This window comes from Pseudomonas sp. S2_B10 (genome assembly GCF_054668425.1).
This window is the reverse complement of the sequence record NZ_CP162768.1, coordinates 230,687-346,029: the sequence shown is the minus strand read 5'-3', so window position 1 is coordinate 346,029 and position 115,343 is coordinate 230,687. Positions and strand designations below refer to the sequence as shown.

The window sequence follows — 115,343 nt, the reverse complement described above, 5'->3', positions numbered from 1 at the left end:
GACTTGCGATGTTTCAGGGAGGACATTGCAAAGCTTAGAAAGACGACGCAAGGAAAGCTTCCTTCGGATATAGAACTTAAGGGATTAAACGATCTTGTTCAGTCAATGATAGCTTCTATTACTGGCAATGATTATAGATGGATAGTTTGCGAGGGCTCGGCAGATAAAATTTATCTCGATTTTTATTTATCCAGAAAAAAATTGTTTATTTTGCCTGTTGGGGGTTCGAAGCACGTTAAGAAAATATTCAAATATCTCGAGATGGCTCTTGATGAACATCGAGACGACATTAAGGGTAAGGTTTTTCTATTACTAGACACCGACAAGGCGTTTGAAAAATACGATGCCAGCGAATCGATAAAGCAAATTCAAATTAAGCGCATACATAATGACATTGATGAAAGCAAAACAATGCTGAAATCAACAACCAATACTGAGTACCATCCTCCTACGGTTATTGAGGATACACTAATACCAAGTGATTTTATAAACACACTTAGAACTTTCGAAGATGATCCTGATTTCGGAGAGTATGTTGGCCCTTTGCTGGAGGCGATGAATCATGACCATGACGACTGGCCTGCAGCGTTAGCGTTCGATTTGAGGACGACTGAGCAACGCAACATGGAAGAGTTATTCAACTTGCCTAGATTCAAAGTTAAATTTGCGCTCAAATATGCTGAGACTGCAAATGTGCTGGATGTTCCTCCGTGGATGAATGAGGTAACGGAATTTTTGTTCCCTGTTGTTAGAAAGTCTCGCACAAGTAAATCAAAAGGTTAACTTGTCGAATACATACGAGCAAAGAATCTACAGGTTTGTCTTTTGACTTAGAAATACAAACCTGTCAACTTTTCAATCTCATTTTTTCTTGCCTTTTTTGGCGGCTATGAAGGACTTTCGCGACTGCTGAAGTTGAAATTTTGTTCGAGGAGTAACGCGAGAAACTTTCTTTTTTGAGTTCTTGATGTGGCTATTCACGCTCGACGAGAAATCCTGAATAACCATATTCATAATTAAAAGATCCACGTTCTCTGTTTCTACGCAGAGTTCCGCAATCAATGTAGATAGAGATCCTGCTACGTAACCTATAGCTACCTCGCATCCGAATGCAGGTGAAACGTCGCCGCTATACTCAATATCCATACCCAAGCTAATTCTCGTTAGGGCTGCTAACGCGCCTCCGTGAGTTGCGCTATTAGCATGCTGATAGCCTTGTCTCAATATTCCCATTTCAACAAGATCTTCAAGTTCTCGCAACGTGATTTTTGCACGACCTAGTTCTACCGCTGCCCACCCCAAGTCCTTCGCAAAAGATGAGCCAAATATTTTTAACAGTTGCGACTTCTGTTTTTGTAGTGAAGTCAGATACTCTTGATCCGCTTTATTTCTAGTCCTGTCGGTTTGTTCACCACTGCCTGATTCAACCAGCCGCAACTCGTCAATAATGCTATGTGCTAAGTACATTTGTGCACACTTGTCAGGGTGTTTACTCAAGAAAATTGCAATGATAGAAATTTCGTGAATTGTTCGCCATCTCGCTAATGCACCATCAGCATACCCAGCTTGGGCCAGCGCTATTACTTCACCAGCCACGCTATACAATCTTAAAGTTAGTCTATTCAATGCGAGTGCAGTGTTCGGGTTAGCGTATGCTCCACTCTTAATTCCAAACGCAGCCGTGCCCCACTCCACCACTAAATGTCTTAGCATATTTAATTGATCTATGGCTTTCTTCCAATGCCGCTCCACCGTGCTAACACGAAGTTCCTGTATTTTGTTAAGATGTTTAGTGTGCTCGATAGCTTGTGTTAGTAGTTCTGCCCCGACTAAGTCCGCCATTTTTTCCAATGTAGTTTGTAAAGCCTGTGGTAAAGCTTCCGTGATCTCATTGCTGACCTCCTTAAGTGTGTATTTTAGATCTTCAATAATAGATGTGACCGTGGCCTGAATATCTTCACTCGTATTGCCAAATGAGCACGGCACATCTAGATCCATACTAATCCTGCTACGTTCGGCATTAATAATTGCATTAATTAACGCTTTCACATCTGATTCATCGCAGTCCAAGCCCAGCCTTTCAACTGACCTAGACATAGCCAGCGGTAAAATACTTTCAGGGGCTACGGTTTGCTCTATCGCCTTATCAAATTCATTCTGCATTCCAGACGGCTTTCTCACTGTCGATTTCCATTTCAAATTAGAAAACTTCATGTCCCCCTCGCAAAAAGCAGATAGGGCTAGTCACCCTTCATGATGACGACAATGCCAGCAAAGAGTCCACATCTAGCGAAAATCAACGTCCCATATTGGCCGAAAGCTGCCGTTCTCGAGGGTAAAGGTCAGCTTGACAGGCCGATACGGGACGCATCTATCCCACCCAACGTGGCGCAATTGCGCCTGATAAACACAAATGTTTAAAAAGACCTCTCCAGTCACGCTCCCAGGCTACATATCCTTGCGCCTTTGCCTACAGCTACGCCAGAATCCGCCGGCTTGTGCGCCTTGGGGGTGGGTTCTATTGTGGTGCGGTCGCTGACGAATCAGCGATCGGATTTGACCGTCCGCCCAATATCAAGGCGCGCCAGCGTTCTGCACCTGTTCAGGCATTGTCTGAATTTCTGTTGCGGTGGCTGTGCGTGGGACACCTTCGGGTGTGCCGGATCCCTTGATGTCCGGTCGGTCAACCCGCGTACAGCTGCCACCCTGTTTGTTTGACCGCGAACGGTGGCGGCTCCAGTCATCAAGGAGCTTCACCATGATCAAACCAACACCCAATCCACCCGAAATCGATCCCACGTCTCCCTACGAATCCCTAGATTCCAACAAGCTCCACGAAGCCGCTGACCGCGCACTCGATCATTACCTGTCTCCAAATAATCTCCTGCCTCCGCCGCGTAAGGCGCGTTGGATGTATGCGGTGACGGCGGATACCAAGAATGAAGAACTGCTGGCTGATGCGAGTGAAACGCTTGCTTCGGCCAAGACGATTGCTCAGGACATTTCCAGTCTGTTGCCGGCGCCGCAGCGGCGGGCGTTGTTGGGGGTTGCTCAACTGATCATGCTGGGGGAGCTGGCGGTGAATCGGGTGATGGATAATTTGGAGGTGGCGGGGTGATGTCGTTGGCCTTGTTCCGGCGCTGGGCCTTGGGATTTTAGGTGCGGCAGAAAAGCCCCTCACCCCAGCCCTCTCCCGGAGGGAGAGGGAGCCGACCGAGGTGTCTTGCGTTGTGCATCGACCTGGACGAGCGTGTTGATTATGGATTTTTGATGCTTATGCACCGCGGCAGAAGAGCCCCTCACCCCAGCCCTCTCCCGGAGGGAGAGGGGGCCGACCGAGGTGTTTTGCGTTATACATCGACCTGGAAGACCTTAGCGACTATGGCTTTGCTGGGCTTCAGCAATGCTGGATTCAGAGCGATACGTTCAGGTCGGCGTATCTCTGGAACATCCCCGTATCGGTTCCCTCTCCCTCGGGAGAGGGCTAGGGTGAGGGGCTTCCTGGCCGTGGCAACAGGGTCTCCAGTCTGGCCAACGGCGGGGCGTCTTGGTTGCGGTCGAATACTTGGATTCCAACCTTGAGCAGTCGTCCATTCTCTGCGCTGGCAATCATCTGTTCACAGCGCAACATAAGCCGTCCTTGATCACATTCAACAGCCTTCATCCCATTCGGCAATCGACCTTCCAGCCTTAGCTCAGCCATCCGGCTCTGCGCGGCAATCATCGCCACCGACCGATCCCTTAAAACCCCACTGCTCTGCGTCATCAACCCTGCCACACGCACGGCGGCGGACATGGCGACGGCGATGATCGACAGTGCCACCAGCACTTCAATCAGGGTGAAACCTTCCTCTCGCGTTCGCGCGCGCATACATGGCCTAAAAGTAAAACCCAGCCCTCGACGCTAACCCCCGTCCTTGACGGCTTGACGACGGAAACACCCGAGGATTTTCAACATCCCTGACATATCTTCTTGCAACACTGCGCGTCGAATTCGGATCAAGCCAGGGAATGTCGAGATGGATATCGCACCTTTGAAAACGCTCAGTCAGTCGCCGCGCATGCCGCGGAGCCAGCAGGGTTTTACCTTGATCGAGATCATGGTGGTGGTGGTGATTCTGGGGATTCTGGCGGCGATGGTGGTGCCCAAGGTGCTCGACCGGCCGGATCAGGCGCGGGCGACGGCGGCGAAGCAGGATATTGGCGGGTTGATGCAGGCGTTGAAGTTGTATCGCCTCGATCACGGCACGTATCCGAGCATGAATCAGGGGCTGAAGGTGTTGGTCGAGCGGCCGGCGGATGCGAAGAACAGCAACTGGCGTTCGTACCTGGAGCGTTTGCCGAATGACCCGTGGGGCCGGCCTTATCAGTACCTCAACCCGGGCGCGAATGGTGAGGTCGATATCTTTTCCCTCGGCGCCGATGGCCAGCCTGACGGCGATGGCGTGAATGCCGATATCGGTTCCTGGCAGTTGTAAGGCCGGCCGTGAACACAGGTTCGCTCAACGGGGCGAAGCAACGGGGCATGGCGATTATCAGCGCGTTGTTGATTGCCGCCGTGGTGGCGGTGATTGCGGCGGGGATGTTAACGCGTCAGAGCGTAGCGACCCGGGCGCTGGGGGCCGATCAGCAGCGGGTGCAGGGGCGTTGGGTGGCGCAGGGTGGTCTGGAGATCAGCCGGCAGTTGCTCTGGGATGCGCGCCTGCGTGATCCGTTGACCCGGCGTGATCAGCCTTGGGCGCAGCCGTTGCTGGCGGCGGGTTTTGCCGGGCGGCTGGAGGACGAGCAGGGCAAGTTCAACCTGCGCAATCTGGTCGCCAATGAGCGAATCGATGAGGCGCAGGTGCAGGCGTTCGAGCGGTTGTGCGAGTTGATCGGTGTGAGCGCCGTTGTCGGCCAGCGCATCCGCCAACGGGTGATTGCCGGTTACCCGCATCTGCTGAATGCGCAGATTGGTGCGACGGGCAAAGCAGGTTTCGACAGTGGCCGCGCGACTTCGCCCGATGCCGATCACAAACCGCCACCGCCGAAGGTGCCGATGCTGCGCACACTCGATGACTTGCGCAGCGTCGAAGGCGTGACCGATGCGCTGATCGGCCAACTGGCGCTGTACGTGACGGTGATTCCGGCGACGACGTGGATCAACGGCAACACCGCGACGGCGCAGGTGCTGGCGGCGTATGTGCCGGGGCTTTCGCTGGAGCGGGCGACGGCGTTGATTGCCGAGCGTGACGCCGGGCGCTGGTTTATCAATCGCGGCGATTTCGTGAACCGCTTGCGCATGCCGCAGCTGGAAATGAGCAGCGTCAAGGTCGGTATCACCAGTGACTGGTTTCGTTTGCGCGGTGAGGCGCGGCGGGATCAGCGTCGGGTCAGCCTTGATGCTTTGTTGCATCGCAGCGAGGATCGGCTGCCGCAGGTGATCTGGTCGCGGGTGGGCGCATGAGCCAGTTGCGCGTCGCGTTGCCGCCGCTGGCGGAGCTGGAGTTGCACAGCGAAGTGAGCTGCGCCTGGCTGGATCGTCAGGGGCAGGTCAGTCGTGAGGAACGGCTCACTTTGAGTCAGTTGGGGCAACGGCCGAAGCAACCACCGCTGCTGTGTTTTCTGCATCCGGCCGACAGCCTGCTCGCCAGCATTGATCTGCCGCCGCTGCCCGCGAACAAAACGGCGGCCGCTGTGCAGTGCGCGGCGCAGGCGCTGATGCTCGGTGACAGCAGCCAAATGCATATCGGCCACAGCCCTCGTGATGCGAGTGGGCAGGTGCAGATTGCCTGGGTCTCGCGGCAGCATTTGCAGCGTCTGGCTGCGGTGCTCAAGCAGGCGGGGTTGACGCTGCGCGGTTTGTATCCGGCGCCGTACAGCCTGCCAGTGCTGCCGGGGGTTGTCGCTTGTGTGGCGGACGGGCATTTGCTCCGGCGCGAGAGTTTGAACAGTGCGCAGGTTGAGCCGTTGCTCGGTGACGAAGTTGATGAGGCATCGTTCGCAGCTGACGCGACACAACGCTGGATCGGTCCTTTGCCCGGTTGGGGGTTGCACGGCGGCCTGCAGCAAACCGGCGGCGAGCACCGTGGCTGGGGTCGTGCTGTCGGGTGTCTAACTTTGGCGGCGGCCGTTTGGGTGATTGGCCTGAATCTTTATGCCGCCCGCGAAGCGCGGCAGGGCCAGCAGCTCAAGGCGCAGATGAGTCAGCGGGTGAAGCAGGCCTTCCCCGAATTGCCGGTGATTCTCAACCCGCTGCAACAGGCGCGTCAGCAACTCGAGCAGCGGCAAAAAGGCGCGGTCGATGACCCGGCGCAAAATTTCAATCGACTGGTGTTGCAGGCCGGCACTGGCATGCCGTTCATGGCTGGCAGTGTCGAGCGTCTGACCTATCGCGACGGCGTCTTGCAGTTGGCGCTGCTCAGCGATGCAAACCGTGGCGGCAACGACAAGGACTGGCAAAGCACCTTGGCCCAGGCCGGCATCAGCGTCACTGCCGATGACGCAGGCTGGACGCTGCGCCCGAGCGATGAGTCCAGCGCCAACACCAACGCAGACGACGATAGCGGAGCAGACGATGAGTAGGGCGACGCTGGCGATTTACCGTGCGCGCTGGCAGCGCTTCAGCAGTCAGTTGCAGGCGCGTTGGCAGCCGTTGGCGCTGCGTGAGAAACGCATGGTCGCCGGCATGGCGCTGGTGCTTGTCGGTCTGCTGATCTGGCTGACGCTGGTCAAACCGCCATTGGCCAGGATCACTTTCTGGCAGAGCGAAACGCCCAAGTTGCGCGCGCAAACCGAGGCGCTGGAAGTGCTGTTGCGCAGCGTCAACGTGCGGCCGCAGGGACAAAGCGTTGGCCAGTCGCTGGAGCAAAGTCTGCAAGCGGCGGGGCTGGCCGGGCATTACCAATTACACGCGGCGGAGGGTGGCGCGTGGCAGCTGAATGTCGACGCCGCGCCGGCCGATGCGCTGCTCGACTGGCTGCTCAGCCAGCCATCACAACTTTCTCTGCAGGTGGTCGAGGCGCAGTTGCAACGCGCAAACGAAACCTCGACCGATGTCACCGCCGGCACTTTGTCAGGCACCGTTCGCATGGATCAGGCGCAGGGCGCTAAGGAAGCTTCATGAAGGAGTCACGCTGCAAACCGGCACGTCTGGCGCTGCCGTTGTTGCTGATGGCATTGAGCGCGTGCAACAGCACCACGGCGCCGCAGAATCAGCCGCCGCTATTGGTCGACAGTGAACTCGGGCGGCCGCTGGCCAACACCCAGCGCAGCGGCGATGCGGTGGCCGATCGCGAACGGGCGCAGGCTCAGGCGCGGCCGGTGCCCAAGCAGTTGCACAACATCAGTCAGCGCGGGCGCAGTGCTGGTGTTGCGCCGAGCAATGCGGTTGCGCGTAATCCCTTGGGCGAGCAACCGGTGACGCTGAATTTTGTCGAGGCGGATATTCAGGCGGTGGTACGGGCGCTGTCGCGGGCCACCGGGCAGCAGTTTCTCGTCGATCCACGGGTCAAGGGCAATCTGACGTTGGTCTCGGAAGGTCAGGTGCCGGCCCGTCAGGCCTATGACATGTTGCTCGCGGCGTTGCGCATGCAAGGCTTCAGCGTGGTCGATGTCGGCGGCGTGGCGCAGGTGGTTCCCGAGGCCGACGCCAAACTTCTCGGCGGGCCGATCTACAGCGCCGACAAACCGGCCGGCAACGGCATGCTCACGCGCACGTTTCGCCTGCAATACGAAAACGCGGTGAACCTGATCCCGGTGCTGCGCCCGATCGTTTCGCCGAACAATCCGATCAACGCCTACCCGGGCAACAACACCGTGGTCATCACCGATTACGCCGAGAACCTCACCCGCGTCGCGCAGTTGATCGAGAGCATCGACACGCCGAGCGCGATCGACACCGATGTGGTGCAGATCCAGAACGGCATTGCCGCCGATATCGCGCCGATGGTGGCCGACTTGCTCGACGCGCCGGGCAATGATCCGACGCAGAAAATCGCCGTGATCGGCGACCCGCGCTCCAACACCATCATCATCCGCGCCGGCAGCCCCGAGCGTACCGAGCTGGCGCGCAACCTGATCTACAAACTCGACAACGCGCAGAGCAATCCGAGCAATCTGCACGTGGTTTATCTGCGCAACGCCCAAGCGGCGAAACTGGCGCAGGCGCTGCGCGGTTTGCTCACCGGCGAAAGTGATAGCGGCAGCAGCGACGCGGCGCGGTCGGTGCTCAGCGCGATGGGCAGCAGCACCGGCGGCAATGCCGGGCAGAACGGCCAGAGCAGCACGCCGAGCACTGGCACTTCAACGACGACTGGCAGCGGCGCAACCGGCGGTAGCTATGCGCAGGGCAGTGGCGGCGGCAGCAGCAGTGGCGGTACGCAGAGCAGCGAACAGAACGTTGCTTTCAGCGCTGGCGGTGTGACGATTCAGGCTGACGCCACCACCAACACACTGCTGATTTCCGCGCCGGAACCGCTGTATCGCAACCTGCGTGAGGTTATCGATCTGCTCGACCAGCGCCGTGCGCAAGTGGTGATCGAGAGCCTGATCGTCGAGGTTGGCGAGGACGATGCTAGCGAATTCGGTGTGCAATGGCAGACCGGCAATCTTGGCGGCAAGGGCGTGATCGGTGGCGCCAATCTGGGTGGCGCGGGTCTCAATACGGGAGCGAAGAACAGCATCGACGTACTGCCGCAGGGTTTGAACCTCGGCTACGTCAACGGCACCGTCGACATTCCCGGCATCGGCAAGATTCTCGACCTGAAAGTGCTGGCCCGAGCGTTGAAGAGCAAGGGCGGCACCAACGTGCTGTCGACACCGAACCTGCTGACCCTGGACAACGAAGCGGCGAGCATTTTTGTCGGCCAGACCATCCCGTTTGTCAGCGGCAGCTACGTCACCGGCGGCGGGGGCACCAGCAACAACCCGTTCCAGACCGTGACCCGCGAAGAGGTCGGCCTCAAGCTCAACGTGCGCCCGCAGATTTCCGAGGGCGGCACGGTGAAGCTGGATATCTATCAGGAAGTCAGCAGCATCGATGAGCGCGCGTCCAACAGCGTGACCGCGGCGGGCATCGTCACCAACAAACGGGCGATCGACACCAGCATTCTGCTCGACGATGGGCAGATCATGGTCCTCGGCGGATTGCTTCAGGACGGCTACAGCCAGAGCAATGATGCGGTGCCGTGGCTGGGCAGCCTACCGGGCATCGGCGCGCTGTTTCGCAACGAACGCCGGGCGATCACCAAGACCAACCTCATGGTGTTCCTGCGCCCGTACATCATCCGCGACAGCGAAGCGGGGCGCAGCATCACCCTCAACCGCTACGACTTCATGCGCCGCGCCCAGGGCGGCTTGCAACCGGAACGCAGCTGGGCGATGCCCGACATGCAGGCGCCGCAATTGCCAAGCGCTGCGCAAGGCGTGCCGGCGCCGGGGCCGACATCAGGCCCACGGGCCACGATCAAAGCCGTACCGATTGAAGGGAGCACCCGGTTTTGACTGAGATGATGAATGTGGCGAGGGGATTCATCCCCGCTCGGCTGCGCAGCAGTCGTAAAACCGGTACACGCGATTTGCCTGTAGAAACTGGTTTTCAAGTTTTGGGCCTGCTGCGCAGCCCAACGGGGATAAATCCCCTCGCCACAGGGGGGCTCATTGCCACAGAGGATCGCATTGTCACTGAGGATTCCATTGCCACGGTACCGATCGAAGGGAGCACCCGGTTTTGACTGGAATGATGACGGTGGCGAGGGGATTTATCCCCGCTCGGCTGCGCAGCAGTCGTAAACCGGGCACATGCGATTTGCCTGGAGAAACCGGTTCTCAGGTTTTGGGTCTGCTTCGCAGCCCAACGGGGATAAATCCCCTCGCCACAGAGGTTCCCATTGCCAGAGGGGATCTCATTGCCACTGAGGATCGCATTGCCTCAGAGGCTCCCATTGCCACGGTACCGATTGAAGGGAGCACCCGGTTTTGACTGAGATGATGACTGTGGCGAGGGGATTCATCCCCGCTCGGCTGCGCAGCAGTCGTAAACCGGGCACATGCGATTTGCCTGGAGAAACCGGTTCTCAAGTTTTGGGTCTGCTTCGCAGCCCAACGGGGATAAATCCCCTCGCCACAGAGGATGTCATTGCCACTGAGGATCCCATTGCCCCAGAGGATCCCATTGCCACGGTACCGATTGAAGGGAGCTCCCGGTTTTGACTGAGATGATGACTGTGGCGAGGGGATTTATCCCCGCTCGGCTGCGCAGCAGTCGTAAAACCGGTACACGCGATTTGCCTGGAGAAACTGGTTCTCAGGTTTTGGGTCTGCTTCGCAGCCCAACGGGGATAAATCCCCTCGCCACAGGGGATCGCATTGCTACAGAGGATCTCATTGCCCCAGAGGATCCCATTGCCACGGTACCGATCGAAGGGAGCACCCGGTTTTGACTGAGAGGATGACGGTGGCGAGGGGATTTATCCCCGCTCGGCTGCGCAGCAGTCGTAAACCGGGCACACGCGATTTGCCTGTAGAAACCGGTTCTCGAGTTTTGGGTCTGCTTCGCAGCCCAACGGGGATAAATCCCCTCGCCACAGAGGTTCCCATTGCCACAAGGGATCCCATTGCCACAAGGGATCTCATTGCCACGGTGGATTCTGGGGAGGATGGGCGATGAGTGTATTGCCGTACGCATGGGCCAAGGCGCAGCGCATTCTTTTGCGCGATGGCGTGCTGACGGTCTGCCCGTCGACGCCCGGCTGGTCGATCAGCGAAGTGCGTCGGCAGTTCGGTGCGACGCAGGTTGAGCGGGTGCGTGATGACGAGCTCGACGGGCTGCTCGCCAGCGCTTACGCCGATACCGGCAGTGCGGCGGCGGTGGTCGGCGCCGCTGAGAACGAAGTCGACCTCGATCGGCTGATGCAGGACATGCCGGAGATCACCGACCTGCTCGACACCCAGGACGGCGCGCCGGTGATTCGCATGATCAACGCCTTGCTCACCCAGGCCGCGCGCGATGAAGCCAGCGACATTCATATCGAGCCGTTCGAAACCCATTCGGTGGTGCGCTACCGCGTCGACGGCACCCTGCGTGATGTGGTCTCGCCGCGCAAGGCGTTGCACGGTGCGCTGGTGTCGCGGATCAAGATCATGGCTCAGCTCGACATCGCCGAAAAACGCTTGCCGCAGGACGGTCGCATTGCCTTGCGCGTAGCGGGGCGGCCGATCGATATTCGTGTGTCGACGGTGCCCACCGGCCACGGCGAGCGCGTGGTGATGCGCCTGCTCGACAAACAGGCCGGGCGCTTGCATCTGGAAACCTTGGGCATGGATGCGCAGGTGTTGGCCAAACTCGACCATTTGATTCGCCAGCCCCACGGCATCGTGCTGGTCACCGGGCCGACCGGCAGCGGCAAAACCACCAGCCTCTACGCGGCGCTGGCGCGGCTGGATGCGAGCACCAGCAACATCCTCACCGTGGAAGATCCGGTGGAATACGATTTGCCGGGGATCAGCCAGATTCAGGTCAACGCCAAGATCGACATGACCTTTGCCCTCGCGCTGCGGGCGATTCTGCGGCAAGACCCGGACATCATCATGATCGGCGAGATCCGCGATCTCGAGACCGCGCAAATCGCCGTGCAGGCCTCGCTCACCGGGCATCTGGTGCTGGCGACGCTGCACACCAACGACGCGGTGTCGGCGGTCAATCGCCTGATCGATATGGGCGTTGAGCCGTTCTTGCTCGCGTCATCCATGCTCGGCGTGCTTGCGCAGCGCCTGGTGCGACGCCTGTGCAATCAGTGCAAACAGGAAGACCCGGCGACGCCCGGCACCTGGCGTCCGGTCGGTTGCGCGGCGTGCAATCACACCGGTTACAGCGGCCGCACCGGCATCCACGAATTGTTCTGCATCGACGACAACATCCGCACGCTGATTCACCAAGGAGCAGGGGAGCAGGCCCTGCGCGCGGCGGCGTCGAAAGCGGGGATGTTCAGCCTGCGTGAGGACGGTGAGCGCTGGATTCGCAGCGGTGCCACCGCGCCGGAAGAAATCCTTCGTGTGACACGGGACGCCTGATGAATCGCTATCGCTTTGAAGCGGCGGATGCCACCGGGAAAATCGAGTCCGGGCACCTTGAGGCGGACAGCCAGAGCGCGGCGTTCAGTGCCTTGCGCGGGCGTGGCCTGACGGCGCTTTCGGTGCACGAGGAAAGCAACGTCGCCCGACACGGCGGCGGCGGTTTGTTCAGCGCCAGACTCTCCGACAACGACCTCGCCTGGGCCACGCGGCAACTGGCGAGCCTGCTCGGCGCCAGTCTTCCGCTCGAAGCAGCGCTGAGCGCCACGGTCGAGCAGGCCGAGAAAAAGCACATCGCCCAGACCCTTAGCGCCGTGCGCGCCGATGTGCGCAGCGGCATGCGTCTGGCGGAATCGCTGGCGTCGCGGCCACGGGATTTTCCCGAGATTTACCGCGCGCTGATTGCCGCTGGCGAAGAGTCCGGCGATCTGGCGCAGGTGATGGAACGGCTGGCCGATTACATCGAGGAACGCAACAACCTGCGCGGCAAGATTCTTACCGCGTTCATCTATCCGGGCGTGGTCGGGCTGGTGTCGATCGGCATTGTGATTTTCCTGCTCAGCTACGTGGTACCGCAGGTGGTCAGCGCGTTCTCTCAAGCGCGGCAGGATTTGCCGGGGCTGACCCTGGCGATGCTCACCGCCAGTGATTTCATTCGCGCGTGGGGCTTGTTGTGTGCGGCGCTGATGGCCGGGGCGTTCTGGAGCTGGCGTCTTTATTTGCGCAATCCGGCGGCGCGGTTGAGCTGGCATCACCGGGTGCTGAAATTGCCGCTGTTCGGGCGTTTCATTCTCGGCCTGAACACCGCGCGATTCGCCTCCACGCTGGCAATTCTCGGCGGTGCCGGGGTGCCGTTATTGCGTGCACTGGAAGCCGCGCGACAGACACTGTCCAACGACCGCTTGAGCCTGAGCGTCAGCGAGGCCACGGCAAAGGTGCGCGAAGGCGTCAACCTCGCCGCCGCGCTGCGGGTGGAGAATGTCTTCCCGCCGGTGCTGATTCACCTGATCGCCAGCGGCGAGAAAACCGGTTCGCTGCCGCCGATGCTCGAGCGCGCGGCGCAGACGCTTTCCCGGGACATTGAACGACGGGCGATGGGCATGACCGCGCTGCTGGAGCCGCTGATGATTGTGGTGATGGGCGGGGTGGTGCTGGTGATCGTGATGGCGGTGTTGTTGCCGATTATTGAGATCAATCAGTTGGTGCAGTAGCCCAGTCTGATGTTGTCTGATCGGGCCTCATCGCTGGCAAGCCAGCTCCCACAGGGAGCAACACAAATCCTGTGGGAGCTGGCTTGCCAGCGATGAGGCCGGTCAGGGCAATAAATCATTCAGTTTTTTTTCACCAGTCTCAGCACCACCCGAGCCCCAATCCGCCCATCCTCGGGTTCTCCATTCTGTCATCTGCAACCACCCGCCAACGGCTCCAGCCCGATTCAGCCAAACCCCCGATCCAGACGTGCCGCGACACCGCGCAAACACCCGAGAAATCCGCACCAAAATCCCCCCGCAGCTCCCGAGGTTTTTTCCTTTATCTGTCACCGGAAGCTGCGAATTTCTTCCTGCGGCTCCACTGCGGTGGACCCTCCCGGTGTCATGCAAGCCTTCCGAAACCTGTGTTCCAAACCAAGTTGAAAAGGAGATTCTTCATGTTCAAGCGCACTCTGATCGCCGCCTCACTGACCGTCGCCGCTCTGGCTTCCGCCCAGGCCATGGCCGTAACCGGTGGTGGTGCTTCCCTGCCTGCCGCTCTGTACAAAGGTTCTGCCAACAGCATCCTGCCAGCCAACTTCAGCTACGCCGTAACCGGTAGCGGCATTGGCAAAAGCGCTTTCCTGACCAACAACGCTGCCCAGTTCAGCACCACCGGCACCGTGCACTTCGCCGCTAGCGACTCGATCCTCAGCGCTTCAGAACTCAGCACCTACACCACCAACTTCGGTGCTTCCTACGGCCCGCTGATCCAGCTGCCATCGGTGGCCACTTCGGTTGCCATTCCGTACAAAAAATCCGGTCAGACCGCGCTCAACCTGACCAGCGCTCAACTGTGCGATGCGCTGTCGGGCACCGCCACCACTTGGGGCGCTCTGCTGGGTAACGCCGACAGCACGCCGATCCGTGTGGTTTACCGCAGCGTGTCCAGTGGCACCACTGAAATCCTCAGTCGCCACCTGAACGCCGTTTGCCCAGGCAAATTCGCCGTCAACTCCACCTTCACCAACGCTCGTCTGCCGGCCGGTTCCGCGCTGCCATCGACTTGGGTCGGCGTAGCCAACACCGCTGATGTGGCCACTGCGGTGAACGCCGTGGACGGTTCGATCGGCTATGTGGGTCCAGACGGCGTGAACGCCACCAGCAACGCTGTGGTTGCCCGCGTCAATGGCGTCCAGCCAACCAACGCTAACGTGACGCTGGCGCTGAGCACTGCACCGGTGCCAAGCGCACCTGCCAACCCGGCTGGCTGGGCCCCGGTCGTGCCTAACCCGGCAAGCGGTTACCCGATTGTGGCTTACACCAACTTCATCTTCGGCCAGTGCTACAAAGATGCAGCCGTGGCCACCGCCGTGCGCAACTTCCTGACCACCCACTACAGCAACCCGGGCAACAACGTCGCCACCGTCGCCCACAGCTTCACGCCGGTTCCCAACAACTGGAAAACCGCTGTGACCGCCAACTTCATCACCAACACCTCGGGCAATAACCTGGACATCAACAACGCCAACGCCTGCAACGGCATTGGTCGTCCTTTGTAAGCCTTGTCTCAAGTGCAATGAAACGGCAGCAGCCTTCGGGCTGCTGTTTTTTTTTGCCGATTTACTCCTCGAACATGAAGTTTGTGTGACATCCGTTCGGTCGTGAGGCTCGCCAACTGCCTATGTCGTAACAGCAGGGCTGATCCGACCTGCCACCCAAAAGGACCTGTAGTGATGCTTGCTCGCACCTCCCGTCACAGTAACCGTATCCGGCCGATCAAACGTGGCGCGGGCGATCCCGCACAGTGGCTGCTCAAGCCATTGGCGCAAGCTGTCGCCTTGTGTCTGGTGGCGGGCAGTGCCGAGGCGGCGACAGCGTTCGGTTCCACTTGGTTTGCCGCGAAGGGCGCAGCGCAGCAGGCTTCGGCGTCGCGTCCGGGTGGGAGCGGTCTGCCGGGGATGACCCCACCGCTGGCACAGCAGCAACGGGCCAGCCAGCAGTTGCAGCGCTCTTTGCAGACACTCAATAACACCGTTGCAGCGATTGCCGCTCAGCAGGCCGCACAAGCCGCTGGACGTGCCGCCGCATTGGGCAGTGTGCAAGTGGTTCCGGACGGATTGGGCGAGGGCGGCCTGAAGGTCGATAACAGCCTGAGCCAGGGCTGGATGAATGCCAAAGGCCCGCAACAAACCCAGGCCGACGGCAAGACCACGGTGAAGATCGAGCAGACCGCCGACAAGGCGATTCTCAATTGGGAAACGTTCAACGTCGGCCGCAATACCACAGTGGAATTTGCCCAGCAGGCCAACTGGGCGGTGCTCAATCGCGTCAACGATCCGAGCGCACGGGCCAGCCAGATTCAGGGGCAGATCAAAGCGGACGGCACGGTGATGCTGATCAACCGCAACGGCATCGTCTTCAGCGGTGGCAGCCAGGTCAATGTGCGAAATCTGGTAGCGGCAGCCGCGAACATGACCGATGCACAATTTCGCGATCGGGGTCTGTATTTCGACAGCACCGGCAGTCAGCCAACCTTTACCGACGCTGCTGGCAAAGTCCTGGTGGAGCGTGGCGCAGCCATACAAACGCATCAACCTGCGCTCTCCACCGACGCCGGCGGCTATACCTTGCTGCTTGGCCAGGACGTGCAGAACGACGGCTCGATCAGTACGGCCAAAGGTCAGACGGTGCTGGGTGCGGGGGACCGTTTCTATATCCGCAAGGGCTCGGGCACCGACGGCAATGGCTATTCAACCACCTTCGGCAGTGAGGTCATTCCCGGTTTCAAGTCTGACAGCTCGGGCAAAGTCAGCAACACCGGCCTGATCCAGGCATCCACCGGCGACATCACCCTGACCGGCCGCGATGTTGTGCAAAACGGTGTGCTGCTGGCGAGCACTTCGGTGGCGACGCGCGGCACCGTGCATTTGCTCAATCCGGCCAGCGATGCCCAAGGCCGTGTGACCCTGGGCGAAAATGGCGTCAGTGCGATTCTGCTCGACAGCAGTGATCTCACCGCCCTGGACAGCCAGCGCGAGGCGGCGCTGACCGGCGTCAATGCCAACAACCGGATCCGCAGCGATCAGTCTCGCATCGACATCGGCAGCGGCGGCACCGTCGAATTCAAAAGCGGCTCGATCACCCTTGCCACCGGTGGGCAGGTGGCAGTTGCCGCCGGACAGCGCAGTCTATTGCGCGAGGGGGCGGTGATCGACGTGTCCGGCGCCCTCGGCGTCAAAGTGGCGATGGCAAACAACAACATCAAGATCAACGTCCAGGGCAACGAGCAGCGTGATGCGCCGGTCAATCGCGAGAGCGGCGCGCTCAACAGTAACGACATCTGGGTCGATGTCCGTGAGCTGGTATTCGTGCCGGCGGGCACCAACGGTTACGCCACCGACCGCTGGTACACCGCCGGTGGGTTGTTGGAGGTCGGCGGATACCTCGGCACTCAGGGCCATGGCGTTGGTGAATGGATGGCGCAGGGCGGTGAGGTGCGGTTTTCCGGAAAGGACGTGATCAGCGAAAAAGGTTCGCTGATCAATGTGTCCGGCGGCACGCTTGATGTGCAGGGCGGCGAGATTCGCCAGAGCTGGCTGCGCGGTGCGGACGGGCGGTTATACGAAGTGTCGCGTGCGCCGGGCGATATTCTCTACAACGGCCTTTACAAAGGTTACGAAAGTCACAGCGAGCGCTGGGGTCAGACGGATTATTTCTATAGCCCGCTGATCGCGCCGACGCGTCGCCAGGAAGCGGGGTACACCGTTGGCCGGGATGCCGGCCAGTTGGTGATCGCCACGGGCAACGCCGTGCTGGAAGGCCAGCTGTTGGGTGAGGTGTTTCAGGGCGAACGGCAAATCCAGGCACCGCGGGCAGGTCTGGACGGCTATGCCCAGACCCAGACCGCCCGGGCGCGGCGAGGGCAGTTGGTGGTTGGCAGTTACGATGCTGCTTATGTCGCTGCCAGTGCAGGCCTGCTCTATCAACTCGACCCGTTGCTCGATCAGGTGCAAGTGGGGGGCGCGCATGCCAGCGTAGCGAACGCAGGGCTGACCGATGCGGTCGCGGCAGAACGCGCAGGCAAACTGTTCCTCGATGCCGGGCTGCTCAATGGTTTCGCGCTGGGCGCGCTGAAGATTTCGGCGAAAAACACGATTGAAGTCAATGAAGGCGTGACGGTGGATCACGGTGGCAACATCACCCTGTTCAGCCCTGACGTGCAGGTCAATGCCGATCTGATTGCGCAAGGCGGCAGCCTGCAATTGGGCAACGTTTTGAACCAGCTCGCCACCGATCGGCGTGATGACAACAGTCTCCAGGTTTCAGCAGGCAAGCAAGCGCGGGTGACGGTTGCGCAGGGTGTGCAGCTGCAGACACGCGGTCTGTGGCGCAACCTGTCGAGTAACCCGGACGACGCGGGCGGCCTGGCGTACCTCAATGGCGGGACGGTGTCGATCCGCAGTACCGGCGACATTCTGCTGGCCAGTGGCAGTCTGGTCGATGTTTCGTCGGGCGGTGCGGTATTGGCCAACGGCAAGACGCGTGGCGGCAAGGGTGGCGACGTGACGCTTGAATCCAGCGCCAACAGTGCGCCAGGCCTGTCGCGCATGGTGCTCGATGGCGAGGTGCAGGGCTATGGCGTGAACGGCGGCGGCACCTTGACCGTGCAGGCCAGCAAGGTGCGGATCGGCGCTTCCGGCGAAGTGGCCGAAGAACAGACCCTGCGCCTGACGCCGGAGCTGTTCCGCACGGGGTTCAGCGCCTACAACATCATCGGTCTGAAGGGGCTGGAGGTCGCCGCGCAAAGCGCGATCGATGTGCAGATGCCGGTCTATCGATTTGGCGAATCCGCCTCGACCATTGTGTCCGGTATGTCGCCGCGCGCTGCGCTGGAGCTATGGACGCCCGCGCTATTCCAGGAAGACCCGCTCAAGGGCGTCTTGACGCAAAGGGCCGGCGCTTCTGTCGCATTGCAGGCCGGCGCGACGCTTGCTGGCTTGATTGATCCCGCCAGCAGTCCGTTGTCGATTGGCGAAGGCTCACGGATCAGTGTCGATCCCGGCCAGCGCATCGGTTTGCGCGGGGCAGGCCAGATCACGCTTGATGGTGAACTCAACGCCTGGGGCGGTATTGTCGATATCCGTCAACAGCAGTTCGGCGCGATTGATGTGGCGACGTCCTTGCAAGAGGCCGATCCGAACCCGCACAACCGTTCGATCTGGATCGGTGAACATGCCTTGATCGATGTCGCCGGTCGGGCAGCGACCGCTGTCGATGCGCTGGGCCGCGTCTACGGCCAGGTCGGCAAGGGTGGCTCGATCATTGTCGGTGGCGAGATTGATGTGAAGAAAATCACGGCGACCGCTGCCGATGCTTACGTCATCATCCGCCAAGGTGCGCGACTGGAAGCGTCCGGTGCGCAAGCCGTGCTCGATAGCGGTGGGCAAGGCCCCGCTCGTGTGGCCACCGATGGCGGACGGATCACCCTGAGTTCCTACAATGGTCTGTTCATCGAGGGCAGTCTGCAGGCCAATGCTGGCGGTGCAGGTGCGGCGGGCGGGCGTCTGGAAATCGCTCTGGATACACCGGCGTACGGTCCCGCGAACTTGAGCAATGCGGTGCGCGTGCCACGTGAAATGATCATTGGCCAAGGGCCAGCGCCGGCACTGCCGCAGCCGCTGCGAGCCGGTGAGGCTTCGCCACTTTTACGCTACGGGCGTACACGCTTGAGTGCCGATCAGCTGATGAGCGGTGGCTTCGACAGCGTGAGTCTGCTGAGCAACGGTCTGATGACGTTCGACGGCGATGTCGACCTGCATATGGGGCAGGGCCTGAGCCTGTTCGCCGGTTCTCTTTCATTGGCCGAGTCGGCGAGTGACAGCGCCCGGGTCAACCTCAGCGCACCTTACCTGCGCCTGTCAGGGCTGGGCACCTATTTGAGCTCGGAAGTCAAAGTGCGTCCGCGGGTGATGAGCAATCCGACAGCGCAATTGTCCGGCGCGCAATTCACCGCCAGCGCGAACCTGCTGGACGTGGGCAACTCGCTTTCATTCGGCACCGAAGGGACTCTCGTGCAATCGGCCGCACCGGCGCTGACGGTCAGCCGCCGTGGCTTTGGTCTGGTCACGCTCGACAGCCAGGGCGACCTGCGCTTCCTCGCGCCAACCGATGAACAGCAGCGCAGCCGTCTGTGGACTGCGGGTGACATGCACATGCGGGCTGCGCAGATCTACCCGGCCAGTGGCGTCTCGGCTGAGGTGCGAGTGGGCTATCAAAGTATGGCCGGATCGGTGCCGGAGCATACGTTGCGTATCGGCAATCACGGGGCGGCGCCGACCGCTTTGCCTTACTCGGTGTTCGGCAGCCTGACACTCAGTGCGGGACAGATCGAGCAGGGCGGCGTCATTCGTGCGCCTTTGGGGCTGATATCCCTGGGTGATGACGTCATTGTCAAAACCCGTGAACTTCACCTTCTGCCGGGCAGCGTGACTTCAGTCAGCGCCGCCGGACTGGTCATGCCCTATGGAGGAACCACCGACGGTATCGACTATCGGTACAACGGTAAGTCGGTGATGTTGAATGGCATTGCCGGAGCGACCTCCGGAGTCATCCTTGATGCGCAATACACCAATGTGCAGGCCGGGGCGGTGATCGACCTTTCGGGCGGCGGCGATTTGCGCGGTGCCGGTTTTGTCTCCGGACGAGGTGGCTCCACCGATGCACGTCTCAATCCGCTGGTACGCAATGCCACCGATGGCACCTTCAGTTTGCCGGGGCTGGCCAACAATCCCGTGTATGCAATCGTGGCCGGTGACCAGAGCCGCTATGCGCCGATGCTGGCCGAGGCCGGCGCGGTCGATGCGCGTATCGGCCAGCAGATCACCCTCGGGACCGGCGTTGCCGGACTGGCACCCGGTACCTACACCTTGTTGCCATCGACCTTTGCCTTGTTACCGGGCGCCTTTCGGGTCGAAATCAATGGTCAAGCGATTGCGGGGCCGATGGACAGTGCGTTGAAGTTGCGCAATGGCTCGTGGACCACGGCCGGACAGCTGTCGATTGCCAACACCGGTATCCGCGACAGTTTGCCCAGCCAGGTCATCGTGACGTCTGCCGATGTGCTGCGGCGCTATTCACAGTACAACGAAACCGGGTTCAGCCAATTTGTGCTCAACGATGCTGCCCGCCGCGGTCTGCCGCGCGCCCGCACACCGCTGGACGGCAACACGCTGCACCTGCGCATGGTCAGTGGCGGCGAGCACGACTCAGCCCTGGATTTCAACGGGCAGGTGCTGTTCAAACCTGCCAGCGGCGGGGTCATTGGTACGGCGGTCGTTCAGGGCGGTTATACCGGCGCAGAGTTTGAAATTCTCGGTGCCGGGCATACGCGAACGCCAGGGTTCGACGGTGTATCGCTGTACGCCGACACCCTCAACCGCTTGAATGCCGGACGCTTGACCATCGGTGGCACCCCAACCGTGTATTACGGTTCGGAGGGCGGCTCGATCAAGGTGATCGGCAATACCTCGGCGATTCGTCTGCGCGAAGGCGCGATCCTCTCGGCGCCAGAGGTTGTGCTGAGCAGTAACAGCGCCAATGGCGGCATCACCATCGATGCGGGAGCGGGCGTCAATACCTTGGGGCGAGGTAACGTTCCGTATGATGCCGCAGCCGGTTTCGTCTACGAACCGGGGCGCTCCAGCCTGCTGGTGGTGTCCAACGGCTGGACGCCGGTGCTTGCGCCCACCGAAGGCGGGGGCGGGAGCATTCGTATCGGCAACTGTCCGACGGCCGATTGCACCGCTGCGGCGTTGCTGTACTCCAACGGCAGCATCATCGCCGCCACTGACAAAAACTTCGAACTGGGCGAAAGCGTGCGCTTTGGCACTCGCCAACTCGGGCTTTCGGTCGGTGTGGTCAATGCCGGCAGTCCGCAAGCACTGGCCGCAGCCAGCGGCCGCACACCCGCGGGCCTGACGCTTAACCAGAACGTGCTGGATCGCCTGTTGCAGGGCGACACGCAATCTGGCGCCCCCGCCCTGGAAACCCTGAGTCTGGTGGCCCGCGATGCGTTCAACTTTTTCGGCAGCGTGACCCTCGACACCATTGATCCGCAGACCGGCCAGAGCCGTTTGCAGAATCTGGTGTTGGGTAGCCCGGCCATCTACGGCTCGGGCGCTGCCACCGATGTCGCGACGATCCGCACCCGCAATCTGATCTGGAACGGGGCGACTCAGGCCCCGGGTACGGTGGTCAACGACGGCGCCGGCAACGGGCACGGCACGCTGGATATTCAGGCGCAGCGGATCGAATTGGGTTATGGCCCGAACCCGCAGCCCAATGGCCTGGATCGCAATAACCGACTGGCCCTGGGATTTGCCGACGTCAACTTCAACGCCAGCGAGCGCATCACCGCCAACCACAAGGGCAGCCTGGCGGTGTACGAATCCCAAGGAGCTTATGACGCGGTCAAGGGGTTCAGTTACAGCGGCGGCAATCTCAATCTGCGCACGCCATTGCTGACCGGCGAGGCCGCCTCGGTCAGTGAACTCAAGGCGGGCAACAACCTGACTCTGAGTGGTAGCGCCACAACGGCTGCCGCGGATGCCCTCGGTGCGCAACTGAGCCTGACGGCACGCAGTGTTGTGCTCGACAGTCGCATCGTCCTCGCCAGCGGCAAGCTGCTGGTCAATGCCGAGGATGATCTGCTGCTTGGCAGCGGCGCGCAGGTGGACATGGCGGGCCGGGTTCTGCCGTTCAATGATGTGCAGAAATTCAGCTGGGGCGGCGACGTGTCGTTGCAGAGCAACAACGGCAATATTCGTCAGTTGGCGGGCTCGCGAATCGATCTGTCCGCCGTCAACAATCAGGCCGGGCAATTGAACGTTGTGGCCCTGGCCACTGACGCTGGACAGGTTGATCTGCAAGGGCAGATTGTCGGCAGCAGCAGTGGCTATTACGACGCGGGCGGTACGTGGGTGCCGTACAAGGCCGCTGGCGTGGACATTCGCGCCCAGCGCCTGGCGGGTGATTTGAGCGAGGCCTTTGCCAGCCTTAACCTGCGCTTGAATGCCGGCGGGGTAGTGGGCAGTCGAAGCTTCCAGTTCAAGCAGGGCAATCTGCGTATCGGTAACGAACTCAAAGCGGGCCAAGTCAATGTCTCGGTGGACAATGGCAACCTGACCGTGGACGGGGTGATTGATGCCAGTGGTGAACGGGTCGGCAGCATTCGCCTTGCCGGCAAAAACGGTTTGAACCTGACAGGCAACGCGCTGCTCGATGCCCATGGCCGCGTACTGCGCGTCGACAGCTACGGCAAAATCATCGACGCACCGAACCGCGCCATGGTTGAACTCAATTCAGGTGACGGCGTGCTGACGCTGGCCGCTGGTGCACGGATTGATCTGCGTCACGGCACCGATGCAGTGCCTGGAAACCAGGCGGGACAACGCGATGACGTGTTGCGTGGGACGCTGGAGCTGAATGCACCGCGCCTGGGCGGCGGTGACATTGCGGTGGATGCCAGCGGTACGTTGAGTATTCAAGGTGCCCGCTCCATCGGGCTGAATGCCGTGCGAAGTTACAGTGATGCTGCCGATGGCACCGATCCGGCGGCCAGCGGTCGCCCGTATCAAGTGATCGATCAAGCCTACCTGGATCGCATTCACTCAGACAGCAGCGGCTTTATCGATGCGGCGCTGGGTAACAGTGATCTGCTACAACGCAAACTGGCCGGCCTCAACAATGCGACCTATGCCGATGCGTTTCATCTGCGCCCGGGGGTGGAAATCGTCAGCAAAACCGCTGACGGCGATCTGGTGGTGCAGGGCGATCTCGACTTGTCCGGCTACCGTTACGCCAGCCTCAACCCGCACACTCGCCGGACCTCGGTGTATGGCAGCGGGGAAGCGGGCAGCCTGTTGATCCGTGCCGGTGGCAACCTCGACATCTACGGCAGCATCAACGACGGTTTCGCACCGCCGCCGGAAACCGTGGACGACGCCGGCTGGAAACTGTTGCCGGGGATACAGCCTTTCGGCGGTGACCTGATCGTACCGGGCAGTGGTGTCAGCCTTGCCGAAGGGACGCTCTTTCCGGTTGGCGCCACCTTGAATTACGACCTGCCGATTCAAGCCGCCACACTGGCCGCGGGCACGGTGTTGCCGGTTCAGAGCACTTTGGCCGCACCTTACGTGTTACAGGGTGGAACGGTGCTGGCCGGCGATGTGCATGACGCGGCGGGTAACCTGATGTATGCCGCCGGTACGTTGCTCGACAACGCTGTGACCCTGCCGACCGGCAGTCGTTTGGGTGCAGGTATCCGCTTGAACAACGCCACCGCACTGCAGGCCCTGCTCTGGCCCAAAGGCGTGCCGCTGCCGGGTGCGGTTGATGCCGACAATAAAACGGTGGGTGTTGTGTTGAACGGAACGTTGGCGCTGTTGCGGGGTTCGCTGATCCCCTCCATGACCAACGTGAAGCTCGCCGATGGCACGGTATTCCTCGACCTGCGTCCTGCCAATGGAAACCAGCAAGGTCGAAACTGGGCGATCGCCAGCATGCTGCCGGCGGGCAGTGCGTCGTGGTCGATGCGCATGGTGGCAGGGGCCGATCTGACCGCGGCCGACAGCCGTAGCGTGAAACCTCAGGCCAGCGTTGGCAACTTGCAGATGGCCGACACTCACTATGGTGTGAGCATGATCGAGGTGGCCGGCAAACTGGTCTGGGCGGTGGATAACGAGTATGGCTTTACACCGTACGAACCGGTTCCCGAGGAATACCTTGTGCTCTGTGATATCGCTCCCGGTTCTTGCGCGCCCATGGCGCGCAGTGTGTGGGCGCCTGGCAACTGGATGGGCATGCCGGATTACACACCGATGAACGATGACGAATTGTTCTGGTGCTCCATCGACCCGGCACTGTGTATTGAAAACAATCCGAGCAAGAGCGCCCAGGCCCACACGCAGATGTTCAGCGTTTTGCGTACTGGCACCGGCGACCTGGATTTGATGGCGGCCGGTAACCTGAGCATGGCCTCACCTTTCGGCGTCTACACCGCCGGCACCCAATCGGCAGACGTCGACGCGCGTTATAACCAGCCCCGCGGAAGGCTGTCGGCTGATGGCTCGGTATTGGGCAGCGTTGGCAGCGATTACGAAAAATGGGTCGATGGCGGCAGTGCCAACCTCTATCAGGCCTGGTATCCGCAGATGGGCGGTAACCTGACGATCAATGCCGGCGGGTCTGTGTCGGGTGATGTGCTTGGCCGTCGCTCGGTCGCCACGGGCGACGGTACGCGGGAGCAGGTGCCCAGTGTGGCGGTGGGCAATTGGCTCTGGCGCCAGGGCACCGGCAACAACGATGTACCGACTGCCTGGTGGATCAATTTCGGCAGCTACGCTGCGCAGCCATTGCCAGCGCTGGGCGAGGAAACCAGACCTTATCTGGTGGGCTTTACCGGGTTCGGTACGCTGGGCGGCGGCAACATCAGTCTGAGCGCCGGCGGGGATGCAGGCATGCTCAAGGCCATGGGCGACGACAGGTATGCGTCGTACCCTCGCAGTCAGGGGTTGATCGTGGCTGTCGGCAGTACGGGCCGCGTGGACAGTGACGGGAACCTGCAACTGACCGGTGGCGGAGACCTGGATATTCGTCTGGGCGGTGTCCTTAATCCGTCTCTGCAGGCACGTGCCGGCCTGGCGGGTACCGGCACGCCGACGCACGACTTGCAGGGCGCGCTTATCAACCTGCGCGGTGCGGCGCAACTGACGGGCGCCGCGTTGGGCGGTATCAATCTGCAGTACGGCGCCTCGGCGCTGTTTCATGACCCACGGGAAACGCGCGCCTTCGACCCGTTCAACTCGACGGCCAGTAATGCCAGTGGTGGGCTGGTGCTGATTCCCGGTGACTCCGGCATGCGCCTCAACACCCGCGGCGATCTGGTGTTGGGTGGCGCCGCCGATCCGGGCCGCGTGAGGTTGCAGAACTCCACACCGTTTACCACGGAGGATGGCATTTACCATGCCGGTGGCGGTTTGAGTGGTTTCTCGCTGTGGACCGATCACACGGCCATCGATTTGTTCTCGGCCGGCGGCAACCTGACGCCCAGCACCCAGTTGATGGAAACCACCGGGCAGGACCCCGTCGCCGGGCTTAACGGGTCACCGACCGATGACCGCTTCGTCTTTCCTTCGATATTGCGTGCCGTGGCCGGTCAGGGCTCGATTTATGCGGGACCATCAGCGGCCTACGGCATAGGCAACCCGGCGCCGGCTCTGGCCTGGTCATTGCTGTTGGCACCTTCCAGCGCGGGGCAGCTTGAACTGATCGCTGGGGATTCGATCTATGCCGGCGGCTACGCCATCAACCAGTCAGGGGCCAGCCCAGCGGCGCTCGCCACACCGTTTGCACCCGCGTTCAATGGCTACGGCAACAACCAGTCCGCTCGGCCGATCACGACCAACGCCGGCAGCGATGGTGTGCTGGCGCAAACCAATTCGCGCTATCCACTGTTTGCCTTTGGTCCCGATAGCTACTCGGGGTTGAGCAGTGTTCAGGGGCCGGCGCGCTTCTATGCACTGACCGGTGACCTGGTAGGAATTCGCACGGGCGAAACGCTGGCGTTCGCGACCACGAAGCGCACCTGGTATGAATCGGCAGGCCCGGTGTGGATGGTGGCGGGGCGTGACATCGTGGCGTCCGGTACCAATTTGGGGCAACCCACGTTTGCGCCCGTTGGGGGCATGGGTCGCAATAACGAACAGATCGCGTCTACCGGCAATCTGTTCGTGCATAACGATGCGCGCGACATTTCGCGGATTTCGGCCGGGCGAGACATTCTCTACAGCAGCTTCGACATTGCCGGCCCGGGTGTTCTGGACGTCAATGCCGGGCGCAATATCCTGATGGAAGATCGCGCCAGCATCTCCAGCCTCGGCCCTGTCGTGGCAGGTGATCAGCGCCCCGGTGCGAGCGTCGTGATGCAAGCGGGTGCGGGCGCGCAGGGGCCGGATTACTCACGGTTCATTGCGCGTTATCTGAACCCGCAAAACGTCGCGGATTCGGCTGTGGCCCTGAGCGCGCAACCGGGCAAAGTGGTCAAGACCTACGTCGAAGAACTGCAGAGTTGGCTGAGCCTCGGTTATGGCTTCAAGGGTGGCGACGAACAGGCGCAAGCGTTCTTCGCCGCACTTCCAAGTACCGAACAGGCGATCTTCGCCCGCCAGGTGTACTTCGCCGAATTGCGTGCCGGTGGCCTGGAATACACCGATGCCGATGGCCCACGCACTGGCAGTTACCTGCGCGGTCGCAACGCCATTGCGGCGCTGTTCCCGACCACTGATGTCGCCGGCAATCCGATCCGTTACGACGGCGATATCACGATGTACGGCGGCGCCGGGGTCAAGACGCTGTTTGGCGGCGATATCCAGATGCTCACGCCGGGCGGTGGTCAGGTGTTCGGCATCGAAGGCGCGGCGCCGCCGTCGACGGCGGGGATCATTACTCAGGGTTCGGGCGACATTCAGCTGTACTCGCAAGGCAGCATCCTGCTCGGCCAGAGCCGGATCATGACCACCTTCGGCGGCTCGATTCTCGGCTGGTCCGCCGAGGGCGATATCAACGCCGGTCGCGGCTCGAAAACCACCGTGGTCTACACACCGCCAAAACGTGTCTACGACACCTGGGGCAACGTCACGCTGTCGCCGTCGGTGCCGAGCACCGGCGCCGGTATCGCCACGCTCAACCCGATCGCCGAAGTGGCGCCGGGCAACATCGACCTGATCGCGCCACTGGGCACCATCGATGCCGGCGAGGCGGGGATTCGCGTGTCGGGCAACGTCAACATCGCCGCGCTGAAGGTGGTCAACGCCGCGAACATTTCGGTGCAGGGCAAGGCAACCGGCGTGCCGGTGGTGTCGGCGGTGAACACCGGCGCGATCACCTCGGCCAGTTCGGCGGCATCCTCCGCTACGCAAGCGGCGGAAGACGTCGTCCGGCAGCAACAGGCAGCGGCGCGGCAGAACCAGGCCTCGGTGTTCACCGTGCAGGTTCTCAGCTTCGGCAACGAGCAACTGGCACCGTCGCGCGATGGTGCTAGTCGCGCGCCAGCGACGGGTTATAACCCGGACAGCCCGGTGCAGGTGCTCGGCGCCGGGGCATTGGATGAGCAGGCGAAGCAGCAGCTGACCGAAGAGGAGCGTGGGCAGCTGACGTTGTAAAAGGCTCTCGTGCAGTACGTTTGGGCGGCCGGTTGGCCGCCTTTTTTTATGAATGGTTATGGATATTTTTTACGGGCGTGCAACACGGTCAGAATTTTGATGTGGTCTGTCACCTGATAGACCAGTAAATAATTCGAGTTGATGACCATTTCGCGAGTGCCCGGTATTCGGCCGGAGCGGAAACCATGCGGTATCCAGGAAAGCCTTCGCGCTGCGGCGCTGAGCTTTTGGTGCAGTGCAACTGAAGCGACAGTGTTGCGTTGTTCTACGTATTCGATGATGTCAGCCAGGTCTCCAAGAGCCGGTTTACTCCAGCTAACCGGCAGCGCGTCGATTCTTGCGTCTCTCTTCCAGCATCTGACCTAGCAGCACCATTGCCTCATCGTGGGGGATAGGCGGACGTGGATCATCAAGTGCGGCTTGTACCTTGGCGCGATACCAAAGATCGTAATCCGCAGCCTCTTCTTCGGTTTCGAAGTCTGAAACGATAAGTGAAAGTTCAGCGCTCATCATGACCTCCATGATCAATGTGAAGCAGTCTAAGGGGATGTGGGCTCGTTGTCGTCACTGGCGGGACGAGGGAGACATCATCCGCAAACAGACGATGCAAATCTGTCAGACGCTTCGCTTGTGATGCACGTGAAGTCGATCAGCTGTGTAGTTCAATTCTGTAGGAAATCAGCTTTTGGTCATCGGGCTGACAGCCGCCGCTCAAAGCTGCGGCCACAGCCACGCTGCACTCAGTTACCGTCTGCAACCTTACGCTCGATCTCATCGACTTTGCGCTGTAGCTCTTCAGCTTCCTGCTCTTTGACCCGAGTGGAAGACGGCGTGATGACTTTGTCTACGCCCTCGGTGTTGTTGTCGCGGTCCTGCAGATCGCGCTCGACCACGTTCACCGGTTTGCCGCTGGCATCGGTGGGTGGGGCGTTGGGAGTTTTGTCGTCGTTGGGGTTCATGGCGCTGGCCTCCTGTGGGTGTACACATTGGAGACAGCGCGGCGGCAGACGTTCGAAATTTTTCAGCTGCGAGGCCCTCTCCGGCAGGAGAGGGCACTGTGGCTTTTTTCAGTCCTTGAGAATGTCGCGATCCTTGGTTTCCGGCAGGAAGAACGTGCCGAGTATTGCCGTCGCCACTGCAATGACGATCGGGTACCACAGCCCGTAGTAGATGTCACCGGTGGCGGCGACCATGGCGAACGCCACGGTCGGCAGGAAGCCGCCGAACCAGCCGTTGCCGATGTGGTAGGGCAGCGACATCGAGGTGTAGCGGATGCGCGTCGGGAACAGTTCGACCAGCCACGCGGCGATCGGGCCATAAACCATGGTCACGTAGATCACCAGCACGGTGAGCAGGAGTAGCATCATCGGGTAATTGATTTTCGCCGGGTCGGCTTTTTCCGGGTAACCGGCGTCTTTCAACGCGGCGCCGAGGTTGGCGGTGAAGGCGTCGTTGCGGGCCTTGAAGTCGGCGGCGGTGAGGGCGCTGCCTTCGAAGCTCTCGACAACGCGGTCACCGATGCGCACCTGCGCGACGGTGTTCGGTTCGGCGGCGACGTTCTCGTACGGGATCGCGCGTTTCGCCAGCAAGGTTTTCGCCAAGTCACAGGAACTGGTGAATCTGGCCTTGCCCACCGGATCGAACTGGAACGAACACTGATCAGGATTGGCGATCACCTTGACCGGATTTTTTTCCTGAGCAACGAACACGTCCGGGTTGCCGTACTGGGTCAGCGCAGTAAAGATCGGAAAGTAGGTCAAAGCAGCCAGAATGCACCCGGCCATGATGATCGGTTTGCGCCCGATGCGATCGGACAGGCTGCCGAAAATCACGAAGAACGGTGTGCCGATCAGTAGCGATCCGGCGATCAGCAGGTTGGCGGTCTGCGCGTCGATCTTCAATGTTTGCAACAGGAAGAACAGCGCATAGAACTGCCCGGTGTACCAGACCACTGCTTGCCCGGCGGTGCCTCCGAGCAGCGACATGATCACCACTTTGAGATTGTCCCAGCGCGCAAAGGATTCGGTCAGCGGCGCTTTCGAGGCCTTGCCTTCGTCCTTCATTTTCTGGAATACCGGCGACTCGCTCAGTTGCAGGCGGATGTACACCGACACGGCCAGCAGAATGATCGACAGCAGAAACGGAATCCGCCAGCCCCAAGCCTCGAACGCCTCGTTACCCAGCGCCGTGCGGCAGGCGAGAATCACCAGCAGCGACATGAACAGACCGAGGGTGGCGGTGGTTTGAATCCACGAAGTGAAAAAGCCACGACGGTTGCGTGGCGCGTGCTCGGCCACGTAGGTCGCTGCGCCACCGTATTCGCCACCCAGCGCCAGGCCTTGCAGCAGACGCAGGGTGATCAGAATCACCGGGGCAGCCACGCCAATGGTGGCGTAGCCGGGCAGCAAGCCGACGATTGCTGTGGACACGCCCATGATCACGATGGTGATCAGAAACGTGTGCTTGCGCCCGATCATGTCACCCAGACGCCCGAAGACGATGGCGCCGAACGGCCGCACCGCAAACCCGGCGGCGAAGGCCAGCAGGGCAAAGATGAATGCGGTGGTTTCGTTGACGCCGGCGAAGAAGTGTTTGGCGATGATCGCCGCCAGCGAGCCGTAGAGGTAAAAGTCGTACCACTCGAAAACCGTGCCCAGCGAGGAAGCGAAGATGACCTTGCGCTCCTCCTTCGTGATACCGCCGCTGCGCGGTGGCGTGCCGGTGGATGCTGTGTCGATTGTGGCCATGGGTGTTCTCCGTCGTGCTTATTGTTGTAGGCCGGAGTCCCCCGTTACTGCCTGTCGCACTCTGGCCCGTTGGCATCTGCCGCCGTTGCTCTAGCGTGAAGCTTGCACAGTCTGACCGCCTCGCAGGGCTGCAAGGTTTCCTGAAGCATAATCAGCTTTTGCCAGATATCCACTCGGCCTACGCTTTGACCCAACGCTGCCGGCTCCAGGCGCTCAACCAATCGACCAGAAACACCAGCAACAGCATCGCCAGAATCACCGTACTGGCCTGGGCTTCCTGGAACAGACTCAAGCTGACATACAGCATCTGGCCCAGGCCGCCAGCACCGACAAAGCCCAGCACGCTGGCCATGCGGATGTTGTTTTCCCAGCGATACAGGCAGTAGGCGAGCAGTTGCGGGGCAAGGTTAGGCAGGGTGCCGTAGCAGAACGCGAGGATCGGATTGCCGCCCTGCAAACGGATCGCCTCGGCCGGTTGTGGCGGAGTGTTTTCCAATGCTTCGGCAAATAGCCGACCGAGCACCCCAGTGGTGTGCAGGGCAAGGGCGAGGGTGCCGGCGTTCGGTCCGAGACCGGCGGCAAGCACCATCAGCGCCGCCCAAACCAGCTCTGGAATCGCCCGCAAGCCGTTGAGCAGCAGGCGCGCCGCACTTTGCAGCGGCCAGCCGAAACGCCCGGCAGCGGGCAGCGCGAGAACGATGCCGAACAGTGCCGCAAGCAGGGTGCCCAACGCGGACATGGCCAGTGTTTCCAGCGAACCGTGGGCAATGGCTTTCAGGTAACCGGCGCTCAAGTCGGGACTTAGAAAGCGCTGCACGTAACTGCCCATCTGCTTGAGGCTATTGGCGCTGCCGAGTTCGGCAAGATCCAGTTCCAGATAGGCAAAAGAGGCGACCACCGCGACCGCAATGGCGGCGATCAGCAGCAGGTTGATCAGGCGCCTCATGCCAGCCTCCAGCGCAGCAAGCGGCTGAGTTGATCAGCGCACAGCACCAGCAGCAGGAACGTCAGCAACATGCTGGCGACTTCACCGCCGGCAAACATGCGGATCGACAGGTCGATCTGTTGCCCCAGCCCACCGGCACCAACAAAGCCCATCACCACTGAGGCACGGATCGCGCACTCCCAGCGATACACCGTGTAGGAGAGCAATTCGGCGGCGACATTCGGCAGCGTGCCGTAGGCAAACGCCGCCAGTCGACCGCTGCCGGCCTGCAACAATGCGTGCGCCGGGCGCTGGTCGGTGGACTCGAATATCTCCGCGTAAACCTTGCCGAGCATACCGCTGTAGGTGATGGCGATGGCCAACACGCCCGCCGCCGGGCCGAGGCCAACGGCACGCACAAACAACAGCGCCCAGACGATCTCCGGCACGCTGCGCAAAAAGATCAGCAAGCCGCGTACCGGCCAGCGCAGCAAGCGCCCGGGCAGGCTCGGCACGCCGCCCCGGGACGCCGCCGAGAGCGACAGCGCGCGGCTGGCGATCAGGCTCGCCGGCACCGCCAGCAGCAACGCCAAGGCCATGCCCGCTGTGGCAATCGCCAGGGTTTGCAGGGTGGCTTTGAGCAACAGTTGCAGGAACGCTTGATCGTGCGCCGGCGGCCAGAATGCCGAAACAAAACGGCCCATTTCGTTCTGGCTATCGGCCTGAAACAACACGCCCAGGTCCAGTTCGCTGAGCTGAATGCCCGGCCACAGCAAAGCCAGCGCCAGCAGCGTCAGCAACAATCGCGGCCACGCCGCAGGGTCCCGTGAATCAGCTTTCAGCATCGCGGAATCTGCACAATCAAAGGCGCGGCCGCCGGCGCAGGCGATTGCAGTTGTTCATTGGCGTACAGCGCATCGAGTTTGTCGCGACTGACTTGATCGGATGGGCAATCGAAAAGAATCTGCCCGTCGCGCAAACCGATGATCCGTGGAAAGTGCGCCAGCGCCAGATCCACCGCGTGCAGGCTCGCCACCAGCGTGACGTTGTGCTCGCGGGCGTGACGCGAAAGGATCGACAGCGTATGGCCGGCAAGCACCGGGTCCATGGCCGAGACAGGTTCGTCGGCAAGCAATATTTCCGGCGCCTGATACAGCACTCGCGCAATGCCGACGCGCTGCAATTGCCCGCCGGACAACTGCTGGCAATGGGCGAACAGTTTGTCGCCCAGATCCAGCCGCGCCAACGCCGCGCGAGCGCCCGCCACATCCAGTGGATGCAGCAGGTTCAGCAGACTTTTGCCCAGACTCCACTGACCGAGCTTGCCGGCCAGCACCGCCGTAATGACCCGCTGACGCGGCGGAATCGGCGGCGCCTGATGCACCAGGCCGATGCGCGCACGCAGGCGCTGCCGCTGGTGCGCCGACAAGTCGCCAGGCGCGTTCGCCAAGCACTTCGATGTCGCCACTGCTGGGCTTGAGCGCGGTGGCCAGCAGATTGAGCAGGCTCGACTTGCCAGCGCCGGACGGGCCGATGATTGCGACCTGTTCGCCAGCGCCAATCTGCACGTCGATGTTACGAAGGGCATCGACGCCATTGGCATGGCGCAGGCTGCCCTGGGTGAGGCGTAAAGTCATTTCAGCAGTTCGGCGGCGCGGGCGGCTTCCTCGATGCCCTTGTAGTTCTCGGGCTTGGTCTCGATGAAGCGACTGGCGGCCTGCAGATCGAGGATCTTCTTCTGCTCGGGATTGGCCGGGTCGAGGTCGAGGAAGGCTTGCTTGATCTTCGCGGCCAGCTTCGGATCAAGGGTGCCGCGCACGGTCCAGTTGTAATCGAAGTAGGTCGGCGTGGTGGCGAAGACTTTGACCTTGTTGGTGTCGACCTTGCCGGCGTCGACCAGTTTCTGCCAGACGCTGGCATTCAACACCCCGGCATCGACCTTGCCGGCCTGCACCCAGGCAACGGTGGCGTCATGCGCGCCGGAGTAGGCGACGCGGCTGAAATAGCCTTCAGGCCTGATGCCGTCGTTTTTCAGCATGAAGTAACGCGGCATCAGGCTGCCCGAGGTGGACGACACCGAACCGAAGGCGAAGGTCTTGCCCTTCAGGTCGGCGAGGCTTTTCACGTTCGGGTCGGCGGTGATGAATTTGCTGGTGAACTGCGCATCCTGTTCGCGCTGCACCAGCGGGATCACTGGTGTAGTGGCGTCGGTCTTCAAACGGGCCTGCACAAAAGTGAAACCGCCGAGCCAGGCCATGTCGAGGCGATCGGTGGCCAGCGCTTCAACCACCGCCGGGTAGTCGGCGACAGGCACAAACTGCACCTTCATGCCCAACTGCTGCTCAAGGTAGGCACCCAGCGGTTCGAACTTGCGCAGCAGCTCGGTCGGGGCTTCGTCGGGAATCGCGCTGACGCGCAGGACATCAGCGGCTTGCGTCATCAGGGCAGAAAAGGACAGCGCCAGACCGGCGGTGAGGGCGAGGGTACGCTTGAACATAGAATTCTCCGTTTCGTAAGCGTCAACATTCGAAGGGCAGCCGCTACCGGGCGGCGCGCCACGTCAGGGTAGACGAAACGGCGAGGTTATACGCATTCGCGAGGAGATTGGCCAGCCTCCGTGCCGGCGCGGTGTGTCTGTTTGTGTACGGTTGCGGTCAAGCCGCTTCCGGCAGTTTGGCAATCACCTTGATTTCAAAATCGAAACCCGCCAGCCAGGTCACGCCGACAGCGGTGATGGTCGGAAACGGCGCTTCGCCCCAAAACTCCGGCACCACAGTCCAGATCGTTTCGAACGTCGAGTGCGGATCGACCATGAACACGGTGACATCCACCGCATCATCGAAGCTGCAACCGGCCGCAGCGAGGATCGCGTTGAGGTTGTGGAAGGCGGTGCGCACCTGATCGCGCAGATTGGCCTCGGGCGAGCCATCCTCACGGCTGCCGACTTGTCCGGAGACAAACAGGAAACCGTTGGAGCGAATCGCCGGCGAGTAACGGTGACGTTCATACAGGGCGTGGCGGGCAGGTGGAAAAACTACATCGCGCTTGGACATGGGGCTGACTCCATCAGTGGTTGATGGGGTGACTTTAGGTGTTTGCAGCTGCTGGATAAACGCGCAAGCTTGGCGTTCACTGTTTGCAAATTCCAAACAATCGAGGGGCGCGGATGGACCGGTTCGATGCGATGCAGGCCTTTGCCCGGGTGGTCGAGGCGGGCAGTTTCACCAAAGCTGCCGAAACCCTGCACATGAGCAAGACCACGGTGACGCAACTGGTGCAGCAGCTGGAGGCGCGGCTGCGGGTCAAGCTGCTCAATCGCACTACGCGCAAGGTCAACGTCACCGCCGATGGTGCGGCGTATTACGAGCGGGTGATCAAGTTGCTGGCCGACATGGACGACGCCGAAACCAGCCTGCCCGGTGCCGCCGCACGGCCACGGGGGCGCTTGCGCATCGACGTGCCGAGCCCGTTCGCGCGGCACATTCTGGTGCCGGCGTTGCCGGAGTTTCATGCGCGCTACCCGGACATCCAGATCGACATGGGCGTCAGCGACCGCATCGTCGACATCATCGATGAGAACGTCGATTGCGTGGTGCGCGGCGGCGAATTGCTCGATCAATCGCTGATGGCGCGCAAGCTCGCCGATCTACCATTGGGGGTATTTGCCGCGCCGGCTTATCTGGCTCGCGAAGGTACGCCCGACCATCCACGCGAACTGGAAGACTCCCATCATCGGGTGGTCGCGTTTCTTTGGGCTCGCACTGGTAAACCTCTTCCGTACACGTTGCACAACGGCACCGAGCGCTTGCAGATCAAGGGCCGGCATGTGCTTGCGGTAGATGACGGCAATGCCTATCTAGCGGCGGGACTGGCGGGCATGGGGGTGTTGTGGTTGCCGACGTATATGGCCGATGCGCATGTCGCGCGCGGCGAGCTCGTGCCGTTGTTTGAGGGCTGGCGCCTGGAAAGCATGCCGCTTTACGTCGCGTATCCGCCGAACCGGCATGTCAGCTTGAAATTGCGGGTATTTATCGACTGGATTGTGGCGTTAATGGCGTAGGGCTCTGGTGCGCTTATTGCTTTACGTGAAGGCAGGTCGTCAGAAAAACAACCAACCCGGCGACCCGAACGTGCTCGTGATGAGAGGCGCACGTTCGACCCAAGGAGCTATGCGCGTAATGAATATGTACATCGATATCGTCGGCGCCTGCAATCTGAGCTGCCCGTCATGCCCGATGGGTAATTCGGAAAATGCCAATTTCAAGAAAGCCATGCAGCTCGAGATGTTCACTCAGATTGTCGACAAGGCACGGCGTGAAGGGGTCAAGGCGATCTTTTTGTACAACTGGACCGAGCCGTTGATTCACCCGCGCATCGGTGAGTTCGTCGAAATCATTAACGCTGCAGGTTTGCAAAGCGGCATTAGCTCCAACCTGAACCTGGCCAAGAACATTGAAAGCGCGATGCTCGCCAATCCCTGGTTCTTCCGTGTCTCCCTGTCCGGGTTCCACCAGGACACCTACCGCCAAGGGCATGTCGGCGGCGACATCGAAGTGGTCAAGCAGAACATGATCAAGCTGCATGACCTCAAGCAGCGTCACGGCCTGAATACGCTTATCGAGGTCTATTACCACCGCTATCTGGATAACCTCGAAGAAGAGGGGCTGATGCGCGAGTTCAGCGAGCGCCTGGGTTTCAATTTCTCCACCGGCTACTCGGTGATGATGCCGCTGGAAAAAACCTTCGCTATCGTCGAAGACGATGCCTCGGTCACCGACACGGACCGGGAAACCCTCAAGCGCCTGGCGTTGCCACCGTATGCAGACCTGGTCAATCTGGTCAAGCAATACCCCAAACAGGCGTGCACCCTGAAAGATGATTGGCTGGTACTCGATTGCAATGGCAATACCGTGCTGTGCTGCACGATTTTCAATCAGGCGGAATACAGCGTCGGCAAGTATCTGGACATGCCGGTACAGGAATTGATGAGTCGCAAATCCACGCAAAAGAACTGCGTGGACTTGTGCAACCGCTGCGCGAAGAACGGTCTGCACATCTACTCCGCATCGCCCAACAAGGGGCCGCTGGAAAGTCATGCGGTCAATCGCATCATCGACTTTCAACGACGCACGATTCTCGAACAGCCGATCGATAGCGAACGTCTGGGCCGTACAGGTGAAGTCAGCGCCGAGCACTTCGATGAGGAGCAATATTTGCGCCTCAATGCCGACGTAAAGACTGCAATCGCCACAGGCGCCTTCTCCAGTGGCTATCAACACTACGTCCTGTTTGGGCGCCTCGAAGGTCGGCTCGGGGCGGGGTTGAATACGATCGTTTGAGATACCCGGGGCGACGGCCATGGGTTGTTTGAAGGTGTGGCCTGATGACGTGATTGACTCTTTACCGGTTCCGGCCAACTATCGGCGCACAACAATGTGACCGATGGATTGAAACTTGACCGAACGACGCCAATTCAGCGGAGGCATGAAGGGGAAAAACCTCCGCTATCTGAATGAGCAAAGCGATAACGCGCAGTTGACGCGCACCGGTTTTCTGCTGCTCGAACACTTTTCGCTACCGGCCTTTACGCAGACGCTGGACGCCGTGGTGACTACCAATCTGTTGCGCCCGGGGCTGTTTACCTCGCGCACCTTCGGGCTGGGTGAGGGCGAGGTCATCAGCGACCTGGGGCTGGTGATCCGCCCCGATGCGCGTCTGGACTCAGCAGCGCTCGAGGAATTGGATCTGCTGGTGGTCTGCGGCGGTTATCGCACTGAACTGCGAGCGAGCGATGGGTTTGTGCACTTGCTCAAACTGGCGGCGGAGCGGGGCGTCAGTCTGGCCGGGTTGTGGAATGGTTCGTGGTTTCTCGGGCGTGCCGGGTTGCTCGACGGCTACCGTTGCGCGATTCACCCGGAACATCGCCCCGCGTTGACGGAAATTGCCAAGGCTACGCACGTCAGCAGCGAGCCTTATGTGATCGACCGCGACCGTCTCACCGCGTCGAGCCCATCGGGGGCTTTCCACATGGCGCTGGACTGGATCAAAAGCCTGCACGGCAAGGCGCTGGTCGAGGGTGTCGAGGACATTCTGGCGTTTGAGGAATCGCGCTACCGGCGGATCAAACCGGATGAAAACATCTGCGTCAGCGCGCCGTTGCGGGAAGTGATCAAGCTGATGGACGCCAACCTCGAAGAACCGTTGGAGCTGGAACAATTGGCGGTCTACGCCGGCCGCTCGCGGCGCCAGCTCGAGCGCTTGTTCAAGGAACAACTGGGCACCACGCCGCAGCGCTATTACCTGGAACTGCGCATCACCGAAGCACGGCGCCTGCTGCAACATACCGAGCTGTCGCAGGTGGAAGTGCTGGTGGCGTGTGGTTTCGTTTCACCGAGCCATTTCAGCAAGTGCTACAGCTCGTATTTTGGTTATCGGCCTTCGAAGGAAAAACGGCTGGTTAAATAGATCGACCGGTGCAATCCCCAAAAACCCTCACCCCAGCCCTCTCCCAGAGGGAGAGGGAGCCGACCGAGGTATCTTGCGCTGTACATCGACCTGAAAGATGGACGTCGACTTTGGATTCAATACAGCGCTTTCAGGTCGGCGTAAATCTCGAATATCCCCCAATCAGTTCCCTCTCCCCTCCGGGAGAGGGCTAGGGTGAGGGGTATTGAGGGCGGGTCTGTCAGAGACGATCAGCATCGATTACAGCTTGCGCAAACGCCGCCGGGCTTTCCTGGGGCAAATTGTGCCCAACCCCACCCTCAATCAACCGGAACTGATATTTCCCGGTAAAACGCTTGGCATAGTCCTCAGGCTTGGGATGTGGCGCACCATTGGCGTCGCCTTCCAGGGTAATCGTCGGCACGCTGATCGAAGGCGCAGTAGCCAATTTTTCTTCCAGCGCGGCATATTTCGCCTCGCCCTGCACCAGGCCCAGCCGCCAGCGGTAGTTGAACACGGTGATTTCGACGTGATCGGGGTTCTGCAACGCTTGGGCGCTGCGGTCGAAAGTGGCGTCGTCGAACTTCCACTGCGGCGAAGCCAGCTGCCAGATCAGTTTGGCGAAGTCGTGGGTGTTCTTTTCATAGCCGGCACGGCCGCGTTCGGTGGCGAAGTAGAACTGGTACCACCACTGCAATTCGGCTTTCGGCGGCAGCGGGTTTTGCCCGGCGGCCTGATTGCCGATCAGGTAGCCGCTGACCGCCACCAACGCCTTGACGCGCTCCGGCCACAATGCTGCGACGATGTCCGCCGAACGCGCGCCCCAGTCGTAGCCGCCAAGCACTGCTTGCTTGATCTTCAGCGCATCCATGAAGTCGATCACGTCGCTGGCCAGCGCCGCCGGTTGGCCGTTGCGCAGGGTGTTTTTGGACAGGAACTGCGTGTCGCCATAACCCCGTGCATACGGCATCAGCACGCGGTAACCCTTGGCCGCCAGCAGTGGTGCGACTTCGTCGTAGCTGTGAATGTCGTAGGGCCAGCCGTGCAGCAGGATCACCACCGGGCCATCGGCAGGACCGGTTTCGGCGTAGGCTACGTCGAGCAAGCCAGCCTTGATGTGCTTCAGCGGGCCGAAGGGCGAGGGTGCGGAATAGCTGACGGCGGCGGGTTCTGTGGTTTGCGCCTGAGCGCTGCCGACGGCGCCGAACAGTGACAGCGCCAGGACTGACAAGCCGAGCGCGGCGGTGATTTTAGAGGTGTGCAGAGCCTGTTTCATGCTGACGTCTCCTTTGCGAGCCTGTGGCCAAGGGGCTGGATGAACCCTTGAAACCCTGGGTGCATTGAAGCGTGGCGAGGTATCTGCTCTGTGTCGCCAGAGAGCGTTTTTGCATTGGGTTGTGTAGCAGCGGGGCGCGTACACAGTGTGATACATGGCGATGAAACGGTGAGTTTTCGCGCGAAAATAATAAGTGGCTGTTTTAAAACAAAAAAAAATTGATTTCGGGCTTCCCAAATGAAATGAATGTTGTTAAATTGCGCCCCGTTCTCACAGCGATCCTAACGGAGCCGCTGACAGAGCTACAGGGGCGTCGCCAAGCGGTAAGGCAGCAGGTTTTGATCCTGCCATGCGTTGGTTCGAATCCAGCCGCCCCTGCCATCTACGAAAAAAACGCCAACTTCGCAAGAAGTTGGCGTTTTTTTATGTCTGCGATTTACCGCGTTTGGAGCCAAGCAGGCGTGCGCGATGCCGAAGCACCGCGCACGCCGGCCACTTAGTGCGGTGCGCGCGGGATGGTTTTCATCAGGTCTTCAGGGCTGATGTGGCCGACCACGCTGCCCGGCTGCGGCAGGTTGAGGATGTGGCCTTTCATCTTGCCGATGATGTGCATCTCGCACGGCTTGCAATCGAACTTCAACGTCAGCACTTCATCGCCGTGGATCAACTGCATCGGCGCGACCTTGGTGCGCACGCCGGTCACGCCTTTGGCCTGCTTCGGGCACAGGTTGAAGGAGAAACGCAGGCAGTGCTTGGTGATCATCACCGGCACCTCGCCTGGCTCTTCGTGAGCTTCGTACGCCGCGTCGATCAGCTTGACGCCGTGACGGTGGTAGAAGTCGCGCGCCTTCTGGTTGTAGACGTTGGCGAGGAAGGTCAGGTGCGAATCCGGGTACACCGGCGGCGGCGTGGTCTCGGGCTTGCGGCTGCCACGCGGATGCGCGGCGACACGTGCCGCAGTCAGCGCTTCGATCACTTCGCGACGCAGGGACTTGAGCTGCGAGTTGGGAATGAAGAACGCTTGCGGCGCATCCAGCTTGATGTCGGTGGCGTGGTACTGGGTTGTGCCGAGCTGACCAAGCAGGTCGCGCAATTGCTCCAGCGCTTGTTCAGGCTTGTTGGCGACACCAAACGGCCCGTTGAGGGTGACGCTGGCGCTGATGCCTTCTTCGCTGGTCGCGGTCACTTCCAGCTGTTCTTCGCGCAGGCGGGCGAACCAGCTCAGGGCTACGCGACGTTCCGAAGAAGTTTTCTGCAACGCCTGCTGCCAGTTGTGATCAAGGTTGCGATTGAGCGGGTGGCTTGGACGCAGCTTGAACAGGCCCTCGGGCATTTCGTTCGGCTCGACGCGGTAGCGGTAGCGCTTCTCGCCGTCTTCTTCGAACTCGCCTTTGGCCTCGGCGATGTTGGCGCGGAAGCCGACCACTTCGCGCTTGACCAGCACGTTCAGGCCGTCGCCGTTGGACAGCGGCTCGTGAGTGACAACCTGCATGTCACGCTTGCCGACTTTTTCCACCGTGCCGACCGGCAGCCCGGTGAAGGTTGGCGAATCGAAGGCGCCGATGTCGATCTTGCGATCGGTGACGAAATAATCGGTGCTGCCACGGTGGAAGGTCTTTTCCGGGTCGGGCAGGAAGAAATGCACGGTGCGGCCGCTGGAGGCGCGGGCCAGGTCAGGGCGGTCTTCGAGCACGTCGTCCAGACGCTGGCGGTAATAGGCAGTGATGTTCTTCACATAGCCCATGTCCTTGTAGCGACCTTCGATCTTGAACGAACGCACGCCTGCTTCGACCAGCGCGCGGATGTTGGCGCTCTGGTTGTTGTCTTTCATCGACAGCAGGTGTTTTTCGTAAGCGATCACGCCACCCTTTTCGTCTTTCAAGGTGTACGGCAGGCGGCAAGCCTGGGAGCAGTCGCCCCGGTTGGCGCTGCGGCCGGTCTGCGCGTGGGAAATATTGCACTGGCCGGAGAAGGCCACGCACAGCGCGCCGTGGATGAAGAATTCGATGGCCGCGTCGGTTTCATCGGCGATGGCGCGGATTTCTTGCAGGTTCAGCTCACGGGCCAACACCAACTGCGAGAAACCGGCCTGATCGAGGAACTTCGCTCGCTCGAGGGTGCGGATGTCGGTCTGGGTCGAGGCGTGCAGCTCGATCGGCGGAATGTCCAGCTCCATTACGCCCAGATCCTGAACGATCAGCGCATCGACGCCGGCGTCGTACAACTGATGGATCAGCTTGCGCGCCGGCTCCAGCTCGTTGTCGTGCAGGATGGTGTTGATGGTGGTGAAGATGCGTGCGTGGTAACGGCGGGCGAACTCGACCAGTTCGGCGATTTCGCTGACTTCGTTGCAGGCGTTGTGGCGTGCGCCGAAGCTCGGGCCGCCGATGTACACGGCGTCAGCGCCATGCAGGATGGCCTCGCGGGCAATGGCGACATCGCGGGCAGGGCTGAGCAATTCCAGGTGATGCTTGGGCAAGGACATAGTTTTTTTAGTCAGGCGGTCACGGGCAAGGGGCGCATTGTACCTGTGAAACACTTGGGCGGCATCAGCGTGCCGATATCAGGTACGAAGGACCTAGCACAATACGAGGCAATGCATAACTGTAAAGACTGTCAGTTGTCCGCCCGCGTCCAAAGCGTGAACATCAGGTGGGAGCGGGAAAGTCGCTCTGGCCTATATCACGCAAGACATTGGAGATTAATATCATGAAAGGTAATAACGCCTTCGCGACGATTGGTATCTCGGATTTGGCGTCGTTTAAACCGCGTCCTCGCAAGACGGCCGAAGTGTATTACAAAGCGGTCGTGTCACCCGATCATCCGGGCATAGGCAAGCCAATATTCTCCGCTACTCGGCATCTTTATTTCGGCACAAAAGAGACGTTTAGCGTTATTGGTCAATATTTTACGGACGAGGTGGGTGAGATCATTTCATTTGTGATAGATCGCTCCCTTACGGACGGTACGCATGAAATTGGCGGGTTCGGAAGCCCTGTCGCGGGATTGATGACTATGTCGCATGAAATCTTATATGCGAAAACAGGAACAATAGAGTTTGCTCGCAAACACGAAGAAGGCATCGATTCGATTACGGCAACATTCAATTTTGAAATCGAGCACCGCGGGCAAACATACCGGGTATCAGAAGGTAAACTGTTTGTTGTAGCTAGCGGTCCACTTTAAGTTTTGTGGATAGACCGTTGACGCCAATTCGCTCAACGGGCGAGCCAGCGCTTGCCAAACGGCCCCATCCTGGTGGCTGCTGTGTTTGGCGCGCGCCCTTGAGTATTTCACTGCGTGTGTCGCACCCCGGAATCGTGGCGGCAGCCTACGCAGTATTTCCGCAAATCAGCCCTTGGCCGCCATCGCCGTCACTTCCACACGCATCCCTTCAACCGCCAGCGAGGCGACGCCCACCGCTGCCCGCACTGGCCAAGGCTTGGCGAAATAGCGTTTGTACACTTCATTGAAAGCCCCGCGATCGCCCATGTCGGTGAGGTAAATGGTCAGGTGCAGCACCCGGTCCATCGAACTGCCAGCACGTTCCAAGGCGACTTTCAGCGCCTGCAGCGTGCACTCGCTTTGCTCGGTGATGCCGCCGAGTTCCAGGCTGCCATCGGCGCGGGTCGGGATTTGCGTCGAGACCATGATCCCGCCAAAGGTGGCGACGTCGGAAGAAATCGAATCGGTGTCCGGATCAGGCGTGAAGATGATGTCTTGATTGGCCATGGGCATCTCTTGTTTGAGTGAATGAAGATTGCGGCAGTTTACAGATTCTTTCCCACCATGGCCCGGACGGGGACCGCGACACGTTTGTATAAGCGTGTATCACCGCTCAGCCGATACACACGGCAACACCAAACTGCGCTTTCGAGACACATCCGCCTTACATGCCAAGCCCAAAGTAGCCCTCACACCAACACTACGTTCAAGAGGGCACCACCATGTACCGTCCACTGTTTCTGGCTTCTGCCGTTGTCTTCGCCTCCCTGACCGGCTTCGCCCATGCGGCGGATGCGTCGGCAACGAGCTGGCAGAAAGGTCTGAGCCGTACTGATCTGGTTCGCCAGGATCTCGGCGCTGACAATCGCGAAGTGATTCAGGCGCGTATCGATTTCGACGCTGGCGTCACCTCACCTCGGCATGCGCATCCCGGCGTGGAAGTCGCCTATGTCATCAGCGGCACGTTCGAGTATCAGCTTGAAGGGCGGGCGCCAGTGATACTCAAGGCCGGTGACTCGTTGTTCATTCCGGCGGGCGTTGCGCATGTGGCCAAAAACGTCGGCAACGAGAAAGGCGTCGAACTGGCCACTTACGTCGTCCCGAAAGGCGAACCGCTGCTGATCCTCAAGCCATGAGGCGCCAGTCCGCTATTTCGAGCGCGGCTTGCTCATCGCGCGCTTGATGCGCATCCAGTCCTGATAGGCCGCCGTTCGTTTGGCGTCGGCCAGAGCCTTGGCTTCGCTGAAACGGGCCCAGGCTTCAGGATTGTCCGTGTCGTTCTCGATGATCCTGTAAGCCGCTTCTTCGAGCAGATCGGCCTCGCGGAACATCGCGGCGTTTTCTGCCATCTCGTCATCCCAGGATCGGCCGAAACCGAATTTCAACGTGTGCTCATTCATTTTGCGTGATCCTCCTCCCACACCAGAGGCACCGACTCGCGCCATTGCACCTCGGTTACGCCGAAGCGTTCCGCCATTGGTTTGGAAAAACGTTTCAACGGAGGCCTACCGGGGCGGGGGATGGGCGCGATTCCTGCGTCGCAACTTGCCCACTGCCACGCTTCGGCGTTGTTCATGTTTTTTGTGCGAATGACGAATGACCTGGGCTTTCCATGTAACAGGTACTCGATCACGTACAAGTCCACTGCGCTCATACATTTCCTCCCGGCTGTTAAGAAGACGGATGTCTGGCGAAATGAATAATTCAGAGAAAATTCTGTTGGCTTGGATGACCGGCATACGCCGCTTGTTTTGCGTTATACCGCCCGTTGGGGCGTGTACAAGTTGAGGCGCCAATGCACTACATGATCTTGTAATGTCGCTGCTCAGAGTGGCGATCTGAATAGAATGAAACGCATCTAAAACGGCGCGTTATTCAGGAGGGGCTTCAGGAGTAAATGCATGAGCAGACAAAGTCTGCGTGAATCTCGGTGTCTTCAACCGCTGTGATCAGCCCGGCATGCAAAGCTTCTTCAGGATTGATTATGCGCGGAGCCGCTGTCAGGTATTTTTCTGTCTCCAACGCATTTTTCCCGTTACTGGTACGCTCGGCGACAATCTGCGCGTACAGATGCAAGTCGTAATCCAGGCTCATGGCATATTCCGACATGCGCGAATGATCAACCGCTCCCTGCAAGTGCCAATGAAAAGGGTGAAACAGAAACTTGCTATGAGTGCACGCGGTGCGGCGCTGGCCGGCGAGGAAAACGATATTGCCCATCGACTCGACCGTTCCCAGGTTATGCGTGTGTACCGGCACGGGCAGCGCCATCAGAAAGTTGTACATCGTGAAACCGTAACTGCATTCGCCACCCATGGTAGCGATGTTCAGAATCAACCTGGGGGCATCTTCCTTTACCGCACGCGAGGCTCTGTCAATCAGCTGACCGCAGGTTGAAGCATTGATCGGGCCGGTAAAGTTAATCACGTGAACAGGCATGGCAATTTCCTCGACGGGCCGGGGCTCTGCGAACGGGCTCTTTGCGCAAGGACTGGTGCCCGTGAGTCAGGAGCAGCGTTCGTACGTTGGCGTCGTTTGCGTTTCTCGAGAGTTTTCAGAGTCAACGTTCAACTGCCTGCGCTCGTAACATTCATGTTGGGCACGATCGCTGTGCTGCGGGTGGCCAGGTTTTCTTTCAATGCACGAAGACCCAGCGTCGTCCGGCAGTTTCTCCGGGGAGCTGCGCGTCGCTTCTGGTACAACTTCAGCGCCTTCGCGTTGGTGTAACTGGCTTGGAGGAGTATGTGTGGAGGTGTTCATCTTTGCGCTCCGTCGAATATTACAAGGGCAGCGAGGCTGCCCTTGTACCGCTCATTTACGACTTGCGACCTCCACTGTGGCTGGATTGTCCGCCTTTGCGACCAGCCTCGGATGCTTTTTCACGATCGTTGGCGAAGTTGCCGCCAGACTGTCCGCCTTTTTTCCCGGACTCTTGCATCTTGTCACGATCGTTGCCGGCGTTACCTGTATTTTTATTTCCGGTGGTCATGATAGCTCTCCGATATCTATTAACGTTTCGCTAGTGATGTCCGTTTTCGTCATGGACACCTACTTCGATTACATATTGGTTCACGGTGTTTTGATTTTTTTAATTGATCCGATGAGCGGTGTCTGCACTTTTAACTTGTATTGGCCAGTAGGGCACATATAACTAAAAGGGCTACGCTCAATCGCAATGGATAATAAAGAAAAACACTTACACCGATGCCGAGCCGGTTGTTGAAGTTGATTGAACCTCGACTATCTGAATCGTGGCAACGGCCGATCAATTGGCTTGAGCGTCGAAAGCGTATCGCGAATAAGCGGCGCATCTTTTTCGATGTCATGCAGTCGGTCGCGAATGCGCAAAGCTGTCGGATGCCCGCCTTGATGATCAACCCAGTCGGCGATCTCTTTGCAGGCGGCTGCTGAGGCGCGCCTGGCGGGCGTCGAGCAGGGTGAGGAGGGTGGTGATGGACTCTTTCTCGGACATGAAACACCTCCGTTCGCTGAAACGGCTGAGTTGCAACAAAAAAGCCCGCATGGCGCGAACCTTCAGATCAACTATAGAAGCCCTGCGCGATCGTGCAAAAAATACCCGGCTCAGCTCATCGGCAAATCTTGTAGGAGTGAGCCTGCAGGGGGTTTGTGCGACTCAGGACGCCTCGCTCACCTCACACATCCGCTCGAGAAACATCGCCAAGGCTACTTCCTCAGCGCGCAGGCCTTTGCGCACTCTCGGGCGGGGCAGTTCGGCGAGCGCGCCGAGCATGAAATGTTCGAGCACCGCAGGGTGGATGTAGCATTTGCGGCACACCGCTGGCGTGTTGCCCAGCTGTTTGGCGACGTTCTTCACGGCTTCGACCACATGGCGCTTGGCCTCGGTTTCCGACTCATGCTGCAGCTCGCGCAGCACTGCCAAAGCCAATGCGCTGCCCGCCCAGGTGCGGTAGTCCTTGGCGGTGAATTCAGCGCCGGTGAGCTTTTGCAGATAGGCGTTGACGTCGGAGGAGGTGACAGTGTGCCGTTCGCCGTGTTCATCAAGGTACTGAAACAGGTTTTGCCCGGGAATCTCCAGGCAGCGCTTGATGATTCGCGCCAGACGCCGATCCTTGACGGTGATCTGGTGCTCGATGCCGCTCTTGCCACGGAACTGGAACAGGATCGCGCTGCCATTGACCTCGACATGCCGGCTGCGCAACGTGGTCAGGCCATAAGAGCGATTGTCCCGCGCATATTGGGTATTGCCGACGCGGATCAGCGTGGCGTCGAGCAAGGTGATGACCGTGGCCATGACCTTGTCGCGGCTGAAGCCCGGGGCGTCGAGCAGCGCCTCAAGCTGGCGCCGCAGTTTGGGCAGGGCCAGGCCGAATTCGCGCAGGCGCGAGTATTTGTCGGCGTCGCGCACTTCGCGCCAGCGTGCGTGATAACGGTATTGCTTGCGCCCGCGCGCATCGCGGCCGGTGGCTTGCAGATGACCGCACGGGTCGGCGCAGATCCACACATCGGTGTAAGCCGGCGGCACCGCGAGGGCATTGATGCGTTTGATTTCGTCCGGATCGCTGATGCGCTGGCCCGACGGTTCGAAATAGACGAACTTGCCGCGCAGTTTTTTCCGGGTGATACCAGGCTGAGTGTCATCGACGTAATGCAGATCGGCGGGCAGGGCATCTGTCAGCACGGTATCGGGCATGGCGGTTTCCTTCGGTCATACGGCAGTCTGTAACTGATTGACCGCAGTCGCTGGCCGTCGTGCCGAATGATTTACGCGAGCACCGCCACTGCCTTGATCTGCGCCCACAGCCGCTGGCCCGGGTGCACGCCCAATTGGTCACGCGAGAAGCGGGTGATCCGCGCCAGCAGCGGCGTGCCGCCCGCATCGAGGCGGATCAGCACATGGGCACTGTTGTCAGCGGCCTGTTCGCTGATGACGGTAACGGGCAGACGATTGAGAATGCTGCTGGCTGCATCGTTGTTCAGCGCCAGGCTGATGTCACGGGCGTGCACCTTGCAGCGCAGGGCTTGGCCCACGGCCATCGGCGCGTGGGTGACGCGAATGTTCATTTCGGTAGCTGGCAGTTGCAGGCTGAGCAATTGATAGGTGGCGTCGTAGGCGCTGACCTGACCTTCGATGATCACCCCGGCGTCATCACCCATTGCCAAGGGCAGATCCAGGCGTGCGAGGGTCTCACCGATCGGGCCGCTGGCGAGGGCTTTGCCGTCACGGAGCAATACCAGATGATCAGCCAGACGCGCGACTTCATCCTGGGCATGGCTGACGTACAGCAGCGGAATATCCAGTTCGTCGTGCAGGCGTTGCAGGTACGGCAAGATTTCGCTCTTGCGCCGGCTGTCGAGAGCCGCCAGTGGTTCGTCCATCAGCAGCAGTTTCGGGCTGGTCAGCAGGGCGCGGGCGATGCCGACGCGCTGTCGTTCGCCGCCGGACAGATGCTGCGGGTGACGCTCAAGCAAATGGCCGATGCCGAGCAGTTCGGTCGCTTGGTTGATATTGACCCGGCGTTGCGACTTGGCGATGCGTTTGAGACCAAACTCCAGATTGGCCAGCACCGACAGATGCGGGAACAGGCTGGCTTCCTGAAACACGTAGCCAAGCGCACGTTTATGCGGCGGTACGAAGATGCCGTTGGCGCTGTCCTGCCAGATCTCGTCATTGATCTGCACAAAACCCTGCTCGGCGCGCTCCAGCCCGGCGATGCAGCGCAGGCAAGTGGTTTTGCCCGAGCCGGAATCGCCAAACAGCGAAGTGACGCCCCGGCCCGGCACTTGCAGATCAACATCCAGTTCGAACCCCGGATAAGTGCGTTTCAGGCGTACATCAATCATCGATCAGCTCCAGCCTGCGCGGGTTTTGCGGCTGGAATACAGCGCCAGCAACACCAGAAACGAGAACACCAGCATCGCCCCGGACAGCCAGTGCGCCTGGGCATATTCCAGCGCTTCGACGTGGTCGTAAATCTGCACCGAGACCACGCGGGTCTTGTCGGGAATGTTGCCGCCGATCATCAGCACCACGCCGAACTCACCGACGGTGTGGGCAAAACCGAGGATCGCTGCGGTGATGAAACCGGGGCGCGCCAGCGGCAGGATCACGCTGAAGAACGTGTCCCAGGGATTGGCGCGCAACGTCGCGGCGACTTCCAGCGGGCGGGTGCCGATCGCCGAGAATGCGTTTTGCAGCGGTTGCACCACGAAAGGCATGGAGTAGATTACCGAGCCGATGACCAGCCCGGTGAAACTGAACGTCAGCGTGCCCAGCCCCAGCCATTGAGTGAACTGGCCGAGAAAACCGTGCGGCCCCAGCGCCAGCAACAGATAAAAGCCGATCACCGTCGGCGGCAGCACCAGCGGCAGGGCGACGATGGCGCCAATCGGGCCGCGCAACCACGACGAGGTGCGCGACAGCCATAACGCGATCGGCGTGCCGATCACCAGCAGAATCACGGTGGTCAGCGACGCCAGTTTCAGGGTCAGCCAGATCGCGGCGAAGTCGGCACTGGTCAGCGACATTTACAGTTCATATCCGAAGGATTTGATCACCGCAGCGGCTTTCGGGCCTTTGAGATAATCGATCAGGGACTTGGCAGCAGCGCTGTCCTTGCCTTTGTTCAAGATCACCGCGTCCTGTTTGATCGGATCATGCAGGGTGGCCGGAACAATCCATGCCGAGCCGCTGCTGATTTTGCCGTTCTTGAAGATTTGCGACAGCGCCACAAAGCCTAGTTCGGCGTTGCCGGTGGAGACGAACTGGTAGGCCTGAGTAATGTTCTGGCCTTCGACGATTTTGCTTTTCGTGGCTTCGCTCAACTGGAGTTTTTCCAGCACCTGGGTGGCGGCGAGACCGTATGGCGCGGCTTTCGGGTTGGCGATGGACAAGTGCTGGTATTGGTTGGTTTTCAGCACGTCACCCTGTGCATCCACATAACCTTCTTTTGCCGACCACAGCGCCAGCGTGCCAATGGCGTAGGTGAAGCGCGAGCCTTTGACGGCTTCGCCTTCCTGCTCGAGTTTTGCCGGGGTGCTGTCGTCAGCGGCGAGAAACACTTCGAAGGGCGCGCCGTTTTTGATCTGGGTGTAGAACTGGCCGGTTGCGCCGTAAGCAGCGACCAGTTTGTGTCCGGTGTCTTTTTCGAAGTCGGCAGCGATGGCCTGGATTGGCGCGGTGAAATTGGCGGCGACCGCCACTTGCACTTCGTCAGCCTGCGCGGCACCGATGCTGAAAAATGCGAGGAATGAGGCGAGACAGGCAGGGGCGAGGCGTGTGGCAGCAGGTGTCATGTAAAGGCTCCGTGATCGGCGGTAAATGCTTTGCTTTGGATAACGCCGATACACGGGCGCAATCGCTGTATACGGAAATATATAGCGATACGCCGCCAAGTTGCGAGGGATTAAATCCGCTCGCCGCGTAAATTCAATGACGGTTGAGTTTCGCCAATGCGCCCTCGGCTAGTTGCCGGGTCAGTTCAGCGCTGCCGATATCCTTGCCCAACGTCAGCGCCTGACCGGCCCACAGATTGGCAAAATCGGCGTCATCCTTGGCTCGCAGCGGCATCAGCGCGCCGCCGGCCAACGGAAAGGCTGGCGCTTGCGCTGACATCGGGCCGAGTTCGCGCATCGCCCGATTGACAATGCCCCGCGCCGGACGTCCGGTGAAAATGTTGGTGATGGCGGTCTGGCTTTCCTTGGCGGTGCGCAGGGCCTTGTGGTGCGAGGCGCTGACCTTCGCCTCCGGGGTAAACAGAAACGCCGTGCCGACTTGCACCGCCGAGGCGCCGAGCATCAACGCGGCTGCAACGCCTCGGGCATCGCTAATCGCACCCGCCGCAATCACCGGCACTTTCACCGCGTCGACCACCTGCGGCACCAGTGCAAAGGTGCCGACCTGGCTGCTCAGATCATCGCTGAGAAACATCCCGCGATGCCCGCCCGCCTCATAACCCATGGCGATGATCGCATCGCAGCCGTGTTGCTCCAGCCAGATCGCTTCTTCGACCGTGGTGGCAGACGAAAGGATTTTCGCCCCGGTTGCCTTGACCCGATCGAGCAGATTTTTCTCCGGCAACCCGAAATGAAAACTCACCACTTCGGGGCGGAATTCTTCGAGCACGGCACACGCAGTCTCGTCGAAAGGAGCACGGTTGGACACCGGCGTCGGCGCCTCAAAATCGGCACCGAGTTCGCGGTAGTAAGGTTCGAGCAGATTTTTCCAGTCCCGGGCTCGCTGCTCATCAGGCGCCGGTGGCTGATGGCAGAAGAAATTGACGTTGAACGGCTTGGTGGTGTGCTGGCGAATCGTCTTCAGTTCTTCGCGCAGTTGCTCGATGCTCAGCATCGCTGCCGGCATTGAACCGAGGCCGCCGGCATTGCACACGGCAATCACCATCGAAGAATTGGTCGCACCGGCCATCGGGCCTTGGATGATCGGCAGTTCGATACCGAGAAGATCAAGGATACGGGTGTCTGGCCACTGGCTCATAAAGCAATTCTCCGAACGATGAAACGGGCAGGGACGGCAAGCGGTTTTAGCAGCAAAACCGGCTGCGGGGCCAGTCTGAAATTCTGAACATTACGTGCAGTTTTTCAGCGTCGGTGCGGGTGGCTTAGCGAAAGTCGAGTGTGGCAATGTGTTGCGATGTGTTATTTCAGGGCACGCTTTCTTCCCATTATTTTCGAGGGGCCGTCATGTTCAATGCCATTCTGATCGACAAAGACGACAGCGGTTATCGCGCCAATCTGCAGCAAATCGATGAGCAGCAACTGCCCGAAGGCAACGTCAGCGTGAGCGTCGCGTACAGCACCCTGAATTTCAAAGACGGCCTGGCGATCACCGGCAGCAGCCCGGTGGTACGCAAGTTTCCCATGGTGCCGGGGATCGATCTGACGGGGACTGTAGAGTCGAGTTCGCATGCCGATTTCAAGCCGGGCGATCAGGTGCTGCTCAACGGTTGGGGCGTCGGTGAAAGCCACTGGGGCGGACTGGCGCAAAAGGCTCGGCTCAATGGTGACTGGCTTATTCCGTTGCCCGAAGCTTTCACGCCGGCGCAAGCCATGGCCATCGGCACCGCAGGTTACACGGCAATGCTGTGCATTCTGGCGCTGGAGCGCCATGGCCTGACACCGGATCACGGCGAAGTGCTGGTCACCGGCGCCAATGGCGGGGTCGGCAGCTTTGCCATCGCCTTGCTCAGCAAGTTGGGCTACCGCGTGGTGGCATCCACCGGCCGTGTATCCGAGCATGAATACCTGCAGCAATTGGGTGCTGCCGAAATCATCGATCGAGCCACCTTGTCCGAACCGGGCAAGCCGTTGGCGAAAGAGCGCTGGGCGGCGGTGGTCGATTCGGTCGGTAGTCATACGCTGGCGAATGCTTGCGCCAGCACACGCTCGGAAGGCGTGGTCGCGGCATGCGGGTTGGCGCAAGGCATGGATTTCCCGGCCTCGGTAGCGCCGTTCATTCTGCGCGGAGTGACGCTGGCTGGAATCAACAGCGTGACCCAGCCCAAAGCACGCCGTATCGAGGCCTGGGGCCGACTGGCCAAGGATCTGGATTTCTCGTTATTGCAATTGATCAGTCACGAAATCAGCTTGAGCGAAGCCCTCGAGGCCGCGCCCAGATTACTCGCCGGGCAACTGCGGGGCAGGGTGGTGGTCGACGTCAATCGTTGAGTTCGCGCTCAAGCAGTTGGCGTTTGCGCTCGACGCCCCAGCGGTAGCCGGAAAGATTGCCGTCACTGCGCACCACGCGGTGGCAGGGAATCGCCACCGCCAAACGGTTGGCCCCGCAAGCCTGGGCGACGGCGCGCATCGAAGTCGGCGCGCCGATGCGTTGCGCGATTTCGGCGTAACTTGCGGTGCTGCCTGCGGGGATCTCACGCAGCGCCTGCCAGACGCGCTCCTGAAACGCTGTGCCGCGTATATCCAGCGGCAAGTTCAGGCCCGTCGCGGGCGCTTCGACAAAGCCGACGACGCTGGCGATCAACTGTTCAAATTCGCGGTCGGCGCCGATCAGGTTGGCCTTGCGAAACTGATCCTGCAGGTTGCAGACCAGCTGATGCGGATCGTCGCCGAGCAGAATCGCGCAGATCCCACGTTCGCTTTGCGCCACCAGAATCGCCCCCAGCGAGCATTGGCCAACGGCAAAGCGAATGTCGTTGTTCTGCCCGGCAGCGCGATAGTCGGTGGGCTTCATGCCCAGCAGTTGATCGGCTGATTCGTAAAAGCGGCTGTTGGAGTTGAAGCCAGCGTCATACAGCGCGTCGGTCACCGAGCCGCCGTCCGCCAGGCGCGCACGCAGTTTGCGTGAGCGATGCGCCGTGGCGTAAGCCTTGGGCGTCAGGCCGGTCGCGGCTTTGAATACTCGATGAAAATGGAAAGGGCTAAGGCCGGCGCTGGCGGCGAGGCTGTCGAGCGCGGGCAATGTCTCGCACGCTTCGATCTGCCGGCAGGCTGCTGCGATGATCGCCGCATGTTGCGCGTCATTCTGGTCCTTGCTGGCGCGTTTGCTCGGCCGGTATCCGGCAGCTTCGGCGAGTTCGGCGGTGTCGAAAAACTCGACGTTCTGCGGTTTCGGCAGGCGCGCCAGACTGCTCGGTCTGCAGTAGATGCCAGTGGTTTTGACCGCATAGACAAATTGCCCGTCGGCACGCGGATCGCGCGCCACCACAGCGGCCCAGCGGGGATCGTGTTCAATGCTGATTGTCTTCGAAAGCGTGTCCATGAGAGGGGATCCGTTGACCTGTTTGAGTCAGGTTAACCAGCATCGTAACCCGCAACACTCCGCGCCTTGCGGTCAAACTTTTATTGATCGCCAGCAACGCGGAAGGTGATGTTGATGCGCCGTTCGCCCAAGAGCGGGTGATGGCCGGGTTTGATTGGCAGCACGCCGTGATAGCGCAGGCGGTCCACGCCGCCCCAGACCACCATGTCGCCATGCAGCAGCGGGATGCGCTGGGTTTTATCGCTGCGTTCGAAGCCGCCAAACAGAAATATCGCCGGCAAACCCAGCGACAGCGAAACGATGGGCGCGGCATAACCTTTTTCGTCTTTGTCCTGATGCAGCGACATCTTGGCGCCGGGGACGTATTGGTTGATCAGGCAGGAGTCGGCTTGAAAACCCGTAAACCCGGCGCGTTCCGCCGCCTCGTGCGCCAGATCGGCAAACACCGCCGGCATCGACGGCCACGGCAAGCCGCTGAGTGGATCGACGCTGGAATAACGGTAACCGCTGCGATCGGTGATCCAACCCAGCTGTCCGCAACTGCTGGTGCCGACCGACATGCTGAAACCGCCGGGCGTGACCATGTGGCGTAGCGGGGAGGCGGCAAGAATGGCGTCGAGCTCGGTCAGCAGTTGCTCGACCTGTGGCAAGGCGAATCCGCGCAGCACCCACGATTGTTCGCCGATCTGCTCGGCGCGGGGCTGCTGTACGGGTTCGTTGTCGGCGAACAGGTCAAACGTGGTCGGTTGCATGACTCGGTTACAGCGCTTTGCTGACCTTGATGTCACTGAGTTCTTCGTCAGCGTGCATTTTCTTCAGCGCCGCTTTCGCTTCCTCGTCAGTGCCGGTTTCCAGTTCAGCGAATTCGAAACGCTGTTCACCGTCCAGTTTGTACTTGATCACGTATTTGGTTTTTTGCGCCACGGTCATGTTTCCCTTGCAGAATAGGCTGCGCGTCTCAGCTCAGTTTAGTGCTGGAGCGACGGATGATCTTGATCGAGTGGGTCAGCGTCGGCTTGCGCGTCACGCTGATTGCGCGGCGGTTGACGGTGTCGATGGTGATGTTCCAGAAGCCGGTGCTCGGTGCGGTGATGCGTGCCGGGAACGTGTCGAACGCGCCGCCGTGGTAGGTGTGACGGCCGCCGTTTTTGAAGCTGCGGAAGTTGGCGTCGTTCATCAAACGGATGTTGCACATCTGCGAGCATTGAATGACGACGATGTCGTCTTCGTTGAGGTGCTCGCGCTGGTGAATGAATTTCATGGGCGCCTCCAGAAGGGCTTTTTCTACTAAATCAAAACGATAGCTTGTCGATGGGCGCAGTTTATCAGCCCGCACGGGTTATTATCTGGCCGTCGGGCGTTGCTTTGACAAATTTTGAACAGAACTTCGCCATGGCGGGCGGGTTAAATGCACAAGGCCCCGGAGAAAAGCGGCATTTGTGCTGTCGGACGGTCTTTAACGGAGGATTTCTATGAAGTGGGGTGTGGTGTGTGTGCCGTTGATTCTGGCGATGGCCGGTTGTGCAAATGTTTCCGAAATCAATGAAACGCTGCCAACCATGAGCGTGATCTCCGGCAAAAAGCCCCAGGAGTATGCGCAGTGTCTGACCGACAAGCTCGCTGACAGTCGTGGTGCGTTGCAAGTCCAGCCGCAGAAGGACGGTGTACGCGTCATCGTTCCCGGCAAACTTTCGTCAGGCCCGGCAGCCGTGTTTGATATCGAAGATCGCGCCGGCGGCAGCAGCATCAAGCTGCATGAGCGCATGTCCAACGTGCCGGTTCGCCCTCGCGATGTACAGAAAGCTGCGAACGCCTGTATTTCCGGCTGATAGACTAGCGAACATCAGCACCCGATGCCGTCACAGTCCTGCTGTGGCGGCATTGTCATTTATGGAGTCGCAATGAAGCGAGAGCACGTGCGGGAGCGCCACGCAGAGGGCCTTATCTCTGCCACTCATGTCATCCAGAACCCGGCGAATCCGGGTGAATGGATCGTGTTTTTCAAGAAGAGTGCAGGGCGCAGCTACTTTTTGGTGGATGACAATGATGAAGTCGAATCCTTCAATCGGCTCGACGATCTCATCGAGGTCGTCCGTGGCCTCGGGATCAAGTTCGCTGAAATCCACATGTAAGGCTTATTTGCAGACGACCACGACGTTACGGGTCTTGTAATTGCCAACGTCAACGCCCAGGGTTTTGTCATCTTCCTTGGGCGCCGGTGTGCCATCAGTGCCGACGATGCGATACCCGGTGCCGGCGCAGGAGGCATCGGCCTTTTCGTAGCACATGGCCCATGAGTTGGCTTCGCCGGAACAGTCGATGCTCAGACCCTGTTCGCCATTGTTCAGATAGGTGGGCTGCGAAGTGGCACAGCCGCTCAGTACCAATACCGCGAAAAGCGGCTGCAGTTTGTTCAGGTTCATGGTTGCGAGGTCTTCAAGTGGGGGACTGGTTGCTCTGACAGCGCCGCGATGAAAAGGTTATAGCGATTGGCCACTTGTTTGCCAACAAAGCACAAAAAAGCCCTGCATGCTGGCAGGGCTTGGCGCAAGTGCTAAAAGGATCAGTCCTGATCTTTGCCTCGGCGCTTGGAAGAAGCAGGCGTATCAGTGAACACCGAGGCCACATCTGTCGCCATCTGCTCGCTGTCGAAAGGCCCGGCGATATGTTCGCCATTGGTAGTGGTCAGCGTCCACTTGCCGTCTTTCTTGTCGATCACATACCCGTTGATGATTTTTACCGCAGCCATCTAGTCTGTCTCATTCGCTGGTTCAAAGGCGCCATGATAGCGGCAAATGCTCGCAATGGGGGCTGATAAGCGTATGGTGATCCTGTTTGCCCGGATCTTGAGCTACGCTGACTCCGCCGCTGAAATACCCGGATGGAACTATCCGCGCGAATATTTCTCTATGTTGGCATCGGTTAGCCAGCGCGGGGCATTGTAAGGCGCACGCCGCCTGATTAGACTGCCCCGAAACTCGTACACACAGCCTTTTCAAGGACTTATATGATCAAGAAATGCTTGTTTCCAGCAGCCGGTTACGGCACTCGCTTCCTCCCAGCGACCAAAGCCATGCCTAAAGAAATGCTGCCGGTGGTAAACAAGCCACTGATCCAGTACGGCGTTGAAGAAGCACTGGACGCGGGCCTGACGGAAATCTCCATCGTCACCGGCCGTGGCAAGCGTGCTCTGGAAGACCACTTCGACATCAGTTACGAGCTGGAAAACCAGATCAAGGGCACCGACAAGGAAAAGTACCTGGTCGGTATCCGCAAGCTGTTGGACGAGTGCTCGTTCTCCTACACCCGTCAGACCGAAATGAAAGGTTTGGGCCACGCAATCCTGACTGGCCGCCCACTGATAGGTGACGAACCGTTCGCCGTGGTCCTGGCGGATGACCTGTGCGTCAACATCGACGGCGACGGCGTACTGACCCAGATGGTCAAGCTGTACAAGCAGTTCCGCTGCTCGATCGTCGCGATCCAGGAAGTCGATCCGCAGGAAACCAACAAGTACGGTGTCATCGCTGGCGAAATGATCCGCGACGACATCTACCGCGTGCACAGCATGGTCGAGAAGCCAAAGCCGGAAGACGCGCCGTCGAACCTGGCGATCATCGGTCGTTACATCCTGACCCCGGACATCTTCGACCTGATCGAACAGACCGAGCCAGGCAAGGGCGGCGAAATCCAGATCACCGACGCCCTGATGAAGCAGGCCCAGAACGGCTGCGTCATGGCCTACAAGTTCAAGGGCAAGCGTTTCGACTGCGGTGGTGCTGAAGGCTACATCGACGCGACCAACTTCTGCTTCGAAAACTTCTACAAGACTGGCAAAGCTTACTAATAGCATCTGCCTCGTCTGCAAAAGAAAGCCACCTTCGGGTGGCTTTTTCATTTTCCGCCCTTATATGGATGGCAGTGCTTGCCCAATGAATGGCTGCGGGTATGCTGATGGCCTGCCGAGGAGATAGAAATGGCCTACGATTTTGACCTTTATGTAATTGGTGCCGGTTCCGGCGGTGTGCGGGCTGCGCGGTTTGCCGCCGGCTTCGGGGCGAAAGTGGCGGTGGCTGAAAGCCGTTACCTGGGCGGCACCTGCGTCAACGTCGGCTGCGTGCCGAAAAAGCTATTGGTCTACGGCGCGCACTTTGCCGAGGACTTCGAGCAGGCGTCCGGTTTCGGCTGGAACCTGGGCGAAGCCAACTTCGACTGGGCCACGCTGATCGCCAACAAGGACCGTGAAATCAATCGCCTCAACGGCATTTATCGCAATCTGCTGGTCAACAGCGGCGTGACCCTGCACGAGGCGCACGCGAAAATCGTTGGGCCGCACGAGGTCGAGGTTAATGGCGAGCGCTTCACCGCGAAAAACATTCTGATCGCCACCGGCGGCTGGCCGCAGATCCCTGAAATCCCCGGGCATGAGCATGCGATCGGTTCGAACGAAGCGTTCTTCCTCAAAGAGCTGCCCAAGCGTGTGCTGGTGGTCGGCGGCGGTTATATTGCCGTCGAGTTCGCCGGAATTTTCCATGGCCTCGGCGCCAACACCACGCTGCTGTATCGCGGCGATCTGTTCCTGCGTGGTTTCGACGGGTCGGTGCGCAAGCACCTGCAAGAAGAATTGACCAAGCGTGGCCTCGATCTGCAATTCAATGCCGACATTGCGCGCATCGACAAGCAGGCCGACGGTAGCTTGAAGGCGACGCTCAAGGATGGTCGCGTACTCGAAGCCGACTGCGTGTTCTACGCCACCGGCCGGCGTCCGATGCTGGACAATCTGGGCCTGGAAAACACCGATGTGCAGCTCGACGACAAGGGCTTTATCAAAGTCGACGACGAGTATCAAACCACCGAGCCGTCGATTCTGGCGCTGGGCGACGTCATTGGTCGCGTGCAACTGACCCCGGTCGCTCTGGCCGAAGGTATGGCCGTGGCGCGGCGTCTGTTCAAGCCGGAGCAATACCGTCCGGTGGACTACAAGATGATTCCGACCGCCGTGTTCAGCCTGCCGAACATCGGCACGGTCGGTTTGAGCGAAGAGGAAGCGCGCGAATGCGGCCACGAGGTGGTTATTTTCGAGAGCCGCTTCCGGCCGATGAAGCTGACCCTGACTGACTGCCAGGAGAAAACCCTGATGAAGTTGGTGGTCGACGCCAAAACCGACAGGGTGCTTGGCTGCCACATGGTCGGCCCGGACGCTGGCGAGATCGTGCAAGGTCTGGCGATCGCCTTGAAGGCCGGCGCGACCAAGCGCGACTTCGACGACACCATCGGGGTGCACCCGACGGCCGCCGAAGAGTTCGTCACCATGCGTACGCCGGTCAGCGCTTAAGCGTCTGTCGCTTTGGCCGAGTCTGGCGCTGCCGCAACGGTAGCCGCCAGACGCTGGCTGTCTTCAAGGCTTGCCTGAACCTTGAGCAATTCCTTTTCCAATGACTGATTGAGCTGCGTTTGTTCGTCGACGCTCTGCTTGAGCGCCTGGCTTTCCAGTGCCGCCACGCGCAGACGTTCCTGGAGGAGGGTGCGCTCGCTATCCATGCGCGTGGCCTGCTCGAGCAACTGATCCTGACGCTGATTGCTGTGCTTGAGCTGATCCTGCACCAGGTTCAGCTCGCGCTGGGTGCCACGGTTTTCGGTAAGCAGGCGTTCGTTGTCGCGGTGCAACTGCGTGATCTCGTCCTGGCGCACCAACGCGCTCTGCTGGGCTTGACGCAATTCTGCCTGTATCTGCTGAAGTTGCCCTTCATGGCGGGCCTGCTCCTGCTCGCGCTGTTCCTTGGTTGCGTTACGGTAATGCTCAAGCGCATCGCGGGCGTGCAGGTGTTTTTCTTCCAGTGAGCGAATCTGTTCGTCCTTGTCCTGCAAGCGCAATTCAAAGTCGGCCAATGCCTGGTTGAGGCCGGCGTTGCGCGTCTGTTCGGTTTGCAGCATCGAGCGGGTGTTGCCCAGCGCTTCGGATTCGCGTTGCAGCGCGGCGCCTTGAATGTCGTGGTCGTGCTCGAGTTTTTCCAGCGCCTGGCGAACCTGTTTCAGCTCGGTTTCCAGTGCTTCGCGTTGCTCCTCGAACTGTTCGCGGGCTTGCTCGATGGGTTCCTGTGCTTGTTCTTTCAGGCGCTGGGCGAGTCGAGAGACGAGGGCGGTGAGCTCATCATCGATCGGTTCTGCTGACGCCTCATTCGGCTGGGCACCGTCGTCCAGTTCTTTCAGATAGCGATGGATCGTGGTTTTCGAGCCGGTGTTGCCCATTTCAATGCGTACTGCATCGATGCTTGGGTGTTCGCCGCGAGCGAGGATCGCTGTGCGTGCGATTTGCACCAGTGCTTTGGTAATGCCGCCACGGGCCATGTGAACTCCTACGTTTACGTACTGTGGTACATGCCACTAAAGTACGCAGTGTACCATGCTGAAAATATAGGTAAATCTTTGAGATAAAACAGGCGGGATATACTGGTATTACCCAATGTCAGGGGGCAAAATGCGCACCTGCATGCCTGAACCCGTACGCCAGCGAGAAAACTGCCCATGAGCGACATTGATCGATATCTGCAAGCCGCCACCCGGGACAACACTCGCCGCAGCTATCGCATGGCCATCGAGCACTTCGAGGTGACGTGGGGCGGATTTCTGCCGGCTACTGCCGACAGCGTTGCGCGATATCTGGTGGCGCACGCTGGCGTGCTGTCGATCAACACGCTGAAGCTGCGTCTGTCGGCGCTGGCGCAGTGGCACAACAGTCAGGGGTTTGCCGATCCCACCAAGGCGCCAGTGGTGCGCAAGGTGTTCAAGGGCATTCGTGCTTTGCACCCGGCGCAGGAAAAACAGGCTGAGCCGCTGCAATTGCAGGATCTGCAGCGCGTGATCGATTGGCTTGAGCAGGAGGCGCAGACGGCCCGGGAAGAACAGGACCGCCCGACCTTGCTCAAGGCGTATCGGGATCGCGCGCTGATTCTGTTGGGCTTCTGGCGCGGCTTTCGCAGCGACGAATTGTGCCGTTTGCAAATCGAGCATGTGCAGGCGAGCGCTGGCAAGGGCATCACTCTGTATCTGCCGCGCAGCAAGGGCGACCGGGAAAACCTCGGGCAGACCTACCAGGCCCCGGCGCTGTTGAAGTTGTGCCCGGTGCAGGCCTATATCGATTGGATTACAGAAGCTGCGCTGGTGCGCGGCGCGGTGTTCCGCAGCATTGATCGCTGGGGCAATCTGAGCGAGGAGGGCCTGCACGCCAACAGCATTATTCCGCTGCTCCGCCAGGCGTTGCAGCGCGCCGGGATTGTCGCCGCCGGTTATACCAGTCACTCGTTGCGACGCGGTTTTGCAACCTGGGCGCATCAGAGCGGCTGGGATCTGAAATCGTTGATGAGTTATGTTGGCTGGAAGGACATGAAATCCGCCATGCGCTATGTTGAGGTCAGCCCATTCCAGGGAATGGCTCGGATTATGGATAAGCCGGATCAGCCGTAGAGATCGTTTTCTTCTATTAATACAGTCAGCTAATAGCGAAAACAAATCAGCAGTATCAGGTTTGCCAATGAGCCTTCCGTCGAGTGAGTGGGTAGGATTCACCCATCAACTTCATAACCCCTGACGGAGAGTCATCGATGCCTATCATCAACAGCCAAGTAAAACCGTTCAAAGCTACCGCGTTCAAAAACGGCGACTTCGTTCAAGTCTCGGATGCTGACTTGAAAGGCAAGTGGTCCGTAGTGTTCTTCTACCCAGCCGACTTCACCTTCGTGTGCCCAACCGAGCTGGAAGACCTGGCTGACAACTACGCTGAGTTCAAGAAGCTGGGCGTGGAAATCTACAGTGTTTCGACCGACACCCACTTTGCTCACGCTGCCTGGCACAACACTTCGCCAGCCATCGGCAAAATCGAATACACCATGATCGGCGACCCTACCCACGTCATCTCCCGCAACTTCGACGTGCTGATCGAAGAAGCTGGTCTGGCTGACCGTGGCACCTTCGTGATCAACCCTGAAGGCCAGATCAAAATCGTTGAACTGAACGATGGCGGCGTTGGCCGTGACGCTTCCGAGCTGCTGCGCAAGATCAAGGCTGCTCAGTACGTCGCTGCACACCCAGGCGAAGTTTGCCCGGCCAAGTGGAAAGAAGGCGAGGCCACTCTGGCTCCGTCGCTGGACCTGGTCGGCAAGATCTAAGTCTGTGACATGCAACGCAGGGCGGCACGCCGCACCTTCTTAAGTTAGCTGCACCGCCCAATAAAAATGCCCGGGCGAGATTCGCTCGGGCTTTTTTTCGCCTCAAATAAAGGAAATCGCCCGTATGTTGGACGCCAATCTTAAAGCCCAGTTGAAATCGTACCTGGAACGGGTCACCCAACCGATCGAGATCGTTGCATCCCTCGACGACGGTGCGAAATCCCGTGAAATGCTGGAACTGCTGAAAGACGTTGCCAGTCTTTCGAGCCAGATTACTCTGATCGACAGCGGTGACGATGCCCGCAAGCCATCGTTCTCGATCAATCGCCCTGGAGCCGACATCAGCCTGCGTTTCGCCGGCATTCCAATGGGCCACGAATTCACCTCGCTGGTGCTGGCTCTGCTGCAAGTCGGTGGCCACCCGTCGAAGGCCAGCGTTGAAGTGATCGAGCAGATCCGCTCGCTTAAAGGCGAGTTCAGCTTCGAGACTTACTTCTCGCTGTCTTGCCAGAATTGCCCGGACGTCGTTCAGGCGCTGAACCTGATGGCCGTGCTCAACCCGAATATCCGCCACGTCGCCATCGACGGCGCGCTGTTCCAGGACGAAGTCAACGATCGCAAGATCATGGCTGTGCCGAGCATCTACCTCAACGGCGAAAACTTCGGTCAGGGCCGCATGGGCCTGGAGGAAATTCTCGCCAAACTCGACACCGGCGCTATTGAGCGTCAGGCCGAGAAGATCAGCGCCAAAGAAGCCTTTGACGTGCTGGTCGTCGGCGGTGGCCCGGCCGGTGCTTCGGCCGCTATCTACGCCGCACGTAAAGGCATCCGCACCGGTGTCGCGGCTGAGCGCTTCGGCGGTCAGGTGCTGGATACCATGGCCATCGAGAACTTCATTTCCGTGCAGGAAACCGAAGGGCCGAAACTGGCCACGGCGCTGGAAGAACACGTCAAGCAGTACGACGTCGACATCATGAATCTGCAACGCGCTGACAAGCTGATCCCGGGCAAGAATGGCGAGCTGCATGAAGTCCACTTCGCCAGCGGTGCAACCCTGAAAGCCAAGAGCGTGATTCTCGCGACCGGCGCACGCTGGCGCGAAATGAACGTTCCGGGCGAGCAGGAATACCGCAACAAAGGCGTGGCGTATTGCCCGCACTGCGACGGCCCGCTGTTCAAGGGCAAGCGCGTAGCGGTGATCGGCGGCGGTAACTCCGGCGTTGAAGCGGCGATCGATCTGGCGGGTATCGTGGCGCACGTAACGCTGCTGGAATTCGACGTGCAACTGCGTGCCGACGCCGTGCTGCAGCGCAAGCTGCACAGCCTGCCGAACGTTACCGTGATCACCAGTGCGCAAACCACTGAAGTCACCGGCAATGGCGAGAAGGTCAACGGCCTGCGCTACAAGGACCGCACTACCGATGAACTGCGCACGGTTGAGCTGGAAGGCATTTTCGTGCAAATCGGTCTGCTGCCGAACACCGATTGGCTGAAGGGCACCATCGAGCTGTCGCCGCGTGGCGAGATCATTGTCGACAACCGTGGCGAGACTTCCATTGCGGGGATCTTTGCAGCGGGTGACGTGACGACTGTGCCGTACAAGCAGATCGTGATTGCAGTGGGCGAGGGCGCCAAGGCTTCGCTGAGTGCGTTCGATCACTTGATCCGGACTTCGGCCCCGGCGTAACTGCCAGGTCGAAAACGAAAAAACCCATGAGCGATCATGGGTTTTTTATTGCGCGTGGAAAGCCACCCCTCACCCCAGCCCTCTCCCGAGGGAGAGGGAGCCGACCGAGGTGTCTGAAGTCATCCATCGACCTGAGAGAGCCGGTCGATTATGGATTCACCGCCAATCGTTCAAGTCGGCGTAATTCTCCAACATCCCGCAATCAGTCCCCTCTCCCTCTGGGAGAGGGCTAGGGTGAGGGGCTTTCAGCTTTTACAGCGGCGCAGGCTGAATGATCTCGACCCAGTAGCCATCCGGGTCCTTGATGAAGGCCAGGCTCTTCATCCGGCCGTCGGTCAGGCGCTTCTGGAAATCGCAACCCAGCTCTTCAAAGCGTGCACACGCTGCGACGATGTCCGGCACCGAAATGCAGATGTGACCAAAGCCACGCGGATCGGTGTTGCCGTTGTGATAGGCGAAGTCGGCATCGTTTTCGGTGCCGTGGTTGTGGGTCAATTCGAGAATGCCTGGAATCGATTTCATCCATTCGGTACGCGCAGCAGCATCGGCCGGGATCTGCGCTTTATCGACCAGCGCAAGGAAGTACAGGCTGAATTCGGCTTCCGGAAAATCACGCTTCTCGACCAGCGAGAAACCCAGGACGCGGGTGTAGAAATCCAGCGACTTGGTGATGTCCTTCACGCGCAGCATGGTGTGGTTGAACACGAAGTTGCGGGTTGCGCTGTCTGGCGTGGCGGTCACGCCGGGGAAAGTGTTCAGTTCGTTGAGGCTCATGGGCCCTCCAATAACAATGGGCGAGTGAATGGGCGCAATGATACGCATGCCGGCCGGCATCGCCAAATGCAAGGCGGGCTTGCCCTGCGCGAGGGCGGGGCTCAGACTTTGCTCTCTACCTTCGAGTGCGTCCGGCAATGATCCGACTGTTCAAATCCGTGTTTGTTTTTTTTGCTTTGTCATTGGCCGTGGTTTTCCCGGCCATGGCCGAACCGAGCATCACCTGGCCAGCGGGCTGGAAGGTTGAAGTGTTGCCGGATACCGCGCCGCCAGTCTCGCGGCAAAGGGCAGTGAAGCTCGATGCCGACGGCAATCAGGTGATGGTGATGGAGTTGACCATGACGCAAGTGGAGGCGGGGCATCAGGTCAATTTGCAAGGCGTGCTGCTGGAGATGCGTAAATCCATCCAGAAGGATTTCTTCCGCAGTGGTTATCAGAGCGTCTGCAACCGAATCCATCCGGCTGCGTTCGGATCATTGACCGGGTTGGAGACGACTTGCACGATCACCGAGAACGGCCGGCACGTATTATCACAAACGTTGGTGGCTGCCGTGGAAACAGACAAGGCTTATGTACTTTCATATGCCGGTCAGGCTGAGGTTTATAAGGCGAGCGCCGACGACATAGAGGCGGCACGTAACAGCCTGAAATTATAAACGTCCGTACTAACTCGCGGTGTTTTGAATGCCGGAAAGGATTAAGCACAAAGTTTGATTCATCGTTTGCAGCAACATCGCGCAGCAAAATGTTTAGCGTGATGACTCAGTAACGTTACACAATTTTCCAACTTGTTCGATGAAAATCATTTCATTTGTTAGATATTGTCAATAAAAAAGCCCTGCATCGCGCAGGGCTTTTTGTTGGCGTCAGATTAACCGCGCAACCATGAATCCACGGTGGCCGCACCGTACTGTTCTTTCCAGGCTTTCAGGCCGCGATGGTTGCCGCCCTTGGTTTCGATCAGCTCGCCAGTGTGCGGGTTCTGGTAAACCTTGACGACGCGGGCGCGGCGGGTCTTCGGCGCTGGGGCGGCCTGCAGACCGGACTTCGCCGGGTTCGGGTCGAGGATAGCGATGATATCTTTCAGGCCTTTGCCATAGGTTTTCATCAGTCCCTGGAGCTTTTCTTCGAATTCGATTTCTTTCTTGAGCCCGGCGTCATTCTTCAGCGATTCCAGCTGTTTGAGCTGTTCCTGAAGGGCCTTTTCAGCTGCGCGAAATTCAGCGAGTCTGGACAATATCTTTACTCCAATAGTGTGTTTGGCTGATACCAACCGCAAACAAAGCTATAAGCCAAGAGCCTGGAAGCGACTCGGTGATAATTGGCTCACCTGTCAGTCTGGCTCAGGTTGAAAAAATTGTAGTAGTTAATGCGACAAGAGTAAATCCTGATGTTGTCGCCATGTAACAACAATGACTTTTTGTATCAATTTGGTGCGGTTGTTGGGCGAGCTATGCTAATGAGTTAACGATCACTTAATGCGCTGATGAAATCCGCTGCCGGCATCGGTTTGGCAAACAAATAGCCTTGCATGAAATCTACCTGATGCTCCGTCAGGTAATCGGCTTGGGCCTGTGTTTCGACACCTTCGGCAACAATGGCCAGATCCAGCTTTGCCGACAGTTCAATGATGGAGTCGAGAATATGCCGTGATAGCGCATCGATGCCGATCATGGCGACAAAGCTCTGATCGATCTTGAGAAAGTCGACCTTGAAGGCGCGCAAGTAGCCGAGGCTTGAGTGGCCAGTACCAAAATCGTCGATCGCGATTTTCACTCCAAGTGCGTGCAATTGCTCAAGCAGTTGCAGGGTCATGTCGTTCGGTTCGATCAGCTCGCGCTCCGTCAATTCCAGCACCAGCTCGACGCTGCCGGGCGCAAACGCCGCCAGGAGGTCGCGACAGTCTTCGACCAGTTCCAGATCCTTGCAATGGCTGGCAGTGATGTTGATGCCGATATGGAAAGGTTTGGCGAAGACCGCAGAATGCGGTCCCAGCAGGGCGGCAGTCTGTTGCATCAGCGAGCGGGTCATCGGCACGATCAAGCCTGAATGCTCGGCAAATGGAATGAACAGATCCGGGCGTACGAGGCCCTCTTTCGGGTGATTCCAGCGCATCAGCACTTCAGCGCCGGACCACTGCTTGCTGTCACCGTGAACCACCGGCTGGAAATAAGGAATGAATTCCCCGGCCTCGAGTGCGCGAAGCATTTCGTGACTGGGCGAGTTCGAGCGTTTCTGCACGACATGGCCGATGGCGCCCGAGATCACGCCGAAAAATATCAGCAGGCTGAACAACGGCGGATAATTGGCCGCCATGTAACGCCAGGTTTCTCCCTCGGGGAAACCCGCCGACACGTTGAAACCGTATCGTTCGGATTCGAGCATGCTATGCGCGACCGGCAAAGCGGGCAGGGGCCCTTGATGCACTCTGCCGTCGGCGGACAGCCAGTTATCGCCCACTTGCAACATCAGTAATGTCTGGCGGCCGATCAGGCGCAGGATGTTGCTCAGGTGATAACCATCAAGCGTGGTCAGCGCGCCGCCACGACCGTCGCTGAGGCGGTAGATCAACAATGCCGTGTCGGGGGTGACGGGATTGCCGTTCATCAACCACAGTCTGCCTTGATGATAGTCCCCGGCATTGACCGCTTCCTTGAACTGCCCGAACAGTGAGCTGCAGTAGAGAATGTTGTCCCAGACCAGATTGGTCGAGCGCACGAAGGGGCGTCGGGTCACTTGTTCGCGCAGGGCCAGTTTCACGTCTTCGCAATTTTTCCCGGCCAGAGGCAGCAGAACCCGGGCGGCTTCTGCCGTGTTGTCGAGCATCAGATCGAACTGTTGCAACGCTTGTTCGGCCGTTTCCCCGGCACTTTGCTCCAGCGTTCGTTTTGCCTGCATATACAGAATCCCACTGCCCAGCACGATTGGCAGCAGACCGGTGAGCAAAGTCACGGCGATTCGGATGCTGCGTTTGCGGCGGGATCGGTGGGTCAGTGGCATGGACACATCCTGTGGTTTAGAAATCCGACCCGATAAACAATTGAGCCAGAGGGGAGAATAGATGGCAGATGGCGCTTGCGCCGTAGGTAAAAAAGCGGATTTTATACAGAGGGCAGACAGGCCTGGTTACGCTGTGTAGAATCGGGTTACGCATACAATAATAATCGTCTTCTGGCAGCAGAAGCCTCGCCCGCAAGAGCCTTGGGTCGACAATGAAGATATTCGGGTTTCAACTGATCTACGGAGACTTCCTCGCGCGCAGCGTGCGTGGCATCTCCTGCGCGCCGCCCTCCACATCACTTTCCTGACAAATAACCCTGGTTAATTGATAAGAAATGATGAGGCGTCACCATGGCAGATTTATACGAAAACCCAATGGGCCTGATGGGCTTTGAATTCATCGAGTTCGCAGCGCCGACCCCTGGCACACTGGAGCCGATCTTCGAGATCATGGGCTTCACCAAAGTCGCGACCCACCGTTCCAAGAACGTGCACCTGTATCGTCAGGGCGCAATCAACCTGATCCTCAATAACGAACCCAACAGCGTCGCCTCGTACTTCGCCGCCGAACACGGCCCGTCCGTTTGCGGCATGGCGTTTCGCGTGAAGGATTCGCAGAAGGCCTATTCCCGCGCACTCGAACTCGGCGCTCAGCCGATTCACATCGAGACCGGTCCGATGGAACTGAACCTGCCGGCAATCAAAGGCATTGGCGGCGCGCCGCTGTACCTGATCGACCGTTTCGGCGAAGGCAGCTCGATCTACGACATCGACTTCGTGTTCATCGAAGGTGTTGATCGCAACCCGGTTGGCGCTGGCCTGAAGATCATCGACCACCTGACCCACAACGTTTATCGCGGTCGCATGGCCTATTGGGCGAACTTCTACGAGAAGCTGTTCAACTTCCGTGAAATCCGTTACTTCGACATCAAAGGCGAGTACACCGGCCTGACCTCGAAGGCCATGACCGCACCGGATGGCATGATCCGCATTCCGCTCAACGAAGAGTCGTCCAAGGGCGCCGGGCAGATCGAAGAGTTCCTGATGCAGTTCAATGGTGAGGGTATCCAGCACGTCGCGTTCCTCACCGACGACCTGATCAAGACCTGGGATCAACTGAAGAAAATCGGCATGCGCTTCATGACCGCGCCGCCGGATACCTACTACGAAATGCTCGAAGGTCGCCTGCCGAATCACGGCGAGCCGGTCGATCAGCTGCAATCGCGCGGCATCCTGCTCGATGGCGCATCGGAGCAGGGCGACAAGCGTCTGCTGCTGCAGATTTTCTCGGAAACCCTGATGGGGCCGGTGTTCTTCGAATTCATCCAGCGCAAGGGCGACGATGGCTTCGGCGAGGGCAACTTCAAGGCCCTGTTCGAATCGATCGAGCGTGACCAGGTGCGTCGTGGTGTGTTGACCACCGAGTAATCTGAAATGAAAAAATCCCGGCCTGCAGAAATGCAGGGCCGGGATTTTTTTGCTTCATACAAAACCTGTGGGAGCGAGCCTGCTCGCGAATGCGGACTTTCATTCAACACTCATGTTGACTGGTCTGACGACTTCGCGAGCAGGCTCGCTCCCACATTTGTCTTGTGTTGCATTCAAGAGCGGCGTTGGCGCATCAAGTGTTTGAAGCCTTCGAACACCAGCACCACAACCGCCAGCCAGATCGGGATGTAAGTCAGCCACTCGCCTGACTTGATGCTCTCTCCCAGCAACAACGCCACCGCAAGCAACAGCACCGGTTCGACATAACTCAACAACCCAAACAGACTGAACGGCAGCAAGCGGCTGGCGATGATATACACCACCAGCGCAGACGCACTGATCAGGCCGAGCAGTGGAATCAGCCACATCAGTCCCGGATATTGATCGAACACGGCCAGACCCTGTTCGCCGCCCTGCACAAACCAGTAGGCGACCGGCAGCATCAGGGTCATGTCGACCCACAGGCCACCGAGGTTGTCGGTTTTCAGGTATTTGCGCAGTACGAAGTACAGCGGATAGCCAACCACGACCACCAGCGTCGCCCAGGAAAATCCGCCAACCTGATACAGCTCGTTCAACACGCCAAGACTGGCGAAAAATACCGCGATTTTCTGCAGGTAAGACAGGCTCTCGCCATAGGCAATCCGCCCGGTCAGCACCATCGCCAGTGGCAACAGGAAATAGCCCAGTGATACATCCAGGCTGTAGTCATTGAGCGGTGCCCACATGAAGAGCCACAGCTGAACCCCGAGCAGGGCGGAAGAAACCAGCAGCCCGGCGATCAGCTTCGGCCTGGCCGCCATCAATCGAAGCAGCTCCAGCACCCGCCGCCATTCCCCGGAAACCAGCATGAACACCGTCATGCACGGCACGGTCAGAAGCATGCGCCAGCCGAAGATTTCCACGCCGCTCAGAGGGGTCAGCAGCGACGTGTAGTAATACATGACGGCAAACAGCACGGAGGCTGAAACCGATAGAGCGATACCTTTAGACAAACTGTCCTCGCGACGTGATGGTTGAACGGGGCGCGCAGGATACGTGGTTTTTGTGCTGAATATTGAGCGGATGCTCATTATTTCCCACATCCTGGAGCCAAGCACAAAACCTGTGGGAGCGAGCCTGCTCGCGAAGAGGCCAGCAGATTCAGCATAGATGTTGCGTCGACTGGCGCTATGCATGATTGCACCGCTTAAACGCAAAAAGATCGCAGCCTTCGGCAGCTCCTACAGGGAACGCATTCCAGAGTAGGAGCTGCCGAAGGCTGCGATCTTTTGATCTGCGCGTCTGATTAGGCCCGCAACGTCCGAGTCATCCGCAACGCCAGCAGACTCCCGCCGACGATCACCGCCGCCAGCACGTACAACGCTGCATCCGTCGAACCCGTGCTGTCCTTGACCCAACCCACCAGGTACGGGCTGAGGAACCCGGCCATCTGCCCCATCGAGTTGATCAGCGCCAGCCCACCAGCCGCCGCGCCCGCGCTCAGCATGGCGGTCGGCACCGGCCAGAACATCGGCAGACCGGTCAGTGCGCCCATGGTCGCTATGGTCAGGCCGAGAATCGCAATCGCCGGATTGGCCGCGAAATTCACCGCGATCACCAGCCCGACAGCGCCCATCAGCATCGGCACCACCAAGTGCCAGCGGCGCTCCTTGCGCAAGTCCGCCGAGCGCCCGACGACCAGCATGAACACCGCCGCGAGCAGGTACGGAATCGCACTCAGCCAGCCGATCACCAGGTTGTCGCTGAAGCCGAGGTTCTTGATGATCGACGGCAGCCAGAAGTTGATCGCGTACACGCCGCTCTGGATGCAGAAATAGATCAGGCCGAAGGCCCAGATCGCAGGGTTCTTGAACACCGCAAGCAGTGAGTCGGTGGCGGTTTTCGGTTTGTTGGCGAGGTCTTCGGCGTGGTCGGCTTCAAGCACGGAACGTTCATGGGCGGTCAGCCATTTGGCGTTGGCGAAGCTGTCGCTCAACAGGAAATACGCCAGTGCGCCGAGGATCACCGTCGGAATGCCTTGCAGGAGGAACATCCACTGCCAGCCGGCCAGGCCACCCTGGCCAGCGGCGAAGTGGTTGAGAATCCAGCCGGAAAACGGGCTGCCGAGCAAACCGGAGACCGGGATTGCCGACATGAACAACGCCATGATCCGGCCACGGCGGAAGGTCGGGAACCACTGCGAGAGATACAGCACGACGCCCGGGAAGAACCCGGCTTCAGCGGCACCGGTGAAAAAGCGCAGGGTGTAGAACTCGGTCGGGGTGGTGACGAACAACAGGCAGGTCGACAGCGTGCCCCAGGTGATCATCATCAAGGCAATCCAGCGCCGAGGACCGAAGCGGGTCAGTGCCAGGTTGCTCGGCACGCCGCACAGCACATAACCGATGAAAAAAATCCCGGCGCCGAGGCCGTACACAGTTTCGCTGAATTTCAGTGCGTCGAGCATCTGCAATTTGGCGAAGCCGACGTTGACCCGGTCGAGGTAGTTGAACAGGTAGCAGATGAAAATGAAGGGAATCAAACGTAGGGTGATGCGTTTGTAGACGGCGTTTTTACCGTCGTCGATGGTCTGGGTAGCTGCGGCGCTCTGCGACATAGCGGCTCTCTCTTTATTATGATTTTTTGCGATGCAAAGGGTAACGTTGATCGCCCTGAGAGTCTCGGCCACCTTTGGCCGGATTGTCTTTGTGCCTGAGCACAGGGTTTGCCGCCAGACCCTGTGCGGCTGAACAACCGTTCGTGCCTGAACTGAAGGATTGCCGCCGCTATGTTCGAACTCGATCACGACCTTGCCCAGGACATCGTCGACCGGGCCATGGCCATTTTGCCGTACAACGTCAACGTCATGGACAGTCAGGGCCTGATCCTCGGCAGCGGCGAACCGGAACGCATCAACACCCGTCATGAAGGCGCGCAACTGGTGCTGGCCAACGGGCGTGTGGTGGAAATCGACGCGCAGACGGCGGTGCATCTCAAAGGTGTGCAACCGGGGATCAATCTGCCGCTGCTGCTCGATCAGCGCTTGATCGGCGTGCTCGGCATCACCGGCGAGCCGGAGCAATTGCGCACCTACGCCGAGCTGGTGCGCATGACCGCTGAAATGCTGGTCGGCCAGCGCAACCAGCAGGCCGAGCAACAATGGCGACGGCAGCGTTGCGATGATCTGCTGGCGTTGCTGCTGAGCGAAGCGGGGGATTCGCCGCGTCTGATCGATGAGGCGCAGCAGCTTGGGCTCAAGCCGCAATTGACCCGGGTGCCGTATCTGTTTGAACTGGGGCTCGAGCACGGCCCGGGGCAAACCGTCGAGGCACTGAGTGCGTGGCTGACCTCGCGTTATCCGGACAGTTGGTGCGTGAGTTCGGCGAAGTCTTCGTTGTTGTGGTGTCGCCCGGCGAGCCAGAACGTCGAGCATGATCGCCTGCTGGAAAAACTCGATGGCCTCGGCTGGAAGATTTTGCGCATCGCCGTCGGCGGGCAGGCGGATGGTCTGGCAGGGTTGCGTCGCTGTTACCGACGAGTCGGCGATTTGCTTGCTTATGGTCGTGACGTGCTGCCGAATTCGAGACTGCTGACGCTCAATCGTTATCGCTTGCCGGTCATGCTGTGGCGTCATCGCAACGATGATGCGCTGGACGAACTGCTCAAGCCGCTGCGCCAGGTCATCGCCAAGGACAGCAACGGCCAGTTGCTGGCGACCCTGCGCAGTTGGTGCGAGCACGACGGGCAGAGCCAGGCCTGTGCCGAAGCGCTGGGCATCCATCGCAACAGCCTGCGCTATCGCATGGAACGGATTGCCGAGTTGAGCGGGGTTGATCCGTTGAAGCTGGACGGGATGCTGGCGTTGTATCTTGGGGTGCAGCTGCTGCCGCAGACTGATCCATTGCCATGAGTTGTCCTTGAGGCCGCCATCGCTGGCAAGCCAGCTCCCACAGGTCAGAAGGCGTTCATAACTTCCATAGTCACCGCAGAACCCTGTGGGAGCTGGCTTGCCAGCGATGAGGCCGGTACGACCAACACATATCTTTTGTGGAAATGAACAATAAACGCCGACGCCACTTGTGCACTCGACCGGCGTCAAGGCGCAGGCCGACTGGCAGCATGAATGCCACTGCAACCGGAGAATTCCCATGAAAATCGTCATCGCCCCCGACTCGTTCAAGGACAGCCTGAGTGCCCAAGGCGTTGCCGAAGCCATTGCCCTCGGACTGGCCCAGGTCTGGCCGCAGGCGACGCTGATCAAATGCCCGATGGCCGATGGCGGCGAAGGTACGGTCGAGTCGATTCTCGCAGCCTGCGAAGGTGAGTTACGCCGCACCCGCGTGCGCGGTCCACTGGGCGCGCCGGTCGAAGCCGCATGGGGCTGGCTGCCGCACAACCACACCGCGATCATCGAAATGGCCGAGGCCAGCGGTCTGCAACTGGTCCCGCCGGGACAGCGCGATGCCTGCATCAGCAGCACCTTTGGCACAGGTGAATTGATTCGTGCAGCGCTGGATGCCGGCGCGCAACGGGTGATTCTGGCGATTGGCGGCAGCGCGACCAATGACGCCGGCGCCGGGGCGATGCAGGCGCTGGGGGTGAAGTTGCTGGATGCGCAGAATCAGTCGCTGGTGCCCGGCGGCCTGGCCTTGGCGCAACTGGCGCGATTGGACCTGAGTGGGCTTGATCGACGTCTGGCCGATGTGCGTTTCGACATCGCCGCTGATGTCAACAATCCGCTCTGCGGCCCCCACGGCGCCTCGGCCATTTTCGGCCCGCAGAAGGGCGCATCGCCTGCGCAGGTTGAGCAGCTCGATCAGGCGCTGGGGCACTTCGCCGAGCTTTGCGCGCAAGCATTGGGCAGGGACGTGCGCGATGAACCGGGCAGCGGCGCGGCGGGTGGTCTGGGGTTTGCGGCCAAGGCTTTTCTCGGTGCGCAGTTTCAGGCGGGCGTCGAGGTGGTAGCGGAACTGGTCGGGCTCGCTGACGCGGTCAAGGGTGCGGATCTGGTGATTACCGGAGAAGGCCGCTTCGATGCGCAAACCCTTCGCGGCAAAACGCCGTTCGGTGTTGCGCGAGTTGCCAAACAACACGCTGTGCCGGTGATTGTGATCGCCGGGACCTTGGGCGAGGGCTACCAGGAACTCTATCAACACGGCATCGACGCCGCTTTCGCCGTGACCAGCGGACCGATGACACTCGAACAAGCCTGCGCCGAAGCACCGCGCCTGCTGCGTGAACGCGCCACCGATATTGCTCGGGTCTGGCAACTCGCCGCCCAACGCTGATCGGCTTGCCTATGTAGGAGCTGTCGAGTGCAACGAGGCTGCGATCTTTTGACTTTTAAAAGCAGGATCAAAAGATCGCAGCCTCGTTGCACTCGACAGCTCCTACCAAGGGCAGCGGAGCAGTTTTTGATTGTTGCCACGTCCTGAAAAATATTTACCGCAGACCCGAAACCTTCCTCAAGCCTGGCCGATACAACGGTCAGGCGCACACAAAACCACAATTCAGTGCAGCCGGACTGTCGCCCGCTATGGGCCAGTGCTCACGGCATGGACGCTCGTAGTTTCTTTCTTTCGAGAGTCCGACCATGTCCCTGCGTAACCTGAATATCGCGCCACGTGCTTTCCTCGGTTTTGCCTTTATCGCCTTGTTGGTGATTGTCCTCGGCGTGTTCGCGGTCAGCCGCATGACGGTCATTCGTCAGGCGTCGGTCGACATGGACACCAACCAATTGCCAAGCGTGACCCACCTCAGCGTGGTCACGGAAAACGTCCTGCGCATGCGCATTCTCTCGTTCCGTGTGCTGGTCAATCGCGAACCGGCCAGCCTGCAAGAGGCAGAAACCCGCATCGCGGTGCTGGTCGACAAGGTGCGCAAAGCTCAGGCCAGCTACGCTGCGTTGCCGGCAGGCCCTGAAGAGCGCGCGGTCTTCCAGACGTTTTCGACGACGCTCGATAATTACCTGCAAGCGCAGAATCAGATGATTGAGCTGTCGCGCAAGGGCGATCTGGAAGCGATGCGCGCGTTGATCAACACGCGCATCAAGGAAGGCACCGATCAGATGGGCGAGCAGCTCAACAAGCTGATCGGCATGAATACCGCCGGGGCCAGAGCGGCGGCCATTAAGGCCGGTGAAAACTATGACAGCGCCATCACCGGGATCATCATCGTCGCCGTGATTGCGGCGCTGGCCACCGTGTTGCTCGCCTGGTTGCTGACCCGCAGCATCGTCACGCCGCTCAACCGCGCCGTGCTCGCTGCGCAAACCATTGCTGGCGGTGACCTCAGTAAAGCCATCGAAGTCGACGGCAAGGACGAACCGGCGCGCCTGCTCGAAGCCTTGGCCGCGATGCAGACCAACCTGCGCAAAACCATCGAGCAGATCGCCGGTTCCGCCACGCAACTGGGCGCCGCTGCCGAAGAACTCAGCGCGGTCACCGAAGAAGCGTCGCGCGGGTTGCAGCAGCAGAACAACGAAATCGAACAGGCCGCCACGGCCGTCAACGAGATGACCGCTGCGGTGGAAGAAGTGGCGCGCAATGCCGTTTCGACTTCCGAAGCTTCCAATCAGTCGACCCACGCCGCCCGCGAAGGTCGCGATCAAGTGGTGAAAACCGTCGACGCGATCCAGACCATGACCCACGACGTGCAGAACACCGCGCAGATGATCGAAGGCCTCGCCGCGCAAGGTCGTGACATTGGCAAGGTGCTGGACGTGATTCGCGCCATCGCCGAGCAGACCAACTTGCTGGCGCTCAACGCTGCGATTGAAGCGGCGCGTGCCGGCGAGGCTGGCCGTGGTTTCGCCGTGGTGGCGGACGAAGTGCGCGCCTTGGCGCATCGCACCGCGCAGTCGACTCACGAAATCGAAAAAATGGTCGCCGGCATTCAAAACGGCACCGGTGAAGCGGTTTCGTCGATGCAGCAAAGCAATCAGCGCACTCAGTCCACGCTGGAAATGGCCCGCGCTGCCGGTGTGGCGCTGGAGCAGATCACGCAATCGATTCACCAGATCAACGAACGCAACCTGGTTATCGCCAGCGCTTCGGAAGAGCAGGCGCAAGTCTCCCGCGAAGTCGATCGCAACCTGGTCAACATCCGCGACCTCGCCACGCAATCGGCCGCCGGCGCCAATCAGACCAGTGCCGCGACCCATGAACTGTCGCGACTGGCAGTGGATTTGAACGCCATGGTGGCGCGTTTCGTGATTTGAGATACGGTGAAGGCTGGAAACCGCGCTAACAGGAGACGTACATGCGCTATTCAGCCTTGACCCAACGAATCGCCGGGGAGGGTGCCGCTGCCTGGCAGATTCACGACCGAGCGCTGGAACTGCGCGCCGAGGGCGTTGATGTTTTGTTGTTGAGCGTCGGCGATCCGGATTTCGATACGCCGTTGCCGATCGTCCATGGCGCGATCGATAGCCTGTTGGCCGGCGATACCCATTACGCCGACGTGCGTGGTCGATTCGAGCTGCGCAGGCTGATTGCCGAGCGTCATCGCCAGCGCAGTGGTCAACGGGTTGATCCTGATCAGGTGATTGTCCTGCCCGGCGCACAATGCGCGGTGTACTCGGTGGCGCAGTGTCTGCTCGATCCGGGCGATGAAGTGATCGTCGCTGAGCCGATGTACGTCACTTACGAAGGTGTGTTTGGCGCCTGCGGTGCCAGGGTGATTGCGGTGCCGGTACGCCCCGACAACGGTTTCCGTGTCGACCCGGCCGATGTTGCCGAGCGCATTACCCCGCGAACGCGCGCCATGCTGCTCAACAGTCCGAACAATCCCAGCGGCGCGAGTTTGCCCTTGCTGATCTGGCAGGAGCTGGCAGCGCTGTGCATTCGTCATGATCTGTGGCTGATCAGCGATGAGGTGTACAGCGAGCTTTTATATGAAGGCGAACACATCAGTCCGGCGAGCCTGCCGGGCATGGCCGAGCGCACCGCAACGATCAACAGTCTGTCGAAATCCCATGCGATGACCGGTTGGCGTATCGGCTGGATGATCGGCCCGAAACCCTTGGCCGAGCATCTGGTGAATCTGTCGCTGAGCATGCTCTTCGGTCTGCCGGATTTTGTACAGAAGGCCGCGCAAGTAGCGCTGCAAAGTGATCTGCCGGAAGTCTCTCAGATGCGCGAGGAATACCGCTTGCGGCGCGATCTGGTGTGCGAGCGTTTGCACGGTTGCCCTGGGTTGCAGCCGATTCGCCCGGATGGCGGCATGTTCGTGATGGTCGATGTGCGCCAGACTGGCCTCGGCGCCCAGGCATTTGCCGAGCGCTTGCTGGAAGGTTACGGGGTGTCAGTGTTGGCCGGTGAAGCGTTCGGGCCGAGCGCGGCGGGGCATATTCGCATCGGGCTGGTGGTGGATCGGGTCAAACTGGCGGATGCCTGCGCGCGGATTGCGTTGTGTGCGGTGCAGCTGTTGCAGGCGCGCAGTGCCTGAGGGTCTTGCATTGCCTGAACCGGCGCCTTGCTGATCGTTCCCACGCTCCGCGTGGGAATGCCTCTAGGGACGCTCCGCGTTCCAACTTTCGGAAGGGACGCGGAGCGTCCCGGGCTGCATTCCCACGCTGAGCGTGGGAACGATCAGCATCAAGGATTCACCAGATTCGCCGGCGGCTGTCCATTCAACGCCGCCAACAGATTCTCCACCGCACACCGCGCCATTGCCTCACGCGTTTCATGGGTCGCCGAGCCCATGTGCGGCGTCGCCACCACGTTGCTCAACTGCAACAACGGCGAGTCATGATTCAACGGTTCGCGCTCGAACACATCCAGCCCCGCCGCGCGAATCCGCTTGCTGCGCAACGCCTCGATCATCGCCGCCTCATCAACCACCTTGCCCCGCGAGATATTGATGAAAATGCTTTCCGGCCGCATGAGCGCAAATTGCTCGGCGCCGATCAAGCGTTCGGTCTGCGCCGTCAGCGGCAAGGTCAGGCAAATGAAATCGGCCTGCTGGAGCAACTCTTCGAGGCTGCGATATTGTGCGTCGAAACGCTCCTCGACCGCCGGTTTGCGCGACTGACTGTGGTAGATCACCGGCATGCCGAAACCGAAATGCCCGCGCTGGGCCAGGGCCTCGCCGATGCGGCCCATGCCGATGATGCCCAGCGTCTTGCCGTGCACATCGGTGCCGAAATGCGCCGGGCCGATGTTGCGGCTCCATTGCCCACCACGGACCATGTCCGCCAGTTCGACCACCCGCCGCGCGGCAGCGAGGATCAGGGCGAAACCGGTGTCGGCGGTGGTTTCGGTGAGCACGTCGGGGGTGTTGGTCAGCAGAACCTTGCGCCGATTCAGATACTCGATGTCGTAGTTGTCAACACCCACCGAGACGCTGGCAATCGCCTCCAGCTGCGGCGCCAGATCCAGCAGCGCGGCATCTAGTTTCAGGCTGGCCCCGAGCAAACCGTGGGCGCGGGGCAGGGCATCGCGCAGCTGCATTAGGCCATCGGCGTCGAGGCTTTCGATCAGCGTTACGTCAAATTGCTCTTGCAGGCGCGCCATCAGCGCGGGCGAAAGTTTTTTATACAGCACGACCTGTTTTTTCATGGCAAAAGTCCTTTCAGGAATGCGCCGGCACACGCGGCGTGGCGACGGCTTTGGCGACGACGCGATCACTGGCGCCGGGCTTGAGGAAAATGGTCAACACCACCGACAGCAACAGCGCGCCGCTCATCAGCAGATAGGAAGCGCCGGGCGAGCCGGTCGAGCTGTTCAGATAGCCGACCAGATACGAGCCGCCAAAAGAACCGAGCGCGCCCATGCTGTTGATCAGCGCCATGGCGCCGCCAGCGACGTTGGCCGGCAGGATCTCGGGAACGATGGCGAAGAATGGCCCGTACGGCGCGTACATGCAGGCGCCGGCAATCACCAGCAGCGTGTACGACCACCAGAAATGTTCGGCGCCCAAGGCATACGAGCCATAAAACGCAATCGAAGCGATCAGCAGCGGCGGCCAGACGAAGCGTTTGCGCTTCTGCAATTTGTCCGAACCCCACGACACCGCGAGCATGCCCAGCACGGCCGCCAGATACGGCAGCGCCGAGAGCCAGCCAGCCTCGATCATGTCCATTTGCGCGCCGGCCTTGAGGATCGATGGCAGCCACAAAACGAAACCGTAGACGCCGATGCTCCAGCAGAAAAACTGCAGCGCCAGGATTATCACCTTCGGCGAGCGGAACGCCTCGGCGTAGTTCTTCACCGCTTTGATCCCGACCTGCTCAGCGGCCAGCGCGCTTTCCAGATCGTGTTTTTCCTGCTCATTGAGCCACTTGGCCTGGGCCGGGCGGTCGTCGGCCAGACGCCACCAGATAAACGCCCACAGCACCGCCGGCAGACCTTCAATGATGAACATCCAGCGCCAGCTGAAATGCTGCACCAGATAGCCCGACACCACCGACATCCACAGCATCGTCACCGGGTTACCGAGGATCAAAAAGGTGTTGGCCCGCGAACGTTCGGCACGGGTGAACCAATGGCACAGATACACCAGCATCGCCGGCATCACCGCCGCTTCGACCACGCCGAGCATGAAGCGAATGACGATCAGCCAATAGGCGTTGGACACCACGCCGGTCAACGTGGCCAGACCACCCCAGAGGATCAGGCTGACGAAAATCAGCTTCTTGACGCTGTGCTTTTGCGCGTAGATCGCGCCGGGAACCTGAAAGAAAAAGTAACCGAGAAAGAACAGCGCACCAAGCAGCGAGGACAGACCCGGTGTAATCATCAGGTCTTCGGCCATGCCCGACGCGGCGGCAAAACCGTAGTTGGCGCGATCAAGATAGGCCAGGCTGTATGTGATGAACACAATCGGCATGATGTACCACCAGCGGCGGGTGGCGAGGGTTGCAGTTTTCATCGGTGTGACTCCTGAGCTTGTTGTTTTTGTCGCAGCAGGTTCATTGATTTGCGGTGATCAGGCGGGCTTCTTCGCGAGCAGGCTCGCTCCCACATGTGAAATGCGTTCCCCTGTGGGAGCGAGCCTGCTCGCGAATTCAGCGGTCAACTCCAAGCGAGAAGGCAACCCCTCCATATCCCCGCGACTCTGCACCGCGCGACTGCCAATCCAGTTCGCCCGCTGCACGGCCTCGGCAAAACTCTGGTGCTCGAGCAGGGCGCTGATCATGCCGACCGCAAAGCCATCTCCGGCACCCACGGTATCGACCACGTTGCTCACCGGCACGCCGGCAACGAAACCCTGATCCAGCTGCGTGCGGTAATAAGCACCCGCAGGCCCGAGCTTGATCGCCACGGCCTCGGCGCCCTGATCCAGATAGAACGCAGCAATGTCGGCCGGGTCGTCGAAACCGGTGAGCAAGCGACCTTCACTCAACCCCGGCAGCACCCAGTGGGCAAGGGCGGCGAGGCGGTTGATCTGACGGATCATCTCGCCCTCGCTGGCCCACAGGCTCGGGCGCAGATTCGGGTCGAACGACACGCTGCGCCCGGCGTTGCGCATCTGGGTCATCAGCTCGAAGGACATTTCCCGGCTGGAACCTGACAGCGCCGGCGGAATACCGGTGGCGTGCAAATGGCGGGCGCTCAGCAGGTTGTCGCTGATGGAGTTCGGCGACAAATGACTGGCCGCCGAACCGCGCCGGAAATATTCGACCTGCGGGTCGCTGCCATCGTCGTTGCGCGATTTGAACTGGAAACCCGTTGGCTGGTTTTTATCGACTTCGACGTGGCTGCAATCCAGACCTTCCTTGATCAGCGTTTCCACCACAAAGCGTCCGAGCGAATCGTTACCCACCCGGCTCAGCCACGCGACGTTGAAACCCAGGCGCGACAAGCCGATCGCGACGTTGCTGTCGGCCCCGGCAATCCGTTTGTGAAACTGCTCGACCTTGGCCAGATCGCCGGTCTGCTCGGCGACCAGCATCGCCATGGTTTCACCGAAAGAAAGAATATCGATCTCAGACATGAGCTGGCTCCAGGCGCGATTGACCGAGGCGGGCGAGGGCGGCGACGTGTTCGCGGGTCAGTTGCACCAGATCATCGCCTTGCAGCGGGTACTCGGCGGCGCGCATAACGCCTTGGTCCATGTGCCGCAGCAGTTGTTCCCACAGATGCAGATCGCTGATGGCCGGCGGTACGGCGATCAGTTTGCCGTCGGCGCGGCGCGCAACGGCTTTGCAATGCACATAACCGACGTGACGGCCGAGCGCGCGTGCGGCGCTGGCGGCGGACTGGTCCTGCCAGTGCCAGTTGCCAATGTCGAAGGTCATCTTGATCGGCAGGTTGTGTTGCTCGACGGCGGTAAAGAAACGCTGGAACGGCTCGATACGTCCGCCTTGCAAGGTCTGGTCGTTCTCCACCAGCAGTTGCACCGGGCTTTGCTTGAGTCGCTCGGCCAGTGCCTGCAAATCAGAGTTGTCGGTGAAATAACCGAGGGACACTTTCAGCCATTTCGAGCCGAATGCCTGGGCCTGTTGCAGCGCGGTAATCAGTTCGGGATTTGGCTGCGCTTGCCCTGCGAGCCAGAGTTCGGTAGGTGAGGAATAAATGCTTTGCAGGCCCTGCGCCTGGGTAGCCTGAGCCAGTTGCGCCGGGTCTTCACGGGTCAGCAGCTCTTCACGCCACTCGATGCGATTCGCCCCGGCTGCCGCGAGGATGTCGATAAAACAATCCTGCCCACGCTGGCGCACGAGCTCGGCGCCGTAGCTGGACAGACTGATGGAAACGGCGGGTTTATTCATTGTTATTGACCTCTGAAACCGGTTTCATTTTTGTTCAAAAAAAATCAGGTGATTCTGTAGTTTTTTGCAGGCCCTTTCGCGAGCAGGCTCGCCCCACATTTGCAACACGGTCACCTGTGGGAGCGAGCCCGCTCGCGAAAGCGCCAGATCAGACGCCGCCAATCCCTCGGGTCGAACCCCGCTCAATCAGCACCGGCGCAAAATCCACAATTCGCGCCACCTCATCATCCCCGCGCAAGCGCTTGAGCAGACACTCAAACGCCCGCGCGCCTATCTCTTGCGTCGGCTGTGCCAGCGCGGTAATCCCGCTGCCCACCAGCGGATACCAATCCAGATCATCCAGGGCAAGCAGCCCGACATCCTCGAACAAGCGCACACCGAGTGCGCGCAACGCGTGAGTCGCCGCCAGCGCCGCCACGCCATTGGCGCAAAACAGTGCTTTCGGACCGTCAACGTGGGTGTTTAAAAAAGTTTGAAGTTGCGCCTTCAGATCATCGCCGGTTTCCAGCACCGCCCCGGTCAGGGCCGAGCGTTGGGCAATCTGCGCTTGAAAACTGCTGACCCGTTCGATCCGCGAACTGGTGCCATCAAACGGTTCGGTTACCAGCAATAAATCCTGATATCCGCGCTGCTCAAGGTGCGCGAGCGCCATCTCTACTGCTTGCGAGTTGTTCAACCCGACCATGTCGCTGTCGAGCCCGTCGACCTTGCGATCCACCAACACCATAGGCATCTCGCGGCGCAGCTCATGCAGTTCGTCCCGGTGATGGCCCAGCGTGTTCACGATCAGCCCTTCGATGTTGTACGAGCGCAACAGCGCCAGGTGCTGGCGTTCCTGCTCGTCATCGCGGTCGGTGTTGCACACCACCAGGCTGTAGCCGTGCGCACGGCAGGCGGTTTCCACCCCGTGCATCACGGCAATCGAATAGGGGTTACGGATATCGGCGACGAGCATGCCGATCAGCCGAGTGCGCCCGCGTTTCAGACCGCGGGCCATTTGGTTGGGGCGGTAACCGAGTTCATCAATCGCCTGCTCGATGCGCCGGGCAATGGCATCGGAGAGCAGCGCGCGGTCGTCGCCAATGAAGCGCGAGACGCTGGCCTTGGATACACCAGCGCGTTCGGCAACATCAAGCATGGTCACGCGGCTGCGCTGGGCGGCGGAGAAGTCGTTCAATGGGTCAGACCTTATTTTTGAAATGTAGCGTTTTAACGGCATGGATACCGCTGAAACCGGTTTCAGAAGACACTATCTGACCGTGAGCCGTCAACCTTCAAATGCAGCGGAAGCAGTCACGGCAAAATGGATTTCCGACAAACGGTTGCTTTACCTGTCAGATCTGACAGTAGGCATCTTTCCAATACCAGCGCTTAATTTCTTTCAGGCCTAGATGACCAGCCAGTGAGAAATTCCATGCCGATCGAAACGCCGATTACCTCCAGCGATCCATTGAATCCCGGCGTGCTTCTGAGCCTGCCACGAGTGGAAGGCGTCGATCCGCTTGACCCGGCCGGAACATTGCCGCCGGACGCAAAACAGGTGGGCATCGTTTGTATTATTGACCGCTGGCCGAACTTTCCTGTTTCAGGCGTGAATAAAGATCGTGTTGAAATTTTCATTGTTGGTAACCCTGATTTCGTCGCCTTTGGCGAGTATGGGGCCGCGGACGATGCGCCGGAGTTTCGTATTCCAGTAGCTCCCGAGAAACTTCCGGATGTGGCTACGTTTGAGCTTTTCTACACAGTACGTTCGATCAACCCTACTACGTCACCTTCACGACGCCTGACTTTTGCGATAGTTAAGCCGCCGCAACTTTTGAAGGAGGTTACTTTTCCCGATGCGGATGCTTGGGGATATATCGGATGTTACAAGAACCATCCCGGCGATCCGGAAGCCTTGTTTATCTGGGAAGGGGTACGTATCGAAATTCCTTTCGATGACTTGTTTCAGCTTGCGGATGTCCTCAGCCTGGATTGGCAGGCATGGGATTCTTTAAACGGGTCGGGAAACCCTTTGACACAGGTGTTTAACTTTACTGAGGTTGTGACAGATGTTGTGACCAAGGAGCCAGTGAAGATTGTAATCAAGCCCTTTGCTTCACATATAGAACCCATGGAGGAAAACGATTCGGCCTTAGTTAATTACCAACTATTGCGCGACGGTGTACCTATCTTTCGCTCGTTTACCGGGCTGGTGAAGGTAGACAGGAAAATTCCGGGAGAAAGCAAGTATTGCTCGGATGCAAGTTGGATGAAGTGATCAGGCCGCAACAGTAGCAGCGATATTACGACTGCAGTTGGCGACATTCGTCATTGTCGAAGATGCATGGATCAAAAAACATTTTCTACGCAATGGAGAAGGCACATGACAAGTATTCAAACTGCGGAGTCAGGCACACCCTTGGGCGTTCTGGTCGCACCTACCCCCGAATTGCCAGACGGGCGCGGCACGAACCAGGACATCATTCCGATAGCTGCGATACCTGTGGGCGCCGCGCTGACACTTATGGTCAAGACCAATGTGTGGTCGAATCCTAACAGCAGAGATCAGATCGCCCTTGACGTTACGCGAACCCAGCCTCCTGCCAATCCGCTGCCGACAGACTTCACGCGGTTAAACAGGGTAAACCTCGGCGACGTGGCCAGCCGTCCTGTAGATTTTCCGATCACAGTGCCTACCGAATTTCTGGGTGAGGATGCAACCCCGGTGGGGCCGACGCCGATCTGGGTGCGTAGCGTGCTGTATGAGCGGGGGCTCAACCCGCTGACCGGTCCTGTGATGAAGTTTTTTATCGACCGTACTGGTGCCTGGCAAGCGAAACCTGCACAAACAGGTACAAATCCAGGACAGGTTCCAGGCGCCAGAACAATTCCGCCAGCCACGTTTCCAAATGCCCCCGGGGATCTGGATGACACATGGGCAGGTCAGCCAGGTAACGAAGGGGGATTGCAGGTACAAATTGATACCGGCTACGCCAACGTTCAGCCGGATGACACGTTGACCCTGTACGTGGCAGGTACACGTACCAACCCTCCGCAGGTGCCCCCTTTTTTCAACGGACCGATGCCCACCGATGGCAAGCTGTCCATCCCGACCGCAGAGCTACGCAAGGTAACGAGCGGCCGGGCCTTCATCTGGTTCATCATTACTGACGCTGCTGGCAACCAGAGCGCATGGGGCGTGTATTTCAAAAACGTGCGTTTTCTGCCACTTCCCAAACTGGGCGTCATTACCGTCCCGGCAAACGAAGATGGTCTGATCGATTTAAAAGATGCGCGTGCAGGTGTGAAGGTAAAAGTCAGCCGGTTGGTAGATACAATCGGCACCGACGTAGTGAGCCTGACATACGGCGCTCAACCAGCCCAGGATCTGCCATTCAACGCACTCACGGAGCTGGAGTTCACCATTCCTTGGTCGAGTCTGAGCAAACAATACTTTGATAACCAGACGGGTACGAATTTTGAATTGGACGTGGTCGTCAAAGCTGACTTGATGCGTGGCGGCTTATCCATCGACGACGGATCAACAACTGTCAAAACAGATTTCTCGACGCATCCGCCTTATACCGTCGACCCGACGACCCCGCCCCCTGAAGTTAATCCCGAATTCCGGAAACTGATCGTCCGCGGACAGCCACCTGTCACGGATAACTTACTGGGCCCTCAGGATGTCGATCAGACAGCCAAGGCTCACATCGATGTCTCGCCTGTCACCGCCGGGACGTCGTTTCCCGATCCCGAACCGGGCGATCTGGTTACCCTGAAGTATCTTGGGGATCAAGGCGAAATTATCGTTAATTCCATTCAAATGACTCAGTCGAATATCAATAATGTCGTTCAGATAGATTTGCCATATACCGTTGTCGGTCCGGGTGGTATCGGGCTTAAAGAGGCTTGGTGGACATATGAAAACCCCGCCCGGAATAATACTCAAGACTCGGCAAAGGAGACGGTAACTGTCAATACTGTAGTCATCGTTCTCGATAAGCCAGAATTCCAACGCCCACCTACAGATGGCACCGAAGACCCATACATTATTTGCGAGAGCTTGACGGGGGATGATCACGTTGCGACGTTCAAGATCAAACCTAATGATCATTTCACCGATGGGATGAATATCACATTCAATTGGCAAGGCTGGCATGACGATAAATACACCATAGACGCACCGCCGGATACGGTTTTTTCCGATACTCGTGCGATCACTTCGCTCGAGTTAACGGAGGGGATGCTTTGGGAAGTGCCATACGCACCTTTTATTCGTAATCTTCCTCGTCCACCTGCTACCACGCCTGATCCGACCGACTTTTACGCAGGTTATGTCAAAATCTGGTATTCGACGCCAATTGTAACCACGTCAGAAGTTCAGGAAATGATTGTCTACCTGCTCAATGCTGACTTCTTGTACTGCGAATCGGAACCGGGCTGGGATCCTGCGCCTGCTCCATAAACGGCATTCGCGATCATTGCATTGCCGGAGAGCCAGCCTCTTCAGGCAATGCAATTTAATTGGGGAAGCAAGAAACATCTCGAAATGTCGCGAGTGGGCGATTAAGCCCACCTACTAAGAGGATTAGTCCTACAGAGAAAGTCCAGACTAGCAGGTATTCTCCGGCGTCGCCTACAAAGGTCGTCTGATGGAACATGTACGTCTGAACCGTCCTTCTTCCGTCCCGATAAACCTCAACGAGAAGTGTATATGACGTTTGAAAATAGCTTGGGACCGACACTTTTGAAACTCACTGGCACGCTCTCTTGTGCAGCATTACTGATCGCAATATCCGAGACGGCCTTTTCCCGAAATCTCAATCCTGGTGAAGTCGAAACCGTATCCGTCGGTGCTACGCCAGAAGCCTGGTTCATCCCTGCCACTGCCACGCTTAACGTCAATGGCGGTGATACGCTGAACATCGTTGTCGGCGGTGGGACGTTAAACGCGATTTCCGCCAGCACTTCACAGATTGAAGCCTCAGCAGACGCCCGAGTGTCTCTGGACGCGGCAACGGTGACTGCTAGCAATTTCGACACTGCGCTGAGCTTGACCGACAGCTCGGCAGTGGTATCCGGAAGTACGCTGTCCAGCGATGGCAGAGCAATGTCGCTTGCGCGCGACCTGAATATTCCCGTTGGCTCAACAGCGACCGTCACTGGCAGTACGTTGACAGGCGGTTTTTCGGGTGCAGCGGTGACATCCCTCAGTACGTTGAATCTGGTGGACAGCCGGGTTGAAGGGACCGACGCCGATGGTGTTGGTCTCGAACTCTATGGCGGCAACGCCAATGTCAGTGCAGCCAGCGAGGTCATCGGAGAACTGAATGGGATCATCTTTGGCAAGGATACCGTCCTGAACCCGAGCGATGTCACCGCACAGAGCGTGTTGAAGGTTGATGCGTCAACCGTGCAGGGTCGCACCGGCGCAGCGATCAAAGTCGATTTTGCGACGCCGGACGATCAACCGGTATTGATCGAAATAGCTAACCGTTCGAATCTGATCGGCGGCAACGGTAATATCCTGGAGGTCATCGATGGAGCAGCAGCGCGCTTTCAAATCGACGACAGCCAGTTGACCGGCAATGTAGCGGTTGCTGACGGCGGGACCGCCGCGGTTTTCTTGCAAAACAATGCCAGCCTTGACGGCGATTTGACCAACGTCGATTCTGTTTCGCTCGATACCCGAAGCATACTCACCGGTAACATTCAGGGCTCTGGGACTGGCGTCGTGATGCTGGATAACGACTCGATCCTGCACGGTTCGGTTACTGGCGTCAGCGCTATGTCCATCGGGCGTGGCGCTGAATGGAACCTGGTTGGCAGCAATTCGTTATCGAATCTCGAAATGCAGGGCGGGAACGTCAGATTCGGCACGCCCGCCGAGTTCGTCCGTCTGGATGTTGCCAACCTGTCAGGCAACGGCCGGTTTTTTTGGATGCTGACGTGTCCACCGGTGAAACGGACTTTCTCAATGTCACGGAATCAGCCAGTGGCCGTCACGAGCTGGTAGTTGGTGCAAGCGCCAGCGAACCTGTCACCGGTGCACCGCTTCAAGTGGCTAACATCGCTGGCGGGGATGCTGAGTTCGATCTGAGAAACGGTCAGGTTGATCGTGGTGCTTTGGCGTACAAACTGGTGCGAGAGGGCGAAGGTATTTTCCTGCGGCCTGATGGGACAACGCCGAGCACTGGTTCACAAACTGCATTGGCAATTGCCGGTACCGCTCCTACTGTTATCTATTCGGAAATGACCACTCTCAATACCCGCCTCGGCGACCGTCGCATGGCCGGCACTCAGCCGCGATCGCGATCGATTGCGGCACTGGACTCAGATAATCAAAACGCGACCAGCGGCCTGTGGATACGCACTCATGCCAATCAGTACAACGTCAAGAATGCCTACGGTGATGGTTATAAACAAAATCAGACTGGCGTCTCATTGGGGGTGGACACGCCACTACCGATAGGTGATGGCCAATGGTTGATCGGGGTTTTTGGTGGCTACAGCACCACTCGCCTTAACCTGGCCCGCGGCAGCGCCGGCACGATCAACAGCACCTATGGCGGGATGTATCTGTCCTGGTATGACGAAACGACCGGGTATTACGTGGATACCGTTGGCAAAATCAACCGTTTCAGTAATGACGTCAAAGTCACCTTGAGCGATGACACTCGAACAAAGGGTGACTTCGATAATCTCGGCATCAGTGGAACCGTCGAAGTGGGTAAGCATATAGTCTTTAACCGAGGTTACTTCATCGAACCCTCTGCTCAGGTTGGTGTTGCGACGGTAAAAGGCAAGGACTACAAGTTGGACAACGGACTGCAGGTAGACAGCAACGAGACCCGCTCATTGCTCGGCAAGGTCGGAATGACCGTTGGCCGCGAGGTGGTGCTGAACAATGGCGGAAAATTGCAACCCAGGCTGCACGCGGCGTTAAGTCATGAATTCGTCAACAATAATCGTGTCAGCGTGAATGACACTGGATTCAACAACGATTTGTCCAGCACCAGCCTAGAGCTGACCGGGGGCCTCAATTGGGTTCCGGCCAATAACAAATGGCAACTGTATGGCGAGATAGGGACCAGCAGGGGCAGCAAAGCTGACCAGGAGCTAGGAGGGAGTGTCGGGCTGAGCTTCAGTTTCTGATTGCATCAGCATTAAAAAAAGGAAGCCTCGCAGCTTCCTTTTTGTCGTAGTCAGTAAGCGTTTTTTCTCTTGCTCAGGTCTGCGTTAGCGACAAACTCCCCAGTGATCGGAAACTCTTCGTTGCCGCTCTCTCCACCATGGTCATATGTGCCGGACCAAGTGCCACTCAGGGTTTTTTTAATGTCGTCATATTTCAATGTCAGGCTCCCGCTCACAGAGACGTGCAGATCACCCGTCGCAGGATTGGAATAGTAGGTACTTCTGACATCATCGCTATCTTTGGAGAGGTCATAGGTCGACGATTGGGGTTTAAAAGGGAACACAAACTCAAGCGTACGCGTCACACCATCCTTAGTGTGTCCAGCTGTCAGGACGTAACGCAGGCCTTCCGGGTAGGGCTTCGGCCCGAAGGAAGGTACAGAGGTAGATCGAAACTCCATGAATTGAGGGATTTTGACAAACCTGTAGTTTGGGTTGGCATCGCCGTTGATAGTGGCTGACAAATAGGTCGGCGCTAAAACCGGAGAGATCGTCGTGTAGGCTCGGGCTGCATAGCTCATGAGTTTTATCTCCATACAATATGGTTGGGGACATCCAAAGACTGACCCGTCCTACTTCTGGATGTTGTATGGAAGCGTGAATACAGTACGCCTGTAAACTGTCAGTGTTGACAGTTTACAGGCGTACGTTTTTGTGAGCTTTGAACTGCCAGAACAAGCCGTGTTTTTCAGCCGAACAATCCTGCTGCAATGTTGATCGAGAACCCGAGGATCGCCGTATTGAACACAAAACCGATCAGCGACTGCGCGAGCACAATTTTTCGAATATCCCGCGTTGCAACACCCACATCCGAAGTCTGCACAGCCACGCCGATGGTGAACGAGAAGTACAGAAAATCCCAGTAATTGGGGGTGGTCAGTCCTTCAGCAAAACGCAGCGCCGGCTCTTTGCCGTCCCAGGTGTAAAACAATCTGGCGTAGTGCACACAGAAGATCACACCTATCAGCAGCCATGAGCCGGTCACTGTCAGCGCTGTGAACCCGTAGTGCATGAGTTTGCGTGAGGTTTCCAGGTCTTTGCTGCCGGCCAGTTCAAGGGTGATGGTGGCGAGACTGGCCAACGCGGCAATGCACACCACAAACAGCACCAGCCCGGCGTTCTCGTCTTCGACTTCGGCGATGCGTCGCACGTCCGGGGCCTTGGCGCGTATGGTCAGCCAGAACATCAGAATCAGGTATGTCCAGACACCGACGTTCCAGCCAATGAGGATTTTGCTGACGATGGAACCGGCCGGGACCAACAGGCCGGTGGCGAGGCCGAGCGAGGCGGCAGCGGAAAGGCGAGGGTGGGTGCGGGCGAGGAAGCGCATGAAAGCTCGGTAGGCGAGGGAGGTTTCACCACCTTAGCCCAGCGATGACAGATGTGGCCACTGCGCATGATGTTGGCCAATCCTTGTGGGAGCGAGCCTGCTCGCGAAGACGTCAGCAGATTCAACATTAATGTTGGCAGACCGGACGCATTCGCGAGCAGGCTCGCTCCCACAGTTTGATCAGCGTTGTTTGGTGAATCGTTGTACGAGCTTCATGACCACGACGAAAAACACCGGCACGAAGATTACCGCCAGTGTCGCAGTGATCATCCCGCCAATCACACCTGTGCCGATTGCTTGCTGACTTGCCGAGCTCGCGCCAGTTGCAATCGCCAACGGCACCACACCGAGAATGAACGCCAGCGATGTCATCACGATCGGCCGCAGACGCAAACGCGCGGCCTGCAACGTCGCATCGATCAGATCGTGACCTTCGTCATACAAGCTCTTGGCGAACTCGATGATCAGGATCGCGTTCTTCGCCGACAGACCAATGATGGTGATCAGTCCGACCTTGAAGAACACGTCGTTGGGCATGCCGCGCAGTGTCACGGCGAGTATCGCGCCGAGCACACCAAGCGGGACAACGAGCAATACAGAGGTCGGAATCGACCAGCTCTCGTACAGCGCCGCCAGACACAGGAATACCACCAGTAGCGACAAGCCAAGCAGAATCGGCGCCTGATTGCCTGACAGGCGTTCCTGCAACGACAAACCGGTCCACTCTTGACCCAGACCTTTCGGCCCCAGCGCAACCAGTCGTTCGATTTCCGCCATGGCCTCGCCGGTACTGTGCCCGGGTGACGGTTCACCAGATATCGCGATCGCCGGATAGCCGTTGTACCGGGTCAACTGCGCCGGGCCTTGAATCCAGTTGGCCTGAACGAAGGCCGACATCGGCACCATGTTCCCGGCGTTGTTGCGCACATGCATTTTCAGCAAATCATCCACCTGACTGCGCTGATCACCTTCGGCTTGCACGACCACCCGCTGCATGCGGCCCTGATTGGGGAAGTCATTGATGTAGCTCGAACCCACGGCAGTGGACAGCACGTTGCCGATGTCGGCGAACGAAACGCCCAAGGCATTCGCCTGCTTGCGGTCTACGATCAGTTGCACTTGCGGTGCTTCGGCCAGCGCGCTTTCACGGACGTTTATCAATACCGGACTTTTCTCGGCGGCGGCGAGCAGTTCCGTACGCGCCTGCATCAACGTCGCATGGCCCAGACCACCGCGATCCTGCAAGCGGAACTCGAAACCGCTGGACGTGCCAAGGCCATCCACCGGCGGCGGCAGCACCGAGAAGGCCATGGCGTCCTTGATCTGGCTCAGCGCCGCGTTGGCGCGGTCGGCGATTGAGCTGGCAGTATCGTCACTGCCACGTTCCGACCAATCCTTGAGTGTCGAAAACGCCAGCGCTGCGTTCTGCCCGCTACCGGAGAAACTGAAACCCAGGATCACCACACTGTCACTGATTCCCGGCTCACCGGCGTTGTGCGCTTCGAGCTGCTCGGCTACTTGTACAGTACGGTTCTTCGTTGCGCCGGGTGGCAATTGAATATCGGTAATGGTGTAGCCCTGATCCTCGGTCGGCAGAAACGAGGAGGGCAGGCGCGCAAAACAGATTCCGAGTCCAATCAGCAGGACCACGTAGATCATCAGGTAGCGACCCGTACGCTTGAGCGCATAGCCGACCCAACCCTGATAGCGATCGGTCAATTGCTCAAATCGGCGATTGAACCAACCGAAAAATCCGGACTTCTCGTGATGCTCGCCTTTGCCGACAGGCTTGAGCAATGTCGCGCACAGCGCCGGCGTCAAGGTCAGGGCGAGGAACGCGGAGAATAAAATCGAGGTGGCCATGGACAGCGAGAACTGTTGATAGATCACCCCTACCGAACCCTGCATGAACGCCATCGGAATAAACACCGCGACCAGCACCAGAGTAATGCCGATGATCGCCCCGGTGATCTGCGTCATCGCCTTGCGCGTGGCTTCCTTGGGCGACAGGCCCTCGCTGGCCATGATCCGCTCGACGTTCTCCACCACGACGATGGCGTCATCCACCAGAATGCCGATGGCCAGCACCATGCCGAACATGGTCAGCACGTTGATCGAGAACCCCAGCGCCAGCATGGTCGCGAAAGTGCCCATCAACGCCACCGGCACCACCAGCGTCGGGATCAGCGTGTAGCGCACGTTTTGCAGGAACAGGAACATCACCGCAAACACCAGCAGCATCGCTTCACCGAGGGTGTAGATCACTTTGGTAATCGAGACTTTGACGAACGGCGAGGTGTCGTACGGAATCTTGTACTCCACGCCGGCCGGGAAGTAGCGCGCCAGTTCATCCATCTTCGCCCGCACCAGCGTCGCGGTGTTCAGTGCGTTGGCGCCGGGAGACAGCTGCACGCCGACGGCGGTGGACGGCTTGCCGTTCAGGCGTGTACCGAACTGATATTCCTGACTGCCGATTTCGACGCGCGCGACATCACCGATGCGCACCGTGGAGCCGTCGCGATTGGCCTTGAGCACGATGTCGGCGAACTCCTGCGGCGTCGACAATTGGCCTTTGACCAGAATTGTCGCGGTGATTTCCTGCGTCGAAGGCGACGGCAGATCACCGATGCTACCTGCTGAAACCTGGGCGTTTTGCGCAACAATGGCTTCGTTGACATCGGCCGGCGTCAGGTTGAACGCGATCAGCTTCTGCGGGTCGATCCAGATCCGCATCGCCCGTTCGGCGCCGTACAACTGCGCCTTGCCGACACCGTCCAGACGCTTGATCTCGTTCATCACGTTGCGCGCCAGATAATCGCTGAGCGCCACGTCATCGAGCTTGCCGTCGCTGGAGGTCAAAGTGATCAGCAAGAGGAAACCGGAAGAGACCTTCTCCACCTGCAATCCCTGCTGATTGACCGCTTGCGGCAGGCGCGACTCGACCACCTTGAGGCGGTTTTGCACATCGACCTGCGCCAGCTCGGGATTGGTGCCCGGCTGAAAGGTTGCCTTGATCGTCGCGCTGCCCAGGCTGCTCTGCGATTCGAAATAGAGCAAGTGATCGGCGCCGTTGAGCTCTTCCTCGATCAGGCTGACCACGCTTTCATCGACGGTTTGCGCCGAGGCGCCAGGGTAGACGGCGTAAATCTCGATTTGCGGCGGGGCGACGTCGGGGTATTGCGCCACCGGCAACTGCGGAATGGCCAGCGCACCGGCCAACAGAATGAACAGGGCGACCACCCAGGCGAACACCGGGCGGTCGATAAAGAACTGCGGCATATAGAAGCGTCCTGCTTACTGACCAGTGGTCTGGGCAAGTGGAAGTGGGGTTTCGTCGATCTGCACCTTTTCCCCGGGACGGGCGTGTTGCAGGCCTTCGATGACAACACGGTCGCCGGGCTTCAGGCCGCCGGTGACGATCCAGCGATTGTTCTGCACCGCACCCAGTTGCACCGGTTGCTGCGCCACGCGCATCTGTTCATCGACAGTCAGCACCTGGGCAATGCCGGCACTGTCACGCTGCACCGCGCGTTGCGGTACGGTGATGCCGTTCTGGATGGTTGCCTGCTCAAGGCGTACGCGGATGAAGCTGCCCGGCAGCAAGTCGAGATCCGGATTGGGAAACTCGCTGCGCACAATGATCTGCCCGGTGCCGGGATCGACCGTGATGTCGCTGAACAGCAGCTTGCCGGGCAACGGATACACGCTACCGTCATCCTGAATCAGCGTGGCCTTCGCTTGATCCTGACCGACTTCCTGCAACTGCCCGGAGCGCAATGCCCGGCGCAGTTCATTGAGCTCGCGGGTCGACTGGGTGAGGTCGGCATGGATCGGGTTGAGTTGCTGAATCAACGCAAGCGGCGTGGTTTCGTTCTGCCCGACCAGCGCACCCTCGGTGACCAAGGCGCGACCGATACGGCCGGAAATCGGCGCGGTCACGGTGGCATAACCGAGGTTCAGTTTTGCCCGTTCCAGCGCTGCTTTGCTGGCCGCGACATCAGCGGCGGTCTGCCGGGCAGCGGCGCGGGCGTTGTCGTAGTCCTGACCGCTGATGGCCTGATCCTCGATCAACTGCGCATAGCGTTGTTCTTGCAATCTGGCCTGAAAGGCGTTGGCCTCGGCTTTGCGCAGCGCGGCTTCGGCACTGTCCAGATCCGCCTTGAAGGGTGCCGGGTCGATGCGGAACAGCACATCGCCTTTTTTCACGTCACTGCCTTCGCGGTAGGTGCGTTGCAACACTACGCCGGCCACTCGCGCACGCACTTCGGCAATCCGTGGCGCGGCGATGCGGCCGCTCAGTTCGCTGCTGATCGACAATGGCTGGGTTTTGATGGTCTCGATGCGCACCGTAGCCGGCGGCGTCTGCTCTTCGGCGTTCGAGGATGAGTCACAGGCGCTCAGCGTCAGCGCCAATGCGATCAGGCCGAGCCCGGCCAGCAGTTTTCCAGACATGTACAACCCCCAATATTGAAGGCCGCATCCTACGGCCAGACGGGGAGGTTAGCGGTGAAGCTTTGTAGCTGCTGTGTGAAATTGTGTAAGGGTTTTGCTCGGTGGTGCGCGAGGGCGTATATCCTGCAGGCCTTGAAATTTATTGCGACAGTTCGATCGCTTTCGCGAGCAGGCTCGCTCCCACAGGAGATCGCATTTCAATGTGCGAGCGAATGAGTCCCGACTGTCGCCACAGCATTCTCTGGAACACCCCATGCCCAACATTCTCCTGGTCGAAGACGACACCGCCCTCGCCGAACTGATTTCCAGCTACCTGGAGCGCAACGGTTATTCCGTCAGCGTCATCGGCCGTGGCGACCATGTGCGCGAGCGGGCGCGGATCAGTCCGCCGGATCTGGTGATTCTCGACCTCATGCTGCCGGGCCTCGACGGCTTGCAGGTGTGCCGTTTGCTGCGTGCCGATTCGGCGACACTGCCGATCCTCATGCTCACGGCCCGCGATGACAGTCATGATCAGGTACTGGGCCTGGAAATGGGCGCTGACGACTACGTCACCAAACCCTGCGAGCCACGAGTGCTGCTGGCGCGAGTGCGCACGTTGTTGCGGCGCAGCAGCCTCGGCGAACCGCTGGCGGTCAACGATCGGATCGTCATGGGCAATCTGTGCATCGATCTGTCTGAGCGCACCGTGACCTGGCGTGATCAAGCGGTTGAACTGTCCAGCGGCGAATACAATTTGCTGGTGGTGCTGGCCCGACATGCCGGCGAAGTGCTGAGTCGCGATCAGATTCTTCAGCGGCTGCGCGGTATTGAATTCAATGGCACTGACCGCTCGGTGGACGTGGCGATTTCCAAGCTGCGGCGCAAATTCGATGATCACGCCGGCGAGGCGCGCAAGATCAAGACCGTGTGGGGCAAGGGCTATCTGTTCAGCCGCTCCGAATGGGAATGCTGAGCTGATGTTTCGCATTCTGTTTCGCCTGTATCTGGTGACGATCGTCTCCTATAGTGCGGCGATCTATTTGGTGCCGGATCTGGTGGTCATGGCCTTCCGTGATCGCTTCGTCACCTACAATCTGGAATTCTCCCGAGGTCTGCAATCGCTGATCACCAAGCAGTTTCATGCTGCGCCGCAAGAGCAATGGCCGGCGATTGCGGCGGCGATGGACAAGGAATTCCAGCCGCTGCACATCGTCCTGACGCTAATCGACGACCCGGTGTTCACGCCCATCGAGCAGGAACGTTTGCACCGTGGTGAGAACGTGGTGCGCATCGGCGATTGGGGCTGGCGAACTTTGGCAGTCACTCCGCTGAATGCGGACATGGCCGTGCGTATGGTCGTACCGCCGGATCCGGTCGACGTCGATCTGTTGTACTGGAGCATTAATGTGCTCATCGGCGCCATGTTGCTCGGCTGCCTGCTGCTCTGGTTGCGCCCGCACTGGCGCGATCTTGAACGTTTGAAGGGCACTGCCGAACGCTTCGGCAAGGGGCATTTGAGCGAGCGAACCAGAATCGCCCCTAGTTCGAACATCGGCAGCCTCGCCAACGTGTTCGACACCATGGCCGGCGATATCGAAAACCTGCTCAACCAGCAGCGCGATCTGCTTAACGCTGTTTCCCATGAGCTGCGTACGCCGTTGACGCGTCTGGATTTCGGCCTGGCGCTGGCGTTGTCCGAAGACTTGCCAGCCGCCAGTCGCGAGCGTTTGCAGAGCCTGGTTGCGCATATTCGTGAACTGGATGAACTGGTGCTGGAGTTGCTTTCCTACAGCCGCTTGCAGAATCCGGCGCAATTGCCCGAGCGCATCGAGGTGTCGCTGGACGAGTTCATCGACAGCATTCTCGGCAGCGTCGATGAGGAACTGGAGTCGCCAGACATCGTGATTGACGTTCTGCTGCACGGTCAACTCGAACGCTTCGCGCTGGATCCGCGCCTGACCGCCCGGGCTATCCAGAACCTGTTGCGCAATGCCATGCGCTATTGCGAAAAGCGCATTCAGATCGGTGTGCAGGTCATTGCCGGAGGGTGTGAGATATGGGTCGACGATGATGGTATCGGCATTCCCGACGATGAGCGCGAGCGGATTTTCGAACCGTTCTACAGGCTCGACCGCAGCCGTGATCGCGCGACGGGTGGTTTCGGCCTCGGTCTGGCGATCTGCCGCCGCGCGCTGGAAGCGCAGGGCGGCACGCTGACCGTTGAGAGTTCGCCGTTGGGTGGGGCGCGATTCAGACTGTGGTTGCCGGCCATGGCCTGAATATTCTAACGGACATCTGATGATTGAATCAGGCTGACGCCGGCCTCTTGCATCCGCGCTATGGCGGCTGCCAGCGAACCGTCCAGATCAATCGCGCGACAGCCATCCAGCACCACACAGACATTAAAACCCGCCGCGCGCGCATCCAGCGCCGAAAACATCACACAGAAATCCAGCGTCAGGCCAACCATGTAAACGGTGTCGATGCTGCGCTCTTTCAAATAGCCGGCGAGCCCGGTGGTGGTGCTTCGATCCGCTTCGAGAAAAGCCGAGTAGCTGTCAATATCGGGATTGCAGCCCTTGCGGATGATCAATTGCGCGTGTGGTAGATCCAGTTCCGGATGAAATTCGGCGCCTACACTGGCTTGCACACAGTGATCGGGCCACAACGTTTGTGCGCCGTACGGTAATTCGATGACGTCGTAGGGCTGGCGCCCGGGGTGGCTGGATGCAAACGATATATGCCCGCTCGGGTGCCAGTCCTGCGCAATCACGACTTGCCTGAAATGCCGCGCGAGACGGTTGATCAGCGGCACAATCCGGTCACCTTCAGGCACCGGCAATTGGCCGCCGGGAATGAAGTCGTTTTGAACGTCGATGACCAGCAATGCAGCGCGGGACGAAATGGGCACGGGGAAATCTTCCTGGAAATAAAACCTCGGCCAGTTTAGCAGGGCTTTTGTCAGCCGCTGGTCTGCAGTACGCATTGCTGGGTTTTACTGTCCCACACCTGGCTTTTCGGACATTCGGGCTTTTTCACGGCGTCGCTTTCATTGACGGCGAAAGCAGCAGGGCTGGACAGGGCGGCGACCAGCAGCGGGACGGCGAACAGCATTTGGCGGATATTCATGGTCGATCTCCACTTTCATCGGCTTGGAGCAGAAGTTGTTGTTCTCCTTTGCAGTGACTGCTCAGTTCTGCGGAAGATTCAAAGTTCTGCAGCGGGCCATTGACTTGTCATCCGCTGGCAGGCTAATTTCCAGCCCATGACTTTCACCGTATCGCGCTGCCAGCCAAGCATTATTACCGCCATTCCTCATTTGGCGGGCTAGCTCACGACTGCAGCACCCAACCCGCCCTAGAGGCGGGTTTTTACTTTCTGTCTCCGGGGTTCTGAAAAATGTCAGGAGACGACCATGCCGCACAGCCCCGACCAGCAAGCCCTGCTTGAGCACTACGTAAAGAAAATCCTGGCCGCGCCGGTGTACGACATTGCGGTGCGTACCCCGCTGCAGCCTGCGCCGGCATTGTCGCAAGCATTGGGCAATCGGGTCCTGCTCAAGCGCGAAGATCTGCAACCGACGTTCTCTTTCAAGATCCGTGGTGCTTACAACAAACTCGTGCAACTGAGCGATGAGCAGCGAGCGCGGGGAGTGATCACTGCATCGGCGGGTAATCACGCGCAGGGTGTAGCGCTGGCGGCACGGGAATTGGGCATTGCCGCGACGATCGTCATGCCGTCTACCACCCCTGAGCTCAAGGTGCTCGGCGTGCGCAGTCGCGGTGCCGACGCATTGCTGCATGGCGAGAGTTTCCCCTTTGCTCTGGCCCATGCGTTGCATTTGGCCGAACAGACCGGATGCACGTTCGTTTCACCATTCGATGATCCTGACGTGATCGCCGGACAAGGCACGGTGGCAATGGAAATCCTGCGCCAGCATCAAGGCGCGCTGGACGCCATCTTCATCCCGGTCGGGGGCGGAGGTTTGATCGCCGGTATCGCGGCCTACGTCAAATACCTGCGCCCGGAAGTGCGGATCATCGGCGTCGAATCCGAACATTCGGCGTGCCTGCAAGCGGCTTTAAGTGCGGACGAGCGGGTGGTTCTACCGAGCGTCGGCACCTTCGCCGATGGCGTCGCGGTGGCGCAGATCGGCGCGTATGGCTTTGAGGTATGCCGCTTCTGCGTAGATGAGGTGATCACGGTCAGCAATGACGAACTCTGCGCCGCGATCAAGAATATCTACGACGATACCCGTTCGATCACTGAACCTTCAGGTGCGCTGGCTGTTGCGGGGATCAAGCAGTACGTGGCGCGCAGTGGGGTTCGCGATCAGACATTCGTCGCCATCGACTCCGGGGCCAACATCAACTTCGACAGCCTGCGCCATGTCGCCGAACGCGCCGCTGCTTGCGGCGTGCCGGCGTGATGTCGATCAGGGCAGCAGCGGGCGCAGAAACGTGCGCTCGTAACTGACGATGAATTTCTTCTCGACCAGATCGGCAACCAGTGCGGTGCTTTCCGGGTCGGTCATTGCAATATGTCGATAGCTTTCGTAATCGGCCAGCGACGGGAAACTGAACAGGCAATAAGCAATGTTGCTCGCGCCCTCCGAGGGGAGGAAGTAGCCGTGATGGGTGCCGCCCAAGCGCTCAACGATGTCGAGCCACGCTTTGGCATAGGCTTCGAAAGCGGGTAACTGGTAAGGATCGATCACATATCTGACGTGGCAAGTAATCAAGGGCTGGGCTCCGGTTATTCCTGCAGGGCGGTGCCGACTTTGTCCGACGCCGACCAGATGCGATAGCGCACTTCGACGTCCGAAGGCGCGTACACCACGACTGGCAGCTTGCTGTTGTAGCGCAACATGAAGCCATCACCGACGACCGGAACGAACGCGCGCTTTTTCTTGCTGCCATGCGGGCAGGCCATCATCGTGCTCATCGGGCCGATGACCTTTTCCAGGCGATAGAACGGATAGCCCCAGCCTTGCAGATTCTTTTCATCGAGCACACCGCCCAGACGCTGGCGATTGCAATCCACTTCGAGGGTTTTGCCGGCGAGAATTTCAACCTGGAAATTCTCTTCCTGCTCTTGCTTGGGCAGATGGATGACTTGTCGGGTAAACCCGGCTTCGGCTTTGGGATACGGCGCGATGTCTTCAATCTTGGCGGCGTGGGCGAGGGTGGAAAGGTTGGCGATCAACAGACCGGTGATCACGTAAACGCTTAAGGAATTCATGGAGGCCTCCGTGCGGGTTGAATTGCAATGGGAGACATTCTTGCCGTCATAGTCTTCGAAAGCAAATTTGCCCGAAGATTGCAGATTGCAGGGGACGGGTGGTCGATTCATGCAATTTGCAAATAGCAGGATACTGGCCACATTTCCAAGTGCTTGATTTTTAAGGGAGCAAAACGAACCGATCAAAGGCACGTTTTATGCGTTCGTTGGGTGAGGCGCACAGGATTTGGGCGCCTACACTCCAATGGGCATTTCGCAGTACCACCACTTGCCGCACCAGGGAAACAGCGGGGGCACACCCGTGAAGGCGCAGCAGAGGGTCAGCGTGAATACTTGATTGGCAATCGCACAGAAAGGAGAGGGTTCGCCATGTTTTTATCTGCCTTGGAATTACGCAACATCATTGAAAGCAGCTTCTTGCCGAAACGCTGCCAGTGCACGTTGTCACCCGACTTGTCGATGTCCGTCAAAGTATTTGGCGACCATCGAACCGACCAAGCCGATCTCTACGTCAGTGGAATCGACGCCAGCCGCCTGAACAGCTGCCGTGAAATCAACAACCTGGTCGCTGGCCTGCGTTCCGACCTCGCGCAACAAACCACGACCCATCAAACCAGCGCTCGTTCTCGAGCTGTTTAACCCACCGTTTCACCCAGTTCGACCGTCACGCGCCGGGCCTGCACAAAGCCAAGGCCCAGCGCGAACTCGACCAGCACCGCGAGCAAAATTCCGGGGCCGGCATGGCCATTGAGCCATTCGCCAAAACCCAACGCCGCCAAACCGAAACAGCCGACGATAAAACCATTGCTCAGTGCACTGCGTGCCACTGACGGCGGAGCATTGCGCAGCAAACAAAACATCACCGCCAACGCCGCAAACAGCACCGCGCTGCGCCTTGCGACTACGCCAGTGCCTTCCGAATAGCCAATACTCCAGATCGCCAGCAACACCTCTGGAAAAAATCCCCAGACCAGCGCCAGCAGAAAACACAGGATTGAAGTGAAGCTCGACAACGTGCGGAACGACAACTGCATGGCCAATCCTTGCGGCAGTAGGGAAGGCCCCGAGCATAACCGCCGAAGCCACCCCAAGCCTATGGCCAACCGGAAAATCAGAAGCGTCTGTCAGTTCTGTTGACGGCATGCGTCAGACAATTTCCGGTAGCTGATTTCCTCGGGATTACCGGCTTTGTCGATGTACTTCATATCGGCCGTAACCACTTTGCACAATTGCGTTGGTGGCTCAGTCAACGACACCACCTTGGATGTAGCAGAAGTGTCATTGGCCTGGGCCAGCCCGGCAAATGCGATGCAGGCGAGGGCGACGCTGAGCGATAAAGCGCGAATGTTCATGAGAGGACTCCCGTGTGGCGGTTCTAGAATTCGGCGTGATTCACTCGAACCTGCCGCACTGGGCGCCAGCCAGAATGGCTGAGGGCATGCGGTTCAGTAGAGTATTTTGAATACGGCGATAAGGGATGGTTAACCGAGCTGAACGCCGGCTGTTAGGGATTGCGGCGGCTTTCTTTAGAAGTTTTGGCGAATTCCTACAAAAGCTAGTCTGCTTTCGGCAGGTGGAGGGGAGGGTCATTGTCCGGTGCCGCTGAAAAATCTGTGGTTCGGGTTGGGTCACCTGAGAAAAGTTCGTTGCATATGTGCCATCATTTGCCCTGCGCGGATCTTCTGGTTCGCGAAGTGCACTGCTGTCGCGGCTGTGTGAAGGACGCGTTCGGGCGAGCTGAGTTTTGAACTGTTCTCGGTTGACCAAGCCTGTACACGGGCGCCTCCCAACGTTTGGTCACGGCTATGGCGGTTACCTTCTAATACAGTTGAGTAATCAAAATGCCAATAATTAAGCCGCTACAAAGCCGCTATCTCCCCCCAGCAGCAACGTCACCGAAACCCCGACGCTGCTAATCGACACCCAAGACAACCCGAAAGACATCCTCGAAACTGCCGTTCAACGCATCCGTGCCTCTGCCGATCTGCTCGAAACCTTGCATTGCCTATGCTTCAAGCACGCCGACATGCAGGACATTCCACACATCACCCATGCGCTTTACCTGCTGACGCAGGATGGCAATGATTTGCTGCAGGTGGCGCAGCAGCAGATGTTGAGCTGGAAGGCGCCGGTTTGATGAGAAAATGATAGGACGTGGCCACGGGAAGGAGTGAGAAACGACCCGTGTTTCAGCGTGGCAAGGTTTCCGTTTCGTGACGAAGCTGATCCAGCACCGTCGATGCCCACATCAACTCGATACGATTGTTCTGAAGAAAATAGACATGCAACGTGTCATCGCCGCGGTTGCGTGAGGGTAAGTGCACTTGCACTTCGTGTCTTTCGATCTTCATCCCCTGGTCCTCTTGAGCTTTAGACATGCTCAGAATCCACGCAACTTTAGCGGTGTTGCCATCGATGCTCCAACAGCAGGTCACGCCTCCGTTACCGCCCCAGTGACCATTTACCCAATAGCTGCCGATGGGACGATCAGTGTAGTTGTGGGATGTAAGGGCAGCCCCGGGCGTACGAACACGGTCATGAATTAGAGATGTCACAAAAGCGGCCAGCAGCACTGTCACGCAGATCACTATCTTCGTGCGACTGGATATGGGCGCTTGGCTGAATCGCATATTTTTACTGCGCCTCAATGCTTCCCGATACCGTCTTGGTTGGTCGGGGTTCAATTGGGCTAAACAAGTCAGGACTCCATCCGAGCCGTACTTTATAACCCGGATCAAAGCGCACATGCAGGTACTGATCGTGCGGGCCGCGCTGGGGAAGCGAAAGCTGAAGTTCATGGCGCTCTTCTACCGAGCCCTGTATTTGCTGCTGTTGGGTTATGTCCAATATCCAGGTGACTTTAGCTGTGTCTCCCTCAAATTTGGAGCAGCACATTATTCCACCGCCGCCCATTGCGAACAGATTGCCGCCCCAAAAGTCATTTACCCAAAAACTGAAAATTGGGCGGTCTGTGTAATTTTCTGATGTCAGCATGGCGCCGGGCGTACGAAATAGATCAATGATTTTTGGGGTGGCGTAGCTAATCAGCAAAGCTAGTAAAGCAACGGCTATTCGCCTTCTTCGCCATGTTCGTTTTCGACGTGCGTCCGCAGCAATATCTATCAAGCGCATGAAATCCAAACTAGAAAAGCAATATTGAGTCTTTGAGACTGAAATGAATCTTCCTGAGTTTAGGTTGATGCACCGGGAGCCTCTGCTGAAGGTTTCCGCATCATCTGTTCCAGATAGTCGGGGGCCATCCCTTTGGTTTTATTCAGGCTCGGCATGTCGAACTCTCGAACGCGAAAGTATTTAGGTATCGGAATACCTGTGCCCCGAGGTATCTGTTGGATCATGTATTGATCGTTTACGTAAAATTCGAGTAGATCTTCAACGTCGAAACTAAGGCCTTTGGGGACAGCAGCGAACCACTCGTCTAGTAGTGCTTTTACTGGGGCAGATGGGAAGCTGGTTTTCAACCTCCAGGCTTCGCGGTCAACGTCCTCAAGCCAACTGAGTTCGGAGCGAAGGGCAGCCTTACCTTGTTGTGTTTGCTTGAGTGCTTGATCGCGTTTAGCAGCTTGAGCATCGCTTTCGCTGCTCATTCCAAGGGCTCGTGCGATTGAGCCTTGTTTGCCGAGGATAGGGCGTTGAAGGCGCTCTTCCTCGTCGTCGTAGGCTTTGTGTTGCCCACGATAAAGCTCCCATAGACCACGTAAACGTTGGATATATAAACGTCGGTGAGCAAGAAAGGCTTCCGCAGATAGTTTTTTATTGCCAGCTTTACTCATGTAATTATTGCTGGCCCCGATAGCACTAGTGCCATTTATATGGTCATTCAAAGTGAATAGTTTTGCGACGCCAAGGTCGATTTTTCTCAATTCATTGAGAGTGGGGAAGGGCACTCCAGCACGAAGCGACGCTTGGTACATTTCGTGAAGGCTTGCTAAGTGGAGTTCAGTGCTATGTGGTACGTCATCCTTTCTCAAGCCTCCACCAACATCATAAGATGTGCCCGGAACTAAGCGCTCTTCCCATTTTGGAGTTGATGCCCCAGTCCCAATCAATCTCGAACGCCTAGAGTCTTGACATTCATGGGCCGCGACGAGATGAAGAGCAGATCTCACTGGGCCCGGCAGACACTCTCCGTCATCGACAACGTTTACGAAAGGAATCAAGTATTCGAGGATGATGGAGTTTTCACCACTGCGATCCACTGAATCGAAGAGGCCGGCGAAATTAACTTCGAGCTTTGCGCCCTTAAAGTTTGTTGTCGCTGGGTCACATTCTTCAAATAGCTTGTGAGCAAAAGCCCGAGCTAGTGTTGCGCCAAAATCAAAGCCATAAACAGAAATCGAAATGCGTTTTACCGGTGCGCCGGATTTGCCTTTGATATTGGTTAATGCTTCCTCCAAAACTTTGAATGCGGCTTCGAGTCTTGTATCAACGCCGGTTTTGAAGAAGGTTGCTGCAGCTTCGTTATCGCGAGTAACTCCAAAAATATCCAGTGTTGCTGGAGCCACGGCTTTGGCGATGCTAGATGCAAAACTACCACCTTTCAAATTGCTGATTGCGCTCTCCCACCATTTTTTACCCGTAATAACATCCTTGACAGCGTCGAGCGGGCTGTTTTTTATCGTGTCTTCAGGTGATTTTATGGCGCTGTCTTTGGCTCTGTTTAGGGCACCGTCTAACCCCGTATTGCTCAGTTCAGTAACGCCGCCTAAGGTTTCGTCGAATTTTGAACCCAAGCCTGATATGTAGAATTTTCGATAGTGCGCGCTAGGCTGTTCAGTTGACCTGGTTTGGTCGATGGCGTACGCAAGAAATAGTCTTGCCACATTGGTTAGACGGCTTTCCTTAATGTCGTCCATCAAGTTTCGACTAAATCCGTCAAAAAAGAATCCAACGTGAAGCGTGGATTCGCAGGGCAAAACCGGATTTTTTTCGGTGCCTTTGTTAGCGCATGTCTTCGAACTAACTGATTGAGCTCGATCCAGATTGGTTATGCTGGTCATTGTAAACGTCCTTGTTTGCTAATCGGTCCAGAGACTGGGACAGTATTAAAAGGGTTGTCGAGATTTGGACTCCATTTGATTTCCACTATGTTCCCAGGAAGAAAGCGCACATGGAGATAACGATCAATTCGACGCCGTTCTGGTAGCGTCAACGTTGTCTCATGAGTTTCTTGTTTTAGACCTTGTTCTGATTGTTCTTCTGTAATGCTTAGGATCCAAGACACCTTTACGGTGGGGCCTTTGATGGCTTGGCAACACGTAATGCCACCGCTACCCATTGCTGCTAAGTTCCCCCCCAGAAATCATTGACCCAAAAACTAAAAATGGGTCTCTCCATATAATTTTCAGACGTCAACATCGCACCAGGCGTACGTAACTGGTTATAAAGATACGATCCAATGAAAGGCAGCAGTAAAACGAATACCCCGATGACAAGATTGCGGCGACGCCAGATTTTTTGCCGCTTAGTATTCATGGCCACGGTCATTTACGTAAATTCCTTATCCAGCAATGCATCTTGAATATCCAGAAAACTTTGAGACAGACAGAACGTGCTGATCAACATGCTCATCACGACACTCACTCCGACAACTCTCGCATCACCACACCAAGCGGCAACTTCTCTCCGATTGCCCGTTCTTTCGCCTTCTCCCACATCGGCCAGTTCGACGGAAATCCGCGGTCCATCAATTGCAGGGTGGCAAATAGAGTGACGTCTTCCGCGTCCGTTAAACCTTCATTGCGGGCAGCGTCCAGCGCTTCTTTCACTTGTTTCAAACGGGCGCCGTGACAGGTGCTGGCAAACACTTCAGGCGCTTCTTTTTCCAGTTCAGTAGTGAGGCTGTAGGGCAGGGGATCGATCTCCATGTCCGTCCACAGCTTTCCGTCAAGAAAGATAGGCTCGTATCTTGCGGGCTTTTCAAGGTTGAGTCCCTTCAGACAGTGCCATTGATTTTCTTCTGCTGGCACCCACCACTCCTGCAGCGGTCCAAACAGCCATGCATGCCAAGGCAGATCATCGCGTGCGTGCAGCATCGGCACGACTTCTGGCGCGTAGCTACGGATCATCAAGACTTCGCCTGCTTCATTCTTTGCCAGCAACGCATCACTCAGGTGAGCGGCGAGCTTGTCGGCTGGGCAGTCGGTACGAATCCAACTGGCCATTGCGGTGCAGCCGGTGAAATGTTCGTGAGCGAGAAAGGCCTCGAATTCCATGTGGCCAACGTCGACCAGCCACGGGCCGTAGTTGCGCAGTTCGGCGAATTCCGGTTGCACCATCAACGGCCGTCGTGACGGGTCAACTCTGACGAACTGCAATCGAGCGGGTTCCGGCAACAGACCGATCTCAACGATCGCGAATATCGACTGAGCGTTCTTTTTCGCTTCGCTCCAGGCTTTCGCTGCGTCACTCTTCGTCATCAATTTGCCCCCGATTGCAGGGCGAGTTTTTCACGCATGGCTTTTTTCAGGCATTCGACGCAGATGCCGGTAGGTGCTTTGAGTTTCGGCGTCACGGCGAGGGACTCCGCCTGCATCATCTGGTTAGCGCGGGTTTGCATCAGGCGTCCGGCGTTATCAATGGCTGCGAGTCCCGGAATGAATGGGGCGAGGATCTGAATGCCAGTGCCGGCTCCAGGACCACCACCCGAATTCACCTTCACTTCCGTGCCGCTGATGGTCACCCCACCCGCATCAACCTTCACAAAACTCCCACCAGCCTTGGCGGTCAGCTCCATGCCTCCCTCAACCACCACCTTGTCACCCGCGTGATAGTGAATCTCCGTCCCGGCCTCAACAAACTGCCCAGTCCCAACCTTCACATGCTGCGTCACACCCACCGTCAGGTGATCATCCGCGCGCATTTCGCTGATGCGGTCCAGATGGGTGATCCGGTGCTCTTCAACCTTGAATTCGCTAAGCACATTGGCTTCAACAGTGTCATGCCGTTCGTTGCCGACGCGGATTTTCTGGTCGTGTTCGATGTTTTCGTCCCAGTCGCGCTGGGCGTGGATGTAGATCTGTTCGGCGCCTTTTTTGTCTTCGATGCGGAATTCGTTGTAGCCCTTGCCGCCCGGGGAGCTGAGGGTTTTGAAGGTGCTGCGGGTTTTGTTGGCCGGCAGGTCGTAGGGGACGACGTTTTCCTTGTGGTACAGGCAGCCGGTGACGAGGGGCTGGTCGGGGTCGCCTTCGAGGAAGGTGACGAGGACTTCCATGCCGATGCGCGGGATGGCGATGCCGCCGTAGGCTGCGCCGGCCCAGCCGCTGGTGACGCGCATCCAGCAGGTGGTTTTGTCGTCGGACTGGCCGTCGCGGTCCCAGTGGAATTGCACCTTGATGCGGCCGTATTGATCGCAGTGGATTTCTTCACCGGCAGGGCCGGTGACGACGGCGGTCTGGCTGCCGAGGACTTTCGGTTTCGGATGTTCGAGGGCAGGGCGGTAGTGCGCGTCCCACGGGGTGGCGAGGAAGCTGTTGCGGTAGCCCTGATGGAAATCGCTTTTGTTGTCGGTGACGTCGCTGGTGACGTTTTCGCCGAGCACTTGCGGCTGTTTGCCTTCGTGGAAGACTTCCAGCAGCAGCCACAGGTCGTTCCACTCGGCGCGCGGGTGTTCGGCGAGCGTGAGGAAATGGCCGCTGGTCAGCGTCGGTTCATCACCTTTGCCTTCGGCGAGTTTGTAGTCGCTGCGATGGCGTTCGAGGGCGCGAGTCGAGAGGAACTTGCCGCGCTCGCGGGTGGTGAAGAGGCTGGGGTAATCGTAGTCTTCCAGATCCGGGGCGAATTCGGATTTGACCGCGCCTTCGGGCAGCAGCTTTGGTTTTTCGAAATCGTAGTCGCGACGGCTGACGCGGGTGGTGCGGGTTTCCAGGCGCAGGTTAAAGCGCTTGATCACCGGCTTCTCGGCGGCCATGCCGGAGTCTTGCTGGTAGCTGACCGGCTTCAGTTTGCGGAACACCGTCTGGTCGTCGCCGAACACCAGTTTGTGGCCGCTGCTGCTGTGCTGGAAGTGGAAGTGGATGCCTTCCTCTTCGCACAGACGCTGGATGAAATGCAGGTCGGACTCGTCGTATTGCACGCAATAATCGCGTTCCGGATACTCGGCGCCGAGCTGGAAGCTGTAGGCGTCAGAGAGAATGCCGCGATCTTCCAGCACCTGGGCGATGATTTTCGGCACCGTCAGTTGCTGGAAGATCTGCTGATCATGGTTGTGCTGCAGATACGCCAGTTGCGGCATCAGGCTGATGCTGTAGCGGGTCAGGGTCTTGCCGGAGTCGCCCTGCTCGATGCGGTAGACCTGGCCGTGAATCTTGCCTTCTCCGGTGGCGCCGAAGGTCAGGCAGGCGCGCTTGTGCAGTAGCTCTTCGAGCTTCAGGTCGGGGCGGGCGCTGACCAGTTCGAGGTCGAAACGGAACGGTTCGTTGAGGGCTTCGCGACCGGTGAAGCTGAGGACTTGCAGGTCGGCGTTGGCGTCTTCGATCGAGAGGGTGATGTGGGTTGCATTGGCGTCCAGCATGCCTTGAATTCCGTCCGTTGAATAAGCAGGTGATGGATGTTGCAGGATTAGACGGCCTCATTCAAGGCGCAAATGGCGTAGGTGTGGGGCGTCAGTGCCATAGGGAAAACCCTTAGGAGGGCGGTTTGGGTCAGTGAAATCGGGCCTTTCATAGACTTTGATGGTGTTTGAGAGATTGCCATCGCGGGCAAGCCCGCTCCCACAGGTTTCTCGGGTGTACACAAAATCGGCGTTCACTAAGGTCCTGTGGGAGCGAGCCTGCTCGCGAAGGGCTTCTACAACCAATGCCAGAACCGGCTCCAGAACCCGCGATTGAGGTCTTCCTTGCACCCGGCATACTGCTCCGCATATAGATCCGAACGGTTCTGCACCTTGCGCGCGGTCGGCGGTAGCCAGGCTTTGCTCGCGTAGGTCTTGTTACGGAAGCCGCCCCAGCCTTCGTGGTAGTTCAGGTACTGGTTATAGGCGTCGTATTTGTACACGCCGTTGATCGAGGTGGTCTTGTCCATGTACCAGCCGACGAAGTCGATGGCGTCGTCGAAGTCTTCGCGATCGGCCCAGTTGCGGCCGGTGCTTTTCTGGTAGTCGGCCCAGACTTCATCCTTGGCCTGCGCATAACCGGAAGCGGTTGAGACGCGGCCCCAAGGAATCACCCAGAGCAGGTATTTGCGCGGCGTCTTGGCGTCGTAGCGGTAGCCGGATTCCTGATACATGATCGCGAACGGCACCTGGATCGGCACGCCCCAGCGTTTCTGCGTGACTTGCGCAGCGTCGTACCAATCGCTTTTCTCGCGGAAGATTGCGCAGATGTCTTCCGGGGAGCGGGGCGGCGAGGTGCCGCAACCGCTCAGCAGGGTGGCCATGGTCAGGAGGGCGAGGATGTGCCTGTGATTCAAGAGCTGTTTTCCGTCGTGCGCAAAAAGGCCGACAGTCTACGCGCTCAGCTCAATTGATGACGATAGGGCAGATCCGGACCGGTTTTGCTGCAGGTCAGTGCGGCGGCTTGTACGGCGAACCTGAGCATGCCGTCGATTTGCTCTCGACTGAGCTGCTGGACGCCTTCGACCGAGTCCAGCGAATGTTCGGTCAGCCAGGTGATCAGCGCGGCCTGGAAGGTGTCGCCGGCGCCTACCGTATCGGCGATCTGAACCTGATTGGCCGGCACCGACCACGAGCCATGGGTGCGACTGAACACCGTTGCGCCGTCGCCACCGCGTGTCAGGAACACGATCTGGCAGCGATGCTCGAGCCAGCTTTCAATAACATGCTGCGGATCCTGCTCGGGATAGAGCAGGCTCAGATCCTCGTCGCTGACTTTGATCAGATCGGCCAGTCGTACCAGCGTGGCGATGCGTTCGCGCCATAGCTCGATGTTCGGCTCGGGATTGAGGCGCACGTTGGGGTCGAGGCTGATCAGGCGTTTGCCGCTTTCGCGTTGGACCAGTTTCAGCAACGTGTCGCCAATCGGCTGCACCACCAGCGAAAACGAGCCGATGTGCAGGCCGCGCACCTCGTCGCCAAGTGTCGGCAGATGCGCCTCGCTCAGTTGCCGGTCGGCACAGCCTTCGCCACGGAAGCTGTAGTGCGGTGAGCCATTGGCGCCTACCGCGACCATCGCCAGGGTGGTCGGCGCGGCAAAATCCACCAGATAGTCCGGGCGCACGCCTTCGTCCTGCAGCACTCGCTGCAAACGGCGGCCGAGGTAGTCGGTGGACAGCCCACCGAAGAGCGCCGAGTCCACGCCCAAACGCCGCAAACCTACGGCAACGTTGAACGGCGAGCCGCCGGCAATTGCCTTGAAATTGACTTTCGAGGCCAGACCGCTGGCATCGTTTTCGCTGAAGAAATCAAACAGGGCTTCGCCACACACCAGGTACATAGTTGTTTGCTCGTTATAGGGTTGCGACATGCTGTTGATAGCGTTCGTAAGCCTGCTGGAACGCCGCGACATTGGCGGCGATCGGCAGGGTTTCACTGCGCGCGTCGAGTTTGACGCAGCGTTCGCACAGATCGGCCAGGGACACATCATCGCCGTTCGAGCGCGATGCGCACCACGCCGCTTGAATCGCCGCACCCAGTGCGGCGGCTTCGCTTTGCTCGGTGCAGATGACCGGGGCGTTCATGATGTCGGCGACGACCTGCCGCCACACCGCGCTCTTCGAGCCGCCGCCGATCAGGCAAATGCGCAGGCTTTGTAAACCATTCTGGCGAAGCAAATCCAGCCCGTAACGCAAACCGAAGGTGGTGCCTTCGACGGCCGCGCGGCACAGATTGGCCTGGGTCAGGTTGTCCATGGTCAGGCCATGCAGGCTGCCGGTGGCGTGGGGCAGGGCGGGAACGCGCTCACCGTTGAGAAACGGCAGCATACTCACGCCTTCGGCACCGATGGGCGACTGCGCGACCAGTTCGTTGAAGGTCGGCAGATCGAGCTTGAACAGTTCGCGAATCGCACCGGTGGCGTTGGTCAAATTCATGGTGCAGATCAGCGGCAGCCAGCCGCCGCTGGAGGAGCAGAATGTGGCAACCGAGGCATCGGCGCTGACGTTCGGCTCCTCCGAATAGGCGTAGACCGTGCCGGACGAACCGAGGCTCATGGTGATCGCGCCGGGCTGGATATTGCCGGTACCGATGGCGCCCATCATGTTGTCGCCACCGCCGCTCGAGACCACCGCGTTGGGGTTGATGCCGAGTTGCTCGGCGATTGCCGGGAGGAGAGTGCCGACGGCGGCGTGCGCGTCGATCAGCTCCGGCAGCGCGGTTTGCAAACGGCCGCTGGCGTCGATGTCGCGCAGGATCTGCACATCCCATTGCCGCGTGCGCACGTTGAAATAACCGGTGCCGGAGGCATCGCCGTATTCGCTGCAAGCGCGGCCGGTGAGCCAGTAATTGAGGTAGTCGTGGGGCAAAAGGATTCGGGCGATGCGTGAGAACACATAGGGATGCTGCTCCTTGGTCCAGAGCAGTTTCGACACCGTGTAGCCCGGCGCAATGACCACGCCGAGGCGTTCCAGCGAACCTTGCTCGCCGCCCAGTTGCGCGAGCAAGCGCTCGTTTTCCGGCGTGGTTTCGGTGTCGCACCAGAGTTTGGCCGGACGCAGCACTGCGCCTTGCTCATCGAGCAGGACCAGGCCGTGTTGCTGGCCGGAGACGCCGACACCGAGGATCGCTTGGCCGTCGACGTTTGCCGCTTGCAAGGCCTGGCGGGTGGCGCTGACGAACGCGTCGAGCCATTGCTGAACGTCTTGTTCGCGGCGGCCGTTGGCGCCGCTGATCATCGTGTGCGGCGCTGCGCCCAGACCGAGCACCTGGCCGCTGCCGGCATCGAGGATGATCGCTTTGGTGCCTTGGGTGCCGCAGTCAATACCCAGGAAGAGCTTTGTTGTTGTCATGTATGGGCCTGTCAGATTGCGCTGAAGATCAAGAGCTACCCCCTCACCCCAGCCCTCTCCCCCATGGGGGCGAGGGGGAAAGGGAGCAGATTTTCATGCCTTTCACACTCTGTATTCGACTCGGAATTTCAGGTCGATGAATAACGGAAGAACCACGCGGTCGGTTCCCTCTCCCTCCGGGAGAGGGCTAGGGTGAGGGGCTTTTCAGCCGAGCACCCGTTCCAGAGTCCGCGAAACCCCAACCTCGCGCAAACTCTGGCAGCACCACTCGAATGCCGCAACAAACTCCGCCGACTTCGGTATCGCCGTGCCGAAAATCTCCTCTACGCCCAACAGGCGCTCGGTGATCAACTCATCGTCCGCCACCAGCCCCTGGCAAAACGCCGCTCGCGGATCCGGAATCGAATACGTATCGCCATTCTCATCCACACCCTTCAAATACAACGCCCACGCCGCCACGACCAGCGCTGCACGTTTGGTCTCGCGGCCATCAGTGATCAGCCGATTGATCGTCGGCACGGTGAACTTGGGAAATTTCGACGAGCCATCCGAACACACACGCTCCAGTTGATCGGCAATCGCCTGATTGGAAAACCGCGCGACCAGCGTGTCCTTGTATTCGCTCAGATCAATGCCCGGCACCGGCGCCAGTTGCGGCGTGACATCCAGGTCCATGTAGGCGCGCATGTAACGCACGAACAGCGGATCGTTCATGGTCTCGTGGACGAAGCGATAACCCTTGAGGAAACCCAGATAGGTGAGCGCCAGGTGACTGCCGTTGAGCAGTTTGATCTTCATCTCTTCGTACGGCGACACATCGTCGGTGAACTGCACGCCGACCTTTTCCCACGCCGGGCGGCCGTTGACGAATTTGTCCTCCAGTACCCACTGCACAAATGGTTCGCAGACCACCGGCCAGGCATCGTCGACGCCGTGTTTGTCGGCCAGTTGCAGGCGATGCGCGGTGCTGGTCATCGGTGTGATTCGATCGACCATGGCGTTGGGGAAACTGACGTTCTGGTCGATCCAGTCGCGCAGATCCGGATCACGCAGGGCGGCGAAAGCCAGCAGCGCCTTACGGGCGACGGCGCCGTTGTGGGGCAGGTTATCGCAGGACATCACAGTAAATGCCGGAACGCCCGCCGCACGCCGTTTGGCCAACGCGGCGCAGAGGAAACCGAACACGGTGCCCGGCGCTTCGGGATGGGCCAAGTCGTGTTGAATCTGCGGCAGGTGCGCCATGAATTCGCCGTTGCTGTCGTCGATGCAGTAACCGCCCTCGGTGATGGTCAGCGAAACGATACGGATCTGCGGTTCGGCGAGTTTGTCGATCAGTGCTTGCGCGCCATCTTCGGCCAGCAGCATGTCGCGGATCGCGCCAATGACGCGCACTTCGGTGTCATCGCTGTCGCCCAGTTCAAACAGGGTGAACAGGTAATCCTGCTCGCGCAGATCATCGCGGGCGCGGCGATCTTCCGGGCGTAGCCCGACGCCGCAGATTGCCCAGTCCAGCGCTTCGCCAGTGTTCATCAAGGCATCGGTGTAATACGCCTGATGCGCACGATGGAAACCACCGACGCCGATGTGGGCGATGCCCTGGCGTGTGGCGCCGAGGTCGTAGCCCGGCAGCTGCACTTGGGCGGCGAGGCGATTGAGGTTCTGTTGGTTGAGTTTCATCGGATAGTCTCGAAATCAGGCCGCAGCGCGCAGTGGACGGGTCAGCGCCACACCTTCGGCATCGAACAGATGGCAGTGAGTCGGGTCCAGGCGCAGGCTCAATTGCTCGCCGTAACGGCTGGCCAGATCGCCGCGCACGCGCATGGTCAGGGCTTCGTCGGCGCTGGTGGTGACGTGGCAGAAGGTGTCGCTGCCAAGGCGTTCGCTGACGTCGGCAGTGACTTGCAACGTGCAGTCGCCGGGTTGCGCCAGCTCAAGATGTTCTGGGCGAATGCCCAGCGTGACAGCGCTGCCGACACTGAGGTTGGCGGCGTTGAACGGCAGGGTGATGCGTGTGCCGGCGTCCAGCGAAACTTCGCAGCTGGCGCCGTCGATGCGGGCAATCTTGCCTTTGAGGAAACCCATTTTCGGCGTGCCGAGAAAGCCCGCGACAAACAGGTTGGCCGGGTTGTGATACAGGTCCAGCGGCGAGCCGACCTGCTCGATCCTGCCGCCATTGAGCACCACGACTTTGTCGGCCATGGTCATCGCTTCGACCTGATCGTGGGTCACATAAATCATCGTCGCTTGCAGGTCTTTATGCAGGCGCAGCAGTTCCAGACGCATCTGCACGCGCAACGCCGCGTCGAGGTTGGACAGCGGCTCATCGAAGAGGAAAATCTTCGGGTTGCGCACGATGGCGCGGCCGATCGCCACGCGCTGACGCTGACCGCCGGACAGCTGTTTGGGTTTGCGCTCGAGCATCGGCCCGAGTTCAAGAATGCGTGCCGCTTCGCCGACCTTGCGCTCGACTTCGGCTTTCGGCACGCCGGCCAGATCGAGGGCGAACGACATGTTCTTTTTCACCGTCATGTGCGGGTACAGCGCGTAGGTCTGGAACACCATCGCCAGATCACGCTTGGCCGGGCTGACTTCGGTGATATCGCGGCCATCGAGTTCGATGGCGCCGCCGCTGACCTCTTCCAGCCCGGCGATCAAGCGCAGCAGGGTGGATTTGCCGCAGCCCGACGGGCCGACGAAGACTACGAATTCCTTGTCGTTCACTTCAAGGTCAATGCCCTTGATTATGGAAAAGCCTTCGAAGCCTTTTTGCAGATTCTTGATTTTCAGGTTGGCCATGAGATGGGCCTCCGCAATTTATTATTGGGTTAAACCAGATCGGCTTTTCTGTGGGAGCGAGCCTGCTCGCGAAGGGGCCGTGTCAGTCGACATCAGGGTTGAATGACACTCCGCTTTCGCGAGCAGGCTCGCTCCCACAGGGGATAGGGTTGGATTCGGGATGTTCATTTCACGGCACCGAAGGAGAGGCCGCGCACCAGTTGCTTCTGGCTGATCCAGCCAAAGATCAGAATCGGCGCACAGGCCAGGGTCGATACGGCCGACAACTTGGCCCAGAACAGCCCTTCGGGACTTGAATACGAGGCGATCAACGCGGTCAGCGGTGCGGCATTCGATGAGGTCAGGTTCAGCGACCAGAACGCCTCGTTCCAGCACAGGATCAGCGACAGCAGCACGGTCGAGGCGAGGCCGCCCTTGGCGATCGGCAGCAGCACGCGGACCATTTCCTGCCACAGCGTCGCACCGTCGAGGCGGGCGGCTTCGAGGATGTCTTTGGGGATGTCCTTGAAGTAGGTGTAAACCATCCAGACCACGATCGGCAGGTTGATCAGCGTGTAGATCACGATCAGCGCAATGCGCGTGTCGAGCAGGCCGAAACTCTTGGCCAGCAGGTAGATCGGCATCAGCACGCCCACCGGCGGCAGCATCTTGGTCGAGAGCATCCACAGCAGCGTGCCTTTGGTGCGCTGGGTTTCATAGAACGCCATCGAGTACGCCGCCGGTACCGCGATCAACAGACACAGGGCGGTGGCGCTGAAGGAGATCACCACCGAGTTCCAGGCGAAGCTGAAGTAGTCGCTGCGCTCGTTGATGTGCAGGTAGTTCTCCAGCGTTGGCGTGAAGATGAACTGCGGCGGCGTGGCGAAAGCGTCGATTTCGCTCTTGAAACTGGTCATCACCATCCAGAAGATCGGGAAGAAAATCACGATCGCGATGGCCCAGGCCAGCGTGCCGAGCAGCAGGCTTTGCAGGCGGCGGGATTGTTGGAGCGTCATGGCAGGCCTCACGCTTTGTCAGTCAGGTTTTTGCCGATCATTCGCACCAGAATGATCGCGGCGATGTTGGCGATGACTACGGCAATCAAGCCGCCCGCCGAAGCCATGCCGACGTCGAACTGCACCAGCGCCTGGTTGTAGATCAGGTAGGCGAGGTTGGTCGAGGCGTAGCCGGGGCCACCGTTGGTGGTGGTGAAGATTTCGGCGAACACCGAGAGCAGGAAGATTGTTTCGATCATCACCACCACAGCAATCGGCCGCGCCAGATGCGGCAGGGTCAAGTGCCAGAAAATCGCGATCGGGCCGGCGCCGTCCAGGCGCGCGGCTTCTTTCTGTTCCTGATCCAGCGATTGCATCGCGGTCATCAGAATCAGGATCGCGAAGGGCAGCCATTGCCACGAAACAATGATGATGATCGACAGCAGCGGGTAGTGCGCCAGCCAGTCCACCGGTTGCGCACCGAACAGCTTCCAGATGTAGGCGAGGATCCCCGAGACCGGGTGGAAAATCAGGTTTTTCCAGATCAACGCGCCGACGGTGGGCATGATGAAAAACGGCGAGATCAGCATGACCCGCACCAGGCCGCGCCCAAGGAATTCGCTGGCCTCCAGCAACGCGCTGATCAATACGCCGAAGACCACGCTGATCAGCAGCACACTGCCAACGAGCAACAACGTATTGGTCGCACCGGGCATGAAACCCGAATCAGTGAGGAAATAGGTGAAGTTCTCCAGCCCGACGAATTCGTTTTCGCCGGGATAGAGCAAGTTGTAGCGGATCATCGAAAAGTACAGGGTCATGCCCAGCGGCACGATCATCCACAGCAGCAACAGCGCCACCGAGGGGC

The 115,343-nt window shown here is 59.1% G+C and carries 98 protein-coding genes, 1 tRNA gene and 5 pseudogenes (2 of these 104 running past the window's edge); 40 read left to right on the top strand and 64 right to left on the bottom strand.

Annotated features, from left to right (window positions below; all coding sequences use genetic code 11):
• Nucleotides 1–783, top strand: the 3' portion of a protein-coding gene (locus tag AB4O45_RS01435) for an ATP-dependent nuclease (protein WP_460160978.1). Its footprint begins 750 nt before the window's first position; 783 of the gene's 1,533 nt are visible here — the last part of the coding sequence; its start codon lies beyond the left edge, outside the window; its stop codon occupies nt 781–783.
• Between the two features lie 78 nt (nt 784–861).
• Here AB4O45_RS01435 and AB4O45_RS01430 read toward each other — a convergent pair whose 3' ends face one another.
• A complete protein-coding gene (locus AB4O45_RS01430; RefSeq protein WP_460160977.1) occupies nt 862–2,214 on the bottom strand; it encodes a DUF5677 domain-containing protein in 1,353 nt (450 codons plus the stop codon).
• A gap of 544 nt (nt 2,215–2,758) precedes the next feature.
• Here AB4O45_RS01430 and AB4O45_RS01425 point away from each other — a divergent pair.
• Entirely contained in the window at nt 2,759–3,118 is a 360-nt protein-coding gene (locus AB4O45_RS01425; RefSeq protein WP_460160976.1) for a DUF6124 family protein, read from the top strand.
• 366 nt (nt 3,119–3,484) lie between these two features.
• Here the strand turns inward: AB4O45_RS01425 and gspI are convergent, their stop codons facing one another.
• Nucleotides 3,485–3,871: a type II secretion system minor pseudopilin GspI gene (gene gspI / locus AB4O45_RS01420; RefSeq protein WP_460160975.1), complete on the bottom strand. Its 387-nt coding sequence runs from the start codon at nt 3,869–3,871 to the stop codon at nt 3,485–3,487.
• 148 nt (nt 3,872–4,019) lie between these two features.
• On the opposite strand from gspI, the gene gspG reads away from it, so the two are divergent.
• The 9 genes from gspG to AB4O45_RS01375 all read left to right on the top strand — a co-directional run bounded on the left by gspG (nt 4,020) and on the right by AB4O45_RS01375 (nt 27,463).
• Nucleotides 4,020–4,478, top strand: a complete 459-nt coding sequence (gene gspG / locus AB4O45_RS01415) for a type II secretion system major pseudopilin GspG (protein ID WP_042606813.1) — start codon at nt 4,020–4,022, stop codon at nt 4,476–4,478.
• Between the two features lie 47 nt (nt 4,479–4,525).
• Nucleotides 4,526–5,446 (top strand): type II secretion system minor pseudopilin GspK, encoded by a 921-nt coding sequence (gene gspK / locus AB4O45_RS01410; protein WP_460160974.1) that lies wholly within the window; start codon nt 4,526–4,528, stop codon nt 5,444–5,446.
• Complete coding sequence (gene gspL / locus AB4O45_RS01405) at nt 5,443–6,564, top strand: type II secretion system protein GspL (RefSeq protein WP_460160973.1); 1,122 nt, start codon at nt 5,443–5,445, stop codon at nt 6,562–6,564. The genes gspK and gspL overlap by 4 nt, the downstream gene beginning before the upstream one ends.
• A complete protein-coding gene (gene gspM, locus AB4O45_RS01400) occupies nt 6,557–7,105 on the top strand; it encodes a type II secretion system protein GspM (protein ID WP_460160972.1) in 549 nt (182 codons plus the stop codon). The genes gspL and gspM overlap by 8 nt, the downstream gene beginning before the upstream one ends.
• Nucleotides 7,102–9,483 (top strand): type II secretion system secretin GspD, encoded by a 2,382-nt coding sequence (gspD, locus tag AB4O45_RS01395; protein WP_460160971.1) that lies wholly within the window; start codon nt 7,102–7,104, stop codon nt 9,481–9,483. Before gspM ends, gspD begins: the two co-directional genes overlap by 4 nt.
• Before the next feature lie 1,161 nt (nt 9,484–10,644).
• Nucleotides 10,645–12,051, top strand: a complete 1,407-nt coding sequence (gene gspE, locus AB4O45_RS01390) for a type II secretion system ATPase GspE (protein ID WP_252876416.1) — start codon at nt 10,645–10,647, stop codon at nt 12,049–12,051.
• Nucleotides 12,051–13,262, top strand: a complete 1,212-nt coding sequence (gene gspF / locus AB4O45_RS01385; RefSeq protein ID WP_039763557.1) for a type II secretion system inner membrane protein GspF — start codon at nt 12,051–12,053, stop codon at nt 13,260–13,262. The genes gspE and gspF overlap by 1 nt, the downstream gene beginning before the upstream one ends.
• Nucleotides 13,263–13,699: 437 nt before the next feature.
• Nucleotides 13,700–14,803, top strand: a complete 1,104-nt coding sequence (locus AB4O45_RS01380) for a substrate-binding domain-containing protein (RefSeq protein WP_217878331.1) — start codon at nt 13,700–13,702, stop codon at nt 14,801–14,803.
• A 174-nt stretch (nt 14,804–14,977) separates the two neighbouring features.
• Entirely contained in the window at nt 14,978–27,463 is a 12,486-nt protein-coding gene (locus AB4O45_RS01375; protein ID WP_460160970.1) for a filamentous haemagglutinin family protein, read from the top strand.
• Between the two features lie 56 nt (nt 27,464–27,519).
• Here AB4O45_RS01375 and AB4O45_RS01370 read toward each other — a convergent pair whose 3' ends face one another.
• From AB4O45_RS01370 to AB4O45_RS01330, 9 genes and pseudogenes are all read right to left on the bottom strand, one after another.
• Nucleotides 27,520–27,741, bottom strand: a complete 222-nt coding sequence (locus AB4O45_RS01370; RefSeq protein ID WP_236708189.1) for a type II toxin-antitoxin system RelE/ParE family toxin — start codon at nt 27,739–27,741, stop codon at nt 27,520–27,522.
• A gap of 37 nt (nt 27,742–27,778) precedes the next feature.
• Nucleotides 27,779–27,973 (bottom strand): type II toxin-antitoxin system RelB family antitoxin, encoded by a 195-nt coding sequence (gene relB / locus AB4O45_RS01365; RefSeq protein ID WP_056789559.1) that lies wholly within the window; start codon nt 27,971–27,973, stop codon nt 27,779–27,781.
• 230 nt (nt 27,974–28,203) lie between these two features.
• Nucleotides 28,204–28,422 carry a hypothetical protein gene (locus tag AB4O45_RS01360; protein WP_016774958.1) on the bottom strand — a complete coding sequence of 73 codons (219 nt, stop codon included), beginning with the start codon at nt 28,420–28,422 and terminating at the stop codon, nt 28,204–28,206.
• A gap of 108 nt (nt 28,423–28,530) precedes the next feature.
• Nucleotides 28,531–30,210, bottom strand: coding sequence for an MFS transporter (locus AB4O45_RS01355; RefSeq protein ID WP_038861763.1), 1,680 nt, complete (start codon nt 30,208–30,210; stop codon nt 28,531–28,533).
• A 178-nt stretch (nt 30,211–30,388) separates the two neighbouring features.
• Complete coding sequence (gene phnE / locus AB4O45_RS01350) at nt 30,389–31,156, bottom strand: phosphonate ABC transporter, permease protein PhnE (RefSeq protein WP_150740963.1); 768 nt, start codon at nt 31,154–31,156, stop codon at nt 30,389–30,391.
• Entirely contained in the window at nt 31,153–31,980 is an 828-nt protein-coding gene (locus AB4O45_RS01345; RefSeq protein WP_150635119.1) for a PhnE/PtxC family ABC transporter permease, read from the bottom strand. Before AB4O45_RS01345 ends, phnE begins: the two co-directional genes overlap by 4 nt.
• Nucleotides 31,974–32,772, bottom strand: a pseudogene (locus tag AB4O45_RS01340) (phosphonate ABC transporter ATP-binding protein). Before AB4O45_RS01340 ends, AB4O45_RS01345 begins: the two are co-directional and overlap by 7 nt.
• Entirely contained in the window at nt 32,769–33,632 is an 864-nt protein-coding gene (locus AB4O45_RS01335; protein WP_150740961.1) for a putative selenate ABC transporter substrate-binding protein, read from the bottom strand. Before AB4O45_RS01335 ends, AB4O45_RS01340 begins: the two are co-directional and overlap by 4 nt.
• A gap of 157 nt (nt 33,633–33,789) precedes the next feature.
• The gene (locus tag AB4O45_RS01330; RefSeq protein ID WP_252886310.1) at nt 33,790–34,188 is read right to left on the bottom strand and encodes a RidA family protein; all 399 of its coding nucleotides are present in this window, start codon (nt 34,186–34,188) and stop codon (nt 33,790–33,792) included.
• A 113-nt stretch (nt 34,189–34,301) separates the two neighbouring features.
• Here AB4O45_RS01330 and AB4O45_RS01325 point away from each other — a divergent pair, with 113 nt between their 5' ends.
• The 3 genes from AB4O45_RS01325 (at nt 34,302) to AB4O45_RS01315 (ending at nt 37,600) form a co-directional block, all read left to right on the top strand.
• Entirely contained in the window at nt 34,302–35,195 is an 894-nt protein-coding gene (locus AB4O45_RS01325; RefSeq protein ID WP_056789579.1) for a LysR family transcriptional regulator, read from the top strand.
• A gap of 118 nt (nt 35,196–35,313) precedes the next feature.
• Nucleotides 35,314–36,474, top strand: a complete 1,161-nt coding sequence (locus AB4O45_RS01320; RefSeq protein ID WP_150635122.1) for a radical SAM protein — start codon at nt 35,314–35,316, stop codon at nt 36,472–36,474.
• A 115-nt stretch (nt 36,475–36,589) separates the two neighbouring features.
• Entirely contained in the window at nt 36,590–37,600 is a 1,011-nt protein-coding gene (locus AB4O45_RS01315; protein ID WP_191636952.1) for a GlxA family transcriptional regulator, read from the top strand.
• Nucleotides 37,601–37,820: 220 nt separating this feature from the next.
• Here AB4O45_RS01315 and AB4O45_RS01310 read toward each other — a convergent pair whose 3' ends face one another.
• Entirely contained in the window at nt 37,821–38,855 is a 1,035-nt protein-coding gene (locus AB4O45_RS01310; protein ID WP_095180156.1) for an alpha/beta fold hydrolase, read from the bottom strand.
• 306 nt (nt 38,856–39,161) lie between these two features.
• Here AB4O45_RS01310 and AB4O45_RS01305 point away from each other — a divergent pair.
• A tRNA-Gln gene (locus AB4O45_RS01305) sits at nt 39,162–39,236 on the top strand.
• Nucleotides 39,237–39,351: 115 nt separating this feature from the next.
• Here AB4O45_RS01305 and AB4O45_RS01300 read toward each other — a convergent pair.
• Nucleotides 39,352–41,340, bottom strand: coding sequence for a peptidase U32 family protein (locus tag AB4O45_RS01300; protein ID WP_375122269.1), 1,989 nt, complete (start codon nt 41,338–41,340; stop codon nt 39,352–39,354).
• 224 nt (nt 41,341–41,564) lie between these two features.
• On the opposite strand from AB4O45_RS01300, the gene AB4O45_RS01295 reads away from it, so the two are divergent.
• Nucleotides 41,565–42,041: a hypothetical protein gene (locus AB4O45_RS01295; RefSeq protein WP_460160969.1), complete on the top strand. Its 477-nt coding sequence runs from the start codon at nt 41,565–41,567 to the stop codon at nt 42,039–42,041.
• A gap of 165 nt (nt 42,042–42,206) precedes the next feature.
• Here AB4O45_RS01295 and AB4O45_RS01290 read toward each other — a convergent pair whose 3' ends face one another.
• Nucleotides 42,207–42,587, bottom strand: a complete 381-nt coding sequence (locus AB4O45_RS01290; RefSeq protein WP_024013136.1) for a RidA family protein — start codon at nt 42,585–42,587, stop codon at nt 42,207–42,209.
• A gap of 215 nt (nt 42,588–42,802) precedes the next feature.
• Between AB4O45_RS01290 and AB4O45_RS01285 the strand changes: the two genes are divergently transcribed.
• Nucleotides 42,803–43,216: a cupin domain-containing protein gene (locus AB4O45_RS01285; RefSeq protein ID WP_460095266.1), complete on the top strand. Its 414-nt coding sequence runs from the start codon at nt 42,803–42,805 to the stop codon at nt 43,214–43,216.
• Nucleotides 43,217–43,228: 12 nt separating this feature from the next.
• On the opposite strand, the gene AB4O45_RS01280 is transcribed toward AB4O45_RS01285, so the two are convergent.
• The 10 genes and pseudogenes from AB4O45_RS01280 to AB4O45_RS01235 form a co-directional block, all read right to left on the bottom strand.
• Nucleotides 43,229–43,480 carry a hypothetical protein gene (locus AB4O45_RS01280; RefSeq protein WP_460095267.1) on the bottom strand — a complete coding sequence of 84 codons (252 nt, stop codon included), beginning with the start codon at nt 43,478–43,480 and terminating at the stop codon, nt 43,229–43,231.
• On the bottom strand, nt 43,477–43,734 hold the full coding sequence (locus tag AB4O45_RS01275; protein ID WP_041480147.1) for a DUF6555 family protein: 258 nt from the start codon (nt 43,732–43,734) through the stop codon (nt 43,477–43,479). The genes AB4O45_RS01280 and AB4O45_RS01275 overlap by 4 nt, the downstream gene beginning before the upstream one ends.
• 233 nt (nt 43,735–43,967) lie before the next feature.
• Complete coding sequence (locus tag AB4O45_RS01270) at nt 43,968–44,519, bottom strand: ATP-dependent Clp protease proteolytic subunit (RefSeq protein WP_041480149.1); 552 nt, start codon at nt 44,517–44,519, stop codon at nt 43,968–43,970.
• A gap of 376 nt (nt 44,520–44,895) precedes the next feature.
• A pseudogene (locus AB4O45_RS01265) lies at nt 44,896–45,012 on the bottom strand (con-10 family general stress protein); the annotation flags it as partial.
• 308 nt (nt 45,013–45,320) lie between these two features.
• Nucleotides 45,321–45,552: pseudogene (locus tag AB4O45_RS01260) on the bottom strand (hypothetical protein).
• A 162-nt stretch (nt 45,553–45,714) separates the two neighbouring features.
• Nucleotides 45,715–46,752 carry a DNA topoisomerase IB gene (locus tag AB4O45_RS01255; protein WP_056789610.1) on the bottom strand — a complete coding sequence of 346 codons (1,038 nt, stop codon included), beginning with the start codon at nt 46,750–46,752 and terminating at the stop codon, nt 45,715–45,717.
• Between the two features lie 71 nt (nt 46,753–46,823).
• Complete coding sequence (modC, locus tag AB4O45_RS01250) at nt 46,824–47,903, bottom strand: molybdenum ABC transporter ATP-binding protein (protein WP_252876406.1); 1,080 nt, start codon at nt 47,901–47,903, stop codon at nt 46,824–46,826.
• Between the two features lie 3 nt (nt 47,904–47,906).
• Nucleotides 47,907–48,587, bottom strand: a complete 681-nt coding sequence (gene modB / locus AB4O45_RS01245) for a molybdate ABC transporter permease subunit (protein WP_076562644.1) — start codon at nt 48,585–48,587, stop codon at nt 47,907–47,909.
• Nucleotides 48,588–49,355, bottom strand: coding sequence for a molybdate ABC transporter substrate-binding protein (gene modA / locus AB4O45_RS01240; RefSeq protein ID WP_460160968.1), 768 nt, complete (start codon nt 49,353–49,355; stop codon nt 48,588–48,590).
• A gap of 133 nt (nt 49,356–49,488) precedes the next feature.
• Complete coding sequence (locus AB4O45_RS01235; protein ID WP_256810028.1) at nt 49,489–50,553, bottom strand: NAD(P)H-dependent flavin oxidoreductase; 1,065 nt, start codon at nt 50,551–50,553, stop codon at nt 49,489–49,491.
• A 206-nt stretch (nt 50,554–50,759) separates the two neighbouring features.
• Here AB4O45_RS01235 and acuI point away from each other — a divergent pair, with 206 nt between their 5' ends.
• Nucleotides 50,760–51,743, top strand: a complete 984-nt coding sequence (acuI, locus tag AB4O45_RS01230) for an acrylyl-CoA reductase (NADPH) (protein ID WP_150740950.1) — start codon at nt 50,760–50,762, stop codon at nt 51,741–51,743.
• On the opposite strand, the gene ada is transcribed toward acuI, so the two are convergent.
• The 4 genes from ada to AB4O45_RS01210 form a co-directional block, all read right to left on the bottom strand.
• Nucleotides 51,733–52,794 carry a bifunctional DNA-binding transcriptional regulator/O6-methylguanine-DNA methyltransferase Ada gene (gene ada / locus AB4O45_RS01225; RefSeq protein ID WP_095180145.1) on the bottom strand — a complete coding sequence of 354 codons (1,062 nt, stop codon included), beginning with the start codon at nt 52,792–52,794 and terminating at the stop codon, nt 51,733–51,735. The genes acuI and ada overlap by 11 nt on opposite strands.
• An 80-nt stretch (nt 52,795–52,874) precedes the next feature.
• On the bottom strand, nt 52,875–53,546 hold the full coding sequence (gene alkB / locus AB4O45_RS01220; protein ID WP_460160967.1) for a DNA oxidative demethylase AlkB: 672 nt from the start codon (nt 53,544–53,546) through the stop codon (nt 52,875–52,877).
• Nucleotides 53,547–53,553: 7 nt separating this feature from the next.
• Nucleotides 53,554–53,724: a hypothetical protein gene (locus AB4O45_RS01215; RefSeq protein ID WP_016774926.1), complete on the bottom strand. Its 171-nt coding sequence runs from the start codon at nt 53,722–53,724 to the stop codon at nt 53,554–53,556.
• Nucleotides 53,725–53,752: 28 nt separating this feature from the next.
• Nucleotides 53,753–54,055 carry a DUF1883 domain-containing protein gene (locus tag AB4O45_RS01210; protein ID WP_007912251.1) on the bottom strand — a complete coding sequence of 101 codons (303 nt, stop codon included), beginning with the start codon at nt 54,053–54,055 and terminating at the stop codon, nt 53,753–53,755.
• A 211-nt stretch (nt 54,056–54,266) separates the two neighbouring features.
• On the opposite strand from AB4O45_RS01210, the gene AB4O45_RS01205 reads away from it, so the two are divergent.
• Nucleotides 54,267–54,623, top strand: a complete 357-nt coding sequence (locus AB4O45_RS01205; protein ID WP_016774925.1) for a hypothetical protein — start codon at nt 54,267–54,269, stop codon at nt 54,621–54,623.
• A gap of 72 nt (nt 54,624–54,695) precedes the next feature.
• Nucleotides 54,696–54,926 (top strand): hypothetical protein, encoded by a 231-nt coding sequence (locus AB4O45_RS01200; protein WP_016774924.1) that lies wholly within the window; start codon nt 54,696–54,698, stop codon nt 54,924–54,926.
• Between the two features lie 3 nt (nt 54,927–54,929).
• Here the strand turns inward: AB4O45_RS01200 and AB4O45_RS01195 are convergent, their stop codons facing one another.
• On the bottom strand, nt 54,930–55,217 hold the full coding sequence (locus AB4O45_RS01195; protein WP_016774923.1) for a hypothetical protein: 288 nt from the start codon (nt 55,215–55,217) through the stop codon (nt 54,930–54,932).
• 140 nt (nt 55,218–55,357) lie between these two features.
• Nucleotides 55,358–55,543 (bottom strand): hypothetical protein, encoded by a 186-nt coding sequence (locus tag AB4O45_RS01190; protein ID WP_016774922.1) that lies wholly within the window; start codon nt 55,541–55,543, stop codon nt 55,358–55,360.
• Between the two features lie 258 nt (nt 55,544–55,801).
• On the opposite strand from AB4O45_RS01190, the gene galU reads away from it, so the two are divergent.
• A complete protein-coding gene (galU, locus tag AB4O45_RS01185) occupies nt 55,802–56,641 on the top strand; it encodes a UTP--glucose-1-phosphate uridylyltransferase GalU (RefSeq protein ID WP_024013124.1) in 840 nt (279 codons plus the stop codon).
• Nucleotides 56,642–56,770: 129 nt separating this feature from the next.
• Nucleotides 56,771–58,129: a glutathione-disulfide reductase gene (gene gorA, locus AB4O45_RS01180; protein ID WP_460160966.1), complete on the top strand. Its 1,359-nt coding sequence runs from the start codon at nt 56,771–56,773 to the stop codon at nt 58,127–58,129.
• Here the strand turns inward: gorA and AB4O45_RS01175 are convergent.
• On the bottom strand, nt 58,126–59,142 hold the full coding sequence (locus tag AB4O45_RS01175) for a DNA-binding protein (protein ID WP_150740946.1): 1,017 nt from the start codon (nt 59,140–59,142) through the stop codon (nt 58,126–58,128). The genes gorA and AB4O45_RS01175 overlap by 4 nt on opposite strands.
• A gap of 177 nt (nt 59,143–59,319) precedes the next feature.
• On the opposite strand from AB4O45_RS01175, the gene AB4O45_RS01170 reads away from it, so the two are divergent.
• The 3 genes from AB4O45_RS01170 (at nt 59,320) to ahpF (ending at nt 62,646) form a co-directional block, all read left to right on the top strand.
• On the top strand, nt 59,320–60,258 hold the full coding sequence (locus tag AB4O45_RS01170) for a site-specific integrase (protein ID WP_252876399.1): 939 nt from the start codon (nt 59,320–59,322) through the stop codon (nt 60,256–60,258).
• A 137-nt stretch (nt 60,259–60,395) separates the two neighbouring features.
• Nucleotides 60,396–60,959 (top strand): alkyl hydroperoxide reductase subunit C, encoded by a 564-nt coding sequence (gene ahpC / locus AB4O45_RS01165; protein WP_016774916.1) that lies wholly within the window; start codon nt 60,396–60,398, stop codon nt 60,957–60,959.
• Between the two features lie 124 nt (nt 60,960–61,083).
• Complete coding sequence (ahpF, locus tag AB4O45_RS01160; protein ID WP_252876398.1) at nt 61,084–62,646, top strand: alkyl hydroperoxide reductase subunit F; 1,563 nt, start codon at nt 61,084–61,086, stop codon at nt 62,644–62,646.
• Nucleotides 62,647–62,898: 252 nt separating this feature from the next.
• On the opposite strand, the gene gloA is transcribed toward ahpF, so the two are convergent.
• The gene (gene gloA / locus AB4O45_RS01155; protein WP_039762746.1) at nt 62,899–63,420 is read right to left on the bottom strand and encodes a lactoylglutathione lyase; all 522 of its coding nucleotides are present in this window, start codon (nt 63,418–63,420) and stop codon (nt 62,899–62,901) included.
• A gap of 137 nt (nt 63,421–63,557) precedes the next feature.
• Between gloA and AB4O45_RS01150 the strand changes: the two genes are divergently transcribed.
• The gene (locus tag AB4O45_RS01150) at nt 63,558–64,076 is read left to right on the top strand and encodes a DUF4946 domain-containing protein (protein WP_095180140.1); all 519 of its coding nucleotides are present in this window, start codon (nt 63,558–63,560) and stop codon (nt 64,074–64,076) included.
• Between the two features lie 215 nt (nt 64,077–64,291).
• On the opposite strand, the gene AB4O45_RS01145 is transcribed toward AB4O45_RS01150, so the two are convergent.
• Together AB4O45_RS01145 and AB4O45_RS01140 are read right to left on the bottom strand one after the other, a co-directional pair.
• Entirely contained in the window at nt 64,292–64,657 is a 366-nt protein-coding gene (locus tag AB4O45_RS01145; RefSeq protein WP_041480175.1) for a histone-like nucleoid-structuring protein, MvaT/MvaU family, read from the bottom strand.
• 227 nt (nt 64,658–64,884) lie between these two features.
• Nucleotides 64,885–66,420 (bottom strand): EAL domain-containing protein, encoded by a 1,536-nt coding sequence (locus AB4O45_RS01140; protein WP_460160965.1) that lies wholly within the window; start codon nt 66,418–66,420, stop codon nt 64,885–64,887.
• A 351-nt stretch (nt 66,421–66,771) separates the two neighbouring features.
• Here AB4O45_RS01140 and hppD point away from each other — a divergent pair, with 351 nt between their 5' ends.
• Nucleotides 66,772–67,848 carry a 4-hydroxyphenylpyruvate dioxygenase gene (gene hppD / locus AB4O45_RS01135; RefSeq protein ID WP_016774910.1) on the top strand — a complete coding sequence of 359 codons (1,077 nt, stop codon included), beginning with the start codon at nt 66,772–66,774 and terminating at the stop codon, nt 67,846–67,848.
• Nucleotides 67,849–68,021: 173 nt separating this feature from the next.
• On the opposite strand, the gene rarD is transcribed toward hppD, so the two are convergent.
• Together rarD and AB4O45_RS01125 are read right to left on the bottom strand one after the other, a co-directional pair.
• Nucleotides 68,022–68,903 (bottom strand): EamA family transporter RarD, encoded by an 882-nt coding sequence (rarD, locus tag AB4O45_RS01130; protein ID WP_310216282.1) that lies wholly within the window; start codon nt 68,901–68,903, stop codon nt 68,022–68,024.
• Nucleotides 68,904–69,196: 293 nt separating this feature from the next.
• Nucleotides 69,197–70,507: an MFS transporter gene (locus AB4O45_RS01125; protein WP_039762752.1), complete on the bottom strand. Its 1,311-nt coding sequence runs from the start codon at nt 70,505–70,507 to the stop codon at nt 69,197–69,199.
• Nucleotides 70,508–70,678: 171 nt separating this feature from the next.
• On the opposite strand from AB4O45_RS01125, the gene AB4O45_RS01120 reads away from it, so the two are divergent.
• The 4 genes from AB4O45_RS01120 to AB4O45_RS01105 all read left to right on the top strand — a co-directional run bounded on the left by AB4O45_RS01120 (nt 70,679) and on the right by AB4O45_RS01105 (nt 76,338).
• Nucleotides 70,679–71,800 carry a sugar diacid recognition domain-containing protein gene (locus AB4O45_RS01120; protein ID WP_150635138.1) on the top strand — a complete coding sequence of 374 codons (1,122 nt, stop codon included), beginning with the start codon at nt 70,679–70,681 and terminating at the stop codon, nt 71,798–71,800.
• A gap of 238 nt (nt 71,801–72,038) precedes the next feature.
• Nucleotides 72,039–73,178: a glycerate kinase gene (locus AB4O45_RS01115; RefSeq protein ID WP_150635139.1), complete on the top strand. Its 1,140-nt coding sequence runs from the start codon at nt 72,039–72,041 to the stop codon at nt 73,176–73,178.
• Between the two features lie 305 nt (nt 73,179–73,483).
• Complete coding sequence (locus tag AB4O45_RS01110) at nt 73,484–75,109, top strand: methyl-accepting chemotaxis protein (RefSeq protein ID WP_460160964.1); 1,626 nt, start codon at nt 73,484–73,486, stop codon at nt 75,107–75,109.
• Between the two features lie 41 nt (nt 75,110–75,150).
• The gene (locus AB4O45_RS01105) at nt 75,151–76,338 is read left to right on the top strand and encodes a pyridoxal phosphate-dependent aminotransferase (protein ID WP_460160963.1); all 1,188 of its coding nucleotides are present in this window, start codon (nt 75,151–75,153) and stop codon (nt 76,336–76,338) included.
• Between the two features lie 149 nt (nt 76,339–76,487).
• Here AB4O45_RS01105 and AB4O45_RS01100 read toward each other — a convergent pair whose 3' ends face one another.
• From AB4O45_RS01100 to AB4O45_RS01080, 5 genes are all read right to left on the bottom strand, one after another.
• Nucleotides 76,488–77,450, bottom strand: a complete 963-nt coding sequence (locus AB4O45_RS01100; RefSeq protein WP_431078025.1) for a 2-hydroxyacid dehydrogenase — start codon at nt 77,448–77,450, stop codon at nt 76,488–76,490.
• 13 nt (nt 77,451–77,463) lie between these two features.
• Nucleotides 77,464–78,762: an MFS transporter gene (locus AB4O45_RS01095; protein ID WP_076562678.1), complete on the bottom strand. Its 1,299-nt coding sequence runs from the start codon at nt 78,760–78,762 to the stop codon at nt 77,464–77,466.
• A gap of 57 nt (nt 78,763–78,819) precedes the next feature.
• On the bottom strand, nt 78,820–79,827 hold the full coding sequence (locus AB4O45_RS01090) for a sugar kinase (RefSeq protein ID WP_150635142.1): 1,008 nt from the start codon (nt 79,825–79,827) through the stop codon (nt 78,820–78,822).
• Nucleotides 79,820–80,602, bottom strand: a complete 783-nt coding sequence (locus AB4O45_RS01085) for a sugar phosphate isomerase/epimerase family protein (RefSeq protein WP_150635143.1) — start codon at nt 80,600–80,602, stop codon at nt 79,820–79,822. The genes AB4O45_RS01090 and AB4O45_RS01085 overlap by 8 nt, the downstream gene beginning before the upstream one ends.
• Before the next feature lie 148 nt (nt 80,603–80,750).
• Nucleotides 80,751–81,779, bottom strand: coding sequence for a LacI family DNA-binding transcriptional regulator (locus AB4O45_RS01080; protein WP_150635144.1), 1,029 nt, complete (start codon nt 81,777–81,779; stop codon nt 80,751–80,753).
• Nucleotides 81,780–82,016: 237 nt separating this feature from the next.
• Here AB4O45_RS01080 and AB4O45_RS01075 point away from each other — a divergent pair, with 237 nt between their 5' ends.
• The 4 genes from AB4O45_RS01075 to AB4O45_RS01060 all read left to right on the top strand — a co-directional run bounded on the left by AB4O45_RS01075 (nt 82,017) and on the right by AB4O45_RS01060 (nt 87,742).
• On the top strand, nt 82,017–82,862 hold the full coding sequence (locus AB4O45_RS01075; RefSeq protein WP_252867692.1) for a hypothetical protein: 846 nt from the start codon (nt 82,017–82,019) through the stop codon (nt 82,860–82,862).
• A 105-nt stretch (nt 82,863–82,967) separates the two neighbouring features.
• Nucleotides 82,968–85,052, top strand: a complete 2,085-nt coding sequence (locus AB4O45_RS01070) for a hypothetical protein (RefSeq protein ID WP_460160962.1) — start codon at nt 82,968–82,970, stop codon at nt 85,050–85,052.
• A 249-nt stretch (nt 85,053–85,301) separates the two neighbouring features.
• A complete protein-coding gene (locus AB4O45_RS01065) occupies nt 85,302–86,603 on the top strand; it encodes a hypothetical protein (RefSeq protein ID WP_460160961.1) in 1,302 nt (433 codons plus the stop codon).
• Entirely contained in the window at nt 86,537–87,742 is a 1,206-nt protein-coding gene (locus AB4O45_RS01060) for an autotransporter outer membrane beta-barrel domain-containing protein (RefSeq protein ID WP_460160960.1), read from the top strand. The genes AB4O45_RS01065 and AB4O45_RS01060 overlap by 67 nt, the downstream gene beginning before the upstream one ends.
• 50 nt (nt 87,743–87,792) lie before the next feature.
• Here the strand turns inward: AB4O45_RS01060 and AB4O45_RS01055 are convergent, their stop codons facing one another.
• The 4 genes from AB4O45_RS01055 to AB4O45_RS01040 all read right to left on the bottom strand — a co-directional run bounded on the left by AB4O45_RS01055 (nt 87,793) and on the right by AB4O45_RS01040 (nt 93,563).
• The gene (locus AB4O45_RS01055) at nt 87,793–88,302 is read right to left on the bottom strand and encodes a hypothetical protein (RefSeq protein WP_056789698.1); all 510 of its coding nucleotides are present in this window, start codon (nt 88,300–88,302) and stop codon (nt 87,793–87,795) included.
• 167 nt (nt 88,303–88,469) lie between these two features.
• Nucleotides 88,470–89,111, bottom strand: a complete 642-nt coding sequence (locus AB4O45_RS01050) for a DUF1345 domain-containing protein (RefSeq protein WP_460160959.1) — start codon at nt 89,109–89,111, stop codon at nt 88,470–88,472.
• A 180-nt stretch (nt 89,112–89,291) separates the two neighbouring features.
• On the bottom strand, nt 89,292–92,390 hold the full coding sequence (locus AB4O45_RS01045; protein ID WP_460160958.1) for a multidrug efflux RND transporter permease subunit: 3,099 nt from the start codon (nt 92,388–92,390) through the stop codon (nt 89,292–89,294).
• Nucleotides 92,391–92,405: 15 nt separating this feature from the next.
• Entirely contained in the window at nt 92,406–93,563 is a 1,158-nt protein-coding gene (locus AB4O45_RS01040; RefSeq protein ID WP_252867688.1) for an efflux RND transporter periplasmic adaptor subunit, read from the bottom strand.
• Nucleotides 93,564–93,816: 253 nt separating this feature from the next.
• Here AB4O45_RS01040 and AB4O45_RS01035 point away from each other — a divergent pair, with 253 nt between their 5' ends.
• Nucleotides 93,817–94,518 (top strand): response regulator, encoded by a 702-nt coding sequence (locus AB4O45_RS01035; RefSeq protein ID WP_016774890.1) that lies wholly within the window; start codon nt 93,817–93,819, stop codon nt 94,516–94,518.
• Between the two features lie 4 nt (nt 94,519–94,522).
• A complete protein-coding gene (locus tag AB4O45_RS01030) occupies nt 94,523–95,824 on the top strand; it encodes an ATP-binding protein (RefSeq protein ID WP_460160957.1) in 1,302 nt (433 codons plus the stop codon).
• A 5-nt stretch (nt 95,825–95,829) separates the two neighbouring features.
• On the opposite strand, the gene pncA is transcribed toward AB4O45_RS01030, so the two are convergent.
• Together pncA and AB4O45_RS01020 are read right to left on the bottom strand one after the other, a co-directional pair.
• Nucleotides 95,830–96,456, bottom strand: coding sequence for a bifunctional nicotinamidase/pyrazinamidase (gene pncA / locus AB4O45_RS01025; RefSeq protein WP_460161529.1), 627 nt, complete (start codon nt 96,454–96,456; stop codon nt 95,830–95,832).
• Between the two features lie 50 nt (nt 96,457–96,506).
• Entirely contained in the window at nt 96,507–96,674 is a 168-nt protein-coding gene (locus AB4O45_RS01020) for a hypothetical protein (RefSeq protein ID WP_460160956.1), read from the bottom strand.
• A 286-nt stretch (nt 96,675–96,960) separates the two neighbouring features.
• Here AB4O45_RS01020 and ilvA point away from each other — a divergent pair.
• Nucleotides 96,961–97,950 (top strand): annotated as a pseudogene (ilvA, locus tag AB4O45_RS01015) (threonine ammonia-lyase, biosynthetic); the annotation flags it as partial.
• A gap of 30 nt (nt 97,951–97,980) precedes the next feature.
• Here the strand turns inward: ilvA and AB4O45_RS01010 are convergent.
• A complete protein-coding gene (locus tag AB4O45_RS01010) occupies nt 97,981–98,286 on the bottom strand; it encodes an NIPSNAP family protein (RefSeq protein WP_056789713.1) in 306 nt (101 codons plus the stop codon).
• Nucleotides 98,287–98,300: 14 nt separating this feature from the next.
• A complete protein-coding gene (eco, locus tag AB4O45_RS01005; RefSeq protein ID WP_460160955.1) occupies nt 98,301–98,786 on the bottom strand; it encodes a serine protease inhibitor ecotin in 486 nt (161 codons plus the stop codon).
• A 369-nt stretch (nt 98,787–99,155) separates the two neighbouring features.
• Here eco and AB4O45_RS01000 point away from each other — a divergent pair, with 369 nt between their 5' ends.
• Complete coding sequence (locus AB4O45_RS01000) at nt 99,156–99,425, top strand: DUF1652 domain-containing protein (protein ID WP_016774885.1); 270 nt, start codon at nt 99,156–99,158, stop codon at nt 99,423–99,425.
• Here the strand turns inward: AB4O45_RS01000 and AB4O45_RS00995 are convergent.
• Together AB4O45_RS00995 and AB4O45_RS00990 are read right to left on the bottom strand one after the other, a co-directional pair.
• Nucleotides 99,422–99,820, bottom strand: a complete 399-nt coding sequence (locus AB4O45_RS00995) for a hypothetical protein (protein WP_076562707.1) — start codon at nt 99,818–99,820, stop codon at nt 99,422–99,424. The two genes, AB4O45_RS01000 and AB4O45_RS00995, sit on opposite strands and share 4 nt — an antisense overlap.
• Before the next feature lie 90 nt (nt 99,821–99,910).
• Nucleotides 99,911–100,138 (bottom strand): DUF2790 domain-containing protein, encoded by a 228-nt coding sequence (locus tag AB4O45_RS00990; RefSeq protein WP_186569133.1) that lies wholly within the window; start codon nt 100,136–100,138, stop codon nt 99,911–99,913.
• 489 nt (nt 100,139–100,627) lie between these two features.
• On the opposite strand from AB4O45_RS00990, the pseudogene AB4O45_RS00985 reads away from it, so the two are divergent.
• Nucleotides 100,628–100,923: pseudogene (locus AB4O45_RS00985) on the top strand (hypothetical protein).
• Nucleotides 100,924–100,975: 52 nt separating this feature from the next.
• Here the strand turns inward: AB4O45_RS00985 and AB4O45_RS00980 are convergent.
• The 13 genes from AB4O45_RS00980 to AB4O45_RS00920 all read right to left on the bottom strand — a co-directional run.
• Complete coding sequence (locus AB4O45_RS00980) at nt 100,976–101,365, bottom strand: DUF3304 domain-containing protein (RefSeq protein WP_460160954.1); 390 nt, start codon at nt 101,363–101,365, stop codon at nt 100,976–100,978.
• A 55-nt stretch (nt 101,366–101,420) separates the two neighbouring features.
• Nucleotides 101,421–101,918, bottom strand: coding sequence for a DUF3304 domain-containing protein (locus tag AB4O45_RS00975; RefSeq protein ID WP_460160953.1), 498 nt, complete (start codon nt 101,916–101,918; stop codon nt 101,421–101,423).
• Between the two features lie 59 nt (nt 101,919–101,977).
• The gene (locus AB4O45_RS00970) at nt 101,978–103,804 is read right to left on the bottom strand and encodes a hypothetical protein (protein WP_460160952.1); all 1,827 of its coding nucleotides are present in this window, start codon (nt 103,802–103,804) and stop codon (nt 101,978–101,980) included.
• Between the two features lie 283 nt (nt 103,805–104,087).
• Complete coding sequence (locus AB4O45_RS00965; RefSeq protein ID WP_460160951.1) at nt 104,088–104,291, bottom strand: hypothetical protein; 204 nt, start codon at nt 104,289–104,291, stop codon at nt 104,088–104,090.
• A gap of 92 nt (nt 104,292–104,383) precedes the next feature.
• Nucleotides 104,384–105,223, bottom strand: coding sequence for a DUF4123 domain-containing protein (locus AB4O45_RS00960; protein WP_460160950.1), 840 nt, complete (start codon nt 105,221–105,223; stop codon nt 104,384–104,386).
• A complete protein-coding gene (locus AB4O45_RS00955) occupies nt 105,223–107,316 on the bottom strand; it encodes a type VI secretion system Vgr family protein (protein WP_460160949.1) in 2,094 nt (697 codons plus the stop codon). Before AB4O45_RS00955 ends, AB4O45_RS00960 begins: the two co-directional genes overlap by 1 nt.
• 275 nt (nt 107,317–107,591) lie before the next feature.
• Entirely contained in the window at nt 107,592–108,179 is a 588-nt protein-coding gene (locus AB4O45_RS00950) for a transglycosylase SLT domain-containing protein (protein WP_150741273.1), read from the bottom strand.
• Between the two features lie 77 nt (nt 108,180–108,256).
• On the bottom strand, nt 108,257–109,195 hold the full coding sequence (locus AB4O45_RS00945) for a carbohydrate kinase family protein (protein WP_056789741.1): 939 nt from the start codon (nt 109,193–109,195) through the stop codon (nt 108,257–108,259).
• Nucleotides 109,196–109,208: 13 nt separating this feature from the next.
• On the bottom strand, nt 109,209–110,705 hold the full coding sequence (gene xylB / locus AB4O45_RS00940) for a xylulokinase (RefSeq protein ID WP_460160948.1): 1,497 nt from the start codon (nt 110,703–110,705) through the stop codon (nt 109,209–109,211).
• A gap of 204 nt (nt 110,706–110,909) precedes the next feature.
• Nucleotides 110,910–112,382 (bottom strand): mannitol dehydrogenase family protein, encoded by a 1,473-nt coding sequence (locus AB4O45_RS00935; protein WP_460160947.1) that lies wholly within the window; start codon nt 112,380–112,382, stop codon nt 110,910–110,912.
• Between the two features lie 15 nt (nt 112,383–112,397).
• Complete coding sequence (locus AB4O45_RS00930) at nt 112,398–113,501, bottom strand: ABC transporter ATP-binding protein (RefSeq protein ID WP_252876381.1); 1,104 nt, start codon at nt 113,499–113,501, stop codon at nt 112,398–112,400.
• Nucleotides 113,502–113,665: 164 nt separating this feature from the next.
• A complete protein-coding gene (locus tag AB4O45_RS00925) occupies nt 113,666–114,496 on the bottom strand; it encodes a carbohydrate ABC transporter permease (protein WP_016774872.1) in 831 nt (276 codons plus the stop codon).
• 8 nt (nt 114,497–114,504) lie between these two features.
• A protein-coding gene (locus tag AB4O45_RS00920; protein WP_041480415.1) for a carbohydrate ABC transporter permease crosses the window boundary here: on the bottom strand, nt 114,505–115,343 show its 3' portion. It continues 88 nt past the right edge of the window; only the last 839 of its 927 coding nucleotides appear in the window; the start codon falls outside the window, past its right edge; its stop codon occupies nt 114,505–114,507.

Excerpts from the sequence above, each read along its gene's own strand:
- AB4O45_RS01430 (WP_460160977.1), bottom strand. The coding sequence starts at position 2,214 with ATGAAGTTTTCTAATTTGAAATGGAAATCGACAGTGAGAAAGCCGTCT.
- AB4O45_RS01425 (WP_460160976.1), top strand. The coding sequence starts at position 2,759 with ATGATCAAACCAACACCCAATCCACCCGAAATCGATCCCACGTCTCCC.
- gspI (WP_460160975.1), bottom strand. The coding sequence starts at position 3,871 with ATGCGCGCGCGAACGCGAGAGGAAGGTTTCACCCTGATTGAAGTGCTG.
- gspG (WP_042606813.1), top strand. The coding sequence starts at position 4,020 with ATGGATATCGCACCTTTGAAAACGCTCAGTCAGTCGCCGCGCATGCCG.
- gspK (WP_460160974.1), top strand. The coding sequence starts at position 4,526 with ATGGCGATTATCAGCGCGTTGTTGATTGCCGCCGTGGTGGCGGTGATT.
- gspL (WP_460160973.1), top strand. The coding sequence starts at position 5,443 with ATGAGCCAGTTGCGCGTCGCGTTGCCGCCGCTGGCGGAGCTGGAGTTG.
- gspM (WP_460160972.1), top strand. The coding sequence starts at position 6,557 with ATGAGTAGGGCGACGCTGGCGATTTACCGTGCGCGCTGGCAGCGCTTC.
- gspD (WP_460160971.1), top strand. The coding sequence starts at position 7,102 with ATGAAGGAGTCACGCTGCAAACCGGCACGTCTGGCGCTGCCGTTGTTG.
- gspE (WP_252876416.1), top strand. The coding sequence starts at position 10,645 with ATGAGTGTATTGCCGTACGCATGGGCCAAGGCGCAGCGCATTCTTTTG.
- gspF (WP_039763557.1), top strand. The coding sequence starts at position 12,051 with ATGAATCGCTATCGCTTTGAAGCGGCGGATGCCACCGGGAAAATCGAG.
- AB4O45_RS01380 (WP_217878331.1), top strand. The coding sequence starts at position 13,700 with ATGTTCAAGCGCACTCTGATCGCCGCCTCACTGACCGTCGCCGCTCTG.
- AB4O45_RS01375 (WP_460160970.1), top strand. The coding sequence starts at position 14,978 with ATGCTTGCTCGCACCTCCCGTCACAGTAACCGTATCCGGCCGATCAAA.
- relB (WP_056789559.1), bottom strand. The coding sequence starts at position 27,973 with ATGAGCGCTGAACTTTCACTTATCGTTTCAGACTTCGAAACCGAAGAA.
- AB4O45_RS01360 (WP_016774958.1), bottom strand. The coding sequence starts at position 28,422 with ATGAACCCCAACGACGACAAAACTCCCAACGCCCCACCCACCGATGCC.
- AB4O45_RS01355 (WP_038861763.1), bottom strand. The coding sequence starts at position 30,210 with ATGGCCACAATCGACACAGCATCCACCGGCACGCCACCGCGCAGCGGC.
- phnE (WP_150740963.1), bottom strand. The coding sequence starts at position 31,156 with ATGAGGCGCCTGATCAACCTGCTGCTGATCGCCGCCATTGCGGTCGCG.
- AB4O45_RS01345 (WP_150635119.1), bottom strand. The coding sequence starts at position 31,980 with ATGCTGAAAGCTGATTCACGGGACCCTGCGGCGTGGCCGCGATTGTTG.
- AB4O45_RS01335 (WP_150740961.1), bottom strand. The coding sequence starts at position 33,632 with ATGTTCAAGCGTACCCTCGCCCTCACCGCCGGTCTGGCGCTGTCCTTT.
- AB4O45_RS01330 (WP_252886310.1), bottom strand. The coding sequence starts at position 34,188 with ATGTCCAAGCGCGATGTAGTTTTTCCACCTGCCCGCCACGCCCTGTAT.
- AB4O45_RS01325 (WP_056789579.1), top strand. The coding sequence starts at position 34,302 with ATGGACCGGTTCGATGCGATGCAGGCCTTTGCCCGGGTGGTCGAGGCG.
- AB4O45_RS01320 (WP_150635122.1), top strand. The coding sequence starts at position 35,314 with ATGAATATGTACATCGATATCGTCGGCGCCTGCAATCTGAGCTGCCCG.
- AB4O45_RS01310 (WP_095180156.1), bottom strand. The coding sequence starts at position 38,855 with ATGAAACAGGCTCTGCACACCTCTAAAATCACCGCCGCGCTCGGCTTG.
- AB4O45_RS01300 (WP_375122269.1), bottom strand. The coding sequence starts at position 41,340 with ATGTCCTTGCCCAAGCATCACCTGGAATTGCTCAGCCCTGCCCGCGAT.
- AB4O45_RS01295 (WP_460160969.1), top strand. The coding sequence starts at position 41,565 with ATGAAAGGTAATAACGCCTTCGCGACGATTGGTATCTCGGATTTGGCG.
- AB4O45_RS01290 (WP_024013136.1), bottom strand. The coding sequence starts at position 42,587 with ATGGCCAATCAAGACATCATCTTCACGCCTGATCCGGACACCGATTCG.
- AB4O45_RS01285 (WP_460095266.1), top strand. The coding sequence starts at position 42,803 with ATGTACCGTCCACTGTTTCTGGCTTCTGCCGTTGTCTTCGCCTCCCTG.
- AB4O45_RS01280 (WP_460095267.1), bottom strand. The coding sequence starts at position 43,480 with ATGAATGAGCACACGTTGAAATTCGGTTTCGGCCGATCCTGGGATGAC.
- AB4O45_RS01275 (WP_041480147.1), bottom strand. The coding sequence starts at position 43,734 with ATGAGCGCAGTGGACTTGTACGTGATCGAGTACCTGTTACATGGAAAG.
- AB4O45_RS01270 (WP_041480149.1), bottom strand. The coding sequence starts at position 44,519 with ATGCCTGTTCACGTGATTAACTTTACCGGCCCGATCAATGCTTCAACC.
- AB4O45_RS01255 (WP_056789610.1), bottom strand. The coding sequence starts at position 46,752 with ATGCCCGATACCGTGCTGACAGATGCCCTGCCCGCCGATCTGCATTAC.
- modC (WP_252876406.1), bottom strand. The coding sequence starts at position 47,903 with ATGATTGATGTACGCCTGAAACGCACTTATCCGGGGTTCGAACTGGAT.
- modB (WP_076562644.1), bottom strand. The coding sequence starts at position 48,587 with ATGTCGCTGACCAGTGCCGACTTCGCCGCGATCTGGCTGACCCTGAAA.
- modA (WP_460160968.1), bottom strand. The coding sequence starts at position 49,355 with ATGACACCTGCTGCCACACGCCTCGCCCCTGCCTGTCTCGCCTCATTC.
- AB4O45_RS01235 (WP_256810028.1), bottom strand. The coding sequence starts at position 50,553 with ATGAGCCAGTGGCCAGACACCCGTATCCTTGATCTTCTCGGTATCGAA.
- acuI (WP_150740950.1), top strand. The coding sequence starts at position 50,760 with ATGTTCAATGCCATTCTGATCGACAAAGACGACAGCGGTTATCGCGCC.
- ada (WP_095180145.1), bottom strand. The coding sequence starts at position 52,794 with ATGGACACGCTTTCGAAGACAATCAGCATTGAACACGATCCCCGCTGG.
- alkB (WP_460160967.1), bottom strand. The coding sequence starts at position 53,546 with ATGCAACCGACCACGTTTGACCTGTTCGCCGACAACGAACCCGTACAG.
- AB4O45_RS01215 (WP_016774926.1), bottom strand. The coding sequence starts at position 53,724 with ATGACCGTGGCGCAAAAAACCAAATACGTGATCAAGTACAAACTGGAC.
- AB4O45_RS01210 (WP_007912251.1), bottom strand. The coding sequence starts at position 54,055 with ATGAAATTCATTCACCAGCGCGAGCACCTCAACGAAGACGACATCGTC.
- AB4O45_RS01205 (WP_016774925.1), top strand. The coding sequence starts at position 54,267 with ATGAAGTGGGGTGTGGTGTGTGTGCCGTTGATTCTGGCGATGGCCGGT.
- AB4O45_RS01200 (WP_016774924.1), top strand. The coding sequence starts at position 54,696 with ATGAAGCGAGAGCACGTGCGGGAGCGCCACGCAGAGGGCCTTATCTCT.
- AB4O45_RS01195 (WP_016774923.1), bottom strand. The coding sequence starts at position 55,217 with ATGAACCTGAACAAACTGCAGCCGCTTTTCGCGGTATTGGTACTGAGC.
- AB4O45_RS01190 (WP_016774922.1), bottom strand. The coding sequence starts at position 55,543 with ATGGCTGCGGTAAAAATCATCAACGGGTATGTGATCGACAAGAAAGAC.
- galU (WP_024013124.1), top strand. The coding sequence starts at position 55,802 with ATGATCAAGAAATGCTTGTTTCCAGCAGCCGGTTACGGCACTCGCTTC.
- gorA (WP_460160966.1), top strand. The coding sequence starts at position 56,771 with ATGGCCTACGATTTTGACCTTTATGTAATTGGTGCCGGTTCCGGCGGT.
- AB4O45_RS01175 (WP_150740946.1), bottom strand. The coding sequence starts at position 59,142 with ATGGCCCGTGGCGGCATTACCAAAGCACTGGTGCAAATCGCACGCACA.
- AB4O45_RS01170 (WP_252876399.1), top strand. The coding sequence starts at position 59,320 with ATGAGCGACATTGATCGATATCTGCAAGCCGCCACCCGGGACAACACT.
- ahpC (WP_016774916.1), top strand. The coding sequence starts at position 60,396 with ATGCCTATCATCAACAGCCAAGTAAAACCGTTCAAAGCTACCGCGTTC.
- ahpF (WP_252876398.1), top strand. The coding sequence starts at position 61,084 with ATGTTGGACGCCAATCTTAAAGCCCAGTTGAAATCGTACCTGGAACGG.
- gloA (WP_039762746.1), bottom strand. The coding sequence starts at position 63,420 with ATGAGCCTCAACGAACTGAACACTTTCCCCGGCGTGACCGCCACGCCA.
- AB4O45_RS01150 (WP_095180140.1), top strand. The coding sequence starts at position 63,558 with ATGATCCGACTGTTCAAATCCGTGTTTGTTTTTTTTGCTTTGTCATTG.
- AB4O45_RS01140 (WP_460160965.1), bottom strand. The coding sequence starts at position 66,420 with ATGCCACTGACCCACCGATCCCGCCGCAAACGCAGCATCCGAATCGCC.
- hppD (WP_016774910.1), top strand. The coding sequence starts at position 66,772 with ATGGCAGATTTATACGAAAACCCAATGGGCCTGATGGGCTTTGAATTC.
- AB4O45_RS01125 (WP_039762752.1), bottom strand. The coding sequence starts at position 70,507 with ATGTCGCAGAGCGCCGCAGCTACCCAGACCATCGACGACGGTAAAAAC.
- AB4O45_RS01120 (WP_150635138.1), top strand. The coding sequence starts at position 70,679 with ATGTTCGAACTCGATCACGACCTTGCCCAGGACATCGTCGACCGGGCC.
- AB4O45_RS01115 (WP_150635139.1), top strand. The coding sequence starts at position 72,039 with ATGAAAATCGTCATCGCCCCCGACTCGTTCAAGGACAGCCTGAGTGCC.
- AB4O45_RS01110 (WP_460160964.1), top strand. The coding sequence starts at position 73,484 with ATGTCCCTGCGTAACCTGAATATCGCGCCACGTGCTTTCCTCGGTTTT.
- AB4O45_RS01105 (WP_460160963.1), top strand. The coding sequence starts at position 75,151 with ATGCGCTATTCAGCCTTGACCCAACGAATCGCCGGGGAGGGTGCCGCT.
- AB4O45_RS01100 (WP_431078025.1), bottom strand. The coding sequence starts at position 77,450 with ATGAAAAAACAGGTCGTGCTGTATAAAAAACTTTCGCCCGCGCTGATG.
- AB4O45_RS01095 (WP_076562678.1), bottom strand. The coding sequence starts at position 78,762 with ATGAAAACTGCAACCCTCGCCACCCGCCGCTGGTGGTACATCATGCCG.
- AB4O45_RS01090 (WP_150635142.1), bottom strand. The coding sequence starts at position 79,827 with ATGTCTGAGATCGATATTCTTTCTTTCGGTGAAACCATGGCGATGCTG.
- AB4O45_RS01085 (WP_150635143.1), bottom strand. The coding sequence starts at position 80,602 with ATGAATAAACCCGCCGTTTCCATCAGTCTGTCCAGCTACGGCGCCGAG.
- AB4O45_RS01075 (WP_252867692.1), top strand. The coding sequence starts at position 82,017 with ATGCCGATCGAAACGCCGATTACCTCCAGCGATCCATTGAATCCCGGC.
- AB4O45_RS01070 (WP_460160962.1), top strand. The coding sequence starts at position 82,968 with ATGACAAGTATTCAAACTGCGGAGTCAGGCACACCCTTGGGCGTTCTG.
- AB4O45_RS01065 (WP_460160961.1), top strand. The coding sequence starts at position 85,302 with ATGACGTTTGAAAATAGCTTGGGACCGACACTTTTGAAACTCACTGGC.
- AB4O45_RS01055 (WP_056789698.1), bottom strand. The coding sequence starts at position 88,302 with ATGAGCTATGCAGCCCGAGCCTACACGACGATCTCTCCGGTTTTAGCG.
- AB4O45_RS01050 (WP_460160959.1), bottom strand. The coding sequence starts at position 89,111 with ATGCGCTTCCTCGCCCGCACCCACCCTCGCCTTTCCGCTGCCGCCTCG.
- AB4O45_RS01045 (WP_460160958.1), bottom strand. The coding sequence starts at position 92,390 with ATGCCGCAGTTCTTTATCGACCGCCCGGTGTTCGCCTGGGTGGTCGCC.
- AB4O45_RS01040 (WP_252867688.1), bottom strand. The coding sequence starts at position 93,563 with ATGTCTGGAAAACTGCTGGCCGGGCTCGGCCTGATCGCATTGGCGCTG.
- AB4O45_RS01035 (WP_016774890.1), top strand. The coding sequence starts at position 93,817 with ATGCCCAACATTCTCCTGGTCGAAGACGACACCGCCCTCGCCGAACTG.
- AB4O45_RS01030 (WP_460160957.1), top strand. The coding sequence starts at position 94,523 with ATGTTTCGCATTCTGTTTCGCCTGTATCTGGTGACGATCGTCTCCTAT.
- AB4O45_RS01020 (WP_460160956.1), bottom strand. The coding sequence starts at position 96,674 with ATGAATATCCGCCAAATGCTGTTCGCCGTCCCGCTGCTGGTCGCCGCC.
- eco (WP_460160955.1), bottom strand. The coding sequence starts at position 98,786 with ATGAATTCCTTAAGCGTTTACGTGATCACCGGTCTGTTGATCGCCAAC.
- AB4O45_RS01000 (WP_016774885.1), top strand. The coding sequence starts at position 99,156 with ATGTTTTTATCTGCCTTGGAATTACGCAACATCATTGAAAGCAGCTTC.
- AB4O45_RS00995 (WP_076562707.1), bottom strand. The coding sequence starts at position 99,820 with ATGCAGTTGTCGTTCCGCACGTTGTCGAGCTTCACTTCAATCCTGTGT.
- AB4O45_RS00990 (WP_186569133.1), bottom strand. The coding sequence starts at position 100,138 with ATGAACATTCGCGCTTTATCGCTCAGCGTCGCCCTCGCCTGCATCGCA.
- AB4O45_RS00975 (WP_460160953.1), bottom strand. The coding sequence starts at position 101,918 with ATGCGCTTGATAGATATTGCTGCGGACGCACGTCGAAAACGAACATGG.
- AB4O45_RS00970 (WP_460160952.1), bottom strand. The coding sequence starts at position 103,804 with ATGACCAGCATAACCAATCTGGATCGAGCTCAATCAGTTAGTTCGAAG.
- AB4O45_RS00965 (WP_460160951.1), bottom strand. The coding sequence starts at position 104,291 with ATGACCGTGGCCATGAATACTAAGCGGCAAAAAATCTGGCGTCGCCGC.
- AB4O45_RS00960 (WP_460160950.1), bottom strand. The coding sequence starts at position 105,223 with ATGACGAAGAGTGACGCAGCGAAAGCCTGGAGCGAAGCGAAAAAGAAC.
- AB4O45_RS00955 (WP_460160949.1), bottom strand. The coding sequence starts at position 107,316 with ATGCTGGACGCCAATGCAACCCACATCACCCTCTCGATCGAAGACGCC.
- AB4O45_RS00950 (WP_150741273.1), bottom strand. The coding sequence starts at position 108,179 with ATGGCCACCCTGCTGAGCGGTTGCGGCACCTCGCCGCCCCGCTCCCCG.
- AB4O45_RS00945 (WP_056789741.1), bottom strand. The coding sequence starts at position 109,195 with ATGTACCTGGTGTGTGGCGAAGCCCTGTTTGATTTCTTCAGCGAAAAC.
- xylB (WP_460160948.1), bottom strand. The coding sequence starts at position 110,705 with ATGACAACAACAAAGCTCTTCCTGGGTATTGACTGCGGCACCCAAGGC.
- AB4O45_RS00935 (WP_460160947.1), bottom strand. The coding sequence starts at position 112,382 with ATGAAACTCAACCAACAGAACCTCAATCGCCTCGCCGCCCAAGTGCAG.
- AB4O45_RS00930 (WP_252876381.1), bottom strand. The coding sequence starts at position 113,501 with ATGGCCAACCTGAAAATCAAGAATCTGCAAAAAGGCTTCGAAGGCTTT.
- AB4O45_RS00925 (WP_016774872.1), bottom strand. The coding sequence starts at position 114,496 with ATGACGCTCCAACAATCCCGCCGCCTGCAAAGCCTGCTGCTCGGCACG.